At 41.6% G+C, this 115,343-nt stretch carries 95 protein-coding genes (2 of these 95 running past the window's edge); 44 read left to right on the forward strand and 51 right to left on the reverse strand.

The genetic code is table 11. The features are described 5' to 3' along the window. The 7 genes from BMX56_RS17110 to proB form a co-directional block, all read right to left on the reverse strand. Positions 1–4,628: the 5' portion of an alpha-2-macroglobulin family protein gene (locus BMX56_RS17110; protein WP_090650665.1), read on the reverse strand. Its footprint begins 964 nt before the window's first position; the window shows 4,628 of its 5,592 coding nt (coding positions 1–4,628); the start codon lies at positions 4,626–4,628; its stop codon lies off the left edge, out of view. A 216-nt stretch (positions 4,629–4,844) separates the two neighbouring features. Continuing rightward, positions 4,845–5,249 (reverse strand): hypothetical protein, encoded by a 405-nt coding sequence (locus BMX56_RS17115; protein ID WP_090650669.1) that lies wholly within the window; start codon positions 5,247–5,249, stop codon positions 4,845–4,847. Between the two features lie 108 nt (positions 5,250–5,357). After that, on the reverse strand, positions 5,358–7,751 hold the full coding sequence (gene topA / locus BMX56_RS17120) for a type I DNA topoisomerase (RefSeq protein WP_090650671.1): 2,394 nt from the start codon (positions 7,749–7,751) through the stop codon (positions 5,358–5,360). 227 nt (positions 7,752–7,978) lie between these two features. Then, a complete protein-coding gene (mnmA, locus tag BMX56_RS17125) occupies positions 7,979–9,067 on the reverse strand; it encodes a tRNA 2-thiouridine(34) synthase MnmA (RefSeq protein WP_090650673.1) in 1,089 nt (362 codons plus the stop codon). A gap of 247 nt (positions 9,068–9,314) precedes the next feature. After that, the gene (locus tag BMX56_RS17130; protein ID WP_218152440.1) at positions 9,315–9,998 is read right to left on the reverse strand and encodes a TIGR02117 family protein; all 684 of its coding nucleotides are present in this window, start codon (positions 9,996–9,998) and stop codon (positions 9,315–9,317) included. A 1,125-nt stretch (positions 9,999–11,123) separates the two neighbouring features. Further along, complete coding sequence (locus BMX56_RS17135) at positions 11,124–12,371, reverse strand: glutamate-5-semialdehyde dehydrogenase (protein WP_090650676.1); 1,248 nt, start codon at positions 12,369–12,371, stop codon at positions 11,124–11,126. Between the two features lie 2 nt (positions 12,372–12,373). Continuing rightward, complete coding sequence (proB, locus tag BMX56_RS17140) at positions 12,374–13,453, reverse strand: glutamate 5-kinase (protein WP_090650678.1); 1,080 nt, start codon at positions 13,451–13,453, stop codon at positions 12,374–12,376. Positions 13,454–13,761: 308 nt separating this feature from the next. On the opposite strand from proB, the gene BMX56_RS17145 reads away from it, so the two are divergent. After that, positions 13,762–16,704, forward strand: coding sequence for a TonB-dependent receptor (locus BMX56_RS17145; RefSeq protein ID WP_177183842.1), 2,943 nt, complete (start codon positions 13,762–13,764; stop codon positions 16,702–16,704). 78 nt (positions 16,705–16,782) lie between these two features. Here the strand turns inward: BMX56_RS17145 and BMX56_RS17150 are convergent, their stop codons facing one another. Then, positions 16,783–17,196: an Ohr family peroxiredoxin gene (locus BMX56_RS17150; protein WP_090650681.1), complete on the reverse strand. Its 414-nt coding sequence runs from the start codon at positions 17,194–17,196 to the stop codon at positions 16,783–16,785. Positions 17,197–18,042: 846 nt separating this feature from the next. Between BMX56_RS17150 and BMX56_RS17155 the strand changes: the two genes are divergently transcribed. After that, positions 18,043–19,386 (forward strand): PhoH family protein, encoded by a 1,344-nt coding sequence (locus BMX56_RS17155; RefSeq protein WP_090650684.1) that lies wholly within the window; start codon positions 18,043–18,045, stop codon positions 19,384–19,386. Between the two features lie 246 nt (positions 19,387–19,632). Here the strand turns inward: BMX56_RS17155 and BMX56_RS17160 are convergent, their stop codons facing one another. The 4 genes from BMX56_RS17160 to BMX56_RS17175 all read right to left on the reverse strand — a co-directional run bounded on the left by BMX56_RS17160 (position 19,633) and on the right by BMX56_RS17175 (position 24,317). After that, positions 19,633–21,033 carry an MBL fold metallo-hydrolase gene (locus tag BMX56_RS17160; RefSeq protein WP_090650686.1) on the reverse strand — a complete coding sequence of 467 codons (1,401 nt, stop codon included), beginning with the start codon at positions 21,031–21,033 and terminating at the stop codon, positions 19,633–19,635. A 107-nt stretch (positions 21,034–21,140) separates the two neighbouring features. Next, entirely contained in the window at positions 21,141–22,973 is a 1,833-nt protein-coding gene (locus BMX56_RS17165; RefSeq protein ID WP_090650689.1) for an ABC transporter ATP-binding protein, read from the reverse strand. Positions 22,974–23,003: 30 nt separating this feature from the next. Further along, positions 23,004–23,531, reverse strand: a complete 528-nt coding sequence (locus tag BMX56_RS17170) for a hypothetical protein (RefSeq protein ID WP_255369863.1) — start codon at positions 23,529–23,531, stop codon at positions 23,004–23,006. A 9-nt stretch (positions 23,532–23,540) separates the two neighbouring features. Further along, entirely contained in the window at positions 23,541–24,317 is a 777-nt protein-coding gene (locus BMX56_RS17175; RefSeq protein ID WP_090650692.1) for an SAM hydrolase/SAM-dependent halogenase family protein, read from the reverse strand. Positions 24,318–24,418: 101 nt separating this feature from the next. Here BMX56_RS17175 and BMX56_RS17180 point away from each other — a divergent pair, with 101 nt between their 5' ends. From BMX56_RS17180 to BMX56_RS17210, 7 genes are all read left to right on the forward strand, one after another. Further along, positions 24,419–25,378: a PhoH family protein gene (locus BMX56_RS17180; RefSeq protein ID WP_090650694.1), complete on the forward strand. Its 960-nt coding sequence runs from the start codon at positions 24,419–24,421 to the stop codon at positions 25,376–25,378. Positions 25,379–25,499: 121 nt separating this feature from the next. Then, positions 25,500–26,444, forward strand: coding sequence for a phosphoribosylaminoimidazolesuccinocarboxamide synthase (locus tag BMX56_RS17185; RefSeq protein WP_090650697.1), 945 nt, complete (start codon positions 25,500–25,502; stop codon positions 26,442–26,444). A 52-nt stretch (positions 26,445–26,496) separates the two neighbouring features. Beyond that, complete coding sequence (locus BMX56_RS17190) at positions 26,497–26,874, forward strand: STAS domain-containing protein (RefSeq protein WP_090650699.1); 378 nt, start codon at positions 26,497–26,499, stop codon at positions 26,872–26,874. Between the two features lie 21 nt (positions 26,875–26,895). Then, the gene (locus BMX56_RS17195; RefSeq protein ID WP_090650701.1) at positions 26,896–27,810 is read left to right on the forward strand and encodes a ribonuclease Z; all 915 of its coding nucleotides are present in this window, start codon (positions 26,896–26,898) and stop codon (positions 27,808–27,810) included. 316 nt (positions 27,811–28,126) lie between these two features. Then, positions 28,127–28,786, forward strand: a complete 660-nt coding sequence (locus BMX56_RS17200) for an MBL fold metallo-hydrolase (protein WP_090651067.1) — start codon at positions 28,127–28,129, stop codon at positions 28,784–28,786. Between the two features lie 199 nt (positions 28,787–28,985). After that, on the forward strand, positions 28,986–29,618 hold the full coding sequence (locus tag BMX56_RS17205; protein ID WP_090650705.1) for an HAD family hydrolase: 633 nt from the start codon (positions 28,986–28,988) through the stop codon (positions 29,616–29,618). 29 nt (positions 29,619–29,647) lie between these two features. Then, the gene (locus tag BMX56_RS17210) at positions 29,648–30,421 is read left to right on the forward strand and encodes a DUF6438 domain-containing protein (RefSeq protein ID WP_090650707.1); all 774 of its coding nucleotides are present in this window, start codon (positions 29,648–29,650) and stop codon (positions 30,419–30,421) included. 11 nt (positions 30,422–30,432) lie between these two features. Here BMX56_RS17210 and BMX56_RS17215 read toward each other — a convergent pair whose 3' ends face one another. After that, positions 30,433–31,914 carry a PAS domain-containing sensor histidine kinase gene (locus BMX56_RS17215; protein ID WP_090650710.1) on the reverse strand — a complete coding sequence of 494 codons (1,482 nt, stop codon included), beginning with the start codon at positions 31,912–31,914 and terminating at the stop codon, positions 30,433–30,435. A 181-nt stretch (positions 31,915–32,095) separates the two neighbouring features. Between BMX56_RS17215 and BMX56_RS17220 the strand changes: the two genes are divergently transcribed. Then, positions 32,096–32,485, forward strand: a complete 390-nt coding sequence (locus BMX56_RS17220) for a hypothetical protein (RefSeq protein ID WP_090650712.1) — start codon at positions 32,096–32,098, stop codon at positions 32,483–32,485. Here BMX56_RS17220 and BMX56_RS17225 read toward each other — a convergent pair. The 3 genes from BMX56_RS17225 to BMX56_RS17235 all read right to left on the reverse strand — a co-directional run bounded on the left by BMX56_RS17225 (position 32,482) and on the right by BMX56_RS17235 (position 36,015). Beyond that, entirely contained in the window at positions 32,482–32,805 is a 324-nt protein-coding gene (locus BMX56_RS17225) for a hypothetical protein (RefSeq protein ID WP_090650715.1), read from the reverse strand. The two genes, BMX56_RS17220 and BMX56_RS17225, sit on opposite strands and share 4 nt — an antisense overlap. Positions 32,806–32,815: 10 nt before the next feature. Continuing rightward, entirely contained in the window at positions 32,816–33,286 is a 471-nt protein-coding gene (locus BMX56_RS17230) for a ferritin-like domain-containing protein (RefSeq protein WP_177183843.1), read from the reverse strand. A gap of 128 nt (positions 33,287–33,414) precedes the next feature. After that, complete coding sequence (locus BMX56_RS17235; protein WP_090650721.1) at positions 33,415–36,015, reverse strand: PAS domain S-box protein; 2,601 nt, start codon at positions 36,013–36,015, stop codon at positions 33,415–33,417. Positions 36,016–36,361: 346 nt separating this feature from the next. Between BMX56_RS17235 and kaiC the strand changes: the two genes are divergently transcribed. From kaiC to BMX56_RS17265, 6 genes are all read left to right on the forward strand, one after another. Continuing rightward, positions 36,362–38,095, forward strand: coding sequence for a circadian clock protein KaiC (gene kaiC, locus BMX56_RS17240; protein WP_090650724.1), 1,734 nt, complete (start codon positions 36,362–36,364; stop codon positions 38,093–38,095). A 6-nt stretch (positions 38,096–38,101) separates the two neighbouring features. After that, positions 38,102–38,389 carry a circadian clock KaiB family protein gene (locus BMX56_RS17245; RefSeq protein ID WP_090650727.1) on the forward strand — a complete coding sequence of 96 codons (288 nt, stop codon included), beginning with the start codon at positions 38,102–38,104 and terminating at the stop codon, positions 38,387–38,389. A 10-nt stretch (positions 38,390–38,399) separates the two neighbouring features. Then, complete coding sequence (locus BMX56_RS17250; RefSeq protein WP_090650733.1) at positions 38,400–38,732, forward strand: circadian clock KaiB family protein; 333 nt, start codon at positions 38,400–38,402, stop codon at positions 38,730–38,732. A 1-nt stretch (position 38,733) separates the two neighbouring features. Beyond that, positions 38,734–40,398, forward strand: a complete 1,665-nt coding sequence (locus tag BMX56_RS17255) for a PAS domain-containing sensor histidine kinase (protein ID WP_090650736.1) — start codon at positions 38,734–38,736, stop codon at positions 40,396–40,398. Positions 40,399–40,502: 104 nt separating this feature from the next. Then, positions 40,503–41,279 carry an enoyl-CoA hydratase/isomerase family protein gene (locus BMX56_RS17260; RefSeq protein WP_090650741.1) on the forward strand — a complete coding sequence of 259 codons (777 nt, stop codon included), beginning with the start codon at positions 40,503–40,505 and terminating at the stop codon, positions 41,277–41,279. A 337-nt stretch (positions 41,280–41,616) separates the two neighbouring features. Continuing rightward, positions 41,617–44,154, forward strand: a complete 2,538-nt coding sequence (locus BMX56_RS17265) for a PAS domain-containing protein (RefSeq protein WP_177183844.1) — start codon at positions 41,617–41,619, stop codon at positions 44,152–44,154. Positions 44,155–44,231: 77 nt separating this feature from the next. Here BMX56_RS17265 and BMX56_RS29890 read toward each other — a convergent pair whose 3' ends face one another. Next, complete coding sequence (locus tag BMX56_RS29890; RefSeq protein ID WP_143065461.1) at positions 44,232–44,510, reverse strand: hypothetical protein; 279 nt, start codon at positions 44,508–44,510, stop codon at positions 44,232–44,234. A 91-nt stretch (positions 44,511–44,601) separates the two neighbouring features. Between BMX56_RS29890 and BMX56_RS17270 the strand changes: the two genes are divergently transcribed. Together BMX56_RS17270 and tnpA are read left to right on the forward strand one after the other, a co-directional pair. Further along, entirely contained in the window at positions 44,602–46,284 is a 1,683-nt protein-coding gene (locus BMX56_RS17270) for a MutS-related protein (RefSeq protein ID WP_090650747.1), read from the forward strand. Between the two features lie 551 nt (positions 46,285–46,835). Continuing rightward, complete coding sequence (gene tnpA / locus BMX56_RS17275; protein ID WP_090651068.1) at positions 46,836–47,297, forward strand: IS200/IS605 family transposase; 462 nt, start codon at positions 46,836–46,838, stop codon at positions 47,295–47,297. A 5-nt stretch (positions 47,298–47,302) separates the two neighbouring features. On the opposite strand, the gene BMX56_RS17280 is transcribed toward tnpA, so the two are convergent. Both BMX56_RS17280 and BMX56_RS17285 read right to left on the reverse strand, forming a co-directional pair. After that, a complete protein-coding gene (locus BMX56_RS17280; protein WP_090650749.1) occupies positions 47,303–47,596 on the reverse strand; it encodes a chaperone modulator CbpM in 294 nt (97 codons plus the stop codon). Positions 47,597–47,601: 5 nt separating this feature from the next. Further along, positions 47,602–48,507 (reverse strand): DnaJ C-terminal domain-containing protein, encoded by a 906-nt coding sequence (locus BMX56_RS17285; RefSeq protein WP_090650751.1) that lies wholly within the window; start codon positions 48,505–48,507, stop codon positions 47,602–47,604. Positions 48,508–48,733: 226 nt separating this feature from the next. On the opposite strand from BMX56_RS17285, the gene BMX56_RS17290 reads away from it, so the two are divergent. Together BMX56_RS17290 and BMX56_RS17295 are read left to right on the forward strand one after the other, a co-directional pair. Next, positions 48,734–49,069: a cupin domain-containing protein gene (locus BMX56_RS17290; protein WP_090650754.1), complete on the forward strand. Its 336-nt coding sequence runs from the start codon at positions 48,734–48,736 to the stop codon at positions 49,067–49,069. A gap of 67 nt (positions 49,070–49,136) precedes the next feature. Then, positions 49,137–49,646: a GNAT family N-acetyltransferase gene (locus tag BMX56_RS17295; protein WP_090650758.1), complete on the forward strand. Its 510-nt coding sequence runs from the start codon at positions 49,137–49,139 to the stop codon at positions 49,644–49,646. Here BMX56_RS17295 and BMX56_RS17300 read toward each other — a convergent pair. Then, complete coding sequence (locus BMX56_RS17300; RefSeq protein WP_090650761.1) at positions 49,643–50,272, reverse strand: chloramphenicol acetyltransferase; 630 nt, start codon at positions 50,270–50,272, stop codon at positions 49,643–49,645. The two genes, BMX56_RS17295 and BMX56_RS17300, sit on opposite strands and share 4 nt — an antisense overlap. Continuing rightward, entirely contained in the window at positions 50,269–50,958 is a 690-nt protein-coding gene (locus tag BMX56_RS17305) for an HAD family hydrolase (RefSeq protein ID WP_090650763.1), read from the reverse strand. The genes BMX56_RS17300 and BMX56_RS17305 overlap by 4 nt, the downstream gene beginning before the upstream one ends. A gap of 383 nt (positions 50,959–51,341) precedes the next feature. Here BMX56_RS17305 and BMX56_RS17310 point away from each other — a divergent pair, with 383 nt between their 5' ends. After that, the gene (locus BMX56_RS17310; RefSeq protein WP_158643021.1) at positions 51,342–51,722 is read left to right on the forward strand and encodes a DUF1493 family protein; all 381 of its coding nucleotides are present in this window, start codon (positions 51,342–51,344) and stop codon (positions 51,720–51,722) included. 83 nt (positions 51,723–51,805) lie between these two features. Here the strand turns inward: BMX56_RS17310 and BMX56_RS17315 are convergent, their stop codons facing one another. Beyond that, entirely contained in the window at positions 51,806–52,027 is a 222-nt protein-coding gene (locus BMX56_RS17315; RefSeq protein WP_090650769.1) for a PspC domain-containing protein, read from the reverse strand. A 1-nt stretch (position 52,028) separates the two neighbouring features. Continuing rightward, complete coding sequence (locus BMX56_RS17320; RefSeq protein ID WP_090650771.1) at positions 52,029–53,315, reverse strand: DUF2851 family protein; 1,287 nt, start codon at positions 53,313–53,315, stop codon at positions 52,029–52,031. Positions 53,316–53,422: 107 nt separating this feature from the next. Between BMX56_RS17320 and BMX56_RS17325 the strand changes: the two genes are divergently transcribed. The 6 genes from BMX56_RS17325 to rpmA all read left to right on the forward strand — a co-directional run bounded on the left by BMX56_RS17325 (position 53,423) and on the right by rpmA (position 58,521). Next, the gene (locus BMX56_RS17325) at positions 53,423–54,721 is read left to right on the forward strand and encodes an MFS transporter (protein WP_090650774.1); all 1,299 of its coding nucleotides are present in this window, start codon (positions 53,423–53,425) and stop codon (positions 54,719–54,721) included. A gap of 576 nt (positions 54,722–55,297) precedes the next feature. Next, positions 55,298–56,674 carry a dicarboxylate/amino acid:cation symporter gene (locus BMX56_RS17330; RefSeq protein ID WP_090650777.1) on the forward strand — a complete coding sequence of 459 codons (1,377 nt, stop codon included), beginning with the start codon at positions 55,298–55,300 and terminating at the stop codon, positions 56,672–56,674. Positions 56,675–56,761: 87 nt separating this feature from the next. Then, complete coding sequence (locus BMX56_RS17335) at positions 56,762–57,139, forward strand: four helix bundle protein (RefSeq protein WP_090650779.1); 378 nt, start codon at positions 56,762–56,764, stop codon at positions 57,137–57,139. A gap of 141 nt (positions 57,140–57,280) precedes the next feature. After that, on the forward strand, positions 57,281–57,697 hold the full coding sequence (locus tag BMX56_RS17340; protein WP_255369864.1) for a hypothetical protein: 417 nt from the start codon (positions 57,281–57,283) through the stop codon (positions 57,695–57,697). Between the two features lie 75 nt (positions 57,698–57,772). Then, positions 57,773–58,081, forward strand: coding sequence for a 50S ribosomal protein L21 (gene rplU, locus BMX56_RS17345; protein ID WP_090650782.1), 309 nt, complete (start codon positions 57,773–57,775; stop codon positions 58,079–58,081). A gap of 50 nt (positions 58,082–58,131) precedes the next feature. Beyond that, positions 58,132–58,521: a 50S ribosomal protein L27 gene (gene rpmA, locus BMX56_RS17350; protein ID WP_090650785.1), complete on the forward strand. Its 390-nt coding sequence runs from the start codon at positions 58,132–58,134 to the stop codon at positions 58,519–58,521. 71 nt (positions 58,522–58,592) lie between these two features. Here the strand turns inward: rpmA and BMX56_RS17355 are convergent, their stop codons facing one another. The 8 genes from BMX56_RS17355 to pbpC form a co-directional block, all read right to left on the reverse strand. Next, on the reverse strand, positions 58,593–59,012 hold the full coding sequence (locus BMX56_RS17355) for an energy transducer TonB (RefSeq protein ID WP_090650788.1): 420 nt from the start codon (positions 59,010–59,012) through the stop codon (positions 58,593–58,595). Between the two features lie 32 nt (positions 59,013–59,044). Beyond that, the gene (locus BMX56_RS17360; protein WP_090650790.1) at positions 59,045–60,637 is read right to left on the reverse strand and encodes a M1 family metallopeptidase; all 1,593 of its coding nucleotides are present in this window, start codon (positions 60,635–60,637) and stop codon (positions 59,045–59,047) included. A 23-nt stretch (positions 60,638–60,660) separates the two neighbouring features. Then, positions 60,661–61,086, reverse strand: a complete 426-nt coding sequence (locus BMX56_RS17365; RefSeq protein ID WP_090650792.1) for an energy transducer TonB — start codon at positions 61,084–61,086, stop codon at positions 60,661–60,663. Between the two features lie 13 nt (positions 61,087–61,099). Beyond that, the gene (locus BMX56_RS17370) at positions 61,100–62,074 is read right to left on the reverse strand and encodes a polyprenyl synthetase family protein (protein ID WP_090651070.1); all 975 of its coding nucleotides are present in this window, start codon (positions 62,072–62,074) and stop codon (positions 61,100–61,102) included. A gap of 104 nt (positions 62,075–62,178) precedes the next feature. Next, positions 62,179–64,317, reverse strand: a complete 2,139-nt coding sequence (gene rnr / locus BMX56_RS17375) for a ribonuclease R (protein WP_090650795.1) — start codon at positions 64,315–64,317, stop codon at positions 62,179–62,181. 351 nt (positions 64,318–64,668) lie between these two features. Further along, positions 64,669–66,381, reverse strand: coding sequence for an ABC transporter ATP-binding protein (locus tag BMX56_RS17380; RefSeq protein ID WP_090650798.1), 1,713 nt, complete (start codon positions 66,379–66,381; stop codon positions 64,669–64,671). After that, positions 66,381–67,094 carry a 3'-5' exonuclease gene (locus BMX56_RS17385; protein ID WP_090650801.1) on the reverse strand — a complete coding sequence of 238 codons (714 nt, stop codon included), beginning with the start codon at positions 67,092–67,094 and terminating at the stop codon, positions 66,381–66,383. Before BMX56_RS17385 ends, BMX56_RS17380 begins: the two co-directional genes overlap by 1 nt. Before the next feature lie 222 nt (positions 67,095–67,316). Next, positions 67,317–69,707, reverse strand: a complete 2,391-nt coding sequence (gene pbpC, locus BMX56_RS17390) for a penicillin-binding protein 1C (RefSeq protein WP_090650803.1) — start codon at positions 69,705–69,707, stop codon at positions 67,317–67,319. An 82-nt stretch (positions 69,708–69,789) separates the two neighbouring features. On the opposite strand from pbpC, the gene BMX56_RS17395 reads away from it, so the two are divergent. Further along, entirely contained in the window at positions 69,790–70,515 is a 726-nt protein-coding gene (locus tag BMX56_RS17395; protein WP_090650804.1) for a glycosyltransferase family 2 protein, read from the forward strand. A 158-nt stretch (positions 70,516–70,673) separates the two neighbouring features. Here the strand turns inward: BMX56_RS17395 and BMX56_RS17400 are convergent, their stop codons facing one another. The 11 genes from BMX56_RS17400 to BMX56_RS17450 form a co-directional block, all read right to left on the reverse strand. Further along, the gene (locus tag BMX56_RS17400; RefSeq protein ID WP_090650807.1) at positions 70,674–71,849 is read right to left on the reverse strand and encodes a glycosyltransferase family 2 protein; all 1,176 of its coding nucleotides are present in this window, start codon (positions 71,847–71,849) and stop codon (positions 70,674–70,676) included. Beyond that, positions 71,846–72,769, reverse strand: coding sequence for a glycosyltransferase family 2 protein (locus BMX56_RS17405; RefSeq protein WP_090650810.1), 924 nt, complete (start codon positions 72,767–72,769; stop codon positions 71,846–71,848). The genes BMX56_RS17400 and BMX56_RS17405 overlap by 4 nt, the downstream gene beginning before the upstream one ends. 23 nt (positions 72,770–72,792) lie before the next feature. Then, the gene (locus BMX56_RS17410; RefSeq protein WP_090650812.1) at positions 72,793–73,992 is read right to left on the reverse strand and encodes a glycosyltransferase family 2 protein; all 1,200 of its coding nucleotides are present in this window, start codon (positions 73,990–73,992) and stop codon (positions 72,793–72,795) included. 52 nt (positions 73,993–74,044) lie between these two features. Next, a complete protein-coding gene (locus BMX56_RS17415) occupies positions 74,045–75,265 on the reverse strand; it encodes a glycosyltransferase family protein (RefSeq protein WP_090650815.1) in 1,221 nt (406 codons plus the stop codon). Between the two features lie 14 nt (positions 75,266–75,279). After that, positions 75,280–76,617, reverse strand: coding sequence for a lipopolysaccharide biosynthesis protein (locus BMX56_RS17420; RefSeq protein ID WP_143065462.1), 1,338 nt, complete (start codon positions 76,615–76,617; stop codon positions 75,280–75,282). An 11-nt stretch (positions 76,618–76,628) separates the two neighbouring features. Further along, a complete protein-coding gene (locus BMX56_RS30610) occupies positions 76,629–77,243 on the reverse strand; it encodes an acyltransferase (RefSeq protein WP_090650823.1) in 615 nt (204 codons plus the stop codon). 4 nt (positions 77,244–77,247) lie between these two features. Beyond that, positions 77,248–78,768, reverse strand: a complete 1,521-nt coding sequence (locus BMX56_RS17430) for an O-antigen ligase family protein (protein ID WP_090650825.1) — start codon at positions 78,766–78,768, stop codon at positions 77,248–77,250. Between the two features lie 217 nt (positions 78,769–78,985). Continuing rightward, entirely contained in the window at positions 78,986–81,145 is a 2,160-nt protein-coding gene (locus BMX56_RS17435) for a GumC family protein (protein WP_090650828.1), read from the reverse strand. A 2-nt stretch (positions 81,146–81,147) separates the two neighbouring features. Continuing rightward, on the reverse strand, positions 81,148–81,828 hold the full coding sequence (locus BMX56_RS17440; RefSeq protein WP_090650830.1) for a TolC family protein: 681 nt from the start codon (positions 81,826–81,828) through the stop codon (positions 81,148–81,150). 4 nt (positions 81,829–81,832) lie between these two features. After that, a complete protein-coding gene (locus BMX56_RS17445; protein ID WP_090650833.1) occupies positions 81,833–82,918 on the reverse strand; it encodes a sugar transferase in 1,086 nt (361 codons plus the stop codon). Next, the gene (locus BMX56_RS17450) at positions 82,899–83,285 is read right to left on the reverse strand and encodes a response regulator (RefSeq protein WP_090650835.1); all 387 of its coding nucleotides are present in this window, start codon (positions 83,283–83,285) and stop codon (positions 82,899–82,901) included. Before BMX56_RS17450 ends, BMX56_RS17445 begins: the two co-directional genes overlap by 20 nt. A gap of 513 nt (positions 83,286–83,798) precedes the next feature. On the opposite strand from BMX56_RS17450, the gene BMX56_RS30615 reads away from it, so the two are divergent. Further along, positions 83,799–84,266: a response regulator transcription factor gene (locus BMX56_RS30615; RefSeq protein ID WP_274213488.1), complete on the forward strand. Its 468-nt coding sequence runs from the start codon at positions 83,799–83,801 to the stop codon at positions 84,264–84,266. A 103-nt stretch (positions 84,267–84,369) separates the two neighbouring features. Next, positions 84,370–84,909 (forward strand): DUF4199 domain-containing protein, encoded by a 540-nt coding sequence (locus tag BMX56_RS17465; protein ID WP_090650840.1) that lies wholly within the window; start codon positions 84,370–84,372, stop codon positions 84,907–84,909. A gap of 106 nt (positions 84,910–85,015) precedes the next feature. Here the strand turns inward: BMX56_RS17465 and BMX56_RS17470 are convergent, their stop codons facing one another. From BMX56_RS17470 to BMX56_RS17495, 6 genes are all read right to left on the reverse strand, one after another. Next, the gene (locus BMX56_RS17470) at positions 85,016–85,408 is read right to left on the reverse strand and encodes a VOC family protein (protein ID WP_090650843.1); all 393 of its coding nucleotides are present in this window, start codon (positions 85,406–85,408) and stop codon (positions 85,016–85,018) included. 68 nt (positions 85,409–85,476) lie between these two features. After that, on the reverse strand, positions 85,477–85,698 hold the full coding sequence (locus BMX56_RS17475; RefSeq protein ID WP_090650847.1) for a hypothetical protein: 222 nt from the start codon (positions 85,696–85,698) through the stop codon (positions 85,477–85,479). Positions 85,699–85,734: 36 nt separating this feature from the next. Further along, positions 85,735–86,124, reverse strand: coding sequence for a DoxX family protein (locus BMX56_RS17480; protein WP_090650850.1), 390 nt, complete (start codon positions 86,122–86,124; stop codon positions 85,735–85,737). Between the two features lie 25 nt (positions 86,125–86,149). Beyond that, a complete protein-coding gene (locus BMX56_RS17485; RefSeq protein WP_090651072.1) occupies positions 86,150–86,536 on the reverse strand; it encodes a DoxX family protein in 387 nt (128 codons plus the stop codon). Between the two features lie 11 nt (positions 86,537–86,547). Continuing rightward, positions 86,548–86,979, reverse strand: a complete 432-nt coding sequence (locus BMX56_RS17490) for a VOC family protein (RefSeq protein WP_090650852.1) — start codon at positions 86,977–86,979, stop codon at positions 86,548–86,550. Between the two features lie 118 nt (positions 86,980–87,097). Continuing rightward, positions 87,098–87,838 carry an NUDIX hydrolase gene (locus tag BMX56_RS17495; RefSeq protein ID WP_090650857.1) on the reverse strand — a complete coding sequence of 247 codons (741 nt, stop codon included), beginning with the start codon at positions 87,836–87,838 and terminating at the stop codon, positions 87,098–87,100. A gap of 123 nt (positions 87,839–87,961) precedes the next feature. On the opposite strand from BMX56_RS17495, the gene BMX56_RS17500 reads away from it, so the two are divergent. Then, positions 87,962–89,593, forward strand: a complete 1,632-nt coding sequence (locus BMX56_RS17500; RefSeq protein ID WP_090650859.1) for a carboxylesterase/lipase family protein — start codon at positions 87,962–87,964, stop codon at positions 89,591–89,593. 63 nt (positions 89,594–89,656) lie between these two features. Here the strand turns inward: BMX56_RS17500 and BMX56_RS17505 are convergent, their stop codons facing one another. Beyond that, the gene (locus BMX56_RS17505) at positions 89,657–90,283 is read right to left on the reverse strand and encodes a LysE family translocator (RefSeq protein ID WP_090650862.1); all 627 of its coding nucleotides are present in this window, start codon (positions 90,281–90,283) and stop codon (positions 89,657–89,659) included. A 270-nt stretch (positions 90,284–90,553) separates the two neighbouring features. Here BMX56_RS17505 and BMX56_RS17510 point away from each other — a divergent pair, with 270 nt between their 5' ends. After that, positions 90,554–91,255, forward strand: coding sequence for a uracil-DNA glycosylase family protein (locus BMX56_RS17510; protein ID WP_090650864.1), 702 nt, complete (start codon positions 90,554–90,556; stop codon positions 91,253–91,255). A 2-nt stretch (positions 91,256–91,257) separates the two neighbouring features. Here BMX56_RS17510 and BMX56_RS17515 read toward each other — a convergent pair whose 3' ends face one another. Continuing rightward, positions 91,258–91,581 (reverse strand): hypothetical protein, encoded by a 324-nt coding sequence (locus BMX56_RS17515; protein WP_090650867.1) that lies wholly within the window; start codon positions 91,579–91,581, stop codon positions 91,258–91,260. Positions 91,582–91,956: 375 nt separating this feature from the next. On the opposite strand from BMX56_RS17515, the gene BMX56_RS17520 reads away from it, so the two are divergent. The 12 genes from BMX56_RS17520 to BMX56_RS17575 all read left to right on the forward strand — a co-directional run bounded on the left by BMX56_RS17520 (position 91,957) and on the right by BMX56_RS17575 (position 115,277). Then, entirely contained in the window at positions 91,957–94,254 is a 2,298-nt protein-coding gene (locus BMX56_RS17520; RefSeq protein ID WP_090650870.1) for a family 20 glycosylhydrolase, read from the forward strand. 9 nt (positions 94,255–94,263) lie between these two features. Further along, positions 94,264–96,381: an alpha-L-fucosidase gene (locus BMX56_RS17525; protein WP_090650873.1), complete on the forward strand. Its 2,118-nt coding sequence runs from the start codon at positions 94,264–94,266 to the stop codon at positions 96,379–96,381. A gap of 62 nt (positions 96,382–96,443) precedes the next feature. Beyond that, positions 96,444–98,726 carry a GH92 family glycosyl hydrolase gene (locus BMX56_RS17530; RefSeq protein WP_090650876.1) on the forward strand — a complete coding sequence of 761 codons (2,283 nt, stop codon included), beginning with the start codon at positions 96,444–96,446 and terminating at the stop codon, positions 98,724–98,726. Positions 98,727–99,529: 803 nt separating this feature from the next. Continuing rightward, positions 99,530–100,156, forward strand: coding sequence for an RNA polymerase sigma factor (locus BMX56_RS17535; protein WP_090650879.1), 627 nt, complete (start codon positions 99,530–99,532; stop codon positions 100,154–100,156). Positions 100,157–100,229: 73 nt separating this feature from the next. Further along, positions 100,230–101,267, forward strand: coding sequence for a FecR family protein (locus BMX56_RS17540; protein ID WP_090650882.1), 1,038 nt, complete (start codon positions 100,230–100,232; stop codon positions 101,265–101,267). A gap of 18 nt (positions 101,268–101,285) precedes the next feature. Then, complete coding sequence (locus BMX56_RS17545) at positions 101,286–104,735, forward strand: SusC/RagA family TonB-linked outer membrane protein (protein WP_090650885.1); 3,450 nt, start codon at positions 101,286–101,288, stop codon at positions 104,733–104,735. Positions 104,736–104,753: 18 nt separating this feature from the next. Then, entirely contained in the window at positions 104,754–106,283 is a 1,530-nt protein-coding gene (locus BMX56_RS17550; protein WP_090650888.1) for a SusD/RagB family nutrient-binding outer membrane lipoprotein, read from the forward strand. A 75-nt stretch (positions 106,284–106,358) separates the two neighbouring features. Next, entirely contained in the window at positions 106,359–107,984 is a 1,626-nt protein-coding gene (locus tag BMX56_RS17555) for an alpha-L-fucosidase (protein WP_090650891.1), read from the forward strand. Positions 107,985–108,134: 150 nt separating this feature from the next. Continuing rightward, a complete protein-coding gene (locus BMX56_RS17560; protein ID WP_090650893.1) occupies positions 108,135–110,108 on the forward strand; it encodes a sialate O-acetylesterase in 1,974 nt (657 codons plus the stop codon). A 486-nt stretch (positions 110,109–110,594) separates the two neighbouring features. Next, on the forward strand, positions 110,595–110,984 hold the full coding sequence (locus tag BMX56_RS17565) for a BlaI/MecI/CopY family transcriptional regulator (RefSeq protein ID WP_090650895.1): 390 nt from the start codon (positions 110,595–110,597) through the stop codon (positions 110,982–110,984). Between the two features lie 3 nt (positions 110,985–110,987). Then, positions 110,988–112,709 (forward strand): M56 family metallopeptidase, encoded by a 1,722-nt coding sequence (locus BMX56_RS17570; RefSeq protein WP_090650897.1) that lies wholly within the window; start codon positions 110,988–110,990, stop codon positions 112,707–112,709. 129 nt (positions 112,710–112,838) lie between these two features. Continuing rightward, positions 112,839–115,277, forward strand: coding sequence for a TonB-dependent receptor (locus tag BMX56_RS17575; protein WP_090650900.1), 2,439 nt, complete (start codon positions 112,839–112,841; stop codon positions 115,275–115,277). A gap of 54 nt (positions 115,278–115,331) precedes the next feature. Here the strand turns inward: BMX56_RS17575 and BMX56_RS17580 are convergent, their stop codons facing one another. Next, positions 115,332–115,343 carry the 3' portion of a hypothetical protein gene (locus tag BMX56_RS17580; RefSeq protein ID WP_090650903.1) on the reverse strand. 450 nt of this gene lie beyond the right edge of the window, so only the last 12 of its 462 coding nucleotides appear in the window; its start codon lies beyond the right edge, outside the window; its stop codon occupies positions 115,332–115,334.

Consider the following 115,343-nt stretch of genomic DNA (forward strand, 5'->3'; position numbering starts at 1 on the left):
GAACGGGCGAGGGCCAGCAGGTACAGGCGATAGGCCTGGTTCAGGTCGTCGCCATAAAAACTGCGGCTATCCGGCGACCAGCTCAATGCCTTCTGTTTCTGGAATTTTTTCCATTGTTCCATAAAGCCCAAAGGCATACTATAGCCTTTGGCCTGCGCGGCCAGCATAAAGTGCCCCGCGTAATTGGTTCCCCATTCATCGGCACTACCGCCATCGGGCCAGTAGCTTAAGCCGCCGCCAGGAACCTGGAAACCGTTTAGCCTTGCTATGGTAGCCTTAATATTCCGTTCAGATTCGGCTTTTTGCCTTGGCGAAAGGTCGAGCAATTGCCCTAAATACAGTTGCGGGAATGCAGCCGAGGTGGTTTGCTCCACACAACCATGAGGATAATCAATCAGGTAATCCAAACGTTTGCCCAAATTAAGGGGTGGGATGGACGCTATCTCCAGTGTATTTTTATTGGTACCACTGATGCCTACGGCCTGGTAAGCTATGTTCCATGTTTCGCCGGTAGCAAGCTCTTTCTCCAATATGCGGGTAACCGGCGGGTTAGGGTTACGCACGTTTAGTTCAACGTCATAAGCCGCTGTTTCTGAACCGCTTTTGGCAATTACTTTCACCTTGCCTATCCCAACAAAATCCTTAACGTTTAAATCGAAAGTTACCATCTGGTCGCCGGTTTTGGCGAAGGTTAGGGTTTGGGTATTATTACCTTCCAGGTTACTGAAGGCATTGCTTTGCACCGTTACCGTAACCGTTTTAATGTTTGGCTCCATTGCAAAAACGGTAACCGGCAATTGCACCTTTTCCGATGGTCCCAATACACGTGGCAATGTAGCCAATATCATCAATGGCTTTTTAACAACAACGGCTTTTTCGGCTATACCATAGGCCCCATCGTGACCGGCAACAACCATGGCTTTAACCGAGCCTACGTATTGCGGCAATTTAAAGCCCGTGGTTTGCTTTTCTCCCGCCCCGAGGTGGAATGGCCCCATGAATTTTACAACGGGCTTAAACCGGTTCACAGACACGTTTCTGTTGTTGCCCAGGCTACCATCACCGCCTATGCTTAGTATCCGGTTAAGGCCGCCGCCATAGGCTCCAATTACATAATCAAACAAATCCCAGGTTTTAACGCCCAGCGCTTCCTTGGCGTAAAATGTATTATGCGGATCGGGGAGTTTGTAACTCGTAATATCCAGCAGGCCTTCGTCAACAATAGCAATGGTGTAGGTCATCTCCTTGCCGGTAGCTTCTGATACAGTAATGGCCGATTGCGTTTCGGGCCTGATCTTATCGGGCATCGCGATCACCGGTTTTAATATGGTGGCCGGGTTGTTAACGGTAAGTGGTATCACCCCGTACATGCGGATAGGCAAATCATTTACGGTTTGCGAATGGTGCTGCAGCATGGTAACGTTCACAAAAACGTTGGGCGCCATATCAGGTTCAACGGTAAAGCTGTATTGGGTTTGGCCCTTTTTAGTATCAATCCAGGTGGTTTTTAAAATCTTGCTGCCATTTTCAAAACTGATCAATGCCCGGCCATCTGCCGCGGTAGGGATGGTTAATGTGGCCTGTTCGCCAACGTTATAGGCTTGCTTATCTGATGTAAACGAAAGCATGGCGGCTTCGGTAGGGTTGCTTTGCTGTAACCTTTCCGACCAATTTGGCCAGTCTACATAAATAATTTTACCGGTGCTATGGCCTGTCTGTTCATCTTTTACCTTAATCAGGTACCGGCCCCAGTCGGCTTTTGGTACACGTAGTGTCCATTTGCCACGTCCGTTTGTCAAAGAAATACTTTGGGTTTTAATTAGCTTATTGTATTTACCCTGGGTAAAGTTGGTCATTTCATTGCCGGTTTCGTCCCACCACCAGCGCCATTGTATTTTGTACAATTCCAGCTGCACGTTGCGGGTACCTGCAAGGGCCTTGCCGTTTACATCTACATCGGCAATATCAATCTGCTGGTCTTTATCGGTAACCAGCATCCCTGATAGGGCACTGCCTTCGGGTGTTTTAATACCGACATAACCGGGGTAAACGTTGTATGGCAAACTAACCTGCTGAACGCTGAAGTTGCCTCCCGGTTCAAACACTTTTACCAAAAAGTTGGCCTTTAGCTGCCCGGGGGCTTGTTTTTCAATATTGATATTGGCATCCACATCGGCATTGCCTTCGGCGCTCAGCTTGCCATCAAAAACGGTTTGCGTTTGCATGTTAAAAGCCAGCGTAGGATCGTCAAAAACATAATCCTTATAATTTTTAAACGTGGTTGTTTGCGCCGATAAAAAGGCATCAACCTTGGCCTTTAAATTTTGCGCCGCCCCGCCAAACAGCCAGCGGGCGGTTAATTTGCCGTTGGCATTATTGCCCTTGGTTAATTCTTCGGCACCGCCAAAGGTTAGGCCCAACTTTAAGCGGTTAGGCATAATGGTTTCAACCTTTATTTTCTTTTCAAAGGTAGCGCCGCCAACTTTTACGGTAGCTGTCCAGTTACCGGTAGGCGACGAGGTTTCGGTAGCGGTATGGAAACTGTAAAAGCCATCAACAGATTTGGTGTTTGTAATCCGTTTATACAATTTATCGTTGGGATCTTTCAGTTCAAACTCTACCGGGTGGTCGGCCGGCAAGGTCTTTAGTTTATCTTCCAGTATAAAGGTAATGAATATGCTGTCACCTGGCCGCCAAACGCCACGTTCGCCATAAATAAAACCTTTCAATCCGCTTTGTACTTCGTCGCCGCCAACGTTAAAACGGGTAAGCGGGAGGGTATTACCATCATCAAGTTTTAAATAACCACGTTGGTTTCCTTTTTTGGCCACCAACAAATAAGGCTTACGCTTTAAGTCGAAACTTGCCAGGCCATCGCTACCCGAGGTGGTTTTTAGCAACACCTGCTTTTGGTAATCCAGCAGTTGCAGTTCAACGCCCTGCATCGGTTTGGCATTCATAATATCGGTAACCGCAATAAGCATATTGTTATTATTGCCCCGTTTCGCAATCAGCCCAATGTTTGATGCAATAATGTTGCGGGTAGCCCAGCGGGTTTTGGTGTAGTAGGATGGGGTGCAGGCATTATCCTTCTCCTGCCAGTCATAACCTTCGGGATAATAGCTGTCGTACCTCGACCAAAAGTCGTTATCCTCATCGTCTACCTTGCCGGTGTTACCGCCATAACTATAATCGCCGTCGCCATATTCGTCATCATCGGCGCCGCTTTTTTTACCTGCACCAGGTACACTGCAGTTGTATAAGGAGTATTCCTGCCTGAAACCGATGATAACCCGGTAAATTGCTCCCGGTTCGGTGCGGATCATCTGATCAAGATCAAGCATAAAGCGGTTTTTCTTATTCAGGTTAAGCCCTTTATCGTTATCCAGCCTGATGGTTTTTTGTAAAATAGGCCTGCCTACCTGCCGTAGCTCCTGGCCGCCGTTAAAATCATTGTTTTGAAAATATTGCGGAACATTACTTTCATATATTTTAATTACCGATACATCAACCGCTTTAAGGTTTACGGCCTCAAAAGGCATCATCAGCTTGCCCGAATCGGGGAGGATAACGCCCTTGCCCGGTATAATTACGCCGGGCAGCCGGTTCTCAAAAAACACATTTGCTGTATAGGTTTTGGTGATCTTTTTATGCGATATGTTTTCTACCCCTTCATTTACAAATACACTGTAATCGCCTTCAAGCCTTTCGGGAGCGTAAATTTTTACGGTACTGCCCTCAATGGCGTATGCCGGATCGGTTACATTGTTAATGCCGATTAGGCCTGCCAATTCCTGCCCAACCATAATGGCATCTGAAAATTGTACCAGCACATATTGGTCATTATCCTGTACTGCACGAACGTTCAGCACTTTAAAATCACCTATGGCAGGCACATCAAAATGTTGCTCGCCTTTTTTATCAACGTTGATACTGCTGCCGTCCCAATTTATGGTTAGCGCCGCAACTTCGCCCTTTTGCCGTTTTAAACCGGTTATTTTGAAGGTGTGGGTTTTTGCGACTGTGTTGTGCTCCCAGCTGATTTTCACCGGCAGCATATAGTTTACGGTAATTACTTTTTCAATAAGGGCGGGGTCCTCGGTATCGGCCGTTTGTACCGATCCTTCCATCTTCATCTCGTCGGTAGATGTACTGGTAGCTGTTTGCAACCCGTTAAAAGCAACGTTAAAATCGGGCTTAACCACCTGGAAGTTAAACTTAAACCTGTTAAACCTGGAAGGCACGTCAATCAGTTTGCCCAGTTTAAATTCGGCATTGTAGGTTTTATCAGGGTCGAGTTTTTTATCCGGCCGGAATTCAATGGTGCGCGAATCTGTCCAGTAAGCTTTGCCTTTTATCGATGGCGAAAAATCAAACAGGTTGTTATCAACCTCTTCGTTTTGTTGATGGGTAATTTGCACTGTGCTGGCAAGGCGAATGGTAATGGGGCTTGCTTTGGAAATTACCCCGGTTGTGTACGACTCGATGTACTTGCTAAAGGCAGGGTCGACCACATTTTTCTTTTGGCCATTAACAATAAGATAAGCGATGATTAATAGCACTGCAAGTGCCGAACCGAATGTAATTAAGCTTTTACGTTTGCGGAACCTAGTATATCCGTTCTCCATGGAATAGGTTTATTTATTCCATGAATGTATAAAATTTATAACAACAAATAATTAATTGAGAAATATTTATTGTGGGGGATTAGGTTGAATAAATTGATTAGGTTAAGTGGTTAATTAGGTGGCGTGTTTGTGCAGAGAGAAAAAAATATTTAACTTGATTTACAGCTAACTCTATCAACTTATTCAACTTAATCCAACTCAATCAACCACTCACCGCTACAATATCATAACCCCGGGCTTATTCAACACCGGAAGTTTGATGAAATTCATCTCTACGATGCTCTCAGGCAGGAAAATGAACTTTTTATCGTAAATGTTACCGCCGATGTAATAGCTTAGCCAATACTCATTATTCAGGCCGAAAGTTTGCTCGTCAATAGGTTCGATAAGCTTGTATCCTTTACTGCCAACCACCGGGATCATGTGGCGCAAAACAGAAGTTTTTACCTGCTCACCATTTTTTTCGCCATAACCCTTTGAGGTGATCAGGACGTTCTCGATAGGCTCATTTTTAAGGTTAATGAGGTACACATACCAAATTTTGCTCTCCACACTTTCGCGCTCCAACGCTACCGCTATGGCAATATCTTTAACGTTATTTTCGGGGAGGTCTTTGATCATTTTGTTGATAAGTTAAGCGGTTGATTAGGTTGATTGAGTTAAGTGGTTTGTGGCCGAGAAAAATCTATTTAACTTATTCAACTTAATCCAACTCAATCAACCAATTACTTACTTTTTCTTAGCCGGCGCCTTTTTCTTGGCGGGGGCTTTTTTGGCCGCAGGTTTTGCGGCTGCTACCGTTTTACCAAAGCGGCCTTTTTTGGTGTCCTTAGGCATGGCATCAGCCAGGGCCTTGCACTCTTCATAAGTTAAGGTCAAGGGATCTTTATCCTTTGGTATCTTAACGTTAAGTTTGCCAAATTCAATATATGGCCCCCAGCGGCCGTTTAATACCTTTACTTCCGGGTCTTCATCAAACGCTTTAATCAGCTTTTCGGCATCTTTCTTACGTTTGGCTTCTATAAGTTCTATAGCCTGGTCTACCGTTACATCCAAGGGGTCAATATCCTTAGGTAACGATACAAATGCGCTGTTATGGCTAATGTATGGCCCGAAACGGCCGATAGCCACTTTCATTACCTTACCTTCATATTCGCCAACAACTTTGGGCAGCTTAAATAATTCAAGAGCCTCATCAATAGTAATGGTTTCAATGCTTTGGCCGGTCCTTAAACTGGCGTACAACGGCTTTTCTTCGTTCTCCTCGGTTGCACTTTCGCCAACCTGCACAAAGGGGCCGTAGCGGCCAATGCGTACGGATATCTTTTTACCATTTTCAGGGTGCACACCCAACTCTCTTTCGCCGGTTGCTTTATCAGCCGTTTCAATAGTGCTTTGCACACCTTTATGGAAAGGGTTATAAAAATCGTGCAGCATGGCTGTCCAGTCTTTTAAACCCTGGGCTATTTCGTCAAATTGCTTTTCAACGCTGGCGGTAAAGTTAAAATCTACAATTTCTTTAAAGTATTGTACCAAAAAGTCATTTACAACTGCGCCAATATCGGTAGGGAATAACTTGCCGCGCTCGGCACCGGTATTCTCTGTTTTTTGTTCTTTAACAATCTGGCCATCTTTAAGCACCATTATTCTGAAATTGCGCACTTTACCTTCACGCTCTTCTTTAACCACATAACCACGGTTTTGGATGGTAGATATGGTAGGGGCATAGGTAGATGGGCGGCCGATACCCAACTCCTCTAACTTTTTCACCAAGCTGGCCTCAGTATACCTTGCCGGCGGACGCGAGAAGCGTTCTGTTGCCGACATTTCCTGTAGCGCCAAACGCTGGCCACGGATTAAAGGTGGCAGCATCGCGTTTTCGCCGTCCTGTTGCGGTTCATCCTCGTCGTCGCTTGATTCAAGGTAAACCTTCAGAAAGCCATCAAATTTCATCACCTCGCCATTGGCTGTTAAATCCTCTTTACGGGTTGATATACTGATTTTTGCGGTGGTTTTCTCAAACTGCGCTTCACTCATTTGCGAGGCTATAGCCCGTTTCCAGATCAGTTCATAAAGGCGTTTTTCGTTCGATTCGCCGTTGATGGTATGGTTATTAAAATAGGTTGGCCTGATAGCTTCGTGAGCTTCCTGCGCGCTTGCATTTTTGGTTTTATATTTTCTTAGCTGATGATATTTTTCGCCATAAGCCGATATAATTTCACTTTGTGCGGCATTTAACGCGGTATCCGATAAGTTTACCGAGTCGGTACGCATATAGGTAATGTACCCTGCCTCATATAAACGCTGCGCTACCTGCATGGTGCGTGCTACCGAGTAGCCCAGTTTCCTGCTGGCTTCCTGCTGTAGGGTAGATGTGGTAAAAGGTGCAGCCGGTGATCGTTTAGCCGGTTTGGTTTCCAGCGAGCGTACGTCAAAATCGGCGCCGATACAATCCTGTAAAAATTTCTCGGCATCTTCTGGTTTGGCATAACGTTCGGCCAGTTCGGCTTTAAAAGCATCTTTGCCCTTACCAAATATGGCTACTATTTTAAAAGCAGCTTCGGCAGTAAATTTATTTACTTCGCGTTCCCTGTCAACAATTAATCGTACTGCTACTGATTGTACACGACCCGCAGATAAAGATGGCTTAACCTTTTTCCATAAAACAGGCGAGAGTTCAAAACCCACCAGCCTGTCTAATACACGGCGTGCCTGTTGTGCATTTACCAAATTGTAGTCAATTTTACGTGGCGTATCAATTGCCTTTAAAATGGCCGGTTTGGTTATTTCGTGAAAAACGATGCGTTTGGTGGTCGCATCTTTCAATCCTAAAGTGTCAAATAAGTGCCACGATATGGCTTCTCCCTCGCGGTCCTCATCCGATGCCAGCCAAACCATCTCTGCTTCTTTAGCTAATTTCTTCAATTCGCTCACTACCTGTTTTTTATCGGCAGGAACCTCATATTTTTGAGCGAAGTTGTTACCTATATCTATCGCATCTTCAGACTTTACCAAATCGCGGATATGCCCGTAGCTCGACTTCACAATAAAGTCTTTCCCAAGGTAACCCTCGATGGTTTTGGCTTTCGCCGGAGATTCAACTATCAGTAAATTTTTGGCCATTTAAGCAGTTATTTTTTGCAAATAAAACATAAAGAAAGCGAAACGCCAATTAGTTTTGCTAAAAACGTTGGAATATTAGCTGTGAAGATTGTACGAATGCCTCAATTTTGCAAAGATGCGGTATTGTTTCAAGAGCAGTTTTAATGCCTGTTTTTTTGATGTTTTGACATCGCTATGCACCCGGTTAAACACCGCCGGTTTTACACTATTTGATACTCAAAATGAAACTACATTAAAAATCCGCCGCCCAAAAGATCGTTGCCTTCATAAAAAACTGCCGATTGCCCGGGCGCGATACCGGATACATTATGATGAAAATCAACCTTCATGTGTTCGCCCATTTGTACAATGCTGCTGGTGGTACCGGCATCTTTATAACGAATTTTGGTAATAGCTTCAATAGGCTCCGGTATACTGGCGTATTTAACCAGGTTTAGGTTTTTAACCCAGGCCTGCTTGCGTTCCAATTCATCGGCTGTACCTAAGACTACGGTATTGGTGTTAGGATCAATACTGGTTACAAACATAGGTTGCCCCAGCGCAATGCCTAATCCTTTACGCTGACCGATGGTATAAAAGGGATATCCCTGGTGTTTGCCCACTACGGTGCCGTTTGCAAGCACAAAGTTGCCGCCGGCAACACGTTCTTCCAAATCTTCAACTTTATGCCTTAAAAACGATCTGTAGTCGTTATCGGGCACAAAGCAAATTTCGTAGCTTTCACTTTTACCGGCAAGCTCAATCTGCCCCATATCCATAGCCATTTGCCTGATCTCGGGTTTAGAAAAACTGCCTAAAGGGAATTTGGTGCGTGCCAGGTTCTTTTGAGAAACTCCCCACAGCACGTATGACTGATCTTTATTTTCGTCTTTACCTTTTGAAATTACATAGCGTCCATTATCCTGTAAACGTATATTGGCGTAATGCCCTGTAGCTATAAATTCGCAATCCAGTTTATCGGCACGTTTTAGCAAGGCTTCCCATTTAATGTGGGTATTGCATAACACACATGGGTTGGGGGTGCGGCCGGCCAGGTACTCGTCAACAAAGTTATCAATTACAAAATCGCCAAACTCATTGCGGATATCCAGGATATAATGCGGGAAGCCATAGCCAACGGCCAAAGCACGGGCATCATTAATGCTATCAAGGCTGCAGCAGCCCGTTTCTTTCGAGCTTCCGCCCGATGAGGCATAGTCCCAGGTTTTCATAGTGAGCCCGATAACTTCATAGCCCTGCTCATGCAGCATCACCGCTGCTACCGAACTATCAACGCCACCGCTCATTGCCACTAAGATCCTGCCATGCTTACTCATAATGGGCGCAAAGATACACTTTTGTGTTTTATGTTGATATAGGGGTTAGGTCAGGCGAGGGCAATAATTTAGTATCAAGTAGTGAGTATCAAGTATCAAGACTTTTTTGGTTCATTGGTTCACTTGTTCATTAGTTCATTGGTCTTTTCTGGTGGGATTGCCAGATAGATAGGAGGTATTTAGCCAAGAAGCTATTTGCCTGCGATGCCCGCGTTCCAATGAACCAATGAACCAATGAACCAATGAACTACCTGTAATGATAAAATATTCCCCTGTCAAACGGCGTCCACATGCAGGCGGTTTGGCCGCATGCTTTAAGAGCTTTATTGGCCCAGGTATTGCAGGTATAAAACATATTGTATTTTCGGTTGGCCTCGTAAAACGCGTCGCTGGTGCCGTAGTTGGCATTTGTTTTTATGTTGATGACATTTCCGGCGCTGTCTCGTTTGAAGCTGTCGTTAATAAAAGCTATCAGCCTTTTGTACTGATCATTGCTGATCATGATCTTTTTACAATTGTTGTTCTCCTGCATTGCCCGGTAATAAGTAGCGTGAATGGCCGAAGTACTTAAAGCGAAGGCGGCCTTAAACGCCGTACTAAACTTTAATTGCGACCAGGTAGGAGTGTTGAGGTAAAACCCCTTATCGCCCCAGCCAACTGCCAGGTATTTTGCCGTGGTATCGCGGCCCGTTGTATTTTGATACGGCATCTCTTTGCTCCAATCTGTCACATTACTTTTTACGGGAACTACAATGTCGGTGTGGTCGCCATTGGTAAGAATATATATGGCCACGTCGGCCGAAGTGCCGGATTCTTTTTTTACAGTCCATATCGAAAGTAAAAAAGCCGCCAGCAGGAAAAGCGCAACAAATACTACAAGGCCCAATGCAGTTCTTAAAAATATTTTCAGGATCTTTTTTATAATTATCATAATTGGCGACTGAGGTTGGGTTTGGTGTTAATACAATAAAAAGCACAAGGTAACCTTATGTTAACACTTATTTAATTTCCCGAATCGCTATTGTGCAATCAATGTGCCCCGAATTGTTATTGCAATACTCATAATTACTCTTTTATTCTTATTAATTATTGGTTAATTTATATTGATAATAATAGTTTTATATATTTTATATAAAGTGTGAGTTTATGTAGGTATAAGAGGTGTATTTTTAACGTGGCCAATTACCGCCAACATAAAAGCCCGTTGAATAAACAACAGGCTTTTACTTTTTAGGTTAATGTGGACGTATTAGCCGACACTCATCGGGCCAATTTAAGGGCTACCCCTTTTTATTAAGCCATTGCTTAATACGCGAATTGAGCAATATACCTGCAATGGTGCAGGCCACTAAAAGGTATACAATCATGATGTGCTTTGGCATTTTATTTTGGTTTATAATCTACAATAAATGTAACGGGGATGATACATTTATTGCAAGTGTTTATGAAAATAAATATCTAACCGGTTGAGAAAAAAAGTCAAATACTTAAACAAAACTAACACTTTGATATGATGTAGTTTCACTGGCCCGATTCAGCGTTTTATAATATAAAATTTGCGTTTATTTAAAATGAACAAAAAAACGCGTAAAAAAACATTTTTATAGCCAAAAAACGACATTTTAACGTAGTGTTACGCTAACACTATTTCAATGTTAAAACTAATTTATTGCTATTTTTTTAAAGAATAAATGTGCAGTTGACGATTCTAAAAGTTTTATAACTATTTATTAAAATAAACGTAAAAATGAAAATACCTATTGTAACATTCGGATTACAATATAAATTTGCTTTACCCTAATTAATTTAAAATGATAAGCCAATTAACGTTAGAACAAAAGCTTCAGGGCGTGATCTTAATGATCATTTGCTTTATTGCCGTAGCGAACTATTTAATTAAGTGAGTGCCGACAGAGAGAAGAGAAAATTAAGGTGCCTTTTTTGGAGGCGCCTTTTTTTGTGAAATAAATTTTGAGCCGATTTTCTGGGAGAGGGGCATACTTACATCTTTTATATTAAGATGTAAGGGTGGTATCTGCAATTATTAATAATCTTTTTACGGGTTTCTGGTTTGCCCGTTACCCTTAACAATCCATTTATAACTGGTAAGCTCCTCGAGACCCATAGGCCCCCGTGCATGGAGTTTTTGGGTACTGATGCCAATCTCGGCGCCTAAGCCAAATTGCGCGCCGTCTGTGAAGGCGGTGGATGCATTGGCGTAAACCGCTGCAGCGTCAACATCATTTAAAAAGGTGGCAATATTTTCGGCGTCCTCAGATATGATAGCCTCGCTGTGTTTAGAACTATTAATGGCGATATATTCAAGTGCCGCTTCAAAACTATCAACCGTTTTGATAGCCATCTTCATCGATAAAAATTCGGTGCCAAAATGCTCAGGCTGCGCTTTATGTAATAAAGCGTCAGGATAACTGGCTTTTAATGCTTCGTAAGCCCTTTCATCAGCAAATAACTCAACTTCTTTCTCACTGAGTACATGACTTAACCGGGGCAAGTCACTTAATCTTTCGGCATGAATAATCAGGCAATCAAGGGCGTTACATACACTCACCCTGCGGGTTTTGGCGTTGGCAATAATCTCAGCACCTTTTTCAAGGTTGCCTGTTAAATCAAAATAAGTATGTACAATACCTGCACCGGTTTCAATAACAGGTACTTTACTATTATCCCGCACAAAATCAATAAGCGACTGGCTGCCGCGTGGTATCAATACATCAACATATCCAATGGCATTTAGTAAAGCCGCCGTAGCCTCTCGTTCTGCAGGTAACAGGGTAACCATATTGGTATCTATGTGGTGCTTATTTAACACGTTATGAATTATGCCGATAATTGCACGGTTAGAGTAGTCGGCATCACTGCCGCCTTTTAAAGTACTGATGTTGCCCGTTTTAAAGCAGAGGGCGAATACATCAAAAGTAACATTGGGCCTGGCTTCATAAATTACACCAACAACACCTAATGGTACGCGCACTTTGGAAATAGACAGGCCATTGGGCATCTGCGCTTCTGAAAGCTGCTTGCCTAATGGGCTATCCAATTTTGCAACACTGATCATATCGGCAGCAATAGCTTCAATACGGGCTGCCGTGAGTTTCAACCTGTCATATTTAGGATCTTTCGGATCCATCAAATCAAGATCTTTTTGGTTTTCGGCTAATATCAGGTTGGTTTGGGCAATTGCTTCGGCGGCCACGTCCAATAAAACCTGGTTAATAAGGGCAGGGGCGAGGGTAGGTTTGCGGCCTGCAACCCGTGCGTTCTCGAAATATATATTGTAACTCATTGTTAACCTTGTAAATAAAGATAATCATAATGCACCAAAGGCTTTTGGTTTTTTTGCCCGATGCGTTCTTTGGCTTTGTCCGATCCGTATTCGGCGATTCCAAGGCCTATCAGCTTTTGGTTTTCATCCATTAGCTTAATAATATCGCCCTTTTTAAAGTCGGTTATTACTGCTGCAATTCCAACGGGCAGCAAACTCGTAGCCTTGCTGGATATCAACGCGGCTTTGGCACCCGCGTTAACTAAAACTGCACCTGTGGCCGATTTTTCGGAATGGGCTATCCATTTCTTTTTGCCCGATGCTGTTTTATTGGGGATAAACCGGGTATGGATCACTTTATTCTCCAATACATCAGTTAATATATTGTCGCGTTTGCCATTGGCAATGTGCACTGCAATACCCAACTGTGCCGTTTTTTGCGACATGGTTGATTTGGTGATCATTCCACCGCGGCCAAACTGCGATTTTCCTGAAGAAACAAAGGCTGCAAAATCAACTACCGAACCGGCCACCTCTTCAATGACGGCCGAGCCCGGCGCTTTAGGGTCACCGTTATATATGCCATCAACATTGGTTAGCACAATTAACGCCTGCGCGTTCAGCATAGATGCAATTAATCCGGCCAGTTCATCATTATCCGTAAACATCAGTTCGGTTACCGATACCACATCATTTTCGTTAACCACCGGTACAACCTGGTGCTGTAGCAGCAGGTCGAGGCAGTTTTTCATATTCAAATAATGCATCCTGTCCCTGAAATCCTCTTTGGTAACCAATACCTGCGAGCAAAGGATATCAAATTGTTCAAACAGCTGCGAATAAGTATTGATTAATTTTACCTGCCCGATAGAGGCTAAAAGCTGCCTTGCGGCAATAGCATCATATTTTTCGGATATGGTGATCAAACTCCGGCCGGAAGCGACGGCGCCCGATGACACCAGGATCACTTCTTTTCCTTGTTTTTTGATAGCGGCTATCTGCCCCACCAGATGTTCGATACGTTGCAGGTCGGGCAAGCCGTTTTCCTGGGTAAAAACATTGGAACCGATTTTGATGATGATACGCTGGTAATTGAAAGACATTATAAATTAGTACGGGTTGAGCCCCCAATATTACAAAATTGGGAGGGAAGAGGGCGAGATTATTTGAAAATATATCCACTAAAACAGTAGATATTATAGAAAAATATGAATTGAGCCTTGACACCGGGGAAAAAATTTCTATTTTTGTCGACTAATTCAATAGACTATGTATAATATTTACTCTTTTACTACTATCCCCCCTTTAAAAACGCAGCTAAATGTCATGTGTTGCTGTTGATAGCCCCAACCTTAAAGCTATTTTAACAGATAAAACAATAAACAGACATTAAATTATACTGATCCTTTTCATGAAAACACTTATAAATTCATTTAAACTTATAGCACTTTTTGTACTCCTCGTCCCGGCGATAAGCCATGCCCAGCTTAATGGTTCATACATCATCAGCGGAGTTGTAAAAGATGACCATGGCCAACCGTTAATAGGTACAACCGTTAGTATTAAAGGTACAACCAACAGCACTGCATCTGATAGTACCGGTAAATTCTCGTTAACCACCAGCGCTAAACTACCCTATACGTTAGTTTTTACGGCTGTGGGCTTTCAGCCGCAGGAATTTTTCGTTAAAAACGCCAACAGTGCACTAAATATCCAGTTAAGCAGTCAATCGTTATTGATTAACGAGGTGGTGGTAACCGCATCCCGTAAAGAAGAAAAGCTTTTACGGTCGCCGGTTGCCATTGAAAAGCTGAGTATTAACGCGCTTAAACAGTCGCCCGGCCCAAGCTTTTACGATGCTTTGGAAAACGTAAAGGGCGTGCAGATGACGACCACCAGTATAACACTTAAAGTGCCTAACACACGCGGTTTTAACAGCCCGAACAACTTCAGGTTTATGCAGCTGGTTGATGGTGTTGACATGCAATCGGCTACCTTAGGTGTTCCGCTGGGTAATGCCATTGGCCCAACCGAACTGGATATTGCCAGTATAGAAATTACGCCTGGTGCGGCAGCGGCGCTATATGGCACAAACGCCATCAACGGTTTATCAAACTTAATAACTAAAGATCCTTTTAGATACCAGGGCTTAAGTGTTTATCACCGCGAGGGTTTAAACCATGTGGGCAATGATAGGTTAGGTGCAAGCGCCCTTAATGAAACCGCTGTACGTTATGCCAAAGCATTTAACAATAAGTTCGCTTTTAAAGTAAACTTTAGCTACATGCAGGGTAAAGACTGGCAGTCTGATACCCGTAACGATCAAAACCCGTACTATTTAAAAACCGCAAACCCCGGTTTCCCGGCCTTAACGGGCACCAGCAACGCTGCTTATGACGGCTGGAACAAATATGGAGATGATGCCCTTGCCGGTAGCAATACCGTGTCAATAAAAGGCCTTACAGTTGATGGTAAAGCAATGCCAAATCTTACAGTTGCCCGTACAGGATACAACGAGGTTGATTTGGTTGATCCGAAAGTTACCAACCTGAAACTGGATGGTACATTATCTTATAAATTAACGCCTAATACTATACTGTCTTACACTTACCGTTACGGCAGGCTTGATGGTGTATTTCAACGAGGCAATAAAATATCGTTACAGGGCGCAACGGTGCAAAACCATAAAGTTGAGCTAAAAGGAAAAGAATTTCTGGTTCGCGCTTACGAATCGATAGAAAATACCGGTAACTCATTCAACGTAAAACCGCTGGCAGATAACCTGGATTTGAACCATGCCAGTAACTCGGCCTGGGGCACCACTTTTAAAAACGCGTTAAACGCCTATGGATCTGCAAACGGAGGTTTAACATCTGCAAATCTGGCCGCTGCCGAGCAAGCTGCAAGGGCTGCCGCAGATAAAGGCAGGGTAGAACCGGGTACTCCTGAATTTGATGCTTTGAGGAAAACCATCATAGGCATCAACAACTGGGATATTAAATCGAGCCTGATACCAAACGCACCGGTAACCGGCGGCGCGGCACTGGTGCAAAAAAGCCATATGTACAATGCCGAAGCGCAATGGGATTTAACAAGCCGGGTTAAGGTAGTTGACCTGTTAGTTGGTGGTGATGTGCGGGTATATGCCATTACCCCGGATGGTAACAACTTTGTTGACTTTAGCCGCCCGATTGCCGACAGGAACACACCTTTGGCCGATGGCAGCTTTGGTAAAGATGTGATCTACAAAAAGTATGGCGCGTTTACCCAGGTAACCAAAACATTCTTCGACGAAAAATTAAAACTCTTTGGATCGGTTAGATGGGATTATAACCCTTATTTCGACCCTAAATTTACACCTCGTTTGGCCGCCGTTTATACTTTGAATGAGAACCATAATTTCAGGTTCACGTTCCAGAATGGGTACCGCTTCCCTTCATTATTCGAGGCCCTGTCATATGTAAACAACGGACGTGTTAAACGTGTAGGCAGTTTGCCATTTATTAACGATGGCTTGGGTTATTTAGGCAATAGCTATACTCAAACTTCGGTAGCAAATTTTAACTCAGTTGTTAACGCGGCCGGCGGTACCGACCAGGTTGCCCTGGCCAACAGGAACCTGTTGAAAGTGGCCGATTTGCCACCCGCGCGTCCGGAACAGATCACTTCATATGAAGTAGGCTACAAAGGAATTGTATTAGATAATAAAGTGTTTATTGATATTGATGCCTACACCAACCGTTACGACGGATTTTTGGGCCAGGTACAGGTATTTGTACCAAATAGTACAACAGTGGGTACAGACGCCGCTGTATTAGCCATGCTTGATATTAACCGCGACCCAACAACAGGCACGTCCAGCAACGCTGCAAGCCAGGGGCAAAGCAGGTATCGCGTTTATACCAATGCTAAAAACATTTACCATAACTATGGTTCATCGGCAGGTATTAGTTATAACTTTTATAAAAGATATACCGTATCTGGTAACGTAAGTTTCAATAAACTAAAAGCCCAAACCACATCAGATATTTTTGTGACCGGTTTCAATACCCCTGAATGGTCGGGCAACCTATCGTTTGGTAACCGCGAAGTAGCCAAAAATGTAGGCTTTAACATCGTTTACAAATGGCAGGAGTCGTTCCTGTGGGAAAGTCCGTTGGTAACAGGCAAGGTGCCTGCAATTGGCACATTTGATGCCCAGGTTACTTATCGCGTTCCCGCTTACTACGCTACCTTTAAAGTTGGTGCAACCGATATTTTTAACAAACGTTATTATCAGTATGCCGGCGGCCCAACTATCGGTGGCTTATATTATGTATCGGTTACGCTTGATGGATTGCTTGCCGGTAAATAAGGAACGAATTTTAGTATAATAAGCAAAAAGCGGATGAGGGCAAGCCCATCCGCTTTTATTTTGAAAATGCCTGCCAAATCAATCGGCTATCACCTTTACTTCAATATTACCTCTTGTTGCTTTTGAATACGGACAACCCTTATGTGCAGCATCAGCCAGTTTTTGGGCCACATCCCAATCAACGCCAGGGATATGTACATGAAGCTCAGCAGATAAAGCATATGATGAAGCACCTTCCTTATTAAAAGTAATGTGCACATCAACTGTAGCTTGGGTAACATTTACGCCATCCCTGATACCTACCGAACCAAGTGCGCCCAGGTAACAAGCGCCCCATGCACCTGCAAACAATAATTCGGGGTTAGGATAACCATCTTCGCCTCCCATAGCCGCAGGAGCTTTTAGCTCCATATCGATTACGCCATCTTCAGATTTTATATGGCCGTCGCGGCCACCCTTTGCTGTTACTACAGCTGTATATACTTTTTCCATGATTCAATTCTGTTTATAAAAAAACGATGAATACGGGTTTATGTTTGTCGGAATTGAACTTAGCCTGTTTTAGCGATGTACATCTTCACACCTGATAGAACACACCTGATAGAACATTTAAACGTTTACTTACGCTTTTTTTAAGGCAAATTTCTAATAGATATCGCCGGCATTTAACAGAGAAAATTTAGCGTTGTGGTGATTTTACGCTTTTTACAATTATGGTAAAGTGACTTTTTTTTTGATTTTTGTTAATAAGTTTTATGTTGATAACCTCAATTGTTGATTGATTTTAATTAATTAAAGTATTGTTATTCAATATTTTAATAATTATTTGTTATTAACACCTGTTGTTAATAACATGTCTATAACAAATTTATTTTTTACTTGACAAAGGTGCTTTTTAGTCCCTATATTGTAATCATCAAGAACGACGTACTTTGACAACCTTTCAGGAAAACAGAAGTTGAATCGGGTGAATCTTCGGAGGAACTAAAGATCAAAAGAAGTTCACTGAGTCATATGAAAGAATTGAACTTACGAAAGTTTGTTCGAAGAAAGATTGTGACTAAATAAGGTACCAGGAACGATGCGGAACTCTACGGAGATCCAAAACAGAACTGGTGATATCGCGGTAGTAGATGGTTTGCAAAAACTGTAAACGAAGGCATATCGGTCATAGATACACAAAACTTGATGCCGCTGGGAAGCTACGGTTGAACAGGGGTTTGGAAACGGGAGTTCAAATCGAAAGAGGAGGCTCCCGTTTTCGCTTTTATAAGGTTTTTTATTTTCAGAATGCTTTTTCATTTTGAACAAACGTTAAAAAACCTAATTTAGTAGGATATGAATAAGGACGGCCAGCGTAACCAGAAGAAAATTTTTGTTTTAGATACCTCTGTGATCCTTTATGATCACAACGCCTTTCAAAACTTCCAGGAGCATGATGTAGCCATACCCATCCAGGTACTGGAAGAACTGGACAATAAAAAAAATGGCAACGATACCCGGAACTTCGAAGCCAGAAGTTTCATCCGGCTGATGGACGACCTGTCAAAAAACAACCTGGTAAATGAGTGGATTCCCTTGAACGGGAAAAGTAAAGGTAGTTTTAAAGTAGCCATGGATGTGAAAACCACAGCTACTGATGCCGAAGAAGTTTTTGGGTCGGACAAAATAGACCACCGCATATTAAACGTTGCCTTAGGCCTTCAGGAAGAATACCCTGCAAAAAAAGTGGTGCTGGTATCAAAAGATATCTGCCTGCGGCTTAAAGCCAAGTCGCTTAACTTGCATGCCGAGGACTACGAAACCGGTAAAATTAAAAACCTGGCCGAGCTATACACAGGTAAAACCGATGTAGATAAGGTTACCGAAAAAATTATTTCTCAGTTCAATAAGCAGGAAAATCTGTCTGCCGAAAGCTTGAGTGTACCACAGTACACCAATAATCATTTTTACATACTAAAGAGCAAAAAGAGCGATGTATCGGGGTTCTATAACGCGCAAACCCAACAACTGGAAAAAGTTACTGAGCAACCTGTATTTAATATTTTTCCCCGCAACATTGAGCAGGCTTTCGCCATTCATGCCTTGCTGCATCCGGATATTAAGTTGGTAACTATACAAGGCAATGCAGGCACAGGTAAAACTTTGCTGGCACTGGCCAGCGCATTGGAGCAGCGTAAATATTACCGCCAGATTTTTGTTACCCGCCCTATAGTACCGCTCAGTAATAAGGATATTGGCTTTTTACCTGGCGACATCAAATCCAAGATTGATCCGTATATGGCCCCCATTTGGGATAACCTAAAATTTATAAAAGATCAGTTTGCTGATGATGATAAAATGCAGGCTAAAATTGATGAACTCGTGAGTAATGATAAAATATCTATAGCCCCGCTGGCCTTTATCCGTGGCCGAACGTTGAGTAAGATATTCTTTATTGTAGACGAAGCTCAAAACCTTACCCCGCACGAGGTGAAAACCATCATATCGCGCGCAGGCGAGAACAGTAAGTTTGTATTTACAGGCGATATTTACCAGATTGATACACCTTACCTTGATGCCGAGAGTAACGGCTTATCATACCTGATTGATAAAGCCAAAGGGCACCCGCTTTACGCGCACATCACGTTGCAAAAAGGCGAACGGAGCGAACTGGCAAACTTGGCTACAGAATTGTTGTAAAAAGCCGTATATCACACCACATCGCTACCAGGGTCAAAACCTGTCTCCACGCACAAATAGGCCATATAAGTTGCCCGGCAAGATTCGGAGATATCGTACTAACGTATTTTTAAGTGACTCATTGTTAGTACTGTTTTTTTAACATATAGCAGACCTAATAAAAATATATGGCGGCTTGTATAGTTTGTCATGTTACCCTATGCTAACAATGCCATTTATACATATCTGAAAAGATAACAAAACACCCTAAAGTATGTACGTTACGTCCTTCTCAGGTACAGTAACTATATATCCTTCATCTTCCAGGGAAGCAGCCAACAGCTTCATGCTTTCTCCTTCGCCATGTACCAGGAATACGTTCTTCAGTTTTGATTTATCCTGCTGTTTTACATTATCTAAAAGGTCCTGATGGTCGCCGTGAGCACTTAGTACATCTGTTTGTTTAATAGTTGCATAAACGGCTAATTCGCGGTCTTTAATGTGAACGATAGGATCACCCCGCAATAAGCGGTGCCCCAGGGTTCCTTTGGCGCAATAGCCAATGAACAGGATGGTGCAGTAGTAATTTTGAATATTGTAAAATAAATGGTCCTGGATGCGGCCGCCCTCAAGCATTCCTGCTGAAGAAATGATGATACAGGGTTCCCAGTAATTAGAAATCTGGCGGCTATCTTTCAGGGTTTCTACATAAGTAAGGTTATCAAATTCAAACTCGTCACCTTTATCTTTATAAAAATCCTGAGCTTCCTGGTTTACCAGGCTATGATATTTACGGAAAATACCGGTTGCCATGGTTGCCATCGGGCTATCTACAAATACTTTTACGGCTGGTAATAGTCCTTCGGTAAAAATCTTGTTTAACGAATATACCAATGACTGCGTACGTCCTATGCTGAAAGCCGGGATAATTAAACGGCCTTGTTCTTTAATACATGCCTTTTCAATAACTTCTACAAGGGTTTCCTCTACCGATTTTCCTTTGGTGTGATAACGGCCGCCATACGTTGATTCTGATACCAGGAAGTCAACAGCTGGCAATTGCTGAGGATCATTTAATACGGGGTAATTTTTCCGGCCGATATCGCCGGTAAAGGCAATAGATTTTTCTTCGCCGTTTTCGGTTACTTTTAAAACAGCAGATGCTGCACCCAACAGGTGGCCAACCGGAATAAAAGTAAGCTCGATATCGCCGTTAATCCTGAACGGGCGATTAAAGCCAATGGTAACAAAACGTTCCACCGTATCCATCACGTGCTTTTGCAGATAAAGTGGCTGTGGGCCACCGCCCGAATTGAATTTGCCTTTACCGCGTTTGCGGTTACCCTTGCCTGCCTTATTCATGAAGATGCTTACAGAATCAAGCAATAATAGTTCGGTCAAATCGGCGGTAGGGGGAGTACATAATATCTGGCCGTTAAAGCCAAGCCTTACCAGTGTAGGTAAATTACCGGAGTGATCGATGTGCGCATGTGTAAGTATTACCACGTCGATCTCTTCCGGCCGGAAAGGAAAGTTTTCATTTGATTGTATGCTGCGGTCTTTCTCATAATCTAACCCGCAATCCACTAATATTTTGTATTGGCCTACCTGCAGCAAATGCATGCTGCCAGTTACCTGTCGGGCTGCCCCGTGTATGGTTAATTTCATTTTTGTTGGTCGATGGACCATGGACGATAGACCATAGTCTCTGCAAATCTTTTGCAGTGGTAATATATTAAAATAATCGCTACGGTCAATGGTCTACCGACGATGGATTAACTGGTTTGTGTTTCAAACTGTAGCTGGCTTAAATAACGATACAGCCCTTGTTCGTTGCCAATGAGTTCCTGGTGACTGCCACTTTCGATAATCTCACCTTTTTCCAGAACGATGATCTTATCAGCTTCACGAATAGTTGATAAACGGTGGGCGATAATGATAGACGTACGATCTTTCATTAACTCTTCCAAAGCTTCCTGTACCAGGCGTTCTGATTCAGAATCTAAGGATGAGGTTGCCTCATCCAATATCAAAATGGATGGATTTTTAAGCAATGCCCTTGCTATGGCAATGCGCTGGCGCTGCCCGCCTGAAAGTTTTACCCCCCGTTCGCCAACAATGGTTTCATAACCCTCGGGGAACGATAGTATAAACTGGTGCGCGTTTGCCCGTTTGGCTGCTTGTATAATATCTTCTTTTGATGCATTCAAGCGGCCATAAGCAATATTCTCTAATATCGATCCGCCGAAAAGCAACACATCCTGCGGAACTATGGCCACCTGGTTACGGATATCGGTTATTGAGTATTCGTAAGCCGTGCGGCCATCAAATAAAATAGTACCACTTTGCGGATGGTAAAATTGCAGTATTAACGATGCCATTGTAGATTTGCCCGAGCCACTTGGCCCAACAATAGCCACTTTTTGGCCGGCTGCAGCATCAAAGGAAATGCCTTTCAGGATAGTTAGCTCAGACCGGGATGGGTAGGCAAATACCACATTATCAAATGACAAATCGCCTTTAATAGGTTGGTCTATTTTGTTATTGCTTTCTACCATCGAAATGTCTTCGCCTTTTTCGGCCAGTATCTCTAACACACGCTCGCTTGCGCCAACTGCTTTTTGCAGGTTGGCATACAAGTCGGGGAAACTGCCCATGGCGGCCCCCACAAATATGGAGTACATGATAAACGTAGTTAAATCGCCCACAAGGATCTCGCCATGGCTAACCAATACCGACCCATACCAAATTACCCCGACAAAAGTCCCGAATAAGCAAAATACGATGAATGATGCAAAAATGCCGCGAAATTTGGCCCCTTTAACGGCGATATCAACTACGTTACGTAAAATTTTATCATACCGGGTAGCTTCGTAAGCCTCATTTACAAATGCTTTAACATTAGCTATCCCCTGCAAAGTTTCTTCAACAATTGTATTTGACTCCGCTAACTTATCCTGCGCCTGGCGTGAAAGTTTGCGAATGAACTTGCCAAAAAAAACGGCAAAAGCCACAAGAAAAGGCAGTATTGCCAATAAGGCAAGTGTTAACTTGATAGATACTATAGCTAATAAAATAACGCTCCCCACCATAATTACCAATTGCCTGATAATCTCGGCGATAGTGGTTGTCAACGTATCCTGAATTTGCGAAAGATCGGCAGAAATGCGGCTATTTAATTCACCAACGCGCCGGTTGGCAAAAAAATTCATAGGCAGCGTTATCAGCTTAAAATAAGTATCCCTGCGTATATCGGCCAAGGAACGCTCTGCAACCTGCACAAACCACACCACCCTAAAAAATGATATGAACGCCTGGCCGAACAGTATAATGAATCCGGCTATCGCTATGGCGTTTAAACTATGTGGTAAGTAGGGGTATTTATATTTACCTTGCGCCGCATCTATTAAAGCTCCCAGTATTGCCGGGAAAGCAAGGCCTACCAGACTGGAGATGAATAGGAACAATATTCCCGCTATAAATTTCCCCCGGTATGGTTTAATATAAGTGAGCAGTTTACGAATATTTTGGATGCTCTGCCTGTTGATTTTTGCTTTGGGTAGTTCGGCTTCTGCTTTAGCGCCACTGTTCAGTCTTCCTCGTGCCATTTATAGTTTTAAGTAGTTACCGGCGCGAAATTACACCTTCCGTTTGTTTTTTTGGTAAAGCAAATACAAAATTGACGCAAGCATGAGCACAATTACCGTAATATAAATGGGCCTTGAACTGTTTGTTTGCTCTTTGTTTTTAGCAACCTCGGCTTTTAGCAGCGCGTTCTGTTGCCTTAACTTGCTAATAGTAAGCAGGAAATTATGGTTTATTGTCTCGGCCTCTTTGCTGTGACTTTGAATTTGCCTTTGTTGGAATGCGCTGTATTCAAATAGTATTTTCAGTTCTTTAAAAATGGCATCGTCAGTGCGGGCTATGTCCATCAGGATACTGTTTGATCTGCGGATATCATTTTTTGTTTGCAAACCAAAAATGCCGGTATGTTGGCTTAAACTTTGATCGTACTGGCCAAATTTGGCTTTACGCGCTGCCAGCATCGTGTTAATTTTTTTTCGCTGAAGCTGATAGGCTACAGAATCGGAGTTAGCCTGCGATTGGCCCAACACATCACCCAGGGCAAAAAAACAGAGCAATCCAAATAGTAACAGTTTTTTCATAGGTTAAATTTACTGAAATTCGATAATCACCTTATCGTTAAGGTTTAAACCTAATAAGCCACTGGCGTTACCTTTATTAATGGCAATCTCCAGGTGATCGCTGATGCCAAACAGGCAAAGTTTTTCGCCAATGGGCACCTCGTTATAGTGCCAGCTTAAATGATTGATAGTTTCGTTGCGTTTAAAATTAAGTACAAATTTACGGCCCTGCTGCACGCTGTTAAAAAATTCCTTGGTAATGTTGGTTATCACATTTTGAAACGAATCGATATAAATCACCACACCTTTAATCAGGTTTTTTTCGATAACAGGCTGTAGGTTCATTTTGTTTTCAATGTCATGCACCGGCAGGCCAATTTCGCTCAGTTTGCCGCCTTTGGCCAGGTGGCAGGCGGCTTTAACAAAGATATCTGCCAGCGGAAAATGCAGGAACTTTAAATCCTGCATAATGTTTATTTCCACAATTTCTTCCGGGTCGGTATCAAACATCAATGAAAAAATTCCGTTATCGGCACCCACAAAATAATGTTTTTTGTACCTTACCGCCAGGTACTTGGTATGATCGCTGTAAACAGTATCAATACCTATAAGGTGTACTGTATCTTCGGGGAAGTAATAAAAACTGTTCTTTAATATAAATGCGGCCTGCTGCACATTAAAAGCCGCCACGCTGTTGGTAATATCAACTATATTAACTGTGGGCAACAATTTGTAGATGCTACCCTTAAGCGCAGCCTGGTAAATGTCCTTATCGCCCAAATCAGTAGTTAATGTTATTATTGCCATTAATTTTATAAATATTTATTGCTAATCTTGTAATAGCATTTGAAGCTACAAATATTCAATTTTTAATTCATAAAAATCCGTAACTAAAAAATCAATTAGTATTGAACGAACTTAAGCTATCAATTGAAAACGTAAATCCAGCCGTATTGTGGGGGCCAAATAATGATCATTTTGAGATCATTAAGAAACAATATCCCAAGCTTAAAATTGTTGCACGGGGCAGCGAAGTAAAAGTTTTGGGTGATGATCACGAACTCAATGTTTTCCAGGAAAAATTCTCGCATTTGCTTAGTCACGTCGAGAAATTCGAGAACCTGAACATTACCGATCTTGAACGTATTTTAGGATCAAAAGTATCTTCAAATTCTTCGTCGGAACCTGTAACTGATAAATTTGCCAGTGGCGAAGTTATCGTTTTCGGCCCGAATGGAGTAATGGTGAAAGCCCGTACCGCCAACCAGCGCAAAATGGTTGATAGCATAAACCAAAGCGACATTTTGTTTGCTATTGGCCCTGCAGGTACCGGGAAAACCTATACTGCGGTTGCATTGGCCGTGCGTGCTTTAAAGAACAAAGAAATTAAACGCATTATTTTAACCCGCCCGGCGGTTGAAGCGGGAGAAAACCTTGGCTTTTTACCCGGCGATTTAAAAGAAAAAATCGACCCATACCTGAGGCCGTTGTATGATGCGCTTGATGATATGATCCCGGCAGAGAAATTGAAATTTTACCTGGAAAACCGTACCATCGAGATTGCACCGCTGGCATTTATGCGTGGCCGTACGCTGGATAATTGCTTTGTGATATTGGATGAGGCCCAAAATGCTACCGATATGCAATTAAAGATGTTCCTGACACGTATGGGGCCATCGGCCAAGTTTATTGTTACCGGCGACGTAACGCAGATAGATTTGCCCAAAAAACAACAATCGGGCCTGCACACCGCCCTGCGCATATTAACAGATATAAAAGGAATAGAAATAGTATACCTAAGCGGCGAAGACGTTGTACGCCATAAACTGGTACGCAAAATTTTGGCAGCTTACGGGGATATACAATAAGAAGGTAGTATCAAGTAGTTAGTATCAAGTATCAAGATGCATTGCATATTTGATACTTGTTCTGTCTTTTAAATCGGGCAAAATACTTGCTACTTGATACTAACTACTTGATACTAAAATTATGAATGCAATAAAAGAAACACATTTTAACTTTCCGGGCCAGACTGGCTTTTATAAGGGAAAGGTACGTGATGTATATACGATAGATAATAAGTACCTGGCCATGGTAGTATCCGACAGGATCTCGGCCTTTGATGTGGTATTACCCGAGGCTATCCCTTACAAGGGGCAGGTGCTTAACCAAATAGCCGCCCGTTTTTTAAAGGCTACCAGCGATATTGTACCCAATTGGGTAATATCTGTGCCCGACCCAAGTGTTACCATTGGCCGCATTTGTGAGCCTTTTAAAGTGGAGATGGTAATACGCGGATACTTAGCCGGTCATGCCGCACGTGAATACGCGGCCGGCCGCCGGCAGGTTTGCGGTGAAGCACTGCCCGAGGGTTTAAAGGAAAATGATATCCTGCCCGAGCCAATAATTACACCTACTACCAAAGCATCGGTAGGGCATGATGAAGATATTTCAAAAGCGGATATACTGGCCAAGGGTATTGTATCTGCCGAAGATTATGCCCAACTGGAGGCCTATACCAAAGCGTTGTTTAAACGCGGTACCGAAATTGCTGCCAAACAAGGCTTAATATTGGTTGATACCAAATATGAGTTTGGTAAGGTTGATGGCGTTATTTATTTAATAGATGAAATCCATACCCCCGACTCTTCAAGATATTTTTATAAGGAAGGTTATGAGGAACGCCAGCAAAAAGATGAACCGCAAAAACAGCTCTCGAAAGAGTTTGTACGCAAATGGCTGATTGAAAACGGTTTTCAGGGTAAGGAAGGCCAGGTTGTTCCGGTAATGACCGAAGAGATTGTAGCGTCGATATCTGAACGTTATATCGAACTTTATGAAAAGATCATAGGTGAAACGTTTGTGAAATCGGATACAGAAAGTGTGTTAAACAGGGTTGAAACCGCTATAAACAATGCGCTTAGTATTATGTAATTTTTAATTACACATAAATTAATCATATCTTAGCTTATTAATTTTTATAAGAATGAAATTTGCTGTCGATAAACACGAGAAATACATTTTAGTGAAGCTTAACGAATCAAAATTGAATTCGTTAGTAACGCCTCAATTAAAATCTGAACTGATATTGATCAATACGGAAGGACAAAGAAACATCATTCTTGACCTTTCACAAGTGAAATTTGCCGATTCATCCGGTTTAAGCAGCTTGTTGGTTGGTCACCGTTTGTGCAAAAACGCATCGGGGGTATTTATATTGTGCGGATTGAACGATGCTGTGGCGCGTTTAATTACTATTTCGCAACTGGATAACGTACTTACAGTTGTACCTACCGCCGAAGAAGGTGTCGATCTTATTTTTATGGAAGAGATCGAGAAAGAATTGAAAAAAGAATCAAGATAATCTGTACATTGTTATCCCATTATGAAATTTGAGGTAACAATACTTGGAAGCAGTTCAGCAACACCCATTTTTAACAGAAATCCTACAGCACAAGTGCTCAATATCAATGAGCACTTGTACTTAATTGACTGCGGCGAGGGTACCCAGCAGCAAATGCTGCGTTTTGACATCAAAGCCAGCAGGATAGATTATATTTTTATCAGTCACCTGCATGGTGATCATTACCTGGGCCTTGTTGGCCTGCTATCGTCAATGCACCTTAACGGGCGTAAAAAAACACTTTATCTTTTTGGGCCACCGCATTTAATGGAGATTATTGATCTGCAGCTAAAATATTCAGAAACTACCCTGCATTTCCCTTTAGAATTTAAACAAACCCATACCCAACACCCCGAAGTAATCGTAAGCAACAATGACATCATTGTAGAAACGATCCCTCTCAACCATAGGATTGATACTACAGGATTTATCTTCCGCGAAAAAAAGCGCCTGCGCAAACTTCGTAAGGAGGTAATTGAGTATTTGCAAATCCCGGTGCCTTACTTTACCGCGTTAAAAAAAGGAGCCGATTATACTGCGCCAAACGGAGAGGTATACAAAAATGACGATCTGACCATCGATTCGGATCAACCCAAATCATACGCCTACTGCTCTGATACGCTTTACGGTGAACAGTATTTTGAACAAATAGCCAACGCCACGTTGCTTTATCACGAAGCCACATTTTTAAATGAGATGCTGGATAGGGCTAATGATACTTTCCATACAACAGCGCTGCAGGCCGCCGCCGTAGCGCTAAAAACAAACGCGAAAAGATTGCTGATCGGCCATTTTTCGGCGCGTTACAAAACCTTGACTGAGTTGCTGGATGAAGCTAAAAGCATATTCCCCGCAACTGAACTCGCCGTTGAAGGGCGCACTTTTTATATAGAATAAGTTGTAATAATGGACACGATTGGTGGCTTTTGTGTGATTACGCTGGAATATATTGATTTATACAGGTTGTTGCCGGGAACGAAGTACTTCGTTGATATAATTATTAAACATTTCACGATTTAGCATATTGGAGATTGCGTCGTTCCCCGACATCGTCGTGGTTGGGCCTTAAAGCCAACATGCCAGTTCCTTTTTTAGGATTATCCTATGGGTAGATGTCCGGTAATTCGATGGTATCATCGCTCAAAACTTTATATAACAGGTGTTGTTAAAATTTAAACACGATAGTCAAATCGTGCAGAACTATAATACTACTATGAAAATCACTAAATACCTACATTCCTGCCTTGTATTTGAGTTGGATGAGTATAAGCTATTATTTGACCCTGGTAAATTTTCGTTTGCAGAAGGCGAGGTTACTGCGCAAATGTTTGCTGATGTAAAAGCCATCGTTATAACGCACATTCACCCCGACCATTACGAACTTCAAATTTTAAAGAGCATCCTCGATTTAAGCGGGGCTATCGTGATAACCAATAGCCAGATAGGCAAAGAATTGGACAAGGCCGGGATTATATATACTTTATTTGAAGAGGGTACGGCAAATTTTGGGCCGTTTATTTTGAAAGCCATCCCGGTTATGCATGAACCAATTATGGATAATCCATTGCCACAGATGACGGGATTCATCATCAATGACCAGGTACTACACCCAGTTGATTCGATGGAAGATAAGTTACTTGAATATAAAGGAATTGAATTATTGTTAATGGTTACCATGGCGCCGTTTGCCAATGAAATACGGATTTCGGGCTTTGCAGATAAGTTACTACCGAAGCAAATCCTGCCGGTTCATGATGGTTATGCTAAAGAGTTTTTCATAAAACAACGCTACGCGGCTTATGTAAAACACTTTGATAAGCTCGGTATTAAGTTTCACGAGGTTTACAAAGTTGGAGATAGTATAACTATTTGATTGTCAAAAATTTAGTTGTAAAACAAAAAAGTCCCCGCTTGTTACGGCGGAGACCTCTATGGAACCAACCTCCTGCTAAGCTGGCCCACATTAACCTTATCACATTTCAAAAGTGTAGATTAATAATGAAGAAAGTATGAACTTCGTTTTTATACCTAAGCTTAATTTTACATCTTAGCAAAAAAGCCGGATAATTTGTATGCAGAAGCCCGATAGCCTTATTTTTGACATGGATGGAACCCTTTGGGACGCTGTTGACACGTACACCAATTCATGGAATCTAACTTTTGAAAAACTTGATATAAACAGGATAATAAACCGCACTGAGTTATTGGGCCTTATCGGAATGGAGGGTAAAAAACTAACCAGGGCTTTATTGCCCGAACTTGACGACGATATAGCCCAGGGAATTTACATGGATGTAAATGAAACCCGGAGGCAAATATTACCGCAAAGCGGTGGTAATATGTACGAAGGCGTTATCGAAGGGATAAAACTATTGGCAACAAAATATAAAATTTTTGTCCTGAGTAATTGTGCGGTCGGTATTATCCCGTTATTTATATCGTGGGCAAACATTGGCGATTATGTTACCGATTATATAGCATATGGGGAAAACAGTATGCCCAAGCATTACAACATGCATCTGTTGATAGATAAACATGGGCTTAAAGCCCCGGTATATGTGGGCGATACACAAGGTGACGCGGAGCAGACACGAATAGCAGGCATACCTTTTATATTTGTGAGTTACGGATTTGGAAAAACAGAGGATTATGAACACAAGTTTAATGACTTTCCATCGTTAACATCCTATTATATGGGTTTGTAAGCAAAGCCATATTCCATAAATATAATTAAATGATAAAACACGGGTTTTTGTTATTTGCATTTATTATTGTTTTTGGCGAATTGCACGCCCAAAAAGTACAATTGGATTCTATCCGGTGGATTAATAAAGACCTCGGACACTTATATTTCGAGAACGGTCGTGTTAATTTCAATTTTATTGGAAATGATAAATTCAAAAGTCATTATTCCATTGTGAAGGATACTTTGATCATGACGGATATTTACACTTCAAGCGTCGATAATTTTAAGGTTAAACATAAAATTAACTTTAAATTTTTGATCAGGGACCTTACCAAAAACCGCCTTTACATTAAAGCTGTAGATTCAAATGCCATTAAACTTGCTGGCCCCGACACTTATGAATTTACAAATTTAAAAAATAGCTATGATAAGGATATTAAACTATCTGCTGTGCGTTTTTTATCTTCCACCTGTCATGGAGATTGTCCGCAACTTGAAATATTAATTGGGGCCGACGGCGATTATCATTTAAGAGGAGGGGAGTACGCCGATCCTTTTAAAGGTGAGTTTACAGGGAAATTATCAAAACCACAACTTGATACACTAAACTATTGGCTTAAACATAGCGAACTTAAAAAAATGTACAACTGGCGACAGCAAGACCAGGTTATTGATATGCCTAATTATTATTTTGAGTTTGATTTTGAAAATAATAAAAAAAAGCTGAGCGTAACAACAAATCAACCACCATTAAACATGACCGGCCTGGTGGAATTTATGTTATCATCCTATAAAAAAGTAAAATTAACACCGGTAAAATAACTGTGCAGGTGTTATGCTGGGATGCTAAAATAAAAAGTTGAGCCTACACCTTCTGTGCTTTCAACCCATACTTTGCCTTTATGACATTGTATAATCTCGGTGGATAGGTAAAGGCCAATGCCAAAACCCGAAACGTTTTTGATTTTTTCATTGTCTACCCGGTAAAAACGATAAAACACCTTCTTATGATCTTTTAGCTTAATACCCACCCCTTCATCGGTAACGGATACAACAACATATCCGTCGTTGTTAATGCATTTGACAATGATTTTCGTCTCTTTGGCCGAATATTTTACAGCGTTGCTTAGAAAATTACCGATAACCTGGCCAAGTTTTTCCCTGTCGCCGGTAACGTTTAAGTTGCCTGGGTTGTTAAAAATAACGATATGGCTATAGGTGGATTGCAGTAATTCAGAAATGCAATCTTCTATAAGTTTATTGATATCGAACAATTCGGGCTTTAGTTGCAGCTTTCCTGATTCCAGTTTAGAGAGGTCAAGAAAGCCATGAATCAGGTCGGTCATTTTGTTAACCTGGTTATTGGCTTTGCTTAACACATTGTTAATAAAAGCATCATTATCTGAAGCCAGTTTTTTTGATAGTATCTGAATATATGATTTAATTGAAGTTAGCGGGGTTTTTAACTCATGGCTGGCCATGGCTATAAAATCGTTTTTCCTGATTTCATCCCGTTTAATTTCGGTTACGTCAATCACAGTACCCAGCATCCTGATTGGTTTTTGTCGCTCGTCAATAACAAGTTTACCTTTGATACTCAGCCAGTGGATGCTATTATCCGGCCAAACAACCCGTACATCGTATGCATAAATGCCACTTTTTTTTGCTTCTTGATATGCATCCGCAATTACCTGCTGATCTTCGGGTAATACCTGTTTTTGAAATACATATACTGATGATAGCCTGCTGTCTGCAGGATGGCCAAACAACTCGGCTAATTGTGGCGAACATAACCGTACTTCGTCTTTAAAGTCCCAGTCAAATGTCGCAAAACCGGTAGCTTCGGCGGCAAGGCGTAACCTGTTTTCGCTTTCGATAGCGGCTTCTTTTGCATTTACCTCACCTGTTATTTCGGCAATTGTATTTAAAATATAAGCAACCTTACCATCAGGCCCATTAAACGGAACATTACTACATGACCAATACCTGATCTTATAATCCCCGGTTTCGGGGTCACGGGTATCATAACGGTAGGTGGGTATATCAATTTTGAGGCCGGTTTCCACTACTTTAGTAAATGTTTTACGGGCGCCGCTTTCATCAGATGGGTCATCGTCATCATCGGGAAAAACCTGGAAAAAACTTTTGCCGATAATTATTTCACGGGTAGCATTAGTTATGTTAAGGTAAGCCTCGTTTGCAGCCATAATGGTGAAATGTGGTGCATCGGCCTTTACCAACAGTGAACCAGGCGATTTTTCAAATATAATTTTGAAAATCTCATCTGGCAAAACAGGCGATAGTTCGGAGGGCATTTTTATTATTTTAGGTAAACTTAAATAAAGTTAGGGTTTAAACTTAATATGGGTAATTATTAATAATATTTTTTATTTAATCTTTAGGAAACTGATTGCAAATTATATGTTCTTTTTATTTGAACTATCGTTCTGCTTGGTACCAACTTTTTGTAGCTTTAGATAATTAAAAATACCATTTATGAAAACCAAAACCAGGCTTATTCTTTTATCAATTGTATTATTATTACTTGCTGGCTTTTTTTACTACCGGTTTTACTTTGTTTTTGGTGAGGGCGCTAAAGCAGGTACTATGAATTATTTTGTAAAAAAGGGTTATATTTTTAAAACTTATGAGGGCAAGCTGATACAGAATGGTATACGTACACAAACGCAAGGCAATATTGCTTCAAATGAGTTTATGTTTTCGGTAACAAATGAAAAAGTGGCTCAGCAGTTAAACAACAATGCCGGTTCGTATCTGGAATTACATTATAAAGAATACCTGCACACACTGCCATGGAGAGGGGTTAGTGTATTTGTTGTTGATAGTATAATTTCGGCTAAACCAATAAACCCGGTTAATCCTTAAAAAAGACTATCGGCTTTACCGGAGTTAGGTTCTGTAATCTTACTTAAATTAAAGGCCAGTTGACCGCCAACATTGTTGGCTTTTATCAAGCCTTTATCAAACAGGTAGTTAAGTATATCGTCGGCATTTTTTTGGTGGGTGCCGGGATTAGTGCCCGGTTCAAGCAGGCTTAGTTTTGCTGCAACTTCGCCCGCTGTTGCTTCACCTAACTGGGCAAGTGCAAATACAACATTATTTTGCACGCAAGCTGAGGGCGAATATTCATGCGGCACGTGTAATGGTTTGTAGTCATCAAAGAATGAATGATCGGCGCTATTCATGGTAATACAATTAAATATTTACAGCTTCGCGTAATGTCTTAACAGTTTCATGCGATGTTTTGAACCCCTCCAATTGCCATGCTAAAAGGTTTACAACTTTATCATCTTCCCAAATAAGCTCTTTATCGTCCTGTGCTTTCCTGTATGCCTTGATGATCACATCTTCTCCATACTCACAATCGGCCAGTATGCCCTGCCTGTCTTTATTGATAAGTACGGCTTTCAGGTTAACCCAGGTGTGATAAAATTTGCCCGATAATGTAGTGCCGTCGGTTGGGTGGCCACCTAAAAACAGGATATATTCTTTTAACTCGCTGACGTTATTTTTACTTTGATCAACATATTCATTAAATAGCAAAACCAGGTCACTTTCTGTTGAATCTTCAAGGGCCTTTTGATAACCTGCTATACGGTCGTTATTTATTTTGATCAGATCGTTAAGTGCCGAGATCTGGTGTTGGATATGCTGTAATACTCCCATGGCTTTATTTATATAATATAAACACAACATACTATGGGAGTTAATGTTTTGCAGATGTGTTAAGTAACTGAAATCAGGTATTCGGATTTTTGGATAGAGAGATATAATTAACGGAAAATTAAAACTTGTTACTCCTTCCCCTCTGCAGGTAAAGCAAAGCAAAAAGTAGATCCTTTTCCTTCCACACTGTTTACCCACATTCTGCCACCTTCACGTTTAATTATTTCCGACGATATGTATAACCCCAAACCCAAACCCGGGAAAGTATGTTGCTTGTCGCCACTAACCCTATAAAATTGTTCAAATACTCTATCTTTTTTATCATCAGGAATGCCAATGCCAAAGTCCTGCACACAAGCAATGGCTTCTTTATTTTTTAATCGGGTGCTCACAATTATCTGATCAGTATGTGGCGAGTATTTTATTGCATTAGTTATCAGGTTGGTAATTACCTGGCTTATGCGGTCTTTATCCGAATAAATCTGGCCGGTTTCGGTGAAATCAGCCACCAACTTATGTTTTTGCGTGGTATGCTGCAAATCATCTATGGTTTCTTTAATTACCTGGTTAAAATCAAACCACACTTTGTTAAATTGTAACCTGCCCGAGTTTATTTTCGTAACATCTAACAAATCGCCAATTAAATTAGTAAGCCGGTTTACCTGGGCGTCCATTCTGTTTACCATTTCGGCCTTTTTAGTTTCTCCTTCCCGGGTAAGCATGGCACCAAGTACCTGCGCATAGGCTTTTATACTGGTTACCGGCGTTTTTAACTCATGACTGGCGATGCCTAAAAAATCATCTTTTTGACGCTGCAACTGTTTTTGCTCGTCTATATCGGTATTGGTACCAAACCATTTAACAATCTTCCCGTCGTTAACAAAAGGAAATGCCTGGGCAAGGTGCCATTTATAAACCCGGTTTTTATCGAGCAGCCTAAACTCATATTGGTATATATCTCCGGTTTTTATCGATGATGTCCATGCTGCAACACATCCATCAGCATCTTCGGGATGTACCATGTTTAACCATGCTGTGCCAATTATCTGCTCCTGGCTTGTTCCAAAATAATCTGTTGCACGTTGGTTTACATAATCTATGTTACCATCTGTAGTCGCTGTCCATAATTGTACGGGCATAAAATCGGTAACAAACTCAAACTGCTTAATCTGGTCGTTTAGCTGCTGTCTGTCGGCAATTTCCCGGCGCATATCACGTGCTATTGTAGCGCGGCCTTGTGGTTTACCAGTAACCGAATCATACACCAGCATTGTTGTTCCATAAACAGGTATGGCGTCGCCGGTTTCAAAATGCTTGAAATTAATTTCACCCGACCATTTGCCATCTTTCATCAGCCCCTTGTTTACTTTATTAACCAGTTTAGCTAATTCGGACTTCGTTAAATACTCGCTGTTGTGTCGTTCCAGTTCGTGCTGGCTTTTTATGCCTAACATAACACGCCCGGCCGCATTAACATAACTTACATTGCCGTCCAGGTCAGACAGGCTAACAAAGTCAGAACTGTGATCAATAAGCGTTAATAACTTATATTGTTCATTATGTGCTTTTTTTTCAGGCCTCAGGTCGCGGGCAACAGTAGCCAGTCCAATGGCGTTATCCGAATAATCATCATTAATTCGGAACGAATTTACGTATACAGGTATCGGTTCGCCCGTTTTAAAATGCCTGTATCTTATTTCGCCACTCCATTTACCGTTTTCCTGTATAGCAGGTAATATTTTATCGGTTACAATTTGTCTGTCATCTTCATGGAAGTAATTAAATCCGGGTGTTAATGTATCGGCTGTGTCATTTATCCCCAATAAATTAAAACCAGACTTATTTAGGTAACTAACCTCGGCAGATGCGTTACCCAGTATAACGGTATCAGCAGTGTTTTCAACCAGGGCTATCAACTTTTGTTGCTCCTGCCTGTATAGTTGTTCGCGGGTAGCGTCCCTTATGATACCGGCAAAACGCCAAAGCTCGTTATTCAACCCGAAATATGCCTTGCCTTTACATTGAATCCAATGTTTCAGGCTCCCGTCCTTATTGATTGTTCTGAATGTAATATCATAATTGCCATCCGACGATGGATTGTACGCATTCTGGACAGCCTCCCTCACCCGAAACTCGTCTTCGGGATGGATGTACCTGAAAATATCGTTGTAAGTTATTTCATCGCCCGCCGAAAAACCGCATAGCTCTTTGCAGCGATCATCCCAAATCACAATTTTCTGGGGTGGGTAAAGATCCCATGTGCCTATTTCTGCTGCATGTAAAGTAAATTGTTTACGTTCCTCGCTTTCTTTTAATTTTTGGCGGGTTAATACCAATTCGGTAACATCTGCTGCTGTATTTAAAACTCCCCAAACCTGGCCATCGCTGTTCTTTATTGGCGTAAATACAAAGTTAAAGTAAAATGTTTCAAGGCACTCATTTACAACTATATCAACACGTGCTTCTGTTGCCTCATAAGCTACCCCTGTATTATATACATTGTTAAGGATATCAAAAACCGGTTGTGTTTTTAGTTCGGGCAATAATTCAAAATAAGGTTTACCAATAACATCATTGCCTTTTGCAAATATTTTGATGATGGCTTTATTGGCAATTTTTATCTGCATATCCCGCCCTACATAAAGACCAACCGGACTTGGCGATTCTTCGATTAACGTGCGAAAGATGTTTTCGTTATTGAGTAAACTTTGTTCTGTAGTGTTGGTCATTTACCTGGAAAAGTATGTAATAAAGCCTTTTAATTTATTGGTAATAAACTAAAAAAGCAGTAATGTGTTTTAATGGATTTTGATATGCTGTTATTGGAAATATCTGTAAGTTAGTTGTTTTTAGCCATATAAAGCTGGTTTTATAAACAATTAATTATCGGGCCATTGATGTAAATTATTTAAGTGATAACGGGCTAACGCTACATTTAGCAAACTAAAAAGCCGCTTCAATTTAATAAATAAATTCCCCCAGATAAAACAAATTATACCCGTATCGCATTATTAACCAATTAAATTGCAAATACATGTGCGTTTATAAAATGTACGAAGTAAAACGCTATTCACGATGAGTATAGTAAAAAAAGAAGAAAAGGGGAATTTTCCCACGTTACCTAAAAGCCAAACTGGTATAACAGGCTTAGATGAAATAACTGGCGGTGGGCTACCTAAAGGCCGCCCCACCTTAATATGTGGCGAAGCTGGCTGCGGTAAAACTTTAATGTCGCTCGAATTTATCATTCGGGGCGCAACGGAGTTTGGCGAGCCAGGTGTATTTATGGCGTTTGAGGAGAAGGCCGAGGAGTTGGCCATGAACGTAGCTTCATTAGGTTTTGACCTTATAAAGTTGCAAACCGATAACATGGTAAAGATTGATCATGTTCATATTGATCGTAGTGAGATTGAAGAAACCGGCGAATATGACCTGGAGGGCCTTTTTATAAGATTGGGCTATTCCATAGATGCAATTGGCGCTAAAAGGGTGGTGTTAGACACACTTGAAAATTTATTTTCGGGCCTAACCGATCAAACTATTCTTCGGGCCGAACTACGCAGGTTATTTGGCTTTTTGAAAGGCAAAGGTGTTACTGCCATAATAACCGGCGAAAAAGGCGAAGGCCCATCTTTAACCCGGCAGGGCCTGGAAGAATATGTTTCTGATTGCGTTATCCTGCTTGACCACCGCGTTATAAACCAGATTTCTACCCGCAGGTTACGGGTTATCAAGTATCGCGGATCGCAACACGGCACTAACGAATATCCTTTTTTAATAGACGAGGACGGTATTTCTGTTTTACCGGTAACATCTTTAAAACTGGGAAAAGATGTGTCGTCGCAAAGAGTTTCTTCGGGTATTCCGGCTCTTGATAACATGCTGGGCGGACGCGGTTTTTTTAAGGGTAGCAGCGTTTTAGTTTCAGGCACAGCCGGCACAGGAAAAACCAGTATAGCTGCATACTTTGCCAACGAAACCTGTAATAGCGGTAAAAGATGTTTGTACTTCGCGTTCGAGGAGTCGCCAAAACAAATTATCAGAAATATGAAATCTATCAATGTGGATATGCAAAAACACATTGATAATAACCTGCTGCAATTTTACGCATCCAGGCCTACTTTGTATGGCCTTGAAATGCACCTGGTGGCCATTTATAAACTTATTAAAAAATTTAAACCCGCCGCCGTTGTGCTTGACCCCATAACCAACCTCATTACTGTTGGCTCGGTAAGTGAAGTAAAATCAATGCTGATAAGGCTGATAGATTTTTTGCAGGAAGAACAAATTACGGTAATGTTTACGGCCCTCACCCTTAATACTATAATCAGCGACCAAACCGACGAAGGTGTTTCCTCGCTTGTTGATGCATGGCTATTGGTGCGTGATATTGAATATAACGGAGAGCGGAACAGAGGCATGTACATCATGAAATCGCGTGGTATGAAACATAGTAACCAGGTGCGTGAGTTTGTTATTACAGACAACGGGCTCGATCTGGTAGATGTATATCTTGGGCCTGATGGCGTACTTACCGGCTCGGCACGTGAAGCAGAAAAACTAAAAGAAAAAACCGGGCTTGCATTGAGAGATTTTGCTGTATCGCGTAAAGACAAGGAGATTATGCGCAAGCGAATGATGTTGGAATCAAAAATAACTAACCTAAAAGCAGAGTACGAATCAATTGAAGACGAGTTGAATAAAATTTATTTAGAGGAAGAACTAAAGCAACAGATAATAGAAAAGAACCGGGAAGAAATTACGAGGATGCGCAGAGGGACAACTGGTGCTGATAAGAACAAGAGCTAAAATACAATGGAAGAAGAAATAGTAAAATATGAATTGAGGTTGTACGTTGCCGGCAAAACAGCCAAATCTGTCGCCGCGCTTGCCAACCTGAAAAAATATTGCGAAGAGTACTTAAAAGGCCAGTACGCAATTGAGGTAATAGATTTATTGGTGCAGCCCCAACTTGCCGAAGGCGACCAGATATTTGCAATACCTACCCTGGTAAGAAAGGTGCCTGAACCTATCAGGAAAATCATTGGCGATTTATCAAACGAAGAAAAAGTGCTGGTGGGTTTAAATATCAGGCCACGCTAAAGAAAATATAATGTCTGAACAAGATCAACTGCCACCTTTGGCCCGGAATTTAAACCTTGATGATGGGAGTGTTTTTCAGTTACGCTTGTTTGTAGCCGGAGCCTCGCCAAATTCAACGCGTGCTATATCCAATTTAAAGGGTATTTGCGAACAGTATTTAAAGGGCAATTATGAATTGGTAATTATAGACGTTTACCAACAGCCATTAATTGCCGAAAGTGAACAGATTATTGCCTTGCCGCTGCTAATTAAAAAAGCGCCAGGCACCGAGCGCCGATTAATAGGCGACATGAGTAATATCGCCAAAGTACTTCGCGGGCTTGGTTTATATACTGATTATTAATATGAATCCTGCTAAATTGACATACGACGAGCTATTACAAGAGTTTCGGGAGGTTCAGCTTCAATTGGATGAAGCAAACGATACTATTGACGCCATACGAAATGGCCAGGTTGATGCACTTATTGTTAAAGATGATACCGGGCATCAATTATATACACTTAAAACAGCCGACCAGACATACCGGGTTTTTATTGAAAAAATGAACGAGGGGGCTGTTACCCTGAACAGGGAAGGGGTAATCCTTTACAGTAATTCGCGTTTTGCAACGATGATGAACATGCCTTTAGAGCGGGTAATTGGATTAAGGTTTGAAACTTTTATACCCGAAATTTCTCAGGAAAGGTTTAATTATATGATTAATAATGGCTGGGAAGAAGATTGCAAAGGGGAGATTTTGTTAGCAGATAAAAGTGGCCATTTAACCCCTTGTTTGTTATCATGCACAACACTCAGTCTTGACGAAGGCCTGTCGCTTAGTTTGATACTTACCGATTTAACTACTCAAAAAGAAGCCGAATGGGAACTCAAAGTAAAAAATGATCAGCTTATTGCAGCACAGGAAGAAACTAAAAAATTGAATAATGAACTTGAGGATACAGTAAAGGAGCGTACGAAAGACTTGCTGATAAGCAGGGAGCATTTTAAGCTGCTAAGCGACAATATTCCGCAGATGAGCTGGACAAACCTGCCCAATGGCGAAATTGATTTTTTTAATCAGCAATGGTATAATTATACAGGCTTACGATTTAGCGAGACCGCAGGTTGGGGGTGGCAACGCGTAGTCCATCCGGATGACCTTGCGATAACCATGGATAAATATGTACATTCATTGAAAACCGGGGTTGTTTTTGAGGTAGAAAACCGCTATCTGCGTTGGGATGGAAAATACCGCTGGCATTTGAACAGGGCCATGCCCTTGAAAGGTGATAATGGAGAAATTGTTTTTTGGGTGGGCACAGCTACTGATATTGAAGATCAGAAACAGGAAATGGAACGTAAAGATGAATTTATAGGTGTAGCCAGCCATGAACTTAAAACACCGCTAACCAGCTTAAAAGGCTACATTCAACTCATCAGCGGCTATAATAAGGAACACGTGCCGCCGGTTGTTAAACAATATATTGAAAAAGCAGCGATTGCTGTAAATAAACTACAACGCTTGATAAATGACTTACTTGACGTGAGCAAAATACATGCGGGCAGGCTTGAATATGCGATCGAAGAAGTTAACTTGCGCGATTTGGTTGCAACATCGCTTGAGAACGCGCAGCACATGTATCCCCAGCATGAGTTTGATAACCTGGCCACATCCCCTTTTAAAATTATTGGAAATGCTGAAAGGTTAGAACAAGTAGTTATGAATTTTATAAATAACGCCGTAAAATACTCGCAGGTAAACAAAAAGATAATTATTAAAACCGAAATCAATGAAAATGTGGTGCGCTTATCTGTTACCGATTTTGGAATTGGGTTATCTGCCGGGCAGATTGAGCGTATATTTGAACGTTTTTACCGCGTTGAAGATCAAAAATTCATGGCGAGTGGCCTGGGCATGGGGCTTTATATCAGCACCGAAATTATAAATAATCACAACGGCAAGATAGGAGTAGAGAGTGAATTGGGCAAAGGCGCAACCTTTTATTTTGAGTTGCCAATAATAGCTTAATATTTGCCCGTCAAATTATTTTAGGCTAAAATTGCGGTTACATTAATTACTTCTGATATTGGAGGTAAAATGGTTTGGTTAGCAAATCTATATATATCATAAACATGTCGGCCATCGATAACGGAAATGTATCAAGCGTAATAAGTACCAATGGTGCGGCTACTATTAGTTTCTATCACCCATCCCAAAATTCACTCCCATCTCATTTACTGCAAAAGCTGGCTAAAAGTATCCGGGAGGCAGGCGTCGATGACGCTGTAAAAGTGATTATATTAAAAAGTGAGGGAGATCGTACATTTTGTGCCGGCGCCAGCTTTGATGAACTGATGCAGATAAAGGATAAGGAACAAGGCTGCAAATTTTTTTCAGGCTTTGCTGATGTAATCAACGCGTGCCGCAAATCGCCCAAGCTAATTGTTGCCCGGGTGCAGGGGAAAGCCGTTGGCGGTGGGGTGGGCCTGGCAGCAGCAGCAGATTATTGTGTGGCTACCCAATTCGCCGCGATAAAGCTAAGCGAGCTTGCAATAGGGATAGGGCCATTTGTGATATCGCCGGCGGTGATACGTAAAGTTGGGTTACCGGCATTTTCGCAATTGACTTTTCAGGCAACTGAATTCCAAACTGCGCAATGGGCAAAAGAAAAGGGCTTGTATAACGAAGTATATGACGATATAACCTCTCTCGATTTTGCTGTTAATGAGTTAGTAAACAAACTTGTGTCGTATAATCCCGCGGCCTTAACTGCCCTTAAACAACTATTATGGGAAGGAACCAACGATTGGGATTCGTTATTAGCTGGTAGGGCGGCAATTAGTGGCGAACTTGTATTATCCGATTTTACCCAGCAGGCACTTCAGGTTTTTTTAACCTCAAAAAAATGAGTAGCTGTTAGTTTAATCAATAGGTTTTGATTTTTTTATGTACTAATCAAAATAGTTATTACCCACTGAATCCATCATCTATTAAAATTAGCTTTGGGCTGATTTTGTTATAACTTTATCAGGATAAATTTACAGCCCAAACTACATCCTGATTAAAGCGAAATATTTGGTAAATTATATAGCTTGCAGGAATATTTTATTTTAAATGTACTGTCCTCAAAAAAGCAAATTTATAACCTTTGTAAGCTTATTCACCATATTGGCAGGTGTATTAGTTATCTGTGGGTGGCTTTTGAACATAGACGCACTTAAAACACTCATACCTCAATATGTAACGGTGAAATTTAGCACTGCAATGTGCCTGTGTTTTTTGGGAGTAACTACTTTATTAACCCAACAATCTCCCAAAAAGAATATCAGGTTTGCATTAATTACACTATCAATCATCGTTGCGTTGTTTGGCTTATTTGGTTTATTGCAGGACCTGCTGCAGTTTCACGTCGTTACTGATCAATTTTTTAATGGCGGCAATGATACCTTAACCAATACCAACTACTCTTATAATAGCTATGCAACCATAAACACTTCTATTTGTACCTTGTTGTTAGGTTTGGCCTTTTTGCTGCTTGGTTACAAGCAACAGAAAATACAACTGATAGGGCAGTATATGCTTCATGTTGTTACACTTATTTCAACTGTTGCCATCATCGGTTATTTATATGGCCTGTCGCTGTTTTATAAGTTCAGCTATGTGAGCTCGATGCCGGTGCATACCGCATCGTTGTTTTTTGGGATTTCAATAGCAGCCGCGTTTTTGCATCCCCAATATGGCTTAACCAATCTGTTTACCGGTAGCAGGGTGGGTAATCAAATGGCCCGTAAGTTATTTTTACCGTTGGAACTGATATTTGTTGTTTTGGGTTTTCTTAGGTTTAAAACACAATATAACCACCTGGTTACACTTGAGGTTAGTATATATATGCTACCCCTCATCATGCTTGTCATTTGCCTTACCATAGTTGCTTTAACCGCAATATGGCTTAACCGCATAGATGAAAAACGCTCTGCTGCGGAAAATGAAGTTATTTCAATTAACAGTTCGCTTGAGAAAAGGGTAGCAGAACGATCTGTTGAACTAACAGCGCTGGTAGACAAACTTGGCGAAAGTGAACGCCGGTACCGTTTGCTTATTGAACATGCTTCAGATGCCATATATGTGCTTAATTTCGACAATAATTTTACCGAAGTAAACGCCAGCATGTGCAAAATGACCGGTTACTCGCGTGAAGAACTTTTACAACTTAATTTAGTAAACCTGATTGAGCCCGGGCATCTTAAAATTGACCCCATCGTCTTGAGCCCGGATGAATTGGCTGAGGCAGTTATTAAAGAACGTCGTTTTCTGAAGAAAGACGGCACCAGTTTTGACGTAGAAGTAAACGTAAAAAAATTTTCAGACGACCGCATCCTGGTTATAGCCCGCGATATTACAGCACGTAAGGCAATGGAAACCGAGCTAAGACTTGCGGAACTAAAATTCAGAACTTTGGCCGAAAAATCAATGGTGGGCATCTACATTGTTCAAAAGAGGAAATTCACCTATGTAAATCCACGTTTTGCACAGGTTTTTGGATATAGCCAGGAAGAGCTTATTAATGCCCCATCTGCAGCAATGGTTGTTAGCGAGCAACACAGGGACATCGCGTTAGAGCACATCCGTGCCCGGTTAGCAGGAGAGATTGACAGTATTGATTACGAGGCAATTGGCCAACGGGCAGATGGATCATTAAACTGGGTAGAGTTTTATGGTAACATGGTAACTATTGATGGTGAACCCACCATTATAGGATCAATGATAGATATAACAGAAAGGAAAGAGGCTGAGGAATTACTGCGCCAATCTGAACTGAAATATAAATTGCTGTTTGATAGCAACCCATTACCCATGTGGATGATCTCGAAAGACGATCTTTCGATAATTGCTGCAAATAAAGCTGCAACAAGACACTACGGGTATACCATTGATGAGTTTTTACAGATGAATGCCAGGGATCTTAGGATTGAAGAGGATTGGAGCGCCATGGTTGATAGCTTTAATAAAAACACTTCTGACTCAGGAGATCAGGGTATTTTTAAACATCAAAGGAAAGATGGATCGATAATTAATGTTCAGATCATTACACAGGATATTGTATTTAATGGGCGGCCGGTGAGGTTATCATTGGCTAACGATATTACTGAAAAAATTAAGTCGGAAGAGTTACTGCGCAAATCAGAAGCTAACCTTCAAACAATTTTAAATACCACAGATTCTGCTTATGCGCTGTTTGATAAAAACCTGCGTGTACTGGCATATAATACGATGGCTGCGAAGTTTATAAAAACGCAATATAAGCACGAACAGGATGGCGCTGATTTGCCTGCAGATTATTTTCCCATTGAACGGTTTCCTCAGCTTGAAAAGTTTGCCGGCCAGGTGTTAACCGGACATCATGTAAGTTATGAAATTGATTACCAGCAGCCCAATGGTGATACGATGTGGTATGACGTAAGGTTGTTGCCAATTATTGACAGCAATGATCTGATATTGGGGCTTATGATATCGCTTTATGACATTACCGAAAGAAAGAATGCCGAAAGCGATCTGAAAGCTGCTTATGAACGGATTCATGCTCAGATAAACAGCATAAAAACGATGGCCTGGAAGCAATCTCACTTTATGCGCAGCCCTGTTGCTAATTTAAAGGGACTTGCAGCAATGCTTAAAGATGATCCGGGGGATGCCACCGCTTTAGCTTATGTTATGTTTGAACTTGACCGTCTTGACGCTGTGATAATTGAAATGGCAAATGATGCAGCCATTCACGAGGACTAAATGGTTTTAATATTCAAAACGAAAGTCTATCCGGTATTGCAGGATGGGTTTCATTTTGAATATTTTTTATTTACGTATTACCAGCGGCGGTGGCCATGAAATGGCCTATAATATGCCCTGTGATAGTACGGTCTGCAATAGCTTACGGAAGTGTAATATCGTGGTCTGCCGTAATAAACACTTCTACGATAGTAAACGGGTTCGGGGTAGTAAGGACGATAATCATCGGCTATAATAACCCGGTGATGTGGGTAGCGATATCCAAATGACGCGGCAATGGATATACTTTGAGCTTTGGCAAATTGAAATGAAAATAATATGGCCAGGGTTATTATCGAAATTTTAATCAGTTTCATGGCTTTAAAAATTTATTAGTTAATAACTTTGTCTACATTTATATTGACTGGAAAATAAACCACCGGTTTAATTTTTTTATTCTTTTTAAGCATGTATTACATCATTTTTACGGTACTACTTTTGTCTATTGTGCTAACAATTTCATACATAGTATCTTATTTTGGGAGATTACGGGCTGAAGAAAAAAAACTGGAGAAAATCAAAAATAAATGGGCTAAACCGGTAAACTCAAAGCGCAATTTCGATTTGATAAAAATTTACCTGGATGCAGATATTACTAAAGGCAAAATAACAGCGGTAACCTCGGATGACCTTGACCTGAAAAATGTTTTTAACTATATAGACAGAACTAATTCAAAACCCGGAAAACAATTATTATATAAAAAACTGCATTTTCCGGAAACATCACCGGATAATTTATTGAAACTTGATGCTAAGGTAACGGCCCTGAACGCGGATGCACCTAATCGCGAATTTTTGGAACTCGAACTTTCAAAGCTCAACCATAGTAATGCCTATCAAATTCCCAACTTATTTTTAAAAACGCATGCGCCACTATTTGCACCTGTAATGGCTTTGTATGTTAAAATAGTGCCGTATTTAATTTTAGCGGTAATTATTTCACTTATTGTTATACCTAACCCTGTTAGCTTGATTATATTGGGCGTTCTGTTGGGTTACAACACAATATTTCATTTTGCCAGCAAGGAAAAAGCAGCTGGATATTCTGACTCACTGCCCCAACTGTTAATAATGCATAAAGTAGCCGTTTGGTTAGTTAAATATGCCAATATCGGCGATACAGGTGACATCAAAAGGTGCCTCGTAAATCTCGCCGGCCTGAGACGATCATTGACTATTGTGAATTTCGAAAGTGAGCTGGTGGTTGATTCGGACTCCCCTGGCTATGCGGTATTCCAGTTTTTTAAGGTGCTTTTTCTGCTCGAACCCCATATCTACACCAATTCAATAAACCACATTGGCAAATTCCGCGACGATATTGAAAAGGTGTACAACTTTGTAGCCGAGGTAGATATGCTGATAGCCATACAATCGGTAAGGGAAGGTTTGCCGTTTTATAGCAAGCCTGAATTTATCAGCGAGGATGCCAAAATGGAAATTACCGACCTGTTCCATCCTTTGATAGATAATTGTGTGCCTAATTCATTGTATACCCGGGCAGATAGGGGAGCTTTGATAACCGGCTCAAACATGTCGGGGAAAACTACATTCATTAAGGCAATAGCAATCAATACTTTGTTGGCCCAAACTATATTTACCAGCTGCGCCAAGGCTTACAAGGCACCATTCCTGAAAATACAAACCAGTATCAAAATAACAGATAGTATTGAAGAGCAACAAAGCTTTTTTCAGGCACAGGCGATGGCTATATTAAATATTGTTGATAGCAGCAGTGCTGCCGAAGAAATTAAAAGCCTGGTTATTATAGATGAAATTTTCAGGGGAACAAATACAATTGAACGTATTGCGGCCGCAAAATCGGTATTATCATATATCACAGCCAATGATAATTTTGTTTTTGTATCTACCCATGACCTTGAACTGGCCGAATTACTTGATGAAGACTTTGCCATTTACTCGTTTGAAGATTCCAAATCGGGCAAAACGCTGGTATTTGATTACAAATTAAAAGAGGGACTGCTTAAAAGCAAAAATGGTATTGCCATATTGGCCTCCATGGGCTACCCGGAATCTGTAATTGATGACGCTAATATAGTTAGCGAACGCATGATGTTGAAGTATATGGAGTAGGGGGGCTGTAGCATTAAGTGGCGTACCTACGGCACGCAAAGCCCTTCCTTTTGTTTTCTACCGATATTTGACTCCTACGGAGTCGTTTTGCATGGCTGATTTTAAATTAACATCTATGGGGTACCCGGAATCTGTAATTGAAGATGCTCACATCGTAAGCGAACGCATGACGTTGAAGTATATGGAGTAGGGAGCCTGTAGCATTAAGTGGCGTACCTACGGCACACAAAGCCCTTCCTTTTGTTTTCTACCGATATTTGACTCCTGTGGAGTCGTTTTGTATGGTTGATTCAATTTTTAAAAATGATAGATTCGACTCTTGTATATATAAGTCAGATAAGTGACCCCGTCGGGGTCCGATATCGGTAGAAAAAAATAAAACGTAGGATGCGTGCCATAGGTACGCCACTCTTGCTTTCTTTTTTATGAAATTTTTTGTACTATTATAAATCAGATAAGTAACCCCATCGGTGTCTGATGTCGGTAGAAAATGGATAAACATAGGTTTACGTGCCGTAGGTACGCTACTTACAAACCAAAATCAACAAACAATGGCCAATACCTATACCCAGATTCACATTCAATGTGTTATAGCCGTAAAATTTCGGCAGTCACTCATCAAACCAACGTGGAAAGACGAGTTGCATAAATATATTACCGGAATTGTCAAAAACAACGGCCATAAGATGATAAGCATCAATAGTATGCCAGATCACCTGCATTTATTCTTTGGTTTCAGACCAACCCAATCATTATCAGACTTGATGAAAATGGTAAAAGGCTCATCGTCTGAATGGATTAATAAGGAGAAATTTAGTAATTCCCCATTCAAATGGCAGGAGGGGTATGGAGCGTTCTCTTACTCGCGGTCTCATATTAAAAAAGTTGCTTTATATATTGAAAACCAGGAAGAACATCATCGGCATAAAACCTTTTTAGAAGAGTATAAGCAATTTCTTGACCATTTTGAAGTAGACTACGATGAACGATATATTTTCAAGCCGTTAGAATAGGCAACTTACTCCCCCTCATACAGTTTCAGCTTATTCCTCAGCCCACGCATATTTTCCTGCATTTGTTCAATCCTGTCAAGCATATGGGTTATAGCCTCGATGCCTGCAATATTGATGTCCAACTCGTGCAAGCTAATTATTTTCTGAAGTTTTTTTAATTCCGACTCGGGAATGAATATGGTTTGGTCAACTTCTTTAACATCAACAAGCCCCGCTTGCCGCAATGAAGTAATAAAAGTGAACTCTACATTATGGTAAACACAAAATTCATCGACTGTAATTAGATTCTCCGTTTTCATAATATTCAGGATTTTGACAGTTCTTCAAACAGTTGCTTTTGTTTTTCGGTAAGGTTGGTTGGTATTTTTATATTATAGGTAAGATATAAGTCGCCAAACTCATTCTCTTTTTTATAAACTGGCATACCCTTGCCTTTCAGTTTTACCTTAGTGCCATTTTGAGTTTCGGGCTTTACTTTAACTTTTACTTTTCCGGTTGGCGTTTCGGCCATGATCTCGCCGCCTAATACCGCTGTATATAAATCAAGATCAATGGTATTATAAAGGTTGGCGCCATCGCGTTTAAAACGGGCATCGGCAGGGATATTGAATTTAATAAACAGATCGCCGGCTGGGCCTCCATTTACACCCGGGCCCCCATGGCCTGCAATTTTTATGGTCTGCCCATTTTCAATTCCCGCCGGGATAGTAATTCGTATATTTTTTCCGTTAACGGTAAGCGTTTGCTTATGTGTTTGCAAAGTATCCTGTAGGTTCAATTGGAATTCGGCATTCAAATCCTGCCCGCGGTACCCTGTGCGGCGCCCACCACCTGCGCCTCCGGCTCCACCAAACATCGATTGGAAGAAATCAGAAAAATCTTCGCCTCCGCCAAAGCCGCCTCCAAATCCTTCAAAGCCACCCGCCCCACCATTGCTACGTTGCCGGTTTTGTTGCTGCCTGGTTTGTTGTTCATATGCTTCGCCATGTTGCCAGTTTTCGCCGTATTTATCGTATTTTTTGCGTTTTTCGGGGTCGCTTAGTACTTCATTGGCCTCGTTTATTTCCTGGAATTTTTTATTCGCTTCAGCGTCGTTGGGGTTTAAGTCGGGATGATATTTGCGGGCCAGCTTGCGGTAAGCATTTTTAACGTCTTTGTCCGAAGCTGCCTTGTCTACCCCTAATATTTTATAATAATCAATAAAAGCCATGATTGGTTGATGTGTAACTTATTCTAAATAACTGTATAAAGATAAGATGGTTTTCAAATAATCCGGCATTATAAACGGTCAACATTTGGTTATATATTCTAATTATATCACGCGGTTGTTTTTACCAGATTTGTAATGCCGCCAAACATCGGGATCGTTTTACCTGGGATTGAATAGCGATGAAAGAAAAAATATAAAGTTTAAAATAGTAGTGTAAATTTGATACATGCAAAACCAATTTTTTCACCTATTTAGCGATATCAAAACCAAAGAGATTGCGCCGGGATATTTTTCAAAACTGATCCACACTAATTCCAACACCATAAATTTTATTGAAGTAAAGGCTGGGATATCTTTACCGATGCATAAACACGTACACGAACAATCTTCGTTTGTGCTGGAAGGCAAATTTGAGCTTACTGTTGATGGTATTCCGCAGGTGTTAGATCCCGGGATGTTTGCAATCATCCCATCAAATATTGTGCATGGTGGTACCGCTGTTACTGATTGCAAACTAATTGATATTTTTAGCCCTGCCCGCGAGGATTATAAATTATTGTAAGCGGTTAATTTTGTTAGGGATTTATTGCTGTAAATACTAAGTTTGCCCTCCCAAAAAACAACATACTATGCCAATAACCAAAGCAACGCTTACCGACGTAGCCGAACTAAATATATTAATTAATAGTGCCTACCGGGGCGAAGAATCAAAAAAAGGCTGGACTACAGAAACAGACCTGGTTGGCGGTATCAGGATTGATGAACCGATGTTGATTGATTACCTGAATAACGATGCCATCACTATTTTAAAATATACCAACACAGATGGCAAGATCATAGGTACGGTATACCTTGAAGTTAAAGGGGACAAGTTATACCTGGGTATGTTTAGCGTATCGCCGGCGCTGCAAAACGGGGGAGTGGGCCGCGCTTTAATTGAGGAGGCCGAAGTTATTGCAAAGCGACTTAACCTCCATACCATCAGCATGACGGTAATACGTAGCCGCAAAGAGTTGATTAGCTGGTATGAGCGGCGCGGTTACGCATTCACGGGCGAAATTCAGCCATTTCATGATCACGGCCGTTTTGGAGCACCAAAAGAATTGATAGAACTTATTGTAATGGAAAAAACGGTTTAAGCGCCGTTATTCATTAGTTGCTGAAAACTATCAATAAACTGGCCCACGTGTAAGCCATCTACCAGGGCGTGATGTACATGGATAGATACAGGCATTGATCTTTTGCCATCCTCTTGTATTGTCATTTTGCCAAAGGAGATCTTGGGGCAGCTATCTTCAATACCAAACATCCGGGCATGCGATATACTGGTAAAGTCGATCCACGGTAATGACGAAAACCGGATGATATTGGTTGCCGAAGAGCGTACCAGCTCATTGGATTGTTGCACCTGCTCAACCTCCTGATTGGCGGCAACTATAAATTCATCAAATGAAGGCGCGTATGGAAACGATCCGAAGCCGAATGTGCCATTTGTACGCCCAACGGTTGATCCTCCGTCTACCTGATCGTGGATGTATACTTCATCACCTTCGATGCGATAAGTAAATTCGGCTATTTTTTGCGAAGCAGCTAACGCAAGGTACATGGTGTATAAAAAGAATGATGCCTTTTTTTCTTTGGCAAATACGTACGCGGCTGTACAATCCATAATTACGGTTACACCGTAATAAGGCTCGTCAAATTGCTTAAAGAAAAGAAAATGTTCTTTGCGTACCCAGGTATCAAGATCTAATTTTTTCTTCATCCTTTTACCGATGATAAAATATCTGTAAGCTTATCGGCCTGCATGAATTTTTCATGACTTAAGCTTGTCTCCACATGTTCATGTGCCCAGGTGGTATGATAGGGTACATGTATAGCATATCCGCCAATATTCAACACCGGCATTACATCCGATTTAAGGGAATTGCCCACCATCATAAACTCTTCAGGGTTGATATCCAGGTGTTTTATCAGTTTAATATAATCATCTTCCTTTTTATCGCTCATAATCTCGATATGGTGAAAATAATGCGCCAGGCCCGATTTTTTTAGTTTACGTTCCTGGTCAAGCAAATCGCCTTTTGTGGCTACAACCAGGCGATAATCAGTTTTTAGCGTTGATAAAACGTGCTCCACGCCATCCAGCAGTTCAATAGGCTCATTAAGCATCTCTCGCCCATATTGTAAAATAATGTTGATGGTATCAATACCAATCTTATTGTCTGATATTTTTAATGCGGCTTCAATCATACTCAGGATATAGCCTTTTATGCCATAACCATAAAGAGGGAGGTTATCAACCTCTACCTTAAAAAGCTCCTTTGAAATATCATGTTCGGGCAAAAAATCTTCCAGCAGGCTGCAAAACTTTCTCTCTGTATTCTGAAAATAAGGTTCGTTAACCCAAAGGGTATCGTCGGCATCAAAAGCGATAACTTTTAATTTCATGGTAATTGGTAAACTGATTGCAATAATAACGATACCGCTTGAATTATTTGACAAAATTGCATTAATGGCAGTGCAAACGCATCTAAGTTGGGTTAACATAACTTAACACATTTCAGGAAATATATTTATAAATATCTAATAATCAGTACTTTGTAATTCAGATAAGGTTAACATTAAACTGATGTTTTGCCAAATTTAAACGCATCAATTTTTGAGCCTATTAGTGGCCAAAATAGGTACCAAACAGATTTAAATCTTTTAGTAAGAAGCAGGTAATAAACACAAAGTAAGCAATATCTTTTTTAATAATCCGGTAACCTTTTTTTCAAAAACTGGTCTCCATGATGCAACCTTTGTTTTTAAAACAACGTCCTATAACCAACATGATCAAAACTATTCAATTAATGGAAGAGATACTGCCCCCTTTAAAAGAATTTATTGTTGATTATTGCAGCCGCTACAAAATTCGCAGTGTAGACCCCGGTAGCCTTTGCCTTGAAACCAGCCTCGATCTTGACCTCGATATTTTTGATATCGAAATAGACCTCTTCCTGGCCGATTTTACCGATCAGTTTAAAATAGACCAATCTAAATTTACCTGGTACAAATACGGGTACCCCAAAGGTTCAACCCGGGTAAGGATGATAAAAATGGTGTTTGGGTATAACAGCACCTGGGTAAAGCAACTTGCACATTACTGTTACAAACCCAAGTTTAAAGTGCGCAATTTGCAGGACGCCGTTATAACCGGTATGTTGGTGTAATTGCAAAAGCCCGCCGATCGGGACTGAAAAAGTCTGCATTGCAGCCGCAAATAGGGTATCACCTAAAATATTTTTGCTTTGTGTTAAAGATCAGTAGCCCTGGTATGGGTACGCTTTACATAATTACGGATATCGAGCACAATACCAGCGAAGAAGTAGAATATAAGGGGGAAACCTACCGCTAAAAACGATGAATAAATAAAAAACAAACGGATTTTGGCTATCGAAATGTTGAATTTTTCGCCCAGGTATGTACATACACCGAAGGAGTAGCGTTCAAAAAAAGTTAATATTCTTTGTAGCATGTCAGCTGAGCTTTAATATTTTATTACCAACGCCACATTGCAGGCATTTCTTGTAATTACAATAGTTATTTTTTAGTTCGATCAGTGCCTGCGATTCAAATGCATTGGTAATTTTCACCCCTAAGTTAACAAAATCTGCGGTAATATTGTTCTTTTCGGCCGGTAAATTTTCTAAAAGTTTTAGTGCGCGGCTAATATAATATTGCTGCTGGTGGTGTTTGCCATGGCTAAACAAGAACAAGGCAAGGGTATTGCTAAGCAATATATCAACCGAAGCCGCTCCCATAACTTTAGGCAATGGTTTTGAAACTACATCAAAACGGTAATGATTGTCCCAATACTCGTTTGTTTTAATGGATGCAAACAGGTTGCGTAAGGCATCGATATCCTTTATCTCCAATATCTTCGAAAACAAGTGATTGGCACTAACAATCAGCGCGGCAAATTGGGCAAGCCTGATGGTTGGGAAATTTGGAGGCCTTAAGCGCATAAATTTCCACAAATGGTTTTCTATTGGTTTAAGGCTGTATTTTTTTCGCAGGTAATCATATTCCTTTTTTAACTTAACGGGATAGTCATCGCTCAGGTCGCCCTCTAAAAAACCTGCCTGGCCAAATATGAGCGCTTCAATTTGCATCGGGTTATTCTTGTTTTTGGCCAACGTAAGCTGTGGCAACGATTTTGCGAGCAGTTCAAAGGGCAGGGCATTTGTTTTAAATCCAAAATTGGCGGCTAAAAACTGGTAAAACGTTTCTTCCCAATCCCCACGGTTAATGGTAAGGGCGGCTATTACGGCAGTTGATTTTTTTTCCAGCCGTTCCACCAAAACACGGGTAAGCCAGTTGTGCATAATTAGGCGGTCAACTGCACCAATACTTGCTTCACATGGTATGATAGTTTGGTTGCCGAATATCATCTGGTGATAACGGCCATATAATTCGGCCGGTACCCTGTCATTTAATTGCAGCGTAGGAACTGTTCGCCCATTGTTCAGTTTTAACGGTAAATCGTTGTTATAAACAACATGCAAAATCACATTATTATAAGCTTCATCGGTGGTGTGTCCGTGCTTTTGCCAATCGGAAGCCGAAAGATGTACTTCCACATTTCCAGCCCAAAGCGTTTCTCCAATTTTAATCCGGGCGTTATGAAAATCGGGGCCGGAATCGCTGTTGTGAATACCCGTGGAGAATATTTCCAGTGCCTCGCCATCTTCCGTTCGCAAATCTGAACGGTCAAACAGACGGAATTTCCATACGTAATGCAAAAAATCTTCGGTAAAAAGCATGCTTTAAATATAGTGAGTAGTTGATTTAGTTAGATTAGGCTGATTAAATTTTTTGTACGATAATTTGATTATGGTACATTTATACGTTTACCTTTTTTAAGCAAAATATGACTAATACATCCCATGTTACCGTTAAAACAACAGGCGACCGTATCAAATCAATAATTGGCGGATCGTTAGGAAACCTGGTTGAATGGTACGATTGGTATGTGTACTCTGCATTTTCGCTTTATTTCTCCAGCTCGTTTTTTCCCAAAGGCGACCAGACAGCCCAACTATTAAATACCGCAGGTGTATTTGCCCTTGGCTTCCTGATGCGGCCGATAGGCGGGTGGCTGATGGGTACATATGCCGATAAACATGGTCGTAAAAAGGCGCTAACCATATCGGTGCTGCTCATGAGCCTTGGCTCGCTTATTATTACCATAACGCCTGGTTACAAAACTATTGGTGTTGCTGCGCCGTTGCTGTTGGTGCTGGCCCGTGTTATACAGGGCCTGAGTGTTGGCGGCGAATATGGTACAAGCGCAACTTATTTAAGCGAAATGGCAGGCCGCAAACACCGGGGTTTTTATTCCAGCTTTCAATATGTAACCCTCATTATGGGCCAGCTGCTTGCCCTGGGATTATTGGTTTTATTGCAACGAATATTTTTAACTGAGCAACAGTTACATGACTGGGGCTGGCGCATCGCTTTCGGTATCGGAGCATGTCTGGCTGTGATTACTATGTACCTGCGCCGTAGTTTGCAGGAATCCGCGTCCTTTGCTAAAGAAAAACCCAGTACAATAAACGGTACTATTGCCGAACTGGCCAAACATCCAAAGGCTGTGCTTACAGTTATAGGCCTTACGGCAGGAGGTACATTGGCATTTTACACGTTTACAACGTATATGCAAAAGTTCCTGGTAGATACATCTGGTTTTAGCAAAGCCGAAGCTACCTTAATTTCAAGCCTTACTTTACTGGTTTTTATGCTGATACAGCCGCTATTTGGATTGTTATCTGATAACATCGGGCGCAAACCATTGCTGATAGGTTTTGGCATTTTAGGTACAATAACCACTATCCCGATACTCACATTGCTGGGAGGCACAAAAGACGGCTGGATTGCCTTCGGCCTTATTTTGGCAGCGCTTATTATTGTAAGTGGGTATACCTCTATTAATGCTGTTGTAAAGGCAGAACTTTTCCCGGCAAATATCCGGGCGCTTGGTGTTGGTTTCCCGTATGCCATTGCAGTATCTATATTTGGCGGGTCGGCCGAATACATTGCTTTAGGTTTTAAAACGGTGCATCACGCCCAATGGTTTTACTGGTACGTAACCGTGTGCATAGCTTTATCATTAGCGCTGTATATTACCATGAGGGATACCCGGAAACACTCGAAGATGGAGGAGGATTAAGGTTGGATGTGTAGATTTTAGAATTCAAATATGCACATGATCTTAGCGAGATGTCAGTCCGAAAATTTAGTTCAGGTTGGCTACAGCGGCGCTTGTTTCGTGTTGGGACAAAAAAGTATTTTGTTTTGCATTGGAATAAAAATAATGGATCACGCAGAATTTTGCCTCTTTTATCGCTAAAGTCAGGCATATCGCTTTTCGCCAATTAAATTTAAATTAACAACATAAGTACTATTAAAAAGCGGTTGTATTCAAAAGCCGTACCTTGAATTGTTGCTTTATTTTGTTTGCCAAATTATAAATGTTTTGCGCCACCCAAATCGGCAGTTCACTTACTTTGATTGCCAGACCAGTGAATCTGAATTACTCAGATTACTACATAGTGTGTAGTAATAGTGCGTTTTTTACAAATGTGTCAAAATTGTCTTTTAGTTCGTTATTTACAGTCGAAATTTTACCGTCGACGTGGTTGACTCGGGATTTTTGCCTGTAGCATACTAAATTGGTAATGCGTAATGTTTGCGATTCCAAATTTTAGTGGAAGTAATTTGTATTTTTGTCGACTGATCAAAATCAATGCAAAAGAAAAGTAAGCTTACGCTATATATTTTTATAGCCCTTATCGCCGGTGTAATAGTAGGTTATATTTATAACACCAATGTAATCAATAAAATTAATGCCAATATAAGTACAGCCGAGGCTCATATTAAAGCCATCGATAAAAACTTATTAGCATCGGCAGATACCACTACAGAAGCTTTCAAATCCATAAAAAAACTGAGGCAGACGGAAGTAAAAGCTCAGCAGGAAAACAGCACCTTAAGGGAGGATAGACTGGAGGGCTTTAATATTTTAAGCAAGATTTTCCTGAATTTGATAAAGATGATTGTGGCGCCGCTGGTGTTTACAACGCTGGTGGTTGGCGTGGCAAAAGTAGGCGATATTAAAGCAGTAGGCAGGATAGGCGGTAAAACGATGCTTTGGTTCGTCAGTGCCACCTTAGTGTCGTTATTATTAGGAATGCTGTTGGTTAACTTATTTGAACCAGGTAAAACCATGCACCTGCCGTTGCCAGACAGCCATTTAAGTACCGGTATCAAGAAATCGGCACTGTCGCTAACCGAATTTATCGGGCATGTGTTCCCCTCAAGCTTTATCAAATCAATGGCCGATAACGAGATATTGCAGATTGTGGTGTTTTCGCTTTTTTTTGGCATAGCCACAGCGGCGGTTGGTGAGCAAGGTAAAATTGTCATTAAAGCCATGGATGCTATTGCACATGTGATATTAAAGATAACCGGCTATGTGATGAAACTGGCCCCTGTTGCCGTGTTTGGCGCTATAACAGCGGTAATTGCCCGGCAGGGTTTAGGTGTACTATCAACCTACGGTATATTTATCGGCGAATTCTACTTTTCGTTAGTGCTGCTTTGGCTCATTATTATACTGGCCGGCTTTATTGTATTGCGCAAACCTGTTTTCAGATTAATAAGCAACATAAAAGATGCTATGCTGATCGCCTTCAGCACTTCAACCAGCGAAGCTGCTTACCCTAAAGTTCTGTTGGAATTGGAGCGTTTTGGCTGCAGTAACAAAATTGTGAGTTTCGTATTACCATTGGGATACTCATTTAATTTGGATGGCAGCATGATGTATATGACCTTTGCATCGTTGTTTTTGGCGCAGTCGTACGATATTCACTTATCGTTTGGGCACCAGCTGTCTATGCTGTTGGTGCTGATGCTTACAAGCAAGGGTGTAGCGGGCGTACCAAGGGCTTCATTAGTTGTTATTGCAGGAACACTATCAATGTTTAATATCCCAGAGGCGGGATTGTTCCTGTTGATAGGAATTGATCCGTTGCTGGATATGGGTAGATCGGCAACGAATGTTTTGGGCAATGCCATGGCTACTGCAGTTGTAAGCAAGTGGGAAGGGGAACTGGATAATTAGTGAATTAGCGATTTAGTGAATTCGTGATTTTTTAATCGCTGATTCAAATAATTACTCTTATGGCCGATATCCTATATTTTATAATTGATGATAAATAGTGAAAAAATTGATTTTGCAGAGGCATTTAGAATTCGCACAAAAAAGTTTGTTGTAGATAATATTAGATTTTACAAAACTTTACCAAAAACAGAGGAAGCTAAGATAATTGGAAGGCAGTTACTCAGATCGTCTTCATCTGTAGGAGCGAATTATAGAGCTGCCTGTCGGGCAAGGTCGCAAGCCGAATTTTATGCCAAGCTGTCGATAGTTGTTGAAGAAGTTGATGAATCGGCATTTTGGATGGAAGTACTAATTGAAGCTCAAATAGTTAATAAGTCGGATCTGATATTATTATTAGACGAAGCCAATCAAATCCTTAAAATAGTATCTGCGTCAAGAAAAACAGTGTCTACCAATAAAAAATGACAACCAATTTTAAATTCAATAATCACTAATTCACTAACTCGCTAACTCACTAATTAATATATGTCTTCAAAAACAAAAAAAATATTTCTCATCTCCACAATCGTTATTCCATTCCTTTTATACTGTTTTTACTACTACGGTATGATGATTAAAAACGCGCCTTACCGGTTTGCTGATTTTCAGTCCATATCGATCCAGTATGGCGAGAAGGATTCATTGGTTAATAAATTTAACTCAAGCACCGGCGACTACCAATACCTTAACAAGCGCGATTCGCTGGTTAAGGTAAACGTTAAGCTTACTGAGAATGACCTGCTCTATTTGCACCACAAGGCAGCCGGCCTGGGTTTCTGGGATTTTCCATCGAACGAGAGGGGAGATACTGTTAAAGAGAAACCGGTGCGTTATATCATCGAGTTTAAATATAAAACCAAAACCAAACGGGTTGTTTTTGATTCGAACTTTGCGGGCGACCCTAAATTGATAGATGCCAATAAACAGCTGATCAAAGAAATTGATCAAAGTTTAACAACGGCGGAACGAAGACTGAAAAAATAAAAGGCGGCAGGGTTGTTTATTAAATAACCAATCCCTATATTTGCACCTCGAATTTTAAAACAATAATTAACAAACATGTACGCAATAGTAAGTATAGCAGGACAGCAATTTAAGGTTGCAAAAGACCAGCAGATCTTTGTACACAGGTTACAAGGTGACGAGGGCGCTAGTATTGAATTTGACAGTGTATTGTTAGCAGAAAACGAAGGTTCATTCAAATTAGGTTCTGATTTGAAAGGCGCTAAAGTATCGGCTAAGATCTTGTCTCATTTAAAAGGTGATAAAGTAATCGTTTTCAAAAAGAAACGTAGAAAAGGTTACAAAAAGAAAAACGGTCACCGTCAGCAATTTACCAAGATCGAGATCACTGGTATCACATTATAATTTAAAGTTTTAAACCGAGCCGATTTATCAGCTCATAAAAGATATAAACAATGGCACACAAAAAAGGGGCCGGTAGTTCCAGAAACGGCCGCGAGTCGCATAGCAAACGTTTAGGTATCAAAATTTTCGGTGGTCAGCCAGCAATTGCAGGTAATATCATCGTTCGTCAGCGTGGTACTAAACATAACCCAGGCGTTAACGTAGGTATCGGCAGAGATCATACCTTATTCGCTTTAGCCGAAGGTATTGTAGTTTTCCGCAAAAAAGCTGATAACCGTTCATACGTTTCAGTTGTTCCGGCTACTGAAGCAGTTGCCGAAGTAGCAGCAGCGCCAGCGGTAGTTGAAGCAGCACCTGTTGCAGAAGAAGCTCCAAAAGCAAAGAAAGCAGCAGCACCAAAAGCTAAAAAAGCTGATACTGAAGAAGCAGCAGCTGAGTAATTAGCAAAGCTTTATAGATATAAGAAATCCTGGGTCAATTTGATCCGGGATTTTTTAGTTTACAGCCATTTTCATCTAACCGACATGTAAAAGCTAATTGGTATAGTGTAATACATGCGTACAGGAGTCCCGGCAACTAAGGCCGGTGCCCATTTGGGAGAGGTCTTGATTACCCTGATTGCCTCCAGGTCAAGGTCCTTGTCAACACTCCTTATTACTATAGGGTTAAGTATTGAACCATCTTTTTCAATGATCATTTGAACAAATACCCTGCCCTGGATACCCCTCAGACGGCAACTTAAAGGATATCGAATATTTTTAGCGATAAAGAGAGTGAACTGGTCATTTCCCCCCGGAAACCGGGGCATGGAATCGACTACAGAATAAACAGAATCATTAGGAGGTATCACCACTATTCCTGCTGATGATTGGGCTTTAATACTGATGGAATACGCAAACGCGAAAAATAATAAGATAAAGGCTTTATACATATAATATGGTAATAAAGCTAATATAAATCTTTTTATTCTACTATCAGCTTCTTTAAATAATAAGTATCCGGATCTATCACCGGCATGGTTTTGCTTGTGAGTGTTATCCCTTTTTTATCCAGGGTGTATCTTTTGGTAAGGCCATCAGTAGTAATGTCAGCAGGTAGCGGCATATCAATATTTTGAAGTTGGATGAGGTACTTATCACCGCGCTTTGCGGTTACATGAACTTCGAGTTTATTAACAGAATAAATATAGAGATCAAATAATGGTTTCAAATTGATACCGGCGGCTTTGCTGAAATATTCCTGCACATCTGCAGTAGTAACCAGGTTACTGTAGGTGTATTTAGGACTTGTAACAAAGCTTTTTATAGTTGGGAAGAAGATGGTATCGCCCATGATGTATCTCAGCGTATGCATAAAGAATGCGCCTTTACCGTAAATATCGCCATTATAAGCCGCCTCTTCGTCGATATCTTTTCCTATTACCAAGGGGATTTTGTTGCCAAATGAAAGTGCAGCTTGCTGGAAGTGTTTAATATAGGCTTGTTCGCCCTCCAAATCCCGTATGGGCATGGCATCGCCAAAGGTGCAAATACCTTCGTGGATCCAGTAATCGGCCCAGTCTTTGGCCGTTACTTTGTTGCCCCACCATTCGTGGCCAAATTCGTGATGCATCAGCCAGTCAAAGTCCTTTCCGCCGAGTTTACTGTACCTGAATTTGTTGCCATAGGCATTCATGGTTTGATGCTCCATACCCAGATGTGGCGTTTCGGCTATGCCTATTTTCTCTTTGGCCCATGGGTACTCGCCGAAGTATTTTTCCTGTATGCTGATGGTTTGCTCAAAAATATCCAGGTGGCGGTTGGCCTTGGCGGCATCCTCCTTCAGCACATAAAACTGGATGGGTACGGTAGTTCCATTAACGGTTTTATATGGCCTGCTTACCACCGTATAATCGCCTACGTTAAATAAGATACTGTAGTTGTTGATGCTATAGTTGGTTTTCCAATGATAAGTAGCTTTATCGCCGCTTTTGGTTACTTTTTGCAACAGGCCCGGCCCGGCAACTACCAGGTCTTTAGGTACGGTTATCATCATATCAACACCGTCATTTGGCTCATCCGAAGGGTGATCCTTACATGGGAAATAGAGTTTACCACCGGTGCCCTCGGCTGTGATGGCAACCCAGGCATGCCCGGTTGAATCCTTTGTCCACGTAAACCCATCATCCCATGGCGGGCGACGGGCTACATGAGGTTTGCCTCCATATACTACTTTAACGCTTGCCTTGCCGGCAGGTAATTCTTTTGTTGTGTTTATAGTGATTAGGTTATTTTGATAAGTGAATGGTTCCTTTTTTCCGTTTACCAAAACGTTGCTGATCTTTAAAGAGTCCAACAGGTCAAAAAGTAATACTTTGGTGGGCTGCGCCATGATTACATCAATGGTTGTATAACCATCTATAGTTTTCTGAACAGGATCAACAGTTAAGGAGATCGAATAATGTCGTACATCCATAATGGCTTGCTCTTGTTTGAGTTTGCCGCCAGAGGTTAGGGTTTGGGCATTTGCGAAGTTCGCAATAGATAATAGGAGATAGATTATATAACGCAATTTCATTACGACTGAATTTATTTATCTCATTAATTCTTTAGCTCTTTGATATCGGGAGGGCCGCCGGTAGGCGCCCCAAATTTAACAGGAACGGAGAATTTTGTTCTTACTTTATTCCCATTATTGATGCCAGGTTTCCATTTTGGGCTGTTGCCCACTATCTTGATTGCAATGGAATCTGCCTCAGGATTAAAACTCAAGGTAGTAATTGGATTGGTTGGACTACCATCTTTTTCAATTACAAAAGTTACGACTACCATTCCTGTGGAGGTATCTTTTCTGTTTGATTTTTTTAGACTTGAGTTGACATAAGCTTTAAACGCTTCCGTACCACCAGGGAATTCCGGAAGTTTATCAACCTCGTTGTATACTTGAGAGGTGTCCTGCTTTGCTTTTTGAGCGTTTGCAGAAAATCCTACCAGAATAATAGCTGCCAAAAATAATGTCTTTTTCATAACCTAAATATAATCAATACTCCCTCACCAACAAATTATCGGCAAACTGTCTTAAATACTGGCGGCGATCTTCCGACAGATTGATCTGATCCAGGGCATTAAAAGCCATTTCTGCATAGGTTTGCATCGCATCTTCTGCATAATTTCTGATGTTCAAACTGTCGTAAATAGCTGTTACCGCTGCAACCTTATCGGAGGCAGTAAATTCTTCAAGATTTAGCCACTTTTCAAGTTCGGTTGCCTGGCTGTCTTTTGCCAGTTCAAGCGCCTTTATCAGCAGATATGTTTTTTTATTGGATAGTATATCACCGCCAACCTGCTTACCAAATTTTTCCGGGTCGCCGTAAACATCCAGTATATCATCCTGTAACTGGAAAGCGATACCCAGGTTTACGCCAAAATCGTATAATAATTGCGCATCTCCTACTGTAGCGCCACCTATAATAGAGCCTATTTTTAAAGTGCCGCCCAATAACACAGCGGTTTTAAGCCGAATCATATCCACGTATTCGTCTATCTGTACATTGTTGCGCTGCTCAAAGCTCATGTCAATTTGTTGGCCTTCGCATACACCTGTGGCTGTCTCGTTAAAAACATCCATTACCCGGCGCAAAATAGCATCGTCAACCTTCATCATGAATTTGTTAGCTTCTACCATCATGGCATCGCCGGATAGTATGGCTACATTGGCGTTCCATTTTTCGTGTACTGTAATTTTACCGCGGCGCAAGGGAGCTTTATCCATAATGTCATCGTGCATCAGTGTAAAATTGTGGAACACTTCGATGGCCAGGGCAGGCTCTATCGCTTTTTCCACATCGCCTCCAAACAGGTCGCATGCCATTAGCAGCAGGGCAGGGCGCAAGCGCTTACCGCCAAGCGAAAGTATGTAGCTTATAGGTTCGTAAAGATCGGTAGGATATGCCGGAAAAGTAAGTTCGTCTACAGCCTTGCTCACCATGGCATGTAGTTCTGTAAGTTGTTTCATTTTTGTAGTTAACAGTTGATTAAGTTGATTGAGTTGGATTAAGTTGATTGAGTTACCAAAACCCAATCAACTTAATCCAACTCAATCAACCAATCAACTCAATATCAATCCTGTACTAACGAAAAATCAATTTGCTTCTTGGTCAAGTCAACGTTTTTAACCCTGATTTTTACCTCATCGCCCAGCTGGTAAATCTTCTTTTTACGCTGACCAATGATGCAATAGTTTTTCTCGTCCAAAGTATAAAAATCATCGGATATATCGCGCAGGCGAATCATGCCCTCACATTTATTTTCGATAATTTCGACATACATACCCCACTCTGTAACTCCCGAGATAATACCTGTAAAAGTGTTGCCAACCTGGTCGCGCAGGTATTCTGCTTGTTTGTATTTAACAGATGAGCGTTCGGCATCAGCTGCTTTCTTTTCCATTTGCGAACTGTGGGAACATAGCTTTTCGTAATGTTCTGCATTTACCGATTGTCCGCCGTTTAAATAATGGAATAACAGGCGGTGTACCATTACATCCGGGTACCGGCGAATAGGAGAGGTGAAGTGCGTATAATGGTCAAATGCCAGACCATAGTGGCTGCTGGTTTTTGTGGTATAAATGGCCTTAGCCATCGACCTGATGGCCAGTTGGGTAAGTACATTTTGTTCTTTTTTGCCTTCCACATCTTCCATCAGGAAGTTTAACGATTTAGCAGTTTCTTTATCCGATTTAGTGTTTATCTTATAGCCAAACCTGGCAGCAAATTGCGCAAAATTGGCTAATGCATCTGGTTTAGGTGAATCATGTGCGCGATAAACAAAGGTATATTTGTGTTTTCCTTTGCCCATTTTACTTACATGCTCGGCAACCTTACGGTTAGCCAATAGCATAAAATCTTCTATCAGTTTATGGGCATCTTTACGTTCTTTTACATAAACACCGGTTGGTTTTCCTGCTGTATCAAGCTTAAATTTAACCTCGGTAGTTTCAAAGCTGATGGCGCCGTTTTTAAATTTACGGTCGCGTAGTTTATAAGCTAAGGCATTTAGTTTAAGGATCTCGTCTTTAAAATCGCCTTCTTTGTTTTCTATTACTTCCTGAACTTCTTCATACGTAAAACGCCTGTCTGAGTAAATGATGGTTTTGCCGTACCATTCGGTTTGGATAAATGCATTCTCGTCCAGTTCAAAAACTGCCGAAAAACATAGCTTTTCTTCTTTAGGGCGCAACGAGCACAAACCGTTTGAAAGGCGTTCGGGCAACATCGGGATAACCCTATCAACCAGGTAAACCGAGGTAGCACGATCAAATGCTTCTTTATCAAGGGCAGAATCCGGAATGATATAATGCGATACATCGGCGATATGCACACCAACTTCGTAATTGCCATTCTCGAGTATTTTAAACGATAATGCATCGTCAAAATCCTTGGCATCAAATGGATCGATAGTAAACGTGGTGATATCTCTGAAGTCCCTTCTGCGGGCAATTTCTTCTGGGGTGATCACATCCGATATCTCCTCCGACTCATGTTCAACCTCGGCCGGGAAGGATAAAGGAAAACCATATTCGGCAAGGATGGCATTCATCTCGGTGTCATTCTCGCCCTGTGCACCTAAAATGTGTTTTATCCTTCCAATGGGGTTTTTGGCCTCAGCCGGCCAGTCGGTAATTTCTGCAACTGCTTTTATCCCATTTTTAGCACCGTTGAGCTCGCTCATCGGGATAAAAATGTCATGCATCATTTTACGGTCATCCGGGATGAAAAATGCAAAGCGCTCAGATAGCTTTACAATTCCTGTAAATTCCATTTTGGCGCGCTGCAGTATTTCGATGATCTCGCCTTCTTTACGTTTGCCTTTGCTAATGGCATATACGTAAACTTTAACGCGGTCGCCATGCAAAGCATTGCGAAGCTTGCGTGGGGCAACAAAAATGTCGCTTTCCAACTCATCATCGGTAACTATAAATGCCGAGCCGTCGTTCGTCAGATCGACACGGCCTTCCATAAATGTTTTTAGTTCAAGTAGTTGGAATTTGCCGGGCGAAACCTCTTTCAGTACAGATTTAAAAGCCTCGTCTTTTAGAATATCAAATATAATCTCGCGCGATTCGGGATCGCGGACGTTTAATTTTGCAGAAACCTGTTTATAATTAAGTGGCGTATTGCCGTTTTGTTCAAATACATCAAGTACCATTTGGGTGAGTACCTGAACGATAGAAGAATTATTTTTCTTTTTTTTAGACATACAAAAGTATTTGCGCTAAGATACAGATTTTTGGTGTTTGGGGGTGAAGGCGAAAAAGACAGGGTTAGGGAAATCGATTTTAAATTTGAGGTAGTGAATTTGCTCGATCAGTGGGAGCCCATTTTTTGAGTTAGACACGAATTCCTGACAATCCGGCTAAATTTATCGAATTTCACGAATTTTTGGATTGATAGACTGCATAACTTAAGATATACGCTAAATTACGGGAAACCTCAATTTAATGTTAACCATGTAAAATTATAAAATGTTTATTTTCAGATATTTATAAATTAAATATCTGAAATGTGTTAAGTTATGTTAACCCATCTTAGATGCGTTTGCCCTTCGCTATTACCCTTGCGGAATCGATGCAATCAAATTCCTGGTGTACTTCTCCTTTGGTCTGTAATAAATATCATCGGGGTAACCTGTTTCAATAATTTCGCCTTTATTCATTACCATCATCCTGTCGGATATGTGTTTAATAACGGCAAGATCATGCGAAATGAAAATGTAAGTGAGTTTAAACTCCTGCTGTAGTTCGCGTATCAGGTTAAGCACCTGTGCCTGTACAGACACATCAAGCGCCGACACTGATTCGTCGCAGATTATAAATTTAGGTTGCAGTGCCAGTGCCCGTGCTATCACTATACGTTGCCGCTGGCCTCCTGAAAACTCATGCGGGTAACGGTTAAAATGTTCGGGCAGCAGATTTACCCGTTCCAGTAATTCCAATACGTGTTTTTTGCGTTTGATATTATTGGCATAAAACTGGTGTACCTGCAAAGGCTCCATGATGGATTGACCGACGGTTAATTTGGGATTTAAAGATGAATAAGGATCCTGAAAAATGATTTGGATATTGCGGCGAATCTCGCGCAGGTCGTTCTTTTTTAAGCTGCGCAGATCTGTATTTTCAAAACTGATATTACCGGCTGTGGGCTCAATCAGTCTTAAAATGGTACGGCCTAACGTTGTTTTTCCGCAACCCGATTCGCCAACCAGGCCAAGTGTTTCGCCGGGGTAAACTTCAAAACTTACGTTGTTTACAGCTTTAACCACTTTTTTTGACAGGCCCAACAAGCCCGTACTAACCGGGAACCAGGTTGAGAGTTGACTAATCTTTAATAAAGGTTCTTGTGTATAAAGCTGTGTCCTTCTTGCTTCTATTTCAGCATCAGGATAATGATACATTGTCCTGATGTTTTCTATAGTGACCGATGATTTATTTTGGATATTTTCTGCATCAAAAAAATCGGCAACTATCGGCAGTTTCTTTAAATGTTGATTTGGTGATGGCCTGCACGCTAATAAGCCTTTGGTGTATGGGTGACTGGGATGATCGAATAAGTCGGGCGTATTGGCTTCCTCAACAATTTCGCCTTTATACATCACCATTACCCGGTCGGCAATTTCTTTAATAACCCCCAGGTCATGCGAAATGAAGATCAGGCTCATTTGGCGTGCTTTTTTAAGGCAGAGCAGTAATTCTATGATAGTTTTCTGTACGGTTACATCCAACGCGGTGGTAGGCTCATCGGCTATTAATATCTCCGGATTGCAGGATAGGGCCATAGCTATCATCACCCGTTGCTTTTGGCCACCAGAAATTTGGTGCGGGTAGCTATCAAAAATAGCTTCAGGGCGGGGGAGTTGTACTTCGTTAAAAAGTTCGATGGTTTTCTTTTTTGCTTCGGCCTTGCCCAATCCCAAATGTAGCCGGATAGCCTCGGTTAACTGGAAGCCGCAGGTAAGCACTGGATTAAGCGATGTCATGGGCTCCTGAAAGATCATGGCCATACGGTTGCCCCGAATGTCGCGCATATCAGCCTCGGATAGTTTGCACAAACTACTATCGTTTAAAAGCACCTCCCCGGTAATAACAGTTTTATCCGCATCCAATAACCGCATCAAAGCAAGTGAGGTAACTGATTTACCCGAACCGGATTCACCTACAATTCCAATAGTTTCGCCTTTTTGTAAGTTAAAGGAAATATTTTTTACAGCTTTAAATAAGCCATCTCCCGTTTTAAAACTAACCTCCAGATTTTTTACTTTCAGCATTATTGGCCAACTATAGTTATCATCTCGTCTTTTATTAAATCTTCGCCGCGATAACGCCTTATCAGCTGGGCGGTAGCAACTACATCTTTTTGGCAATAGATGCAAATCCGGTCAAGCTGGTTTTCGTTCCAGTAAACGTGCCCCACCATGCTGCCGTCAATGTCGTCTTTTGGGGTAGGAATATCAAAAATGGCTGTAAGCAAATTTAGTGAGGTGTAATTTTTATAATCGCCAAATTTCCATAGCTCCATGGTATCCAGGTGGATAATTTCCCAGGGCTTTTTACCTGCAAGTTGTAGCTGGGGCGGAAAAGGAAGCCCGTTAATTAACAAACGCCTACAGATATATGGATAATCAAACTCCTTGCCGTTATGGGCCACCAAAACCAGGTTAGCAGGCTGGCTAAACAACAAAGCCGAAAAGTTGATGAGCAATTCTTTTTCATTATGCCCCGCGAACGATTTAACCCGCAAACCTATATTTTCTTTTCCCTTAGTGAAAACTCCAACGGATATACATACTATCTTACCAAATTCGGCCCAGATACCCGCGCGTTGGTAATATTCTTCGGGTGTTTCATCTTTACGCTGATATTGCGTTTTTACCTCCCAAAGCTTTTTAAAATGCTCAGGCACTTCATCATGTGTACCATATTGCGGCACAGTTTCAATATCAATTACCAATAAATTATGCAGGTCATACTGCTCAAGCATCGTGGGTTAGTTTTATGGAGCAATATAATGAATGTTTTAGTTTGATAGGTTTTACGTGATACGTTTTAGGTTATACGTTTGTAATTTTATTAATGCGTAACAAATCGCTCGATAGCTGGGATAATACTTTAAAAATTATTTCGCAGAAATAATTTTCACCACTCACCACTCACCACTCACCACTCACCACTCACCACTCACCACTCACCACTCACCACTCACTTACTTACTCAAAATTTCAAATCCAATATTAACGGTATTACCATTGCCATCAACCAGGGTAAGTATATGCTTGCCTGGCGGCGGGTTTAAAGCCAGCTGGTGGAAATCTTTGGTAGTTCCCATATACTGATCATCCAGGTGCCAGAATATTTTCATGCCCGGCAAGCGGTGTGCTGCGTTACAAATCATCCGTCCGCGGGCACCATCGGCTTCAAGGGGGATGTATATTTTTGCGCCATCCTTGGGGTAAATTATCTCCATAGTATTTCCATTCTCTGTCTGGGCGCAGTCTGCCCGGAAGGGTGGAAGTACATGGTATTGATAATTGCGGGATTTGTAATAATACTCCATAGACGGTGGCAGCACAAACCATTTTTTGTTAAGCATTTGATCTGGTGGTTCGCAATTACCATTTACCTGGTATTGCCCATCGGCAGACAGATGAATAAGCTGGTGATAAGGGCAAACAGGTGCCCTTAAGCCGGTTTTAGGAACCAGCACCTGGTCAATATCCTGGCAGTATTGCCCGGCACGATAGCCGCTTTGCCTGCAAACGTCAATTTTTACCATTTCGCCGGTTGGCATTGCAAACCAGTCTTTTGATGCAGGCAGTAATCTAAAAATCTCGAACAGGGCAGGGGCAGCGGCGTTAATACCGGTTAAACCCGGCCTGCCTTCGCCATCGGTATTACCAACCCAAACACCCACCACGTACCTTGGTGTAACACCAATGGCCCAACCATCCCGAAAGCCAAAGCTTGTCCCTGTTTTCCAGGCCACGCGCTGGCTTGAACTAAATTGCTGCCATAGCATTTCTTCACCCGGCCTCATCACTTCTTCCATGGCTTGGAAAGTACTATAGATAGAAGCCGCATCAAGCAGGCCCGATTTTTCCAGATCAGCTTTCTTAATATCCTGTTTATTATAAACAGGGTTATGAAAATCCTCAGGATCGTAACTACCATTGTATTTATCATAGTGATTAAGCACCCTGGCCATATCCGCATAAGCGCCTGTAAGTTCCCAAAGCGTATTTTCGCCGCCGCCCAATATCAGCGATAATCCATAATGATTTGCCGGTTTGGATAGGGTGGTGATGCCAATTTTGTGCAAAAAGTCGTAAAATTTCTCGAATTTATACTGCTGCAGTAGTTTTACGGCTGGTATGTTCAGTGATCTTGCCAAAGCCTTTGATGCAGGTACAGCGCCATCATACCCCATGTCGAAATTTTCCGGGTGGTAGCCGGCTATTAATGTTGGTACGTCTGGCAGTAAACTGTTAGGCAATATCAACCCATTATGTATTGCGGAAGCATACAATAGTGGTTTTAGCGTACTTCCGGGGCTGCGCGGGGCATCAATCACATCTACATCGCTTTCCATTTGTGGGTCTTCATGATGGGTAATATTACCGGCATAAGCCAGTGTTTCGCCGGTTTCAACATCCAGCACAATAGCGGCTATATTGTTAATGTCGTTTGCTTTTAAAACCTGGTGATGTTGCTCCAAAATATCGTTGACTTGTTGCTGTAGCCCCGAACGAATACTTGTACGAATACGGGTATCGCCCACCGGCTTGGCATCATAATCGTTTTTAAAACGTTGTAATAAATGAGGGGCAAGGGATGGCAGCGGCATGGGCCTTTCAGGAACGGGTTCCAGTTTTGCCAATTCGGCCGTTATACTGTCAATAACACCCTGCTTATATAATCTGTTAAGCAACCTATTTCTTTTGTTCAGCAATGTTTGCCTGTTCCTGCCGGGATGTACTAATGACGGCGCATTGGGCAATACCGCCATTGCTGCCATTTCGCCCCAGGAAAGTTTATCGGGGCTGCGACCGAAATAGCGCCAGGAGGCAGCATCCAGGCCAATAACATTGGTGCCAAATGGCGCATTGCTGGTATAAAGGGCTAATATTTCCTTTTTGCTGTAGGTGAGTTCGAGCCGGAGCGCCATAAAAATTTCCAGTAACTTATTCCAGATGTTGCGCTTGTGTTTGGTAGCCAGCCTTATTACCTGCATAGTAAGGGTACTGCCGCCGCTGGTTATTTTTTTTGAGCTCAGATTTTGTTTGATAGCGCGCCCAAAAGCAAGAATATCAAAGCCAGGGTGGTTTTCAAAACGTTTATCCTCAAAAGCAATGATACATTGTTTGAATTTTTCTGGTACGCTATCATTATAGGGAAAACGCCATTGGCCGTCTTTTGCTATAGATGCACCGAGTAATTGACCCTGATTATCGTCAATTACGTACGAAGTAGGGTTTTTAAATAATGGTTTTGGCAAACAAAACCAAAACAACACGGTTAAAACGAACAGGAATACAAGCAGAAATATTACTTTTGGTTTTTTTAAGCAGATTTTTATCCGTTTTAACACAGTTTGCATTAAATAATATTTTCAATAAAGATATAACTAAGCTTTATATCACTACCATATCCGAAACCGGATTTTTTGATAAACAACGATAATGGGCATACAAAAACTTTCAATTATTATCCCGGCTTATAACGAAGGTAACACCATACATTTAATTTTGAATAAAATTAAAGCGGTTAACCTGACTAATGATATCCAAAAAGAAGTTATTATTGTAAACGACTGTTCAACAGACCACACGGAACTTGCCATTAGTTCATACCAACAATCCAACACGGATGTAAATATCCAGTACTTTAAACACGATGTAAATAAGGGCAAGGGGGCAGCCCTGCACACCGGTATCTCAAAAGCAACCGGTGAATATCTTATAATACAAGATGCTGATTTAGAGTACGATCCGGCTGAATATAACGATTTGCTGAAACCAGTAATAAACGGCTTTGCTGATGTTGTTTACGGATCCAGGTTTATGGGGAGCAATCCGCACCGTATTTTGTTTTTTTGGCATACCATAGGCAACAGGTGGCTAACCTTTGCATCAAACATGTTTAGTAACCTTAATCTTACGGATATGGAAACCTGTTATAAACTGTTTGATACCAAGCTGATACAGGCCATCCCCCTTACCGAAAAACGCTTTGGGTTTGAGCCCGAGGTTACCATCAAAATATCCAGGGTGCCTAAAATCCGAATTTATGAAGTGGGGATTTCTTACTATGGCCGTACTTATGAAGAAGGAAAGAAAATAGGGTGGAAGGATGGCGTGAGAGCTATATACTGTATACTAAAATACGGGCTGTTTAAAAGTAAATAGCTTTAAAAAATAGTAGTAGAATGCACAAATCACACATTTTTTGATAAGTTTATTTCAAAAAAATACAATTTTTGTGCGTTTTTTTTGCAAACAATGCTTACACGGTTTTTAGAATCAATTTAAATGCTGCCGACTTATTAAAACATCATCAATAATTGTTATTGGCGGCGTTGGGCTTTTTCCCAAACAGCACTTTGTGTGGTTGTAAAATACCTGATGATGCCGGCTAATACAGCGTAGTTCATCACACAGAAATAATAAGGGATAAACAATACCTTTATGCGCAACTGCTTTTTCTCCATAATATAACCTAAAAATGCCAACATGTAAAATAGCACCTGGGCAAACAGCAGTAACTGCCATCCGGTTGCGCCGGGTTCACAAGTAAGTACCACATTTAAAATAAAAGACAGGATGAGCAGGAAGGGGGTCACCGTCCACCGCAATACCCGGTGACTAATGTACTGGAACGACAGGATTGGGTAGGGGAAAGGATTAAACAAACTTTTTAACCGCAATATGGATTGCATACCTCCGGCAGCTATGCGGATTTTCCGTTTTAATTCTTCAGTTACATTTGCGGATGCGGTTTCGGTGGCGTAGGCTTCGGGTTCATAAACAATGCGGTAGCCTTTTTCGGCGATCAGCATAGATATCATAAAATCATCCAATACCGTATCGGCCGGTACCGGTAAATAAAGTGACCGCCTTACGCTGAACAGTTCGCCTGCCGCGCCAACAACCGAATATAATTCAGAATCCCACTTTTTAAGTGCCGACTCATATTTCCAGTAAAACCCTTCACCGGCGGCGCTTGCATCGGCATTTTCATCAATATGTACACGTTTTTCGCCGGCCACCGCGCCAACGGTTGGGTCGGTGTAATGCCTGCAAATCTTTATCAGCGCATCTTTGTTCAAAAAGGTATTGGCATCGGTAAAAACTACAGCCTCGGTATCTACAGACTCCATTGCGCGGTGAACGGCAGCTATTTTGCCGGCGCGCTGCGGCTGATGCAAAAGCCGGATCTGGGGATACCCGCCAATAATGTCGGGCGTGCTATCAGATGAGCCATCGGTTATAAAAATAATTTTTAGTTTGCCTACTGGGTAGTTAAGCAGCAAGCTATTAGCAATTTTTTCTTTTATAAAAAACTCCTCATTATACGCCGCCACAACCAGGGTACAGGTAGGGAGTGCGTCCAGGTTTTCGCCTACCGGCTTTTTAGGCCCTCTCACTATTCTTTTCAGTTTAATGATAAAGTATAAAAGAATGCCGTATCCTGCAAATGTGTAAAATACAATAATGAGGCTTAACAGTAAAATTATTTTCATGCTATAGTATTTATAGGATAACCTAAGTTGCTGCTGTTTTTTGAATGGGTAAGATTCCACCACACTGCTTTAAAAAGCATGGGTATAAAAGCGTAATTTTTGTTTTTTATATAAGCTAATACGTTGCGCGGCACCACCAGCAACAGGAAATAAATAAAAAAAAATATTTTTTTGTGAGCAGGGGCATTACGCCGCGTAAACAAAATGCGGTTGCGGTTCATGAAATATTCCTTGAGCTTACTTTTTTTGCCCACGGATATCGATTCTTTATGATAAATCAATGCATCGGTATTTACCCAGGCCTGGTAACCTGTTCTTTTGATCATCTCGCACCAGTCTACCTCTTCATAGTACAGGAAAAAATTTTCGGCCATGAGCCCGGCTTTGTCAATGGCTTCTTTTTTAATCATCATGGCCGCACCATGGCAGTAGGCTGTTGGCCCAATAATATGATTAAACTGCCCCTGGTCTTTTTGCCTTAACCCAATACAACTATTGCGGCATGTATAATAATCCATGGGCGTATAGCCGGCGTATTGAATTAAACCCTTGTCGCTGTAATATTTTATCATGGGCGAAATGATACCTACATCATCAAATGTTTCCAAAGTGTCTACCAGGCCATCTATCAGCCCCGGTGTAAATTCGGTATCGTTGTTAACCAGGAAAATATAATCTCCCGTGGCCTGTTTAATGCCCAGGTTATTACCACCCGCAAAACCCATGTTAGCATCCGACCGGATAGATTTGATATCTGGGTACTTTACCAGCCACCCGGGCACCGGGTTTATTTTGCTGGCATTGTCAACCACAATTATCTCCAGCCTGGCGTAGGTATTCGTTTTTTTTATGGATGACAGTAACTCTTCGGTAACTGCCGGCTGGTTAAAGTTTACGGTTACAACAGATACTTTTTTCATCTATGCTGTTAATGTACCTACTACTAAGCGGCAGTATGGTCATGTGTGGTATGTATAAATTTTTTGTTGGCGCCCTTTAACTTAAATAACAACAACAACATAGTGAAAAATATCAGCGGCAGCTTAAGCGCGGCTTTCAGTAATTGGATGTTAAAGTAGGGGCCTGGTATGGCAGCCAGAATGCCGGCATAGCAGCATAGGGTTGCAAGCGCCCACAATTGCCACGACGGCCCTATACCCGGCGTTAACCACCACAGGAATAAGGAAATGAATAACATAAAAGGCATCAATCCCAGCATCAGCACCCTCGGTAGTATCGACATTTGGTATATTTCGTTAAAATAATCAAAGTTGCCCCGCAAAAATAATTCACTAAAGCCGCTCATGCCGTATTTACGTAACAGGTTAAACTGGGCCGAAAGCCATCTTTTACGCTGTTTTTTAAATACTTCGGGGTTGCTTACCTTCTCATCATATACATATGCTTTTTCGGCATAGGCAACGCCAATTTTCTGGCGGGTAAGTATCAGGCCCATTTCTTTATCAAAGCCGCCAACAGCGTCAATCTGGCCCATGGTTGTCTTGAATAAGCTATATTCCAGCGCCATTCCCGAACCAATAATAGCCGCCGAAAGGTTAAACACCCGTTGCGCCTTCCTGAAAATGTGGTTGTTAATCTCTTCACTTATACCATCAAGCACGGCTACCTTGGTATTGCTGTTTTTGGCTATTCTGTGGCCTTGTACCACCTTTTCGCCTGCCTGCAGGTAGTTGTTTATCTGGTACAAAAAGTCGGGCGCTGCAACGTTGTCGATATCGTAAACTATGGCCGCGTCAAATCCGGGCACCGTATTTTCAATGGCTTTGTTCAGCGCTTTTGATTTGGTGCTGTTTTCAAAAAACACTTCAACAACCTGCAATGGCATCTGCCTTAGCTTTACCAAAGTTTCGGGCTTCAGCGAATCGGCTATGACACATACATGGAATTTATCGGTAGGGTAATCAAGCGTTAAGGCGTTCGCTGCAGAATTTAATAAAATTTCATCTTCTTTGTAAGCGCAGATGTAGATAACAAATTTGCTTAATGAAGTAGCAACGGGAGGATATTTTATAGGTACCAGTTTCCCTAAAACCGAGAAGATAAAAAGGTACAGGCAATATACCCCCAGGTATATAAAAGCCGCCCACATGATTACCGAAGCAACAAACTTAATGATCTCCATTGTTTATTATGTTTTATAACTTTTACTGTATTTTAATAAAAAAGTTGCGTTATTATTGATTTATCGCTTTAAGCTTAAGCTCTAAATTTAGTGCCAAAAGTTTCTCTATTTCAACAACCCTGTGTTCCCATGTGTTTTCGGCGGCCACTGCAAGTCTTTTTTTCTGCAATTCAGGCGTATCATTTAAAGCCTCGTTTATGGCGATGGTAAATTCTCCGGCAGTTTTGCAATAAGCAACAGTATCCTTTGTAAATTCTTTTAAATCGGTATTAAAGTTAGATGATACCGTTGGTTTGCCCGAGCCAAGGTATTCAAAAAGTTTTAAGGGGAATATAGAACTGCTTACCTCATCTTTTTTGAAAGGAATAATAGCTACATCAAAACCTTTTAAAACCGCGGGCATTTGCTCATAAGGCACTGCTCCCGTTAAAAAAGCGTTGGGCCGTTCAAATACCGACATATCGGCATAATTACTATCCACGGGACCTACAAAAGCGAAATTCTTGTCCGGGTTTTGGTCTAATAATTCTTTAAGCAAATTATAATCAACCCGGCGCTCAATATTGCCAAAGTATCCTATTATTGGTTTGCCAATACCCGATAAAACCGCTGCGACAGGCAACTCCGGGTCGAGCGCTTTTTGGCTATGGTTAATGTTTGCCGCGTTTGGAATAAGATGTGAGTTATGATTTAACTTAAGCTTTTTGTTTGTTAATTCTTTGCTGGTGCAAATTACCAGGTCTACTTTTTTAACAATAATGTCTTCGGATATTAAACCATGCCTGGTTTGGTAAACCTCAATCAGCGGATCGACGCAATGGTAAACCGTAAGTAATGGCTTTATTAAATCATGAAAGTTGGGGTAGGTGTAGTTGTAGGAGTTGATGTAAATGTAATCGTTGATGCTAAATTGTTTTATTACCTTTTTTAATCGTGAGGCAACAATCAATTCATTCATTCTTACGGCCAGGCGATATATTTTCCCTTCGGGCAGCATATTAATAGATGGCACCGGCGGGCAAATCACTATTTTAAGGTTGGGTATCTCTGTTTGGATAATGCTATCGGAAGGGGAGAAGAAATGCGGCTTTCTGATTTTAAAAGCCGGTGTATCTTTATACTTCACATAATCCCTCCAGGTAAAGGGCCTGTCTACATAGTATACGTTATTGTTTTTAGCCAGGTACTTTGCCAAAGTGTAGTTTGTTGATTCCAGGCGGCCATCAAACTGCATCTGTGAAAATATGATGATATTACGGTTCCTAAGCTCCATACTAAATTGCCTGTTTACCTGTTCCTGATTTTTTTATACGATGTACTGATAAGTTCGTTCAGTTCAAGATATCCTAAATAAAACATGTCCTTAACAGAAAACTGTAAATGCTTTTTAAGGGCCCAGTAACCAAAAATAGCCCCCGAAAAGAAAGTAAAAATTGATGCTATGGCCACGCCATATAAATTATGAAAAATGAATATCCCGGCAAAATCGGCAAATACATTGATGGTTAACATGATAAAGACTTTTATCATATTTAATTGCGGTTTCCCGATAATATCCAATGTTATCCCAAAAAATCTATCAATAGGAAGCAGCATAACAAAACACATGAATATCCTGAAAATGTTGCCGGCATCAGAGTGCTGGTAACTGCTGCCAAATAATAGGCCAATAATAAGGTCGGCCAGTAAAAAGGAGAGTATAGCTACAGGTATCAGGGCGATTGTAAGCATTCCTGCGTATTTTTTCATAATATAGGCTACATGCTTTTTGTCGTCGCGATGTACCGAGGCCGACATAACAGGCAATGCCGTAGCGATAAAGGCCCTTAAGGGGATCTCAAATATTTCCATCAGCCTTTGCGGGATATAATATACGGCCAGTAATTGAGGCGGGAACATCATTTTAATGATAATGGTATCTGAACTGCGCAGCAAATAGGAACTGATTGATGTGCCAACACTATATTTGCCAAAGTGTGCCATCTCTTTTATTGATGCCCAGCTTTTACTACCCATTGCTTTTATTTTTGACCAGCCGGTAAAAATTGCAAGTAAGCTGCTGATAATACTATTTAAGCAATAGCAATAAATTGAATTTTGTAAACTGATATAACCAGATAAAATAAGCAATAATATAAAAAGAAAAAAGCCGCCCTGGTTAATTAACTGCACCAAAAACAGCCTGTCAAAACGTTGTTCGGCTTGTAATATCCAGGTGGTTATTGTAGTTGGAAGCGAGCATAGATAAACGATGCCAAGCCATTTTGTTATCAGGAACATATTAGGGTTTGCGCCTGTGTACGAAAGAATAAAAAACAATAATAAATTACCTAACCCAAAAGTAACTACTATAGTTAAACCAATATACCAGGCAGATCCTGCTATGTTCGCTGCCCTTTGCGGGCTGGCGCCGGCATAGTATTTTATAAGTGATGTCTGTAAAAAGCCGGTCCTGAACGTATCGGCAAGGTTAAATACCACCAGGAAAAATATGTAATCGCCAAAGTCGGCTTTCGAAAGATGGCGTGCCATTAAACCCAGTATGGCCATACCCAAAACAGGCATAATAGCGTTGCTTGCTAACGAAAGTGTATGCTTATTAATAAGCTTTTGTATAAACCGCATGCTTTGTTTTGTTACGCCTTTTCCCAACAATTTGTTGTGAAATTGTATTTTTTTATAACTTTTGCCGGGTTGCCTACCACTACCGAATAATCGGGTATATTTTTGGTGACAATGCTGCCCGCGCCAATTATAGCGTGCTTGCCAATAGTTACGCCCGCGGTGACCACGCAATTGGCCCCAATCCAAACATTATCCTGAATGATTATTGGTTTGGTAACTACTTTTTGCGCCCGCGGAGGAAGTGTTACATCTTCGTACCCGTGGTTTAAGCCCGAAATAACAATGTTTTGGGCCAGCATTACATAATTGCCCATGGTAACCGGGCCAATGATTACATTACTGATACCGATGCCGCAATTGTTGCCTATGATAACATCACCAACACCATTATTGATGGTTGCAAAATCTTCGATAATGCTTTTACTGCCTAACGAGAATTTGTTAAATGGAAAAACATCCAGCCGCGCATAGTACCTTACCACTGCCCCTTTGCCGCGCGGATAATAAAATGGCGTAATAAACCAGCGTACCCAACGCCTTGGCCTCGATTCGCCGGTTGGTATCAGCATCCAGTGAACTAATTTTTTTAACCTTGGGTTTGTTTTTATGGTGGTTATTATCGACATCGGCTCAATTCAATTCGGTTAATGCTGTTGTATTTGGATTACTACCGGTTACTATGGCTTTTTGTTGTTCCAGGTCTAACCGCATGCAGGCAACAATAATGGCAATAGATAAGTAAAAAATAATATTGGATGGATATTGTACAATGGCCTGTTGCGGAAAATTGCCTATGTTAAAAGCAAATATAACCAGCACCATGGCCATGCAGTAGTTTTTAAGCCTGGGGTTTTTAATCAGGAAAAAGAAATTAATACCGTTTTTTAATACCACAAAAAACAGGGTACAAAACAACAGAAGGCCTATCCAGCCCATCTCGACAGCTACGCGTACGTATCCGCTGTCGGGCGGAAATTTGGCCAGCATAGAATTGGGGGCGAAGCGCCGGCCCCAAACACCCACCGACCCCAGACCGCCACCTATTGGATGCGATAATATATATGGCTTTATTTTTCTTTGATTTTCGGCCCGCACATTATACGATGCATCTTTAGATGGGCTAAAAGCCGATTGGAACCTTTTTATCGCCGGGTTTGAAGTGGGCATTACAATCAAAAAAGCAAGTATTAAGCCGGCAACAAGGGTGCCGATAAGTACCTTGCGGTTAAAATTCAGCACAGCCAAAATAAGCAATGAGGCCGGCAACAAAACGTAAGCGGCCCTGGTGCCCGAATAAAGCATCACGGTGAGAAAAAATATGGCCATACAGCCCAGGATTATTTTTTTGCGGATATCTATATTGCTCATGATGAGCGCGATACAAAGTAAGGCGCCAATAACCATGTTATAGGAGAATGTAACCGGATCAGAAAAAATACCCGATTTGCGCATGTGGCCGTTTATAAACAACAAACTTACGCGCTGCGGATCGGAGTAAAGCCATTTTTTTTCAAACGATAGAAAACCAAATTTCTCCTGTTGAAATGCCGAAATGGCGGCAATAACATCGAGCACAAGCCACAGCTTAAACAAATATTTTATAAAACCAACCGTACGAATGTGATAAACAAACACAAAATACATGAGCATAATAAAGCCAACTGTACGTACAGTATAAATCCAGGCCAGCACCGATGCAGCAGATGGGTTGGCTACCTCAAGCAGGTTGTATATCAGCCACAATATAATTACAATACTGATTGGGTTTTTAAAATAACTCCAGTCGTTTTCGCTTTTTTGTTTGATAAAAAAGCCCAGGATAAGCAAATAGGTTATAGCATCAAGTAAAGTGCCTATAGGTACCTGTGCGGGCAAAAATTCCGAAATGTAGTTGATAAAAAACGACGCTACTATAAGTACCGTTACCCCAAATTTTGGATAGGCAACAATACCAATCAAAATAGGTACGCCTGCAATAAGGGCCATAATGGCGCCTGCGCCAATAATGCCAAGCTTATAAACAACAACGCTTACAAACAACGCGGCGAGTACTAAAAATATAAGCACAAACGGGTTTGAAAACTTTTGGTGCAGCAGCCTTTTTCCAAATGCTTCGTTCACGTTAGTATTGTTGGTTGTTTCGCGCTGCATCTGCTATGGCCAAAGGTTTACAAAAACAAAATTTTAATTGCCCATACAAATACGCCGATAAAGGCTATTGTGATTGCCGCTTTGCGCGACTTGTTTTGAAGCGGTGTTAAATCTTCAAATGGGTTTCGCTTTGCTTCAATGGGATCTATTCTCATAATACTACTAAAGCTAAAATTTCCCTGGTTGGAAAATAAACCGGCAAATGCCTTACACAGGGTTATGTTCTCTTTTTATTTGCAGTTGTTTTATTAAGCACCCACCCGCCAAATTTGCTGCCCAGCGTCTTTAAAAATACCAGGTGAGGTTTTTGTGCATTGGTCAGTTCTTTATTTGCCTCAAAAATGGCAATAGTTTTATTAGCAAACAGGAGCCATTCTTTTGATTTATTTAACGCTGTTAGCGGGGCTGTATCAATAATAATAATATCGTATTTTGACTTTAAATCGTCAAAGCGGTTTTTAATAAAGGCTTCGTCGGCAATTTCCAGCAACGTAACATCATTGCCATGGTTGCCCAGCGTAGTAGCTACGCTGCTGTTTATTTCGATACTGCTGTGCGGATTGTCTTTAAAATAATCCTCTAAAAACAACAACGGGTGCAGTGCATTTGTTAAATCCGGCCGCTCAAAGTTTCCATCAATTAATAAAACCTTTTTATTGATCATGGCATAGGAGTAGGCCAGGCTTGCAGCAAAAAGTGTTTTACCCTCATGGGCACTTAAACTGGTAACGGCCACAATTTTTTCTCCACGTAATTCCTGGTCAATTTCAAATCTTACAGATCGTAGCAAATCTTTGTATTGTTGCATTTTATCCCGGTTTTCAATATCCCAAAGTTTCCTGAGGTCAAGGTCGGTGCCAGGTATCCTGTTTAGATAGCCAAGTAATGGCAACTGGGTTTTATTAACAAGTTCGGCAGGCTCCTTTATAGTATTATCAAAATAAAACATCAGGAACAACACAAACACGCACCCAAAAAGCGTTACCACAACGCTTATAACTATCAATAGCATCTTTTTGGATGGTTGCGGGGCTTCAGGCTCGGCTTTCTCCACCTGTATCAGCTCGATGTTGAAATTTGATTTAAGGTTGGTAGCATTGTATTTATTCAACACGTCAAGGTATTCCTGGCTGGCAATGTTGATGTCAAAATCGTAAGTTTTTACCTTGGCATCAAACGGCACCAGGCTTGCAAATTTGGCGTTCAGTTTGGCCAGTTCGGCATTAATAGATTGCAGGCCATATTTGGCCAGGTCGCGTGCTATTTCAAGGCCCAGTTTTTGCTTAACCAATTCGTCTTTATGTGTAAGCGGATTGGTAATATATTGGTCTGATGAGATATTTATTTGAGCCGATAATGATTTTTGAAGCGAATCAAGGGCGGGTTTATATTTAGGATCGTAATTACTGCGGATATACCTGTTTTGAGTGTTATGAAGTTCATCCTGGGTTGCGGTAATAGTCTGGTTAATTTTGCTTGATACCGACTCGAAATATTTTCTGTCGCCGGGATCAAACCTGCTGTCAATCTTTTTTAGCGTCCCATCGTAAGATGCAATTTCTTTTTCGGCATCCTGCTTTTTATCATTGTAGCTAATTATCTGGCTAAAAATAGCCCTCGACTGCTCTTCAAGGTTTATTATCCCGTTATCTATTTTGTATTGTTGTAGCTGCGCCGTTTTTTCGCGAAGGGCGGTCCTTTTTTGAACAAGTAAATCGGATAAAAATGAAACGGCGTTTGATTGGTTTTTCTTTACCGCCTGGGTATAGTAGTTAATAAACTGCGTACATAATATATTAACCACATCTGCAGACAATTGCGGGTTGGCCGAATCATAAGTTATAGTTATAAAATCACTATCCTCATCCCTGTAAATAATCAGGTTCTTGCGTAAAGATGCATCATCATATTTCATCGAGTGCAACAGGTCGTTCATAACAAGTTCCTGTTTGTTATAAAGCTGCAGCGGTTCAAAGTGATTAAATTTGTATTCAAAAAACTTTAATGCGGCATCGCGCTCGTATTCGGCCATTTCTGCAAGCATTTTGCTTGGTTTGCTGTAGGGGTAGGCCGGATACTTAAGGTCATGTATAATTAGCGAGTAGGATACCTGGCTCACTATCCGCTTAAGCTTCATAATAGCCATCAGGTTGCTAAATTCGCTGAAAGCCTGTTGTGCCTGCATGCTTGCGTTCGCGTCTTTATCCAGCAAGTGCCGCGATGCATCAATTATCCCTGTAGCAATTTGCGCATGTGAAATATAGGTGTCGGGCAGCTTTTTAACCAAAAAAAATGTCCCTATACCCGTTATAAGCGGTATAAAAATGAGTATTAACCGGTATTTTTTTATGAGTTTAAAAAAAAAGCTTAACTCCATCTTTATTTTACGTCTTCCAGTTTAATTCCTAATAGCTCTTCCAGATTTGTTTTGGCCGTCCAGGTGGCTAATTCTGCCTGCAACATAAACGCATTTTGATTGTAATACGTAGTTAGTTGTTCATTATATATCTGGAATGTAGTCTCTCCCTTTTGAAAGGCATATTTAAGCTGCTTAACGGCAGTGCCGGCATCTGTTACCGCCCCCGAGCGAAGCCTTAATTCGGCCATAGCCGCCAAATAAGTAAAATAACTTCTTTTTACCTGCGCTTCAAGGCTAAGCATATACTCTGCCTGCTGGTACTGTGCTATTTTAAGGGATTCGCTTGCAACGTTTGTATTGGCCGGATTTCTAAGTAATTGGCCTATATTAAGCGTTATTGCTAACTGATACCCTTTGAATATGCTTGGTTTGGCCTGGTTAACTAAATTTTGCGGACTGTAAATGTACGAAGCCGTCAAGCCATCCAGCCAGGCAAATTTTGTTTGATTGTACGTGCTGCGGGCTATTTTAACCTGGCTTTGCCTTGATTTTACTTCCGGATAATTCTTTTTTGCTGTTGCTATCAGCTTATCCAGGTATGTCATGTTTACAGTATTTATGAAAGTTTCCTGGGCGTGTACCTGCCTGGAAAACAGTGTAATGGATATCAAAAAGCAAGTTATTACTATATTTCTGTTCATTAATTTATACTTTTTCTTTTTGAAAGAGGGCCGGTATGGTACCGGCAATTATCCGTAAATCTAACCAAATAGAATACTTTTGGGCATAAAAATTATCCAGTTTTTTTCTTTCTCTTTCAGACATGTCTTCTTTTCCCCGTTTGCTTATCTGCCATAAGCCGGTAAGGCCAGCCGGGCCCAAAAACCTCATCGACCACTCATTAGATGTAAGCATTTCCGCTTCGTAAACAGGTAAAGGACGGTTACCTACTACCGACATATCGCCCCTGAGGATGTTAAAAAGCTGCGGAAGCTCGTCGAGGCTGGAGTTGCGCAAAAAATTACCGAGCCTGGTAATGCGCGGGTCGTTTTTTATTTTTACAAAAGCTGCTTTGCCGGCGCCGCCTTCATTGGCATATTGGTTGCTTTCGGTAGATAGCTTGGCCAATAACTGATCGGCATCGGTACGCATCGATCTGAATTTATAAAAATCAAACACCTTGTATCCCGTACCAACGCGCTTACTCTTGTAAAATACCGGGCCTTTTGAATCCAATTTAATCGCTATGGCTACAAGCAGGTAAATGGGCGACAGGAAGAAAAGCATTGAGCACGATATAATCAGGTCGATAATACGTTTTCCCAAAGGCATCTTGTACGTGGTATCAACCTCTTTTGATAGCTCAAGAAGCTTTGGTTTTATCAGCTTAAAAGTTACCAGAAAATTAAGCCTTTCGCGCAAGTCATCAACAGAAAACGGGACGCTGTAATAATCGTGCACTCTTAATTGAAGCGCCTTTTGCTTAAGGTTTTTATCGTTTTTGGTTGACAGCAGAACAATAATAGACCCGTTAAGTAAAAAGCTTCTTTTTATCGATTCAACCAGCGCAAAGCATTTGCCTTCGGTATCGATCTCTATCAGGATAATGTCTGGTACGGTTAATATAGATTGCTCACCAAGATAAACATCAAGCTGTGTGATAGTATCATTACAAATAATGTTAAAATTATTAAGGCCGCTTAATATGAGGTCTTTTAATTCCAACCCCGCGTAAGCGATCCTGATGTGCGAGCCGGAATTTTCGTTCCAATCAGACGTTTGTCGATTCATAAACTTGTAGAAGTTGGTTAATTGCTGATTTGAGTTCGTTCGGCTTAAAAGGTTTGTGCATGTAAGCGTCAATTTTGAATGGCATATTGCTCACCTGCTCATCCAGGTCATGTGCTGCAGACAACAGCAATACCGGGATATCGCGGTAAAAACCACTTATTTTTACATTTTTAGCAAATGACTGACCATCAAAGTAAGGCATTTGAAGATCAGAAAGGATCAGGTCGGGCAGGTGCCCTTCTTCCAGCCAGCTAAAAGCCTCAATGCCGTTGTTCTTAACAACACAGTTGTAATCTTTTGAGAGTATAAAACTAAGTAACTTTAATATGCTTAAATCGTCATCGACAATTAGTAACGTTTTCTTCATATGATTAATTTGGGAATCAGCTTTAAAGCGGTTAAAACACGTAAACTAATAATTTCAGGGGCCTGTATGGCTTTAATTATATACAAATTCCTATATTTTTTATTGGTTTGCAAAATGATCAGGTATACGTTAAAAAGAGGTTTAATGTTCCGTTTTTTACTGATATTCCCAAAAAACCAATGCTGATTAACCAGTTTATGTGCACTTTGACAATTACTGTACCGAAAATACGGATAAAAAATTTACCATAAGCACCAATAATGTTTTTATTTGTTAACAAGCCCATTATTTATCTTGTTCGTTTTAATTAAAGGATTGCTATGGTTGTATTTGAATTATTATGGCCAAATATGTCCTGCTGTTGAGGAATTTTTTCCCACTTTGGGAGACCGCTTTTAAAATGGGAAAAAAATTTCCTGACGCGACCTGTTCAATTAAGTAGGAGTTTAATGGGCAGGGGGATATTTTATCGGCATATTTTATATTTTTGGCAATAAGCAACATTAAAAGGCCGTGAATAAGTTTTCAAAAAATAAGCATATCATCATGTATGGTGGTTCGCTGGCTGTACTGCTGTTTTTAATGAAATGGCTGGAATACCGGTTTATTTTAATAGATCATGCATTCGAGATTTATATTGGCGCCATCGCCGTTGTTTTTACTTCCCTTGGCATCTGGCTGGCATTAAAATTAAGTTCGCCGAAAGTTAAAACTATACAAGTTGAAAAAGAGGTTTATATTTATGCCAATGATAATTTTGTTTTAAACGAAACCGCGTTAACCCAACTTAATTTAAGTAAGCGCGAGATGGAGGTGTTGCAGTTAATGGCCGATGGCTTAAGTAACCAGGAGATTGCCGCCCGCTTATTTTTATCTTTAAATACGGTTAAAACACATTCGTCGCGTTTGTTTGAAAAGCTGGAAGTTGAGCGCCGTACCCAGGCCGTTGATAAAGCTAAGAAACTGGGTATCATTGCGTGATAATATTGGTACTTTGGTATGATTTAAGCAAAATCACCCTAAAGTATGACCGCGTTGCAAACCCAAAGCCCCAAATTTGTACCAGAAATTTAAACTTGAAACAATGAAAAAAAATGTAATCGTTTTTGGATTAATTGCAGGTGCAATAGTATCCGGTTTGATGGCTGTTACCATGGCAATGTGTTATGCCAATGGGCACACCAATGGCAGCATGTACTTAGGATATGCTACCATGCTTATTGCTTTTTCCATGATATTTGTAGCTGTTAAAAACTACCGGGATAAATATAACGGCGGCGAGATAACTTTTGGGAAAGGGTTTATGATAGGGCTTTACATCGCGCTTATCGCATCTACCTGTTATGTAGTTAGCTGGCTGATAATTTACTACAACTTTATGCCCGATTTTATGGAAAGGTATGCAACCCAGGTGCTTGCCGAAGCTAAGGCCGCCGGAGCAAGCGCAAAAGAACTGAGCGATGAGACTGCAAAAATGGATTCATATAAGCAAATGTATAAGAACCCAATTTTTATAATGTTATTTACTTATGTGGAAATATTGCCCGTAGGCTTAGTTATAGCCGTTATTGCCGCATTAATATTAAAAAAGAAGCACACAAACAATATTTTGACTGCCGGTTAAGCCGTAAGCCCGAAGTTATAAGTACTAAGTCAGCTTAACTCTTTTTTCTTACGACTCCGGGCTTACGACTTCGGGCTATTTTAACCAAATTCCATGGTTTGCAGCTTTAGCCTTTAGCTTCTTCAATAACCGACAGGATATTGCCTGCCGGGTCATTAAACCACGCTATCGTAGGGCCACCAGCTGTAAATATGCCTTTTTCATTGGTTTTGAAGTTCTCTTCATTGTAAACTATAAATTTAACGTCGCGCACTGTTAATTCATCTACAGCTTTTTCTACATCGGGTACCGGGAAGTTAAGTATAGTAAAAGTGGCTGGCTCATGATTGGGTTTTGGATATATTACAATTGCGTTGCCGCCTGAAATTTCCAGGTGCAATATGCCCGGCATTGCGGTATCATCCTTTACTTCCAGTCCCAATGTTTTGCCGTAAAACTCCTTTGCTTTCCCGATATCATTTACCGAAAAGCCGCTGAATGCTTTGCTATCTTTTAACATGATGTTCTCCTTTTATTATAACGTTATTATAATAATTAACCGTAGCGGATTTTGTTTGCGTATTGAAGTTAATCCGTTAATACTTCGGCCCGATAGCCAAAGCGTTTTAAAAAAAGTATCATCGTATTAGCGCATATGGTTCCGCTGTTGCATTGCACCCGCAATATGTTATCGCAATCGTCCAGATCGAAATTTGCATGATAGCCGGCAAAGGTCTTGTGGATTTCGACCAATAATGCTTTGGCATATTTACGCCTGTTTACATTGGTTTTAAAAACTTCTACCGTCATAACAGCTTGATTTTTTAATCCGTGTGCATGTGTTGTTTATTTTGCGGTAAATAATGGAGCATATTTTTCCCGTTGCGTATAGGCCAGGAATAATACGCCTGCCAGCAATGGTATAACCATAGTAAGCCCCGATGGCGATAAAAATGCATTCACTAAAACAATATTTACCATTACCGGGAATAAAACTACTAAAGCGAGTGCAACGTACCTGCCAAATAATAAAAGCAGCGCGCAAACCAATTCGGTTATCTTTATAAGCAGCATTAAATAACCCGAGGCTTCCAATCCATCGTTAAAAACTTTCATATTGCCTGTTACAGGAGGCATGGTAAATGCATGAAAGTAAACCATGGCAAAATAGGTTACCGATGCAAACAAAAACATTAGTGCTACCAGTGTGCGTACAATAATTACAGCGATTTTCATAAAATTTTGTTTTTAGTGTGATTGGTTATAATTCAGTTGATTTTAATTGATTAAACTTTTTCCAGAAATAGTATGCCGCAAACAAAAATACAAGCATGATTATTGGCGGAATGAACTCAATAATGGCATCGCCCGCAAAAGCCCTTGACGCAATGGCACCAAAAAGAGTGAATGAAAAGCCGGCGTAAGCCCATTCTTTAACTGTCTTGTATTTGTTTTGCAGTATGGCTATTACCCCAAGCAGTTTGGCAGTGCCCACTATCACCATAAAATAAATGGGATAACCCAGGTGGTGCAGTACATCAATACCTGTCTGTTGCTTTGTAACTCCGCCAAAACCGTCACCGGCCATAGCTAATGCCAGTAAAATTGTTAACACCCAGTAGGTGATGTTAATTGTTTTCGCGCTCATAACCGTCAACGTTATTGTGGGCGGTTGGGTGAATAACTTACCATCCATGATATGCCAAATTTATCGGTAAACCATCCAAACAGGTCGCCCCACTCGGCCATAGCAAGCGGCACTATAACCTGGCCGCCTGCAGATAGAGCCGCAAATATGGTTTCTGCTTCTTCCTTGCTATCAGCATTGATAGAGACATGATAGTTATTACCCTGTTTGTAGCCCATGCCCATTTCACCAATGCTATCGGTAGCCATCAGGATGTTTTTGCCTATGGGCAAGGCAATGTGCATCAGTTTGTCTTTGTCTGCTTCGGCTACGTTCTCAGACCCTCCCGGCGAATCTTTAAAACGTATCACGGCCAAAAATTCACCGCCAAATACTGATTTGTAAAAGTTAAAAGCTTCTTCGGTTGTACCGGGGAGATTCAAATAAGGATTAATTGTTGCCATGGTAGTTGAGGTTTCAAGTGATTAAATGTCTGTTGATTGATAATGTAAATCTACAGTCATTAAATATAAACCAAAAGGGTGTAATACGACAATTAAAGGGTATAATTAACACACTAAATTATCTTCCGGAAATAAACCTATATAGGTAAGGCGCTTTATGGGCGCCGCCGGTAAATTTTTTTGCTATCCGTTCCAATATGCCCAGGCTTAGCATCTTACGCTGAAAGGCCGCCCTGATGAGTTTTTTGTTCAAGATAGTTTCATACAGGCTTTGTAAATCGCCCATGGTAAAATCATCGGTGAGCAGGTTAAAGCCTATCAGTTTCTGATCCAGGTTGGCGCGCAGGGTTTCCAGTGCTTTTTTTATGATAAGCCGGTGATCCTGCATCAGCTCAGGCAAATCATCAAGGCCATACCAATCGCAACTATCCGAGATACTATCGGGGGTAGGGATGGCTTTTGTAAAATCTACAAGCGCATAATATCCTATAGATACAAAACGCTTCAGCAACCAGTGGTCGGCCGGGGGGATCTTGCCACTTACAGACATAATCTTTTTCAGGGGCTCCGGATCGTGCCTGCTTCTGTCGCCAAAAACATAAAACTGGTCAAGGAAGATGTTTTTTAGGCCCGTTCGATCAAATAACACCCGTCGTGCAGCTTCATTAACATCTTCGTAATCATGAATAAAGCCGCCTGGCAAGGCATACAAACCGGTGTTTTTATAGGCAAGCAGCAAAACTTTAAGTTGTTTGTCATGAAAGCCAAAAATTACCGCGTCAATAGCCAGGCCGGGCAAATAGCCTTCACCTTTTGCATCAGCTTCCTGTTTTTTGAACTCGTTGTTGTCTTCGGGCATATAAATCGTAGCAATTAACAAAAAAATTTGTTAGCGGCGTAAATTTAAATTATTATTGTAACATAATGATACAATAGTTATTCTAATGCTTGTATTAATTTCCAATAACCAATTATAAACCACATGAGGAAACCATTTTTAGCAGTATTGCTGCTGGTGCAGCTAACTACCGTGAAGGTAATTGCACAAACAAACCAGGTAACTATCGGGAACGGTACGCTGGAGGGTGTAAAAGAGGCGGGTTCGCCCGTAACTATTTTTAAAGGTATCCCGTTTGCGCAACCACCCGTTGGCGATTTGCGCTGGAAAGAGCCGCAACCCGCTAAAAACTGGACGGGCGTTTTAAAAGCCGATCATTTTGGAAATAACCCTATGCAGCGGCCGGTTTTTGGTGATATGAATTTTAGGTCATCGGGGATGAGCGAGGATTGCCTTTATCTTAACGTTTGGACACCTGCTAAAACCATGAAAGAAAAGCTACCGGTACTGGTTTATTTTTATGGCGGCGGCTTAGTTGCCGGAGATGGGTCCGAATCGCGCTATGACGGCGAAAGCATGGCTAAACGTGGGATTGTTGCATTAACTGTAAATTACCGTTTGGGCATATTCGGGTTCTTTTCTCATCCGGAGCTAACTGCCGAATCGCCAAACCATTCGTCAGGCAATTATGGTTACCTCGACCAGCATGCTGCGCTGGAATGGGTGAAAAAGAACATAGCCAAATTTGGCGGCGATCCTGATCATGTTACCATCGCTGGCGAATCGGCTGGGTCGATATCGGTATCAATACAAATGGCGTCGCCGTTATCAAAAAACTTAATCAACGCGGCGATAGGAGAGAGCGGTGCCGGGATAAAACCAACTTTAAATTCTATCCCATTGGCTGATGCCGAAAAAAACGGGGCGAAATTTGCGATCAACATGAAAGCCGGATCTATAGCTGATTTAAGGGCTATACCCGCTGCCGATTTACTCAACGCGGCTTACAGTGCAAACGCAACCCCCAATACGCCAACTATTGATGGATATTTGTTGCCAAAATCGCTGCCCGAAATTTTTGAAGCAGGCGAACAGGCAAAAATCCCGATTTTAGTTGGATGGAACTCGGCCGAGGTGCCTTACCAGTTTGTAATGCGTGCCGACGCACCAACGCTGGACAATTACAAAAAAGCATTAAATACTTTGTATGGCGATAAAGCCGGCGAAGTAATGAAACTTTATCCTGCCTCGACAGACGAAGAAGTTATTAAATCAGCAACCGCCTTATCAAGCGATCGTTTTATCGTGTACAGTACCTGGAAATGGGCCGATCTGCAAATTAAAACGGGTGGCAAACCTGTTTATCGTTATTGCTTTTCGCGCATCCGCCCGGCGATGACAGCACAAATGGGCAACGCAGCCCCGGGGCTTGCAGGAGGTGTTGTGAAAAATAACGGAGGCATGGCTATGCCAAAAATGCCAGCGGCAGTTGGCGCATCGCACGCATCCGAAATTGAGTACGCCATGGGCAACCTTGGCGGCAATAAAGTGTACGCCTGGACACCTGACGACTATAAAGTATCAGAAACCATGGAGAGCTATTTTGCCAATTTCATTAAAAATTATAATCCAAACGGTGCAGGTTTGTCAAAGTGGGACGCCAATACAGCCGGTAAAAGCCCGGTTAAGTTTATGGACATTGACGTAAAAAGCGGGCAAAAAGCAGAAAACGACCGGGACAGGTATTTGTTCCTGGATAAAGAATATATGAAGTAAGATTTTTTTATGGGGTGTTTTAATTGTCCTGGTTGCTGTAAAGTAACCGGGACTTTTTTTATTTTATCTTTTGGTGAAAGCTATTTTAATACCCATCAGCACAAAAACAACTGCCGAAAATTTATTAAGCCAAAAACTAAATAAAGGCTGCTTTTTTAGTCGCCCGGATAATGAACCGGCAAAAAACGTGAGCACAGCAAACCAGGCTAAACCCATTAGCGCGTAAGTTATACCAAGCAAAACAAAGGGCAGGGCATTGTGAATTTGTGCCGGATGGATGAATTGCGGGAAAAATGCCAGGAAAAATATGGCAACTTTTGGGTTAAGGGTATTGGTTAACACTGCAGATAAATAAGTTTTACGCACAGGCTCCAATACCATGGTTACATCCTGTTTTAAAATTTCTTCTTTGGAAAGAAACTTACTGATGCCAAGATAAACCAGGTAGGCAGCGCCGGCGTATTTTACAAAGCTGAAAGCCATTGCAGATTGTGATAATATTAATGACAAACCAAATGCAGCCAGCGTAGTATGTACAAGCACTCCGGTAGTGATACCCAGCGTTGCATAAATACCAGCCTTTTTGCCCTGGGCAATTGATTTGTTAAGCACGAAAATGGTATCGATACCCGGTGAGATGATGAACAGAAAAGAAGTAACCAGGAAAGTAGTAAAGTTAACAATGCCCATAACGTAAAAGTAAACAGATCTAACCAAAATATAGGCTTTTAAACTTAAAACAGACGGGAGGCACCTACGGAGCCCTGCTTTTGAGTTTTATACTATAAACACGCGACTCCGTAGGAGTCAATGACACGCATTATTTCCAACTCCAGAGGAGTTACGTGTTTATAGCATGATAAATATTTATTGTTTGGCTCCGTAGGTGCCTCCTTTTTTAAAGCGATTGCTGAACCAAAATAACTTTATCTCATAAGCTTTTTGCTAATTTTACCCTGTATGAACACCTTTGCCGATAGAATAATAGCTTTTAATCAACAACTGGAATATACAGGGACGCTGCCGACTGGCATAAGTATTATGAACCCGTTCAGGGACAATAATTTTGCATTAAATGTGTCTACCCGGTTTTACAATAAATATTACAGCGATAATCATCCCCGCCATTTGGTATTAGGGATAAATCCGGGGCGTTTTGGTTCGGGTATGACAGGAGTGTCATTTACCGATCCTAAACGAATGATTAGCAAATGCCACATACCCTATACCGGGCCTATAACGCATGAACCATCATCAGAATATGTGTATGATATGATTGATGCCTTTGGCGGTATAACAGCGTTTTATGAGCAGTTTTACATCCACTCGGTTTGCCCGCTCGGCTTTACAATAACCGGCCCAAAAGGCAAAGAGGTAAATTATAATTATTACGATACTCCCGGGTTGACAAAAGCGGTGTATCCCTTCATTGTAGAAAATATCAAAAAGCAAATTGCTATAGGGTTTGAAACTGATGTTTGTTTTTGTTTTGGTACCGGGAAAAATGAAAACTTTTTGCGCAAGCTTAACGATGAGCACCGTTTTTTTAAACAGGTTGTGGCGCTGGAGCACCCGCGTTTTATTATGCAATACAAATCAAAAACAAAACAGGTTTATATAGATAAGTACCTCAAAGCTTTTAACACTGTTGTTATTCCTTAAAACTATTTAGAGCTGATATCGCGTTTATGATCATCAAACTCTTTGCCGGTAGCATGATAATCCCTGATCAGCTTGGCCAATTGTTTTAATTCGAAATCGGTAAGTTCGGTACCACCAGAATAATGATACCCGGGTTCCGTATCATCCAAAAAAATAGCGCCCAGATAACCTTTATCAAAAGTTTTCGGACTATCTATATCCTTGTATAACTTATAGGTTCCACTGTTGTTTTCGTCTACCTTATTGGTATTTGCCGGATCGATAGCAATAATAATATGGGTCCCGTCTGCTTTATTAATACCGAATGTTACGCCGCTGGTTATCATAAGTAATAAACAAGCAGGCTGGATAAATGTTTGAGTACACACGAATTGAGCAGATTAAATCGAATTTCACGAATTGAACTAACACGAATTGTACGAATTGAGGCGAATTTCACGAATTTGCATAGTTCGCCAAATTTTAAGCTCAGTATTAGTTGCAATTAGTAAACCAACTTTGAACCCTTTGTTTGCGCTAATTCGCTTCAATTCGTGTTAATCTTCTTTAATAAAATTAAAAAGTTTTAATATGTTTATAAAATTATTGGGATTAGCTATTGTGACACATAAAAAGCAAGGTTTATCATAACTTTGTTAGGCGAGCGGGATAATTGGCGTTAGATAATTTCAGGAAAATATTACTCAAAACACAAACTATCAATGATAGCTTTTTTACGAAAAAATGCCGGCATCAAGCTGGTAACCCCACTCTTGTTTGTATGGTTTAGTTCAAACGCACAAGACGCAGCTAAATTTCCACTGATACCTTATCCTGCAAAATTAACATCGGGTAAAGGTGCTTTTGTTATAACCGCACGAACAACTGTGAGCGGGCCAGCATTTAAGAACGAGGCTAAAGAACTCGCTGCTCTTTTAGAAAAAGGGCTTGGACAAAAGCTAATTCTAACTAAAAATCAATCGGCATCAGCAATAAGCATCATTAAAAGTGCCGATATAACAGTATCAGAAGGCTACCGGCTTACCATCACGCCAAAGCATGTCGAAATTTTAGCTAACTCCGGGGCCGGCGTTTTTCATGCTATCGAAACCATCAGGCAATTGTTACCTGTTTCCATAGAAAAAGGCACAACAAACAAAAAGTTAGTTTTGCCCGTATTGACTATTCAGGACGAGCCCGCTTATGGGTGGCGCGGTATGCACCTGGATGTTTCGCGGCACTTTTTTTCTATCAGCTATCTTAAAAAGTTTATCGACAGGATGGCGCTTTACAAAATGAACAAGCTGCACCTGCACCTGACCGACGACCAGGGCTGGCGCATCGAAATAAAAAAATATCCCAAACTAACCGAAGAGGGGGCATGGCGCACATTCAACGACCAGGATTCGTTGTGTATGAAACTTTCAAAAGATAATCCCGATTTTGTGATCGATAAGGAGCATATCAATCAGCGCGGCGGTAAAACACTTTACGGTGGTTTTTACACCCAGCAGGAAATAAAGGGTGTTGTAGCTTATGCCGCGGCAAAACACATTGATATTATTCCCGAGATAGATATGCCGGGTCACATGATGGCCGCCATCAATTCGTACCCGTTTTTAACCTGTAATGGCGAGAATAAATGGGGAACGCTGTTCACCAAACCCATTTGCCCTTGTAACGAAACAACCTTTGAGTTTGCCCAAAACGTATTTACCGAAATTATGGACATCTTCCCATCCCAATATATCCACATTGGAGGCGATGAAGTTGACCGTACCGATTGGGGTAAATCAGATGCCTGCAAGGCTTTGATGGAGAAAGAAGGAATAAAAGACCTGGCAGCGCTGCAAAGCTATTTTATTAACCGGATGGAAAAGTTTTTTAACTCCAAAGGCCGTAAATTAATAGGTTGGGATGAGATTATTGAAGGTGGCATCAGCCCTACCGCTATTGTAATGTACTGGCGCGGATGGGTACCTAATGCGCCTGTTGAAGCGGTAAAAAACGGTAATACGGTGATCATGACGCCCGGCGAGCCTTTATATTTTGATAACCAGCCCGATCAATATTCGGTTGACCGGGTGTATCATTTTAACCCAATCCCTAAAGTACTAAATAAACAGGAAGCTAAATCGATCATCGGCGCCCAGGCTAACATCTGGTCGGAACGGATTCCATCCGAGCGACGTGCCGATTATATGGCCATGCCCCGGATGACAGCCCTTGCCGAAATGCTTTGGACAAATCAGCCCGATAAATATAATTCCTACCTGCAACGCCTGGTACGCCAGTATAGCAGGATGGATGCCTTAGGGATAAATTATCGCCTGCCGGATTTGCCGGGCCTGTTAAACGAATATGTATTTACCAATGAGGGCAAATTAAGCATTGCATCGCCTTTGCCAACTTTAACCATCCGTTATACTACCGATGGAACCCTGCCAGGCGTAAACTCCCCGATATTGCCCACACCATTGGTTATCAAAAAATCAGAATTGATAAGGGTAGCAGCTTTTACCCAAAATGGCACCCGCGGTGATGTTTACAACCTGAATTATACCCAACAACAAATGCTTGGCCCGGTTAAAATAGCGCCGCCGAAACCCGGCCTGGCCTGTACTTATTACAAAGCTTACTTTAAAGCAACAACTTTTATGAAGGATGCTAAAGTTGATAGTACATTTACCACAGATAAAATTGAAGTACCGGCAACTGTAAAAGCGCCATCATTTGGTATTACTTATAAAGGCTATATTGATGTACCCGCTGATAGTATTTACAGCTTTTACCTTACCTGCGACGATGGCGGAGTTTTAAAAATAGGCCCCAACACGGTTGTAGACAACGATGGCAACCATTCGGCCCAGGAACGCAGCGGGCAGGTGGTCTTAAAAATGGGGGCACACCCTTTTCAGCTTGATTTTATTGAGGGTGGCGGCGGCTTTAAGCTGGGCCTAAAGTATAGTGTTAATGGCTCGGTACCGCAGGAGGTGCCGGCTGGTTGGTTTAAAAATTAAAATGTATTCATGAAAAAGGTTACAGGTATCATATTATTGTTATTGGCCATCGGCCTAAAAGGATTTAGCCAAGGCGCGCCAAAGCCCTACGGCCCGCTGCCAACCAAAGGGCAGCTAAACTGGCAGGAAATGGGTATGTATTGCATTATTCATTATGGCGTTGATGTTTATACCGATAAGGAGTGGGGATATGGCGATGAAGACCCTAAACTGATTAATCCATCGCAGTTTAGCGCTATGCAAATTGTAGGTGCTGCCAAAGCCGGCGGTTTCAAAGGCGTTGTAGTGGTTGCCAAGCACCACGATGGTTTTTGCCTTTGGCCCACTAAAACAACCGAACATAACATATCCAAAAGCCCATACAAGAATGGCAAAGGCGATATTTTAAAAGAATACCGCGAGGCTTGCGATAAATTAGGAATGCAGTTGGGTGTATATTGCTCGCCCTGGGACAGGAATAACCCTAATTATGGAACCGATGAATATATCAAAATATACCGCGAACAATTACGCGAATTATATACAAACTATGGCCCGCTGTTTATATCATGGCATGATGGCGCCAACGGCGGCGATGGCTACTATGGCGGTAAGCGCGAGGTAAGACATATCGACAGATCGACCTATTATGGCTGGGACACTACCTGGGCCATTACCCGTAAATTGCAACCAAACGCCGTTATTTTTGGTGATGTTGGCCCCGATGTACGCTGGGTTGGTAATGAAGAAGGCCATGCCGGCGAAACCTGCTGGGCAACCTATACGCCCCATGCCCCGGTAGAAGGTAAAAAGCCGGGCAATGGTTTTGTAAAAGACTACGAAGGCACTGAAGGTACCCGCAACGGCGATTATTGGATGCCGGCCGAATGCGACGTGTCCTTAAGGCCCGGATGGTTTTACCACAAAACACAGGACGACGGGGTGAAATCGCCCTATACATTGCTTGATCTGTATTACAAAAGTGTTGGCCGCGGCGCGGCGCTGGATTTAGGCTTATCGCCAGATCCGCGGGGGATTGTAAATGAGATAGACGTTAAATCCCTTACCCAATTTGGTAACCTGTTAAAACAAACCTTTGCGGTTAACCTGGCAAAGGGGGCTACTGTTACAGCGAGTAATATCCGTGGTGGCAATAAATTAAGCTTTGGTCCACAGCTTTTGTTAGATAATGACCGGTATAGCTATTGGGCTACGGATGATAAAGTAACCACGCCCAGCTTAACTATCGACCTGCACACGCCAAAAACATTCAACGTTATCCGCTTACGCGAAAATATTAAGTTAGGCCAGCGGATAGAGGCTTTTGATGTGGATGCTTTTATGAACGGCAAATGGCAGCAGATCGGCGCAGCCACCAGCATTGGCGGTAACAGGCTGATCCGTTTAACTCAAAACATTACGGCAAGTAAGTTAAGGTTAAGGATAACCAAATCGCCTGTTGCCATAGCGCTTAGCGATTTTGGATTATTTAAGGAGCCTGTACATTTAACGGCCCCTAAAATTGCCCGGAACAAAAAAGGTGAGGTTAGCATAACAACCGAAGCTCCGGTGAGTGCCATCAGGTATACCTTAAACGGACAGGAGCCAACCCCTACTTCGCCGGTTTACAAGGAACCGGTTTTATTGGCCGATGGAGGGATTGTTAAAGCACGTAGCTTTGAAGGCAAGGGGCAGAAAAGCGATGTTGCTTTTGCCTCATTTGGCTATGCCAAAACAGATTGGAAAATCATTGATGCGACTGCCGAAAATGACGGTGGTAACCGGGCCGAAAATGCGATTGATGAGCACACCAGTACGCTATACAGTACATTAAGCAAGGATGATGCAAAATTTCCGCAGCAAATAGCCATTGATATGGGCACTGCCCGCCAAATTAAAGCGTTTGGATATTTACCAAGACAGGATAAGCAGCCGGACGGCATTGTTGACCGGTATGTTTTTTATACAAGCCTGGATGGCAAAGAATGGGTGAAAGTGGCTTCGGGAGAGTTTTCGAATATTAAATCGAACCCGATTGTGCAGCCGGTTGTTTTAAGCAACCCCGTAAGCGCCAGGTATTTTAAGTTTGAGGCTGAGCATGTTATAGTGGGCAATGGCGTTACCGTTGCCGAATTAAGCGTTTATTAATCATCTATTATATAGCCGGGTTTATGTTTGTGCAAACCCGTCATACAATCTATAAATAACGAATGAAAAAACAGATCTTTTTAGCCGGAATACTGGCTGTCTTAACATCAAGCTCATTTGGCCAGGCCCATAAGTCCCAAAAAACCGGGAAAGCGGTGCCTGTCTCTTTTACCAAATATGTCGATCCTTATATCGGCACCGGCTTTCATGGCCACGTGTTTGTAGGCGCAAACGTTCCTTTTGGTGCTGTGCAATTAGGGCCAACTAATCTGTCCGAAGGGTGGGATTGGTGCTCGGGTTACCATATTTCAGATTCAACCATCGTCGGCTTTCAGCATACCCACTTAAGCGGTACCGGTATCGGCGATTTGGGCGATATCTCCTTTATGCCAACCACTGGTGCCATCAAAACCTTTAAAGGCAGCTTGAAAGATATGCAAGATGGCTATGTTTCACTTTTTAGCCATAAGGACGAAGTTGTGAAGCCCGGATACTATAAGGTTAAGCTAAAACGCTACGATATCGGTGTCGAGCTTACAGCCAGTACCAGGGTAGGGATGCACAAATACACTTTCCCAGCATCAAAAGATGCGCATATTGTGATTGACTTACAGGAAGGGATTGGCTGGGACAGATCGTACGAAACCTACATTAAGCAGGAAGATAAGTACACCATCAGCGGGTACCGTTTTTCAAAAGGATGGGCGGCTGATCAGCGGATTTACTTTACCGCTGTTTTCTCAAAGCCGATAGAAAAATTCGCGGTTTATGACAGTACAGCCAAAGTTGCCGGTACCAAATTAAAAGGAGCAAAAGTTAAAGGCGTTATCAGCTTTGCTACCTCAAAGGGCGAGGTTGTGTATGCTAAAGTTGGTATTTCGCCGGTAAGTTCGGCAAATGCCATGCTAAACATTAAAGCCGAAATACCCGGCTGGGATTTTGCAAAAGTTGTTACCCAGGCCGACCAGGCATGGAATGCACAGTTAGGTAAAATCAATATCAAAGCCGATTCATTGTCGATATTGAAAAAGTTCTATACCGCCTTCTATCACTCCATGGTGGCACCATCTATATTCGACGATGTAAACGGCGAATATTGGGGTACCGATAAAAAGGTACATAAAAACGTTGGTTTTAATAATGTAACCACTTTTTCGTTATGGGATACTTACAGGTCTAATAACCCGCTGTCAACCATTATCCACCCGGAGCATACCAACGATATGATAAACTCGATGCTGGCTATTTACCAGCAGCAGGGTACTTTGCCAACCTGGCATTTAATGGCTAATGAAACTAACTGTATGGTTGGCTATAGCGCGGTGCCCGTTGTTGCCGATGCATTGCTTAAAGGCTACAAAGGTTTTGATGCTAACCTTGCATATGAGGCTATGAAAACTACCGCCATGCAGGATGCACGCGGCGTTAAATTTGTTAAAAAACTCGGTTTTATTCCTGCAGATAGCACAGCGGAATCTGTTTCGATGGGTTTGGAATATGCTATCGACGATTGGTGCCTTGCACAAGTTGCCAAAAAACTGGGTAAAACAGCCGATTATGAATACTTTAGCAAGCGCGGCAAATACTACAAAAACTACTACGATCCTAAGGCCGGGTTTATGCGTGGCCGTTTGGCCGACAATTCATGGCGCACGCCGTACAGCCCATTTATCTCGATTCATGAAACAGGTGACTTTACTGAAGGCAATGGCTGGGAATACACTTTCCTGGTGCCACAGGATGTTGAGGGATTAATTAATTTGCTGGGTGGCAAAGATAAATTTAATATCAAGCTCGATTCGTTATTTATTGCCGAGGGCGATATGGGTAAATTTAAATCGCCCGACGTTTCGGGATTAATAGGCCAGTATGCCCATGGCAACGAGCCTGGCCACCCAATGGCCTACTACTATGATTACTCGGGCCAGCCATGGAAAACAGCCGCCAAAGTGCGCTATATCCTGGATGATTTTTATACCACTAAAACCGACGGTATTATTGGCAACGAAGATGTTGGCCAGATGTCGGCATGGTACGTACTCTCGGCCCTCGGCTTTTACCCGGTTAATCCGGCAAATGGCCTGTATGTTTTTGGCAGCCCGGTAATCACCGAGGCAAGGCTGAAACTGCAAGGCAATAAAACATTTCACATCGTTGTAAAAAACAACGGGCCTAAAAATATGTACATCAACGCCATGAAGCTAAACGGTGTAAATTATACCAAAACCTATTTTTCGCACAAAACCCTGATGGCCGGCGGCGAGTTGGAAATAACCATGGGCGATAAGCCCGGTACCGTTTGGGGAGTAGGGGATGCCAATAAAGCGGTATCGGTGTTGAAGTAATTCAATATCATGTCATTAAGAGCCAATCAGATAAAACCCAAAAAAGATGGAGATGATGTATTGGCTTTAGATGCTCACAACAACTATGTTGAGTAACTACCAGGTCGAGCTGAAAAAAACAGTGAAGACACTTTTGTTTATAAAGATTAGCCTTGCAAAAAAGAATCAAGCCACATACCCCTTATAAACCCTTGGGGCCGAACAGAGCACGTTTGCGAGTTTGGGACGATCACTCTTTGCAAAAAAACATTTATTGGAGCCATCGTTCAAAAGAGCGATGGCTTACCGCGCTGCTAAGCTTCGATACTTTCGGAGTGACCGAGCTTGCCCGGTTGCAAAAAATAATGAGCAAAGTGCCGGTTATATGATTTATAATGCCCCGGATTTGTAAGATAGTTCCAGGTACCGTATCAAAACCAGTTCATCGGTAGTACACTTGCCGTATCCGTTCTTTAAAAATACAAACGATAAAAAGTCAGGCCTGAAAATGAGCGATTCGTAGGGGTGGGTAGCATGCACATCCTTCAGGTTACGAATAGCAAAATCGTTTTTTTATCAATACCATCTGCCGGCAATCCAAAATGGATGTTTTGCTATTTAAGATTGTTAAAAATTAGTTTTTCCTCGTCTTTCATAGTCAACTACCTGCATCTAAGTTAATGTAATCGATTTATCTAACAGTCTGTGTTTTGCAGCTAAATTTTTTGCTAAACATAATTTAAAGTTTATGTAAAATGATTGTTATAATTTATTACATTGTACTTAAATTCATTTTTTAAAAAGTAGGCGGTTTTAACTTTATTATGTCTGAAAGTATTGTAGGTGTTTATGGTGACAATGTTGCAACATGGCTTGCCTTTAAAGAGGGCAGTTGGGACGCCTATACCCAGCTTTACAATAATTATTTTAAAGTACTCAATAATTATGGGTACAAATTTACCCGCGATGTAAACATTATTGAGGATGCTATTCATGACTTGTTTATTAAACTTTGGACAAACCGGGCAGGTCTTGGCAATCCGGTGTCGGTAAAAAACTATTTATATAAATCGCTTCGCGGTATTATTTTTCGCAAAATGCAGGGCCAATCGCGTTTTGTGGATTTGGAATCAGAAACCGATTACAATTTTTCTTTCGAGATCTCATTTGATCACCAGATTATTGCCAATGAAGAGGAACGCGAGCTTCAGCATAAAATAAAAACGGTAGTAAAAACTTTGCCGGCCAGGCAGCAGGAAATCATCTACCTGCGTTTTTACGAAGGCCTGGGCTATGAGGAGATATCCGATATTATGGAAATCAACATCAACTCTACTTATAAGCTGCTTTACAAAGCGTTCAACAACTTGCAGGGCGCGCTAAAAACTTCAAAACTGGTCATTGTAATTGGCCTTTATGGCTGTTTAGGTACCCATATTCATACAAATTAAATTAATTTTTATTTAGGAGGGATAATTCCCGTATGCTCATGTATATAAGGTTTAAATCAGAAACTTATATAGCATGGAGATTGCAAAATACGGCACTTATACCCTACAGGATTTTTTAGATGATGACGATTTTCTTCAGTTCGTTATCAACCCCACTAAAAATGATATCAACTTTTGGCAATCGGTTACAGCTATGTACCCTGCTCAAAAGGAAATTATTGACGAAGCTACCCAAATTATACTGGCTTACCGTAAGCAGGATGTTTTTACAAACGAAGCAAATCAACAAAAAGTTTGGAACCGTATTGAGGGTACTTTACACGGTAAAAGGACAGTAAAACAAAAAGTATTTCGCTTAAACGTCTTCCTGCGCGTAGCTGCGATGATCTTATTGGTATCATCAGTTGGAATAGCGTTCTGGATGCTGAAATACAATTCAAAGAATGAAGTAGTTACCGCTTTTGGCGAATTGCGTACCGTTACCCTGCCCGATAATTCGATAGTGATACTTAACGGTAATTCCAAATTATCTTACGCCAATAACTGGGACAAAAAGGCAAGAGAAGTTTGGATCAGCGGTGAGGGCTTTTTCAGTGTAAAACATCTCAATAAAGACCCACGCCATATAAAAGCCACCGAAAGATTTATTGTGCATTGCAATGATGTTAATATCGAGGTGTTAGGTACCTCCTTTAATGTGCGTAACAGGCACAATAAAACCAATGTGGGCCTGGTGAGCGGTAAAATTATGCTGGAATACCTTGATCAGGCATCGCATAACAACCGGCTGCTGGTGATGAAACCGGGCGATTACGTGGAATACGCCCACCGGAAGGTGGTAACCCAAAAGAAGCTTGCTGTGCCCGAGAAATTAACACAGTGGACAAACCACCAATTACTTTTTAACAATGCTACGTTATCACAAATCGGCGAGGTCATGACCGACGATTATGGGTATCACATTGATTATACCGACCCGGCTATTGCCAATCTGAAAATTGAAGGAGAGATAAGTGTATCAAACGTTGACGAACTTTTGGAAACTATCTCCACTACATTATCGGTAAAGGTCACCCAATCAGACAAAAACATCACAATCACAAAAAATTAACCCCTAAACAACTCATTTATGCGAAAATTTGACTTTTCAACTTTTTTAAAATGTTGCTGTTTCTTGTTGGTGTTGCTCGGCCAGTCGGTTTACGGCTACGCTCAGCTGGCGCTTACCAGCAATAACAGGTTTCATACAAAAGCCCCTGGCTATGCCATGCAGCAGGTTGCCGAAAACAAAGTGCTGTTAAAGGACGCGCTTGAAAATATCAAAAAGCAATTCAATGTACAAATTGCTTACCAGGAAGGGTTGCTGGATAATAAATTTATACCGGTAAGCTTATTTAACAACGCCAAGCAATTTAACCTTGATGAAAACCTGAAACAGTTACTGGCAGCTTTTCAACTGGAATATCGGAAAATCAATGATAGCCAGATCTCTATCTACTCGATAAGAGAAACTACCGTTAATACCGCCCCGGTAGTTGCCGCTGTCTTAATAGGTAAAGTGGTTGACGAAAAAGACGGCCTGCCTGTTATTGGTGCATCGGTATATTTAAAGGCCGACCCTAAAATCGGGACTTCGACTGACGTAATGGGTAATTTTAAACTGGTGGTTCCCGATAAATTCACCGGGAAACCATTAACCTTGTTGGTTGCTTATATTGGTTATAATAAAGAGGAAGTTACCGTAACGGATTTAACATCGCCTGTTCAAATAAAATTGAAACAGAATAACAGCACGCTTAACGAGGTTGTGGTAACTGCGCTTGGTATCAGTAAGCAAAGAAAATCATTAGGTTACTCTGTTACCGAAGTTAAAGGAGCCGAGTTTACCCAGGCCCGCGAAAATAACGTTGCCAATGCCTTAACAGGTAAAGTCGCGGGTGTAAATGCTGCGGGTTTATCAACCGGCCCTGGTGGTTCAAGCCGTATAGTTATACGTGGTAATGGTGGCCTTGCCGGCGATAACCAACCCCTTTACGTAGTAAACGGTATGCCTATTGATAATAGCGTACCCGGCGGTGCACCAACTGTCAACGGTATTACCAATAACGTTGACCGCGGCGATGGTATAGCCGCTTTAAACCCTGACGACATCGAGTCCATCAGCGTATTAAAGGGAGGTACTGCGGCAGCTTTGTATGGTTCACGGGCAGCAAACGGTGTTATATTGATTACTACCAAAAAAGGAAGGGTTCAAAAAGGAGTAGGAATTGAATATAATTCAACCGCTACTTATGATAATGTCGCGGTTTTTCCAGATTATCAATATGAATATGGTCAGGGTGACGGAGGCGTAAAACCAACAACACTGGCCACCGCCCAGGGCACCGGCAGGCGCTCGTGGGGTGCAAAAATTGACGGTTCGACAGATTATGTTGCTGTTGATGGTAAAACACATCCTTATACAGCTCAAAAAGATAACCTTAAAAATTATTATCAAACCGGGAGTACTTACACTAATAGCCTTGCGTTCCTGGGCGGTAATGAGGCCATCACATATCGTTTCTCGGCTGCCGACCTGAATAGCAAAGGTATTTTGCCGGGTACAACTTATGATCGTAAAACCTTTAACCTGGCTTTAACCAGTAAGTTAACCAATAAAATATCCATAGAAGCATTGGCGCAGTATAATATCGAAACTGGTCATAACCGCACCGGGGCCGGCGATGCATTGGGAAACCCTAACTGGACTCCGCTTGAGGTTGCAAATACCGTTGATATACGCTGGCTTAAACCAGGCTACGATGCCAACGGTAATGAGCAGGTGTGGAATGATGCCGCCATCGCTTCAAATGGTTACTTTGTGATTAATAAATTTAAAGAAGATGACGTTAAAGACCGTTTTATAGGCCAGGGATCGGTATCGTACACACCAATAACAAACCTGGTTTTTAAAGCTACTCTAAGTCGCGACTTTTTTAATTACAATTATTCAAACATACTACCAACAGGTACATTGTACGTTCCTAATGGGCAATATCAGTCGATAAAGTCAGATGTGTCTGAAACCAACGAACTGGTGACCGTATCATACAAAACAAAAATTGTAAGTGACTTTAATGGCTCGGTATTAGGCGGTGTAAACAGCCGTAAAAACATCACAAATCAACAAACCGTAAATGGTTCGCAGTTTGTTATTCCTTATTTTTACAGCTCAACCAACCTTGCCACAACGTCAACTACTCCTTATAATGCCAAAATAGTTACTAACTCGGTGTTTGGTTCGGCCGATTTTGATTACAAAAGCCTTGTATTCTTATCATTCACCGGCCGAAAGGATTGGTTTTCTACATTAAGCTCTAAAAATAACAGCATTTTTTATCCAAGTGTGGGTGGTAGCTTTATATTGTCAGATGCTGTTAAACTACCTCAGTTTTTTACCCTGGCCAAGCTGAGGGCCTCATGGGCGCAGGTAGGCGGCGGTGCTCCTGATCCTTATGTAATTAATCTTACTTATAGCAATGTTCCAAGTGCCGGGCAGCCATTGCAAAATGTTACCAGTAATAACATTACCAATAGTGCGCTTAAACCTTACACTTCTACGACTACCGAAGCGGGTCTGGAACTTCAGATGCTGCAGAATCGCTTGGGCATTGATGTTACCTTATATGATCGTAAAACCACAAATGATATCGTAAATACGGCTATCTCATCAACTTCGGGTTATAATAATGTAATCCTGAATGTTGGCGAAGTGCGTAACAAGGGTATCGAAGTTGCTTTAAACGGTTCGCCTGTAAAATCAAAAGAATTTAGCTGGAACGTTAACTATAATGTTGCATATAACGACAATAAGGTAGTAAAACTTGCCCCTGGCCTGTCGACAATTCAAATGGCGACATCTGTAAATGGTTACGCGCTGTTAAATAATACCGAGGGAATGTCATTTGGTACTTTATATGGAACACATATGGTTAAAAACAGCAGCGGACAAGTGGTATTCAATGCAACTACAGGTTTGCCTGTTCAATCAGCATATGAACCCCTCGGCAAAAGCGTTGCTCCGCTTACTATGGGCTTAACTAACGAATTCAGGTACAAACGTTTTTCATTAAACTTCCTGCTTGATGGTAAGTTTGGTAATAAGGTGTTCTCATTAATGGAGGTGTACGCTACCCGTTTAGGTTTAATGAAATCAACGCTGCCTGGCCGTGAAAATGGCCTGGTGTTAAATGGAGTAGACCAAACCGGAGCTGCTTATACGCGCACCGTACCGGTAAGTGGCTTACGTACATATTATGACAACTATAAAATTTATTCAGACCTGTTTACCCATGATGGAAGCTTTGTAAAACTTCGCCAGGTTATTTTGTCATATAATTTACCCGGTCTCGATCTTAAAAAGATTCATATTCAGTCGGCAAGTATTTCATTGGTATCACGTAACCTGTGGACGCTTTACAAAAAGACAAAGAATTTTGATCCCGAAGAGAGTTTTACCAACAGTAACACGCAGGGTTTTGAATCAATTGGTTTGCCACGTACCCGTTCACTTGGTGTAAACCTGGCAGTTAAATTCTAATATTTAAAGTTGATTAAGATGAAAAGACACATATCAAAATATACTTCGTGTTTGCTGTTAATGCTTGGCATTATGGCAACACAATCATGTACTAAAAACTTCGATACGCTAAACGTAAACCCCAACGCGTCTTCAAAAGCTGTTCCTCAATATATATTTACCAAAGCTGAGTATGATGGTACGGCCCGCATGCTTGATTTATTACTGGGAACTATGCAGTATACTACCAGCTTTAATGATGTTGCAGGTTTTGGCAGTAAATACGTTTTAGCTCAAAGCCAGCAGTCGTTTGCGGCGTTCGCCAATGCTTATCCTAACGAGATCAACGAATTGGTGGAGGTTATAAAGGCAGCAGGCACCGATGCATCGCAGGTTAACCTGGTTGCCGAGGCACGCATCTGGCGGGTATATTGTTTTAGCAGGCTTACCGATTTGTATGGAGATATTCCATACTCACAGGCCGGCCAGGGTTATAACAGCTCTATTTATAAGCCCGCATATGATGCGCAGAAAGATATATATGCAGATATGCTGAAAGAGCTTGACCAGGCTGCTACATCGCTTGACGCCAGCAAAGCGACGTTTGGCGCCGCCGATCTGATTTACGGGGGAAGCACTGATAAATGGAAAAAATTCGCCTATTCATTAATGTTAAGATGTGCTATGCGCATGACTAAGGTTGATTTAACTTCGGCGCAGTCATGGGCAACAAAAGCTATAGCCGGCGGTGTCATATTAAACGATGCCGACATTGCCAAAGTGTCGTATGTTGGATCGGGCCAGGATATCAATAAAAATCCGTTGGCAAATGATCTTTGGAACAATGATTACATTGCTCAAAACGGAACTACCAATACCGAAGGCGGCAAATATCAGGAACCGTTTATCACTTACCTGAAAACCAACAAAGACCCGCGTTTAGGCGTTGTGTCTATAGTTTATAACGCAGGCGTAGCCGATACAACATCATCAATACAAAAAGGCATGTCGGCTTCGTTGAATGCCAAGCCGGCCGATTTTGTAACTTACTCTGAACCTAACCCTAAAACTATCCTGCTTTTAAACTCTCCCCGTTTGGTATTTACTGCTGCCGAAAGCTATTTTCTGCTTGCAGAGGCTGCCTCAAGAGGATGGTATAGCGCGGCTACTGCATCGTCATTGTACGAGAGCGGCATCGCGGCATCTATGCGCCAGTGGGCTATTATTGGCGGCAGCGCGGGCGCAATAAGCGATGCCCAGATTAATACCTATATCAATTACCATAAGTTTAATTCGGCAGGTACGCTTGACCAAAAAATGGCGCAGATTTATACCCAGTTTTGGATCGGTATTTTCCCGGATGCGCAGGAGGTATTTGCTACCTACAGGCGTACGGGATATCCGGCTTTGGTGCCTAATAATTATGTAGGTAATGCCACAGGCGGCAAAATATTCCGGAGGATGTTGTACCCTATATCCGAGCAAAATCTTAATGCCGCATCCTATGCTGCTGCAATAGCGCGGCAGGGTGCCGATGAGTTCCTGACAAGGATGTGGTGGGATAAATAATGCATTCGTGTTAATAAATTGATAGATTTGGTTTAAGGAAGGGTTTGGCTGCCCTTCCTTTTTTTATTTTTAATAATGATGAGAAGATATTTTTGTTTGTTAGTGCTGGTGATATGTTGCAATGGAGCCATTGCACAAAACGACCTGGTGAAAGATGACAACGCGAGTAACTATAACCTGAACAAGCCCGAACGGGAGCTTTGGCTTAAAAATACAGGTTTGGGCCTATTTATCCATTTTAGTATGGATGGGCAGTTGGGTGTAGTTATCAGCCACTCACTGGTAGGCGCAAGCGACGATTACGTGAACCGCTATTTTACCGAATTGCCGAAAACTTTTGATCCATCAAAATTCGACCCGCACCAAATAGCTGTTTTGGCCAAACTTGCCGGCATGAAGTATATTGTTTTTACCAGCAAGCACCACTCTGGCTTTTGTATGTGGGATACTAAAACTACCGGTTTTAATATTACCAACACACCCTATAAAAAAGACCTGTTAAAAGAATTTGTTGATGCCACACGTGAAGTAGGCCTGCAGGTAGGGTTTTATTTTTCGCCCGAGGATTTTAATTTTTTGCGTGACCATCATATTACGATAAGCCGCACCGATGTTAAAATGGATGCTGCTACCCGCAAAGCCTATGATGATTATACCCGGCAGCAATGCGAAGAACTGATGACCAAATACGGCAAAATAGATGTACTTTTTATTGATGGCGACCCCAAAGAAATTGTAAAGCAAACCTGCTGGAAGTTGCAGCCCGATTTGCTTATTACCCGTGGAGCTATCAAAACGCCCGAGCAGATTATGCCGGGGGCAATGATCAACGAACCATGGTTATCATGCATTACCATGGGTACCGCATGGGGCTACCAGCCAACTAACGAGCGTTATAAATCGGGCAGCCAGCTGATTGGTTTATTGATAGAAGCCAGGGCTAAAGGCGGATCGTTGTTATTGAACGTTGGCCCAAAACCTAACGGCGAACTACCTATAGAGCAGGAAGAACGGTTGCGCGAAATGTCGGCATGGTATTTTATAAACCGCGAATGTGTTGATGATGTACGGAGTTGGGTGGTGAGCAAAGAAGGTAACATTTGGTTTACCGCGAAGAATGGGCATACCCTTTACGCCATAGTAACCGATGCCGCCGACTGGAAGGAAGGTACGCGTAAAACTTTCCTTATTCGTTCTGCAATCAGTACGCCCGATACCAAAATAAGCGTTTTGGGGCAAAACAGCCAGGTAATTGAATATAAAAGCGATGATGTAAGCTGCAGTTATACCCAAACAGCCAAAGGATTGGAAGTATCGGTAGTGAAAGCACAGCGTATTTATGACGATCATCGCTGGCCAAACCCCGTTGTTATTAAGCTGGATAATGTAAACCCCGCTTTTAAAGAAGCGGTTATTGTTGAAACCGGTGGTACTGCATTGTCAAAGGGCTTGGTGGTATTAAAAGGCAGGATAGTAAACTACAAAACGCCTTTGGTTAAACTGGCCCGTTTTGATTACAGGCCTTATCGTGGCCAGGTTGAAACCCTGTACGCCGGCAAATGGACGGCCAGCGCCTGGGTACCCGTTAAACCCGATGGTAGCTTTGAACTTACCTTGCCTTTAAAAGGCAGTTATGAATATAAGGCCGTAGCGCAACAGGAAAACGTGGAAATAGAAGGGGAAAACAAATTGCTGAGATAAGCTAAACGCCAGATTGTTATTTTTCAGTGGATTGAATTGGTTTCACGATCCCAAACAGTTGTTTTGTAATAAAGTTAGCGATTTGTAAATAATTTGAATTAAGGTGCTACTTTTATCCGCAAGGAAAAATAAACCTTTATAAATTAAGTTATGTTCAAATCGTTATTATTAACCGTGTTTTCATTTTTGGTTACTGCGCAGTTAAGCAGTGCCAAAGTAAGCCTGCCATCTGTTTTTAGCGATAATATGGTTTTGCAACAAAAAACCAAGGCTGCCATATGGGGGAGGGCCGAAGCCGGTAAAAAAGTAGTGATAACAACAACCTGGTCTGGCAAAAAATACAGCACCATGGCAGATGCTGACGGAAACTGGAAAATAAAAGTTGGAACGCCGTCCTATGGCGGGCCTTTTACCATCACCATTTCGGATGGAGAGGCGCTGGAGTTGAAGAACGTGATGATAGGCGAAGTGTGGTTATGCTCTGGCCAGTCGAACATGGAAATGCCGGTGGCGGGATGGGGAAAAATAAATAATTATGAAAAAGAAATGGCCGGGGCCAATTACCCGAATATCCGTTTGTTGCAGGTTGAGCATATAACCAGCAGTGTACCCTTGGCCGATGCAAAAGTAACCAAAGGCGGTTGGGTGCCCTGCACGCCCGAAAATGTGGCCGAATTTTCATCGGTTGCTTATTTTTTTGCAAGGGAAATTTATAGTAAAACAAATATACCCATCGGCTTAATTCATACCTCATGGGGCGGAACTATTGCCGAGGCCTGGACAAGCGGTACTGCATTACGCACTATGCCCGAGTTTGTTGAACCTGTAACCACTGTTGAAACAGAGGATAAGGAAGAAGCCCAAAAAGCTTACCTGCTTAAGGCGCAGCAATGGCAAAGCCTTATTGCCGAAAAGGATTCGGGATATAACCAGGGCAAGCCGGTTTGGCTGGCGGCAGATCTGGATGTTTCTAAATGGCACGATATGGTTTTGCCCTCTATTTTAGAGAAAACTTTACCAAATTTTGATGGCGTTATCTGGTTACACAAAAAAATAGTTGTTCCTGATGATTGGGCGGGCAAGCCGCTTAAATTAAGCCTGGGCGCGGTTGATGATGCTGATATTACCTGGTTCAATGGCGAAAAAGTTGGTGAAACCGCAGTTTATAATACACCAAGGATGTATACCATACCCGGTAACCTGGTTAAAGCCGGCGAAAATATTATTACCATCCGCGTGTTTGATGGCATGGGTAATGGAGGCCTTTACAGTGATGCCAAATTACTATACCTGGCAAATGATAATGGCCAGCAAATCCCGTTAAACAATGCCTGGCAATATCATGTAGGTATGAACATTAAAAGCATGCCGCCTTTTCCAACCGATCCTAAAAGCCCCAACCGGCCTTCTGTTTTGTTCAACGCAATGATTAACCCATTTATCCAGTACGCTATTAAAGGCGCTATCTGGTACCAGGGCGAATCAAATTCCGGCAGGGCGTACCAGTACCGTCAATTATTCCCCACCATGATCAACGATTGGCGTAACAGGTGGGGCGAGGGTAACTTTCCTTTTTATTTTGTGCAACTGGCCAATTACTACATCACCGAACCGCAGCCCTCAGCTTCAGATTGGGCCGAATTGCGGGAAGCACAACTTAAAACACTGGCGCTTCCAAATACAGGCATGGCCGTCGCTATTGATTTGGGCGGGTACGATATCCACCCAAAAAACAAGCAAGAAGTAGGACGTAGGCTGGCATTGGCCGCCCTTGCTAAAACCTATGGTGAAAAGATAGATTACTCCGGCCCTATATTTCAAAAGTATACCATCAATAATGATAAAATAACGCTTTCCTTTAAATTTGGAGACGGCCTTAAAACCACCGACGGCCAACCACTAAAAGGGTTTGCCATTGCCGGTGCCGACCAGAAATTTTATTGGGCGGATGCCGTAATTGTTGGTGATAAAGTTATGGTGAGCAGTACACAGGTAAGTAACCCGGTAGCCGTTAGGTACGCCTGGGGAATTAACCCGATATGTAATTTGTACAATGCCGCGGGCCTGCCTGCATCGCCGTTCCGTACAGATGAATGGTCGGGCGTTACTTTAAATAAGAAGTAGTTTTGGAGCAGGGTAACCATGTAAAGTGGGTTAACATAACTTAACACATTTTGGATTTTATTTTTATAACTATTTGATAGTAAATAGTTTGTGTTTAATCATGGTTAACACTAAATCTATGTTTTACACAACTTAAGCATACCCAAATCTTTGTCCTATTGCCGGCCAAAAAAGGTGGCACAAGGAAACTCTGAGGGGAAATGACATACTAAAAGAGCGTTGTCATGCTGAGCCTGTCGAAGCATAGCGGGCAAAGGCCTCTCCGCGCGACCCTTCGACAGGCTCAGGGTGACAGGCCTGCGCACTTCAAAAATTCAACATGTCATGGGGTGCCTGTCGAAGCATAGGGGCAAAGACCTCTCCGCGCGGCCATGCCATTTATTTTTATAAGCTTCCTGGCATATTTATATATCTTTTTCAAAAGGTACGAAAAAATTATTACCTAAAATTTGTTTCGTACGAAAATATTCCTACCTTTGAATTGTTATGAATGAAACACAACAAAACAAGCAACTGGAACCTACAAAATCCGAACTGGAAATATTACAGGTTTTATGGGAAAAAGGCCCATCGACAGTTCGTGCGGTTAATGATGAGTTGCTAAAGCAAAAAGAGGTAAATTATACAACCACGCTAAAGCTGATGCAGATTATGGCCGATAAAGGTATCCTTAACCGGGACGAAAGCCAGATGAAGCATATTTACAGCGTGGCCGAAGAGGAGCAAAAAACCAAGTCGCATTTGCTGGATAAGTTTGTTGATTCGATGTACAAAGGATCGGCAAGTAAACTGGTAATGCAGTTGCTGGGCAACAAAAAAACAAGCGACCAGGAATTACAGGAGATCAAAGAAATTTTAAGAAAACTGGAGGAATAAACCATGACTTACCTGAATGAATTACTGCCCCAGGGCTTCACCACAGCCTTAAGTTACACGCTGCTGCACTCGTTGTGGCAGGGCGTTATACTTGCTGTAATCACCAGCCTTATATTGGTGTTTACCCGCAGGCAAACAGCGGCAAAACGCTACACGTTAATGGTAGGCGCGCTGATGTTGTTTGCTTTAACGGCCATAGGTACATTTATTTGGGAAATTAACCAAACAGCAGCAGGTAAAATATCACCGGCCAGCTACTCTTCAAATAATCAAACACCGCAGGCGCCTGTTTTGGGCGTTGCCGGGTTTACGCAAGATTCGGTAATTGATAAAGGGATAAACTATGTGAATACCCATGCCCAACTGATAGTTTTAATATGGTTTTTGGTGGTTTTTGCGCGCGGTCTTCAGTTATCGGCAGGGCTACAGGGCCTGCATCATTTGCGGCGCAGGTCTGTTTTTACTGTTGATGAATATTGGAAAGAACGCGTTGCTTTGTTGTCGCAGAAACTGGGGATAAAGCAAATAATAGGTATTGCAGAATCGGGCATAGCAAAAGTACCTATGGTGATTGGCCACTTGAAACCATTGATCCTGATCCCGGTTGGTTTGCTAACTGCCCTGCCGCCCGCCGAAGTTGAGGCTATCCTGGTACATGAGCTGGCCCATATCCGCCGGCGGGATTATTTGATAAACCTGTTACAAAGCTTCATCGAGATCATTTTCTTTTTTAACCCGGCCGTGCTATGGCTGTCGGCCCTGATCCGTACCGAGCGGGAAAACTGCTGCGATGACATAGCTGTACTGGAAACAAGCAGCAAGGTAAACTACATCAGGGCCCTGGTAAGCTGCCAGGAGTTCCAGCTGTCGGCACCGGCCTACGCCATGGCTTTCCCCGGCAAGCGCGATCAGTTGATTAACCGGGTTAAACGTATGGCGTCGGGTAATAACCACAGCCTTAATATTCGCGAACGCTCTGTTTTGGCCGTGTTATTATTAAGCGCCGGTTTGCTCACCATGGCTTTCAGCAATGTCAAAAGGATTGATAAAATGCTGCTTAATACAGGTAAAACAGTATCGCATGCGGTTGTTTCTGTTAAAAAAGAGTTGTTTCATGCTGATGATACATCATCTCATCATGCTGATTTAAAACCAGGTGACGTAAACAAAGAAGCAAAAATAACTCATGCAGCATCTTTAAAGGCAACTGCCCCGATTTCGGCAGATACGCCTGCTAAAGCAAAACCATTGGATACCCTAAAAAGTAAATTAGGCAGATTGCATGGTGGTCTTGGAACGCTAAGCAAACTTGATGAACAAAAGGAATTGGCAAAAGCCGATTCTATTAACCAAAGCAGAACGCAAAATACAAAACCAACCGCGCCTGCACAAAACGCTTATAGTTATGGCAGCAAGCCCTATAATAAACAAGACTATAAGTCAGTGTACAAAGCCGACTATAAACCTTACCATGCGCCAACCGAACCAAGTATAGGCGAGGTGGTGACTGCCGAATTGAAAAAGGACGGGCTTATTGATGCTGATGCTCCTAAGGTTTCCTTTAAACTTAGCCAAAGTGAAATGATCATCAACGGTGTAAAACAGCCAGATGATGTTTTTCAGAAATACAAGAAAAAGTATGTGCCCGTTACCGGCAAAAACCAATGGACCTTGTATAATAATTACGATACCGATACCAAAGTAACCACCACCGATAAGCCCTAAATTATCCTGACTGCATGAATTTTAACCCGCCCTCAACAGGCGAACGGGAATTGCCATGCCCAAAATTTGAAAAGTATTTAAGATTAAATAACAGATCAACCTAAAAGAAACCTCCTAATACCCATCAATATGAAATTAAAAATTGCAGCTATTTTAGCCACCTGGCTTTCTATTGCCTCAACTTTGGTAAGTGCCCAAAATTTGATAACGATAACAGGTAAAATTAAAAGCACCGACGCCAAATCGCTGGATGGTGCTACAGTTTACCTATATAAGTTTACGGATTCAGCACTGGTAAAAACAGGTGTGGCAGACGCTATGGGGATTTATATCTTGAAAAATGTAAAAGCCGGACAGTATAAGATGGCCGTTAGCATGATAGGGTATCAAAACTATAAAAGCGCACCTTTTACGTTTGAAAAAGATATGGTGCTGCCGGATATTATTTTGCAGCTTGCCGGTAAAGAATTGAAAGAGGTAGCCGTTGTAGCCCAAAAGCAATTGGTTGAGCACAAAATTGACAGGACGGTAGTAAACGTAGATGCCATGATTGGTAATGGCGGCAACACGGCTATGGATGTGCTTGATAAATCGCCGGGCGTAATCGTCGACCAGAATGGCGGTATCAGCCTTAACGGCAGCGGCAGCGTTAAAATTTATATCGACGATAAGCCTACCTACTTATCGGGGACAGATCTGCAAAACTACCTGCGCTCATTACCTGCATCAACTATCGACCAGGTTGAACTAATGACCAACCCGCCGGCTAAATACGATGCCGCCGGGAATGGCGGAGTAATCAACATCCGCATAAAAAGGAATAAAGCAAAAGGCTTTAACGGTGGCCTTAACATGAATTATACCCAAGGTAAATATGGCAAAACCATCAACAGTTTTAATTTTAATTTCAGGGACAACAAAATCAACATATTTGGCAACCTGGCGTATAGCACCTTTAATTCGTTTAATGACCTGGTTATTAACAGGTACTTTTTAAATGATGATGGCAGCCCGGCTTCCAATTTTTTGCAGCACTCATTTATCCGCAGGCAAACAAAAAACCTGAACCTGAGGCTGGGGGCCGACTATTATGTATCTGATAAAACTACAATCGGCATAAATATATTTGGCTTATTAAATCCCGGCGACGTGAATACCCGTAATACCAGCAAACTACTTGATGCCGCCAACGTGTTGGATTCGACTATTGTAGCCGATAATAAGGAGCATATTAACTTTAAGAATGGTAATGTAAACCTAAATTACCGCCATCAGTATAACAAAAAAGGGCAGGAGCTTACAGTCGACCTTGATTATTTGAACTACGACAACAGCACAAAGCAATCGTTTTTGAATACAGGCTATTTACCGGATGGAACGGTTATAAGTAACGACCTGCTCACAGGTAACCTGCCCGAAAATATCCACATCTACTCGGCCAAAACAGATTATACACATCCTTTAAATAATGGCGTTAAACTGGAGGCCGGGCTTAAAATCAGTAATACCCAAACCGATAATATTGCCAACTACTTTTACACCATTAACGATGTAACCAACCCCGATTATGGTAAAACAAATCACTTTATTTACAAGGAGCAAATAAACGCTGCCTATATTAATACAAGTAAAGATTGGAAGCGATTTTCGGCGCAGGCCGGGTTAAGGTTTGAAAATACCACATCAAATGGTCATCAGTTGGGTAATGTGCAGAAATCCGATTCAACGTTTAAGCGAAATTATAATGGACTGTTTCCAACTGTTTACCTGCAATATAAACTGGATACAGCAGGCAGACAAAGCATAACTCTGAATTATGGACGACGGATTGACAGACCATATTACGAGGATTTAAACCCATTTTTGTCGCCCCTGGATAAGTTTACTTATTATACCGGTAATCCGTTCCTTAAGCCATCGTATACCAACAACATTGAGTTGGCCTATAACTGGAAAACTGTTACTGTAACGCTAAATTACAGCAATACGCAGGACGATGTAAACGAAACTATCGAGATTGTAAATGGTATTTATTATAGCCGGCCAGGCAATTTAGGCAGTATAACGGTAAAGGGCATAGCAGCCGACGCGGGTTTCGATCTTGCTAAATGGCTTAACTTTCACATATATTCAAGGGTTTCCAATATACACTCGGTAAGCGAGTTTTATACCGGCACGTTAAACACGCAGGGAACATACTTTTTTGTAAGGCCGGTATTCAAGTTTAAACTACCGCACGATTGGACAACCCAACTGGATGGTGGTTATCAAAGCAAAATAACCAACGCCCAGTTTGTAACTGTGAGCAGGGGCCGTGTTAATGCGTCGGTATCTAAAAAGTTTTCGCCGTCCTTTACCGTCAGCCTGGTGGCCAATGATATTTTTTATACGTTCAATGGCGGCGGCGTTATCAATAACCTGGCAAATACCCGCGCCAACTGGACAAACCTTTCCGACAGTCGCAACTTGGCACTATCGTTAAGTTATCGTTTTGGTAAAACCATTGCCGGCCTGCGTAAACATGATGCAAACGGTGCCGAAAGCGAGCAAAACAGGGTGAAAAACTGAATAAAGAATTAAACCCCGGCTAATTCGCCGGGGCTTAATTCTTTAATCGATAAGTTACTTTTGAAA

It is taken from the genome of Mucilaginibacter sp. OK283, from assembly GCF_900110415.1.
GTDB lineage: Bacteria > Bacteroidota > Bacteroidia > Sphingobacteriales > Sphingobacteriaceae > Mucilaginibacter.

Excerpts from the sequence above, each read along its gene's own strand:
- BMX56_RS17115 (WP_090650669.1), bottom strand. The coding sequence starts at position 5,249 with ATGATCAAAGACCTCCCCGAAAATAACGTTAAAGATATTGCCATAGCG.
- topA (WP_090650671.1), bottom strand. The coding sequence starts at position 7,751 with ATGGCCAAAAATTTACTGATAGTTGAATCTCCGGCGAAAGCCAAAACC.
- mnmA (WP_090650673.1), bottom strand. The coding sequence starts at position 9,067 with ATGAGTAAGCATGGCAGGATCTTAGTGGCAATGAGCGGTGGCGTTGAT.
- BMX56_RS17130 (WP_218152440.1), bottom strand. The coding sequence starts at position 9,998 with ATGATAATTATAAAAAAGATCCTGAAAATATTTTTAAGAACTGCATTG.
- BMX56_RS17135 (WP_090650676.1), bottom strand. The coding sequence starts at position 12,371 with ATGAGTTACAATATATATTTCGAGAACGCACGGGTTGCAGGCCGCAAA.
- proB (WP_090650678.1), bottom strand. The coding sequence starts at position 13,453 with ATGTCTTTCAATTACCAGCGTATCATCATCAAAATCGGTTCCAATGTT.
- BMX56_RS17145 (WP_177183842.1), top strand. The coding sequence starts at position 13,762 with ATGAAAACACTTATAAATTCATTTAAACTTATAGCACTTTTTGTACTC.
- BMX56_RS17150 (WP_090650681.1), bottom strand. The coding sequence starts at position 17,196 with ATGGAAAAAGTATATACAGCTGTAGTAACAGCAAAGGGTGGCCGCGAC.
- BMX56_RS17155 (WP_090650684.1), top strand. The coding sequence starts at position 18,043 with ATGAATAAGGACGGCCAGCGTAACCAGAAGAAAATTTTTGTTTTAGAT.
- BMX56_RS17160 (WP_090650686.1), bottom strand. The coding sequence starts at position 21,033 with ATGAAATTAACCATACACGGGGCAGCCCGACAGGTAACTGGCAGCATG.
- BMX56_RS17165 (WP_090650689.1), bottom strand. The coding sequence starts at position 22,973 with ATGGCACGAGGAAGACTGAACAGTGGCGCTAAAGCAGAAGCCGAACTA.
- BMX56_RS17170 (WP_255369863.1), bottom strand. The coding sequence starts at position 23,531 with ATGAAAAAACTGTTACTATTTGGATTGCTCTGTTTTTTTGCCCTGGGT.
- BMX56_RS17175 (WP_090650692.1), bottom strand. The coding sequence starts at position 24,317 with ATGGCAATAATAACATTAACTACTGATTTGGGCGATAAGGACATTTAC.
- BMX56_RS17185 (WP_090650697.1), top strand. The coding sequence starts at position 25,500 with ATGAATGCAATAAAAGAAACACATTTTAACTTTCCGGGCCAGACTGGC.
- BMX56_RS17190 (WP_090650699.1), top strand. The coding sequence starts at position 26,497 with ATGAAATTTGCTGTCGATAAACACGAGAAATACATTTTAGTGAAGCTT.
- BMX56_RS17195 (WP_090650701.1), top strand. The coding sequence starts at position 26,896 with ATGAAATTTGAGGTAACAATACTTGGAAGCAGTTCAGCAACACCCATT.
- BMX56_RS17200 (WP_090651067.1), top strand. The coding sequence starts at position 28,127 with ATGAAAATCACTAAATACCTACATTCCTGCCTTGTATTTGAGTTGGAT.
- BMX56_RS17205 (WP_090650705.1), top strand. The coding sequence starts at position 28,986 with ATGCAGAAGCCCGATAGCCTTATTTTTGACATGGATGGAACCCTTTGG.
- BMX56_RS17210 (WP_090650707.1), top strand. The coding sequence starts at position 29,648 with ATGATAAAACACGGGTTTTTGTTATTTGCATTTATTATTGTTTTTGGC.
- BMX56_RS17215 (WP_090650710.1), bottom strand. The coding sequence starts at position 31,914 with ATGCCCTCCGAACTATCGCCTGTTTTGCCAGATGAGATTTTCAAAATT.
- BMX56_RS17220 (WP_090650712.1), top strand. The coding sequence starts at position 32,096 with ATGAAAACCAAAACCAGGCTTATTCTTTTATCAATTGTATTATTATTA.
- BMX56_RS17225 (WP_090650715.1), bottom strand. The coding sequence starts at position 32,805 with ATGAATAGCGCCGATCATTCATTCTTTGATGACTACAAACCATTACAC.
- BMX56_RS17230 (WP_177183843.1), bottom strand. The coding sequence starts at position 33,286 with ATGGGAGTATTACAGCATATCCAACACCAGATCTCGGCACTTAACGAT.
- BMX56_RS17235 (WP_090650721.1), bottom strand. The coding sequence starts at position 36,015 with ATGACCAACACTACAGAACAAAGTTTACTCAATAACGAAAACATCTTT.
- kaiC (WP_090650724.1), top strand. The coding sequence starts at position 36,362 with ATGAGTATAGTAAAAAAAGAAGAAAAGGGGAATTTTCCCACGTTACCT.
- BMX56_RS17245 (WP_090650727.1), top strand. The coding sequence starts at position 38,102 with ATGGAAGAAGAAATAGTAAAATATGAATTGAGGTTGTACGTTGCCGGC.
- BMX56_RS17250 (WP_090650733.1), top strand. The coding sequence starts at position 38,400 with ATGTCTGAACAAGATCAACTGCCACCTTTGGCCCGGAATTTAAACCTT.
- BMX56_RS17255 (WP_090650736.1), top strand. The coding sequence starts at position 38,734 with ATGAATCCTGCTAAATTGACATACGACGAGCTATTACAAGAGTTTCGG.
- BMX56_RS17260 (WP_090650741.1), top strand. The coding sequence starts at position 40,503 with ATGTCGGCCATCGATAACGGAAATGTATCAAGCGTAATAAGTACCAAT.
- BMX56_RS29890 (WP_143065461.1), bottom strand. The coding sequence starts at position 44,510 with ATGAAACTGATTAAAATTTCGATAATAACCCTGGCCATATTATTTTCA.
- BMX56_RS17270 (WP_090650747.1), top strand. The coding sequence starts at position 44,602 with ATGTATTACATCATTTTTACGGTACTACTTTTGTCTATTGTGCTAACA.
- tnpA (WP_090651068.1), top strand. The coding sequence starts at position 46,836 with ATGGCCAATACCTATACCCAGATTCACATTCAATGTGTTATAGCCGTA.
- BMX56_RS17280 (WP_090650749.1), bottom strand. The coding sequence starts at position 47,596 with ATGAAAACGGAGAATCTAATTACAGTCGATGAATTTTGTGTTTACCAT.
- BMX56_RS17285 (WP_090650751.1), bottom strand. The coding sequence starts at position 48,507 with ATGGCTTTTATTGATTATTATAAAATATTAGGGGTAGACAAGGCAGCT.
- BMX56_RS17290 (WP_090650754.1), top strand. The coding sequence starts at position 48,734 with ATGCAAAACCAATTTTTTCACCTATTTAGCGATATCAAAACCAAAGAG.
- BMX56_RS17295 (WP_090650758.1), top strand. The coding sequence starts at position 49,137 with ATGCCAATAACCAAAGCAACGCTTACCGACGTAGCCGAACTAAATATA.
- BMX56_RS17300 (WP_090650761.1), bottom strand. The coding sequence starts at position 50,272 with ATGAAGAAAAAATTAGATCTTGATACCTGGGTACGCAAAGAACATTTT.
- BMX56_RS17305 (WP_090650763.1), bottom strand. The coding sequence starts at position 50,958 with ATGAAATTAAAAGTTATCGCTTTTGATGCCGACGATACCCTTTGGGTT.
- BMX56_RS17310 (WP_158643021.1), top strand. The coding sequence starts at position 51,342 with ATGATCAAAACTATTCAATTAATGGAAGAGATACTGCCCCCTTTAAAA.
- BMX56_RS17315 (WP_090650769.1), bottom strand. The coding sequence starts at position 52,027 with ATGCTACAAAGAATATTAACTTTTTTTGAACGCTACTCCTTCGGTGTA.
- BMX56_RS17320 (WP_090650771.1), bottom strand. The coding sequence starts at position 53,315 with ATGCTTTTTACCGAAGATTTTTTGCATTACGTATGGAAATTCCGTCTG.
- BMX56_RS17325 (WP_090650774.1), top strand. The coding sequence starts at position 53,423 with ATGACTAATACATCCCATGTTACCGTTAAAACAACAGGCGACCGTATC.
- BMX56_RS17330 (WP_090650777.1), top strand. The coding sequence starts at position 55,298 with ATGCAAAAGAAAAGTAAGCTTACGCTATATATTTTTATAGCCCTTATC.
- BMX56_RS17335 (WP_090650779.1), top strand. The coding sequence starts at position 56,762 with ATGATAAATAGTGAAAAAATTGATTTTGCAGAGGCATTTAGAATTCGC.
- BMX56_RS17340 (WP_255369864.1), top strand. The coding sequence starts at position 57,281 with ATGATGATTAAAAACGCGCCTTACCGGTTTGCTGATTTTCAGTCCATA.
- rplU (WP_090650782.1), top strand. The coding sequence starts at position 57,773 with ATGTACGCAATAGTAAGTATAGCAGGACAGCAATTTAAGGTTGCAAAA.
- rpmA (WP_090650785.1), top strand. The coding sequence starts at position 58,132 with ATGGCACACAAAAAAGGGGCCGGTAGTTCCAGAAACGGCCGCGAGTCG.
- BMX56_RS17355 (WP_090650788.1), bottom strand. The coding sequence starts at position 59,012 with ATGTATAAAGCCTTTATCTTATTATTTTTCGCGTTTGCGTATTCCATC.
- BMX56_RS17360 (WP_090650790.1), bottom strand. The coding sequence starts at position 60,637 with ATGAAATTGCGTTATATAATCTATCTCCTATTATCTATTGCGAACTTC.
- BMX56_RS17365 (WP_090650792.1), bottom strand. The coding sequence starts at position 61,086 with ATGAAAAAGACATTATTTTTGGCAGCTATTATTCTGGTAGGATTTTCT.
- BMX56_RS17370 (WP_090651070.1), bottom strand. The coding sequence starts at position 62,074 with ATGAAACAACTTACAGAACTACATGCCATGGTGAGCAAGGCTGTAGAC.
- rnr (WP_090650795.1), bottom strand. The coding sequence starts at position 64,317 with ATGTCTAAAAAAAAGAAAAATAATTCTTCTATCGTTCAGGTACTCACC.
- BMX56_RS17380 (WP_090650798.1), bottom strand. The coding sequence starts at position 66,381 with ATGCTGAAAGTAAAAAATCTGGAGGTTAGTTTTAAAACGGGAGATGGC.
- BMX56_RS17385 (WP_090650801.1), bottom strand. The coding sequence starts at position 67,094 with ATGCTTGAGCAGTATGACCTGCATAATTTATTGGTAATTGATATTGAA.
- pbpC (WP_090650803.1), bottom strand. The coding sequence starts at position 69,707 with ATGCAAACTGTGTTAAAACGGATAAAAATCTGCTTAAAAAAACCAAAA.
- BMX56_RS17395 (WP_090650804.1), top strand. The coding sequence starts at position 69,790 with ATGGGCATACAAAAACTTTCAATTATTATCCCGGCTTATAACGAAGGT.
- BMX56_RS17400 (WP_090650807.1), bottom strand. The coding sequence starts at position 71,849 with ATGAAAATAATTTTACTGTTAAGCCTCATTATTGTATTTTACACATTT.
- BMX56_RS17405 (WP_090650810.1), bottom strand. The coding sequence starts at position 72,769 with ATGAAAAAAGTATCTGTTGTAACCGTAAACTTTAACCAGCCGGCAGTT.
- BMX56_RS17410 (WP_090650812.1), bottom strand. The coding sequence starts at position 73,992 with ATGGAGATCATTAAGTTTGTTGCTTCGGTAATCATGTGGGCGGCTTTT.
- BMX56_RS17415 (WP_090650815.1), bottom strand. The coding sequence starts at position 75,265 with ATGGAGCTTAGGAACCGTAATATCATCATATTTTCACAGATGCAGTTT.
- BMX56_RS17420 (WP_143065462.1), bottom strand. The coding sequence starts at position 76,617 with ATGCGGTTTATACAAAAGCTTATTAATAAGCATACACTTTCGTTAGCA.
- BMX56_RS30610 (WP_090650823.1), bottom strand. The coding sequence starts at position 77,243 with ATGTCGATAATAACCACCATAAAAACAAACCCAAGGTTAAAAAAATTA.
- BMX56_RS17430 (WP_090650825.1), bottom strand. The coding sequence starts at position 78,768 with ATGCAGCGCGAAACAACCAACAATACTAACGTGAACGAAGCATTTGGA.
- BMX56_RS17435 (WP_090650828.1), bottom strand. The coding sequence starts at position 81,145 with ATGGAGTTAAGCTTTTTTTTTAAACTCATAAAAAAATACCGGTTAATA.
- BMX56_RS17440 (WP_090650830.1), bottom strand. The coding sequence starts at position 81,828 with ATGAACAGAAATATAGTAATAACTTGCTTTTTGATATCCATTACACTG.
- BMX56_RS17445 (WP_090650833.1), bottom strand. The coding sequence starts at position 82,918 with ATGAATCGACAAACGTCTGATTGGAACGAAAATTCCGGCTCGCACATC.
- BMX56_RS17450 (WP_090650835.1), bottom strand. The coding sequence starts at position 83,285 with ATGAAGAAAACGTTACTAATTGTCGATGACGATTTAAGCATATTAAAG.
- BMX56_RS17465 (WP_090650840.1), top strand. The coding sequence starts at position 84,370 with ATGAAAAAAAATGTAATCGTTTTTGGATTAATTGCAGGTGCAATAGTA.
- BMX56_RS17470 (WP_090650843.1), bottom strand. The coding sequence starts at position 85,408 with ATGTTAAAAGATAGCAAAGCATTCAGCGGCTTTTCGGTAAATGATATC.
- BMX56_RS17475 (WP_090650847.1), bottom strand. The coding sequence starts at position 85,698 with ATGACGGTAGAAGTTTTTAAAACCAATGTAAACAGGCGTAAATATGCC.
- BMX56_RS17480 (WP_090650850.1), bottom strand. The coding sequence starts at position 86,124 with ATGAAAATCGCTGTAATTATTGTACGCACACTGGTAGCACTAATGTTT.
- BMX56_RS17485 (WP_090651072.1), bottom strand. The coding sequence starts at position 86,536 with ATGAGCGCGAAAACAATTAACATCACCTACTGGGTGTTAACAATTTTA.
- BMX56_RS17490 (WP_090650852.1), bottom strand. The coding sequence starts at position 86,979 with ATGGCAACAATTAATCCTTATTTGAATCTCCCCGGTACAACCGAAGAA.
- BMX56_RS17495 (WP_090650857.1), bottom strand. The coding sequence starts at position 87,838 with ATGCCCGAAGACAACAACGAGTTCAAAAAACAGGAAGCTGATGCAAAA.
- BMX56_RS17500 (WP_090650859.1), top strand. The coding sequence starts at position 87,962 with ATGAGGAAACCATTTTTAGCAGTATTGCTGCTGGTGCAGCTAACTACC.
- BMX56_RS17505 (WP_090650862.1), bottom strand. The coding sequence starts at position 90,283 with ATGGGCATTGTTAACTTTACTACTTTCCTGGTTACTTCTTTTCTGTTC.
- BMX56_RS17510 (WP_090650864.1), top strand. The coding sequence starts at position 90,554 with ATGAACACCTTTGCCGATAGAATAATAGCTTTTAATCAACAACTGGAA.
- BMX56_RS17515 (WP_090650867.1), bottom strand. The coding sequence starts at position 91,581 with ATGATAACCAGCGGCGTAACATTCGGTATTAATAAAGCAGACGGGACC.
- BMX56_RS17520 (WP_090650870.1), top strand. The coding sequence starts at position 91,957 with ATGATAGCTTTTTTACGAAAAAATGCCGGCATCAAGCTGGTAACCCCA.
- BMX56_RS17525 (WP_090650873.1), top strand. The coding sequence starts at position 94,264 with ATGAAAAAGGTTACAGGTATCATATTATTGTTATTGGCCATCGGCCTA.
- BMX56_RS17530 (WP_090650876.1), top strand. The coding sequence starts at position 96,444 with ATGAAAAAACAGATCTTTTTAGCCGGAATACTGGCTGTCTTAACATCA.
- BMX56_RS17535 (WP_090650879.1), top strand. The coding sequence starts at position 99,530 with ATGTCTGAAAGTATTGTAGGTGTTTATGGTGACAATGTTGCAACATGG.
- BMX56_RS17540 (WP_090650882.1), top strand. The coding sequence starts at position 100,230 with ATGGAGATTGCAAAATACGGCACTTATACCCTACAGGATTTTTTAGAT.
- BMX56_RS17545 (WP_090650885.1), top strand. The coding sequence starts at position 101,286 with ATGCGAAAATTTGACTTTTCAACTTTTTTAAAATGTTGCTGTTTCTTG.
- BMX56_RS17550 (WP_090650888.1), top strand. The coding sequence starts at position 104,754 with ATGAAAAGACACATATCAAAATATACTTCGTGTTTGCTGTTAATGCTT.
- BMX56_RS17555 (WP_090650891.1), top strand. The coding sequence starts at position 106,359 with ATGATGAGAAGATATTTTTGTTTGTTAGTGCTGGTGATATGTTGCAAT.
- BMX56_RS17560 (WP_090650893.1), top strand. The coding sequence starts at position 108,135 with ATGTTCAAATCGTTATTATTAACCGTGTTTTCATTTTTGGTTACTGCG.
- BMX56_RS17565 (WP_090650895.1), top strand. The coding sequence starts at position 110,595 with ATGAATGAAACACAACAAAACAAGCAACTGGAACCTACAAAATCCGAA.
- BMX56_RS17570 (WP_090650897.1), top strand. The coding sequence starts at position 110,988 with ATGACTTACCTGAATGAATTACTGCCCCAGGGCTTCACCACAGCCTTA.
- BMX56_RS17575 (WP_090650900.1), top strand. The coding sequence starts at position 112,839 with ATGAAATTAAAAATTGCAGCTATTTTAGCCACCTGGCTTTCTATTGCC.